We start from the raw sequence: 111,985 nt of genomic DNA, 5'->3' as shown, positions 1-111,985 counted from the left end.
ACTCGAACCCAGGTTGATCCTGCCGGAGTGACCGTCGTGATTCCGTGCCGGGACGAAGCTGATGCGTTGCCCGACGTGCTCGCCGCGCTACCCGCCGGATACCACGCCCTCGTGGTGGACAACGGTTCCACCGACGGCACCGGCGCCGTCGCGCGCAGCCGCGGCGCCACGGTGGTGCACGAGGCCAGACCGGGCTACGGCGCGGCCGTACAGGCGGGCATCGCGGCGGCCCGCACCGAGCTGGTCGCGGTACTCGACGGCGACGGATCGATGGATCCGGCCGAACTGCCCGGCCTAGTCGAATTGGTGCGTGGCGGAGCCGATCTCGCGGTCGGCCGCCGGCGGCCGACGCATGCCGGGGTCTGGCCCTGGCACGCCCGGCTCGGCAACCTGCTCGTCGCGCGCCGGTTGCGGCGCAAATACGGTCTGCCCGTGCACGATATCGCCGCGATGCGGGTGGCGCGCCGGGCCGGAATGCTGTCGCTCGGACCTTTGCACCAGCGGTCCGGCTATCCGCTCGCACTGCTGGTCGGCGCGGCGAGCGCCGGTTGGCGGGTGGTGGAGCGGGACATCGCCTACCGGCCGCGCGCGGGCGGGGTGTCGAAGGTGTCGGGCTCGTGGCTCGGAACCCTGCGCGCCACCAAGGATTTCCTGGCGGTGCTGCGATGAGCTGCTGTCCGGCGACGCTGCTGGTGATCGCGAAGGCGCCGATCGCGGGCTTCGCCAAGACCCGGCTCTCGCCGCCGCTGACCCCGCGCGAAGCGGCCACAGTGGCCGCCGCCGCACTGCTGGACACCCTCGACGCGGTGCTGCGCAGCGAGGTCAGGCATCGGGTCGTCGCGTTCACCGGCGATCTGTCGGCGGCCGAATGCGGCGGTGAATTGGCAAGGGCGCTCGAGCTATTCGAGGTCGTCCCGCAACGCGGCGCGGGTTTCGGCGCGCGCCTGGCGAACGCGCACGCCGACGCCGCGCGATTCGGTGCGCCGGTATTCCAGATCGGGATGGACACGCCGCAGATCGGCCCCGACACACTGACCGCGGCGGCGCGTGCACTCGTCGCGGGTGACGGTGCGTTGCTGGGCCCGGCCGAGGACGGCGGCTGGTGGGGTCTCGGATTGCCGACGCCGCAACCCGCGCGCGTGCTCGAGCATGTCCCGATGTCCACCGATCGCACCGGCGAGTTGACACGGAAGGCGTTGCAGCAGTGCGGGTATGCGGTGACGTCGCTGCCGCAGTTCAGCGATGTCGATACCTTCGCCGACGCACAACGGGTCGCCGAGGCTTCGGGCGGCCGCTTCGCCGGGGAGATCCATCGGCTGCGTGAGCGCGGGCTGGTGCGATCATGAGCGGCGTCTGCGGTGCGGTGCGCCGGGCGGGCACGATCCGCGTTTCCACTGGCAGTGTTGCCACGGCCGGCGGCCGGCGGCACCGCGATGCGCGTCGCGTGCGACCGATCGGGGCGATCGGAGCTTTCCACGACGCAGTCGACTGTCCGGCACGGGAGGCGACGTCGTGAGCGGATTCGAGCTGGACGTGTTCGACCGCGCCTTGGCGGGCGAGAAGTGTTGGGTCCGTGATGCGGACGGTGTGCGGCATCGCCTGCCGATGGCGCGGTGGCTGGGACTGTCCGGCACAGACCGTCGTGCGGACCTCGCGCTGACGAGCCGCTGTGACGGGCCGACGGTCGATCTCGGCTGCGGGCCCGGCCGGTTGGTGGCGGCGCTACTTCAGCGCGGTGTGCTCGCGCTGGGGGTGGACATCTCCCCGACGGCGGTGGCCATCACCAGATTTCGCGGTGCACCCGCGCTGCGGCGTGATCTCTTCGATCCGCTGCCCGGCACGGGGCGCTGGGCCTACGCGCTGCTCGCCGACGGCAATATCGGGATCGGCGGCGACCCGGCGCGCATTCTCACGCGTACCGCGTCCCTGCTCATGCCGGGCGGTGTCGCAGTCGTCGAGTTCGGCCGTCCCGGTACGGGTTCGGCCACTCGGCAGCTCCGCGTCGAGTCGCGGACACACGTGGGCCGCTGGTTCCCGTGGGCCACGGTGAGCATCGACCATGCGGCGGATCTCGCGCGTGGCACCGGGTTTCGGGTGGTCGACACAGCGGAAGTGGGCGGCAGGCACATCGCATGGTTGCGCAGCGGCCGGGCTTCCCGCGCCGCGGTGCGATCACGACCGGTGCGCTCCGGGGCATCGGAGGTCGCGTGATGGGCTGGGTACAGATCGGATCGGCCTGCCGCATTCGATCGGGCGGACATCGCGGATCGTTCGATTGCTGCTCTACGCTGCGCGCTCGCCGTGGCGGCGTCGGTGCGGCAGGCACGCTCCGTCGTCCTGTTCATGGCTGTTCGAGCCGCCGAGGCGGTGTCCGATGACTGTGCATGAATCTGCCGAGCGCACCGGCGCATCGGACGATCGGTGGTACCGAGTCTCCGGCGCCCGGGGCCCGGAGGTGGCCAGCCGGGTGGGCATCGCGCTCGGATCGGCGATCCTGATCTGCTTCGTGACCGGCCTGCTGAGCCACTGGATTCAGCATCCGCCGAGCTGGTTCTGGTGGCCCGCGCACCCGGTGTGGTTGTACCGGTTGACGCAAGGGCTGCATGTCGTTTCGGGTGTCGCCGCGATTCCGCTACTGCTGGTGAAACTCTGGGCGGTGTACCCGAAGCTGTTCGAGCGCCCGGTGCTCGGTTCGCCGCTGCGCATGCTGGAGCGGGGGTCGATCGCGCTGCTGGTCGGCGCGATCGTGTTCGAGCTGTCGACCGGACTGTTGAACATCGCGCAGTACTACCCGTGGAAGTTCTTCTTTCCCACCGCGCATTACGCGATGGCCTTCGTCGCGCTGGGGGCGTTGGCGGTGCACCTCGCGGTGAAGCTGCCGGTGATCCGGGAGGCGTTGAGCCGCCCGATCGATACGGAGCCCACAGTCCGCGGGTCTGCCGATGACGTGGGCGCGCGCCATGTTTCGCGACGGACGGTGTTGACCGCGGCCTGGGTTTCCGCGGGCGCGGCCACCTTGGTGATGGCCGGTCAGACTGTTCCGTTCCTGCGCTGGACTGCTGTGCTCGCACCGCGTAGTGGCGAAGGGCCGCAAGGGCTTCCGGTCAACCGGACGGCCGCGGCCGCCGGTGTGGGCGAGTCGGCGCGGGCGGCGGACTATCGGCTGATCGTCCGGGTCGGTGACCGGCAGCGCGGCTTCACCAGGGACGAGCTGCTGGCCATGCCGCAGACGCGGGCTCGGCTGCCGATCGCCTGTGTCGAAGGCTGGAGTGCCACCGCCGACTGGTCCGGTGTGCGCCTGCGTGAGCTGCTCGCCGCGGTGGGCACGTATCCGGGTGGTGACGTGCATTTCCGATCGTTGGAGACCAATGGCATCTATGCGAGTTCGACACTGCCGCAACGACATGTCGTCGACGCGGACACGCTGGTGGCGCTGTCGTTGAACGGCGCGACCCTCGATCTCGACCACGGCTATCCGTGCCGCCTCATCGCGCCCAGCAGGCCCGGAGTGCTACAGACGAAATGGCTTTCGACGATCGAGGCCCGATCATGACCGCGGTGCGGCTGTTGCTGCTGCTGGTGGGCGGCTGGCTCGGCTGGTACGGGATCGCGTTGCTGCTCGATTTTCCACGGGCGGACCTGATCTCGATCGTCCTGTGGTTCGCGGGTGGAATCCTGCTGCACGACGCGGTTTTCGCGCCGTTGTGCGCCGCGGTGGGCGCTAGCGCTCGCCGGTTCTTGCCGGGCGCCTGGTGGGGGCCCGCCGCGTGCGGTGCGGTCTGTACGGTGGCGCTGCTGGCGATCGCCGCGCCCGTGCTCGACCGCGGTCACGCCATGCCGGACAACCCCACGGTGCTGGACCGGAACTATCCCCTCGGCTTGGTGGCCGCAGTGGTACTGGTCTGGGTGCTGGTGGGCGCCGCCGGTGCGGCACAACTCGCAGACCGGCGCCGTCGGCGCGACACCACGACACAAAGGAGCACTCCGTGACCACTTACGACGACCTGCGCGCCCTGTTCATCAACTGCACTTTGAAACGCTCGCCGGAGGTGAGCAACACCCAGGGCCTGATCGATATCAGTGCCCGCATCATGGCGAAGAACGGTGTACAGGTCTCTCAGATCCGGGCGGTCGATCACGATATCGCCTTCGGCGTCTGGCCCGACATGACCGAGCACGGCTGGCCCACCGACGAATGGCCCGCACTGCAACGACAGGTGATGGACGCCGACATCCTGGTGCTGGCGGGCCCGATCTGGTTGGGCGACAACAGTTCCGTCACCAAACAGGTCATCGAGCGGCTCTACGCCAACTCGTCGATCCTCAACGAGCACGGCCAGTACGCGTACTACGGCCGCGTGGGCGGCTGCCTCATCACCGGCAACGAGGACGGGGTCAAGCACTGCGCGATGAACATCCTCTACAGCCTGCAGCATCTCGGCTACACCATCCCGCCGCAGGCCGACGCGGGCTGGATCGGCGAAGCGGGACCCGGCCCGTCCTATCTCGACCCCGGCTCCGGCGGCCCCGACAACGATTTCACCAACCGCAACACCACCTTCATGACCTGGAACCTGCTGCACTTCGCCCGAATGCTCAAGGACGCCAACGGCATCCCCGCCCACGGCAACCAGCGATCGGAGTGGGATGCAGGCTGCCGCTTCGATTTCGAGAACCCCGAATACCGCTGATCGCCACCGGAACACCCGGAATCGGGCTCGGCCGTGCCTACGATGGGATGGTGCCTATCGCTCAGTTGAGTTTGATCACGTTGCACTGTGCCGACAAGGAAGCGCTGGCCGAGTTCTGGGCGTCGCTGCTCGGTGGCGACATCGTTTATCGGGCCGACGATTTGGCGGTGGTGCACACCGAGCGCGGATCCCTGTGCGCGCTGCGGGTGCCCGGCTACCGGCCGCCGACCTGGCCGGACGGGGACACGCCCATGCACATCCACCTCGATCTGCGGGTGGACGATCTGGACGACGCGCAGGAGGGGGCGATCCGGTTGGGTGCGCGGCTCGCCGAGGTGCAGCCGGGCCCGGATCTGTGGCGGGTCCTGCTCGATCCGGCCGGTCACCCGTTCTGCCTGACCGCTCGCGCCCCGCTGCTGCCGCTCGGTGCCGAACACGCCTGAGGCGACGAGCGGGACGCGGCCGGACACGACAAGGGCCGGTGACGTAGACGCCACCGGCCCTTGCTCTTTCGTGCCGCTAGCCGCGGAACGGGTACCGCTGGTCGAGGTCGAGGTTCAACTCGACCACGTTGACCCGTGGCTCGCCGAGGAAGCCCAGCGTGCGACCATCGGTGTGCGCGTCCACCACCTGACGGACCTGATCCTCGGAGATGTTGCGCGCCTTGGCGACTCGGGCGATCTGGATATCGGCGTATCTCGGCGAGATATGCGGGTCGAGCCCGCTGCCGCCGGCGGTCACCGCGTCGGAGGGCACCGGGGTGTCGACCGAGGCGTCGCCGAAGATCGGCACGATCCGGCCCGCCGAATAGTCCGCACCGGGCTGGGCGCACTCGACCTGAACACCCTGGTACGCGGACAGGAACGGCGTCGCCGGGCACGCCTCGTTGACGCTCACCACCCGGGTGGGATGGGTCACCTCGCCGCGGCCGTCGCGCGGCCCGATCACCGAGAGCACCGCGCCCACACCGGTACTCGTGCAGAACGGCCGGGCGCCGTCGACCCCCTCACGGTCGGCGATCGCCTTGCTGCGGGCGCAGACGGTGGACAGCAGGCTCAGCTTGGTCTCGGCCGGATCGGCGGCGAGCGTGTCCACGATGCTTTCCGGGCCGAGGTTGGACGCGGCGGTGGCCATCGGGTCGTACCCGTTGGCCCCGGCCGCGGACGGCCTGCTCTGGAAGTACTGCACCAGCGCGTTGCCGTCGGTGTCGGTGAACGACTGGCCGATCAGGCTGGAGCCGACGACGGTGTCGCCGGATTTCACCAGCGACCCGTCCGCCTTGTCGTGCAGGCCCGGTAGTTGAGCTACGGCGAAAACCACCAGGGGATAGGCGATTCCGGTGATCGCGGTGAGCACCAGCAGCGCGCGCAGCGCCGCTACGTGCTGCCGGATCCAAGTCGAAGTACGCATGTCAGGACATCCCGGGGAGGAGTTGGACGACGAGGTCGATGAGTTTGATGCCGATGAACGGCGCGATTATGCCGCCGAGGCCGTAGATCGTCAGGTTGCGGCTCAACAACTTCGACGCGTTGCTCGGCGTGTAGTTCACGCCGCGCAGCGAGAGCGGGATCAGCGCGACGATGACGATCGCGTTGAAGATCACCGCGGACAGGATCGCCGACTGCGGGCTGGCCAGCCGCATGATGTTGAGCTTGTCCAGGCCCGGGAACAGCGCGATGAACAGCGCGGGCAGGATCGCGAAGTACTTGGCGATGTCGTTGGCGATCGAGAAGGTGGTCAGCGCCCCGCGGGTGATGAGCAGCTGCTTGCCGATCTCGACGATCTCGATGAGCTTGGTCGGGTCCGAGTCCAGATCGACCATGTTGCCCGCTTCTTTGGCAGCCGAGGTGCCGGTGTTCATCGCGACGCCGACGTCGGCCTGCGCGAGCGCGGGCGCGTCGTTGGTGCCGTCGCCGGTCATCGCGACCAGCCGGCCGCCGTCCTGTTCCTTCTTGATCAACGCCAGCTTGTCCTCCGGCGTCGCCTCGGCGAGGAAGTCGTCGACCCCCGCTTCGTCGGCGATCGCCTTGGCGGTCAACGGATTGTCGCCGGTGATCATGACGGTGCGAATGCCCATCCGGCGCATCTCGTCGAACCGCTCGCGCATGCCCTGCTTGACGACGTCCTTGAGATGGATCACGCCGAGCAGCCGGGCGGTGCCGTCCTTCAGCTCGCCGACCACCAGCGGGGTGCCGCCGGAGGCGGAGACGCCGTCCACCGTCACGCCGACGTCGGTGGGCACGACCCCGCCCTGGGCGCGCACCCATTCGATCACCGCGCTCGCGGCGCCCTTGCGCAACTGGTGCCCGTCGGTGAGGTCGACACCCGACATCCGGGTCTGCGCGGTGAATTCCACCCAGGTAGCGCCTTTCAGCTCACCCGGTGTGCGCTCCCGCTTGCCGAAGGCCTGCTTCGCGTACACGACGATGGAACGACCCTCGGGAGTTTCGTCGGCGAGGCTGGACAGTTGCGCCGCGTCGGCCAGTTCGTCGGCCGAAATACCTGGCATCGGAACGAAATCCGAGGCTTGGCGATTGCCGAGGGTGATGGTGCCGGTCTTGTCCAGCAGCAGCGTGTTCACATCGCCCGCGGCCTCCACCGCGCGGCCGGACATGGCCAGCACGTTGCGCTGGACGAGCCGGTCCATGCCCGCGATGCCGATGGCGGACAGCAGCGCGCCGATGGTGGTCGGAATGAGGCACACCAGCAGCGAGACCAGCACGATGCCGGTGATCCCGTTGCTGTCCAGTGCCGCCGTGTCCGGCACGCCGGGGTTGTTCGCCTTCGAGAAGATCGCCAGCGGCTGCAACGTGACCACCGCGAACACGAAGATGACGGTGAGCGAGGCGAGCAGGATGTTCAGCGCGATCTCGTTCGGCGTCTTCTGCCTGCTCGCGCCCTCGACCAAGGCGATCATCTTGTCGATGAAGCTCTTGCCGGGCTCCTGGGTGATCTTGACGACGATCCGGTCGGACAGCACCGTCGTGCCGCCGGTGACCGCAGAGCGGTCGCCGCCGGATTCCCGGATGACCGGCGCGGATTCGCCGGTGATCGCCGATTCGTCCACCGAGGCGATGCCTTCCACGACATCGCCGTCGCCGGGGACGACCTGACCGGCCTCGACCACGACGTGGTCGCCGCGCTGCAACTCCGGCGCCGCGACGCCTTCCTCGACGATCGGGCCACCCGGGGTCCAGTCGACCAGTCGCCGGGCCACGGTGTCGGTCTTGGCTTTTCGCAGCGTGTCGGCCTGGGCCTTGCCGCGCCCCTCGGCGACCGCTTCGGCCAGATTCGCGAAAATCACGGTGAGCCAGAGCCATACGACGATCGTCCAGGCGAAGAAGCTGGGGTCGGTGATCGCCAGCACGGTGGACCAGACGGCGCCCAGTTCGACGATGAACATCACCGGATTGCGCCACATAATGCGCGGATCGAGCTTGCGCACCGCGTCCGGCAGCGAGGTCAGCAGCATCTTCGGATCGAGCGCGCCGCGCGGCACCCGGCCGGCGTTGTGCTCGAGTTGCTTCTTCGACTCGTTGAACTCGTCCGGAACTTCGGCGACTTCAGTAGTAGGCGTTGTCATTTCAGTGGATTCCTTCAGCGAGCGGCCCGAGCGCGAGTGCGGGCAGGAAGGTGAGCGCGACCAGGATCACGGTCACGCCGACGACCATGCCGACGAACTGCGGCCGGTGCGTCGGCAGCGTGCCGATCGACTCGGGTGTGCTGCCCTGCTGGGCCAGCGAACCGGCCAGCGCGAGCACGAAGATGATGGGCAGGAACCGGCCGAAGACCATCGCCAAGCCGAGCGCGGTGTTGTACCACTCGGTGTTGCCGGACAGCCCGGCGAAGGCCGAACCATTGTTGTTGGCCGCGGAAGTGAAGGCGTACAACACTTCCGAGAGTCCGTGCGGTCCGGTGTTCAGCATGCTCGCGCGTTGTCCGGGCATGGCCATCGCAAGGGCGGTACCCACCAGGACGATCAACGGGCTCACCAGGAAATACGAAGCGGCGAGCTTGATCTCGCGCGGCGTGATCTTCTTGCCGAGGTACTCCGGTGTCCGCCCGACCATCAGACCCGCGACGAAAACGGTGATCACCGCCAGGATGAGCATGCCGTAGAGCCCGGAACCCGTTCCGCCCGGCGCTACTTCGCCGAGCTGCATGTTGAACATCGTCATCATGCCGCCGAGGCTGGTGTAGGAATCGTGGAACGAGTCGACCGCGCCGGTCGAGGTGAGCGTCGTCGCGGAGGCGAAGGTCGCGGAATCGGCTACGCCGAAACGGGTTTCGACGCCCTCCAGGGAGGCGCCGATCGCGGTCGGTACCGTGCCGTGGTGGGCGAGCTGGAAGACGTTCTGCAACACCGTGCTGACCAGCGCGATGGTGCCCATCACGGCGACGATGGCGTAGCCCTGCTTCTTGCTGCCGACCATGCGCCCGAAGGTGCGCGGCAGCGAGAAGCTGATCATCAGGATCAGGAAGATCTCCACCCAGTTGGTCCAGGTGGTCGGGTTCTCGAACGGGTGCGAGGAGTTGGCGTTGTAGAAACCGCCGCCGTTGGTGCCGAGTTCCTTGATCACCTCCTGGCTGGCCACCGGGCCGCCGGGAATGGTCTGCGCGGTGCCGTTCAGGTTCTGCGCGACCTGATCGTGCAGGTGGAAGTTCTGGATCGCGCCGCCGGCGACCAGCACGATTGCGAACACGAACGCGATCGGCAGCAGGATGCGCAGCGTGCCGCGCACGAGATCGACCCAGAAGTTGCCGAGGTCGCCGGTGTGCCTGCGGGCGAAGCCGCGCACCAGCGCGACCGCGACGGCCATGCCGACCGCGGCGGAGACGAAGTTCTGCACCGCGAGCCCGGCCATCTGCACCAGGTGCCCCTGGGTCGACTCACCGGAGTAGTTCTGCCAGTTCGTGTTCGTCACGAAGCTGACCGCGGTGTTCCAGGCCAGCGCCGGCGTCATCTCGGTGGCCGGGTCGTTCAGGTGCAGCGGCAGCTTGCCCTGCACCAACTGGAAGAAGAAAAGGAAGAGGATGCCCACCGCGGAGAAGGCCAGCACGCTGCGGGCGTAGACGCCCCAGGTCTGCTCCACCTCGGGTTGCACGCCGATGGCCTTGTAGATCACCCGTTCCGCACGGGAGTGTTTGCGGCCGTTGTAGACCCGGAACATGTAGTCGCCGAGCGGCACATGCACCAGGGCGAGCGCGATGATCAGGGACGCGACGAACGCGATCCCCGCTGTTGTCGTGTTCACCTAGAACCTCTCGGGGAAAAGCAACGCGGCGATCATGTAGATCGCCACCGCGATGGCGAGAACCAAACCGATCAGGTTCGCGATCACAGCTTTTCCACCCCCCGCTGGATCAGGCCCAGCAGCGCGAAGATCGCCACGGTCAGCACCGTGAACACCACGACAGACATGTCTAACCAACCTCCATCAGCGCTCGTGTTTTCGAGCGCACCAGGGCGAGTCAAGTCTTCGTTCCGGGTCCTGCCGAGGTTCCTTACGACTCCTTTGCGGGTGGAACCATTGCCTTTGCGCTTCGTTTACACCTCGGCCCGGGATTATTGAAAGGATGCCGTCAAAAGCCGCGGCGATACCGTCAACACACCGTAAAGATCCAGCTCATCCGCGCGGGTGCGGGTAGTAATGGAAAGCCCGGCCAGGCGGATCTCTCCAGCGCAACCGGTTGTTTCGATCGGTCGGAGAAAGGATCGTCATGTCGGCTGTCACCGTGGCCCTGCTCGTCGGGTTCGTGTGCTGCGCGCTGCTCATTCGCGCGCTCCGGAGCCAGGACGACGAAATGGACGTATCCGGCATCGCCGGGGACGGCGAGCGGGTCAAGCGCCTGCACGGCGCGGAGCCGGGGCCGCTGGATGCGTGAGGATCGGGCGCAGCACGCCGACCCGTCCGAGGGGTACGCGGGTCCGGGATCGCGGCACGCGATGATGGACAGGTGAAACGCGGCCAACTGCGCATCTACCTCGGCGCCGCGCCGGGAGTCGGTAAGACCTACGCCATGCTCGGCGAGGCCCACCGGCGCCTCGAGCGCGGCCGTGACGTGGTGGCGGCGGTGGTGGAGACGCACGGCCGGGCCAAGACCGCGGCGTTGCTGGAGGGCATCGAACGGATCCCGGCGCGAACGGTGCGCTATCGCGGCGCCGAGCTGCCGGAACTCGATGTCGAGGCGGTGCTGCGGCGGCGTCCCACGGTGGCGCTGGTCGACGAGCTCGCGCACACCAACGCGCCGGGCAGCAAACACGAAAAGCGGTGGCAGGACGTCGAAGAACTGCTGGACGCGGGCATCGACGTGATCTCGACGGTGAACGTGCAGCACCTGGAGAGTCTCAACGACGTGGTCGAGCAGATCACCGGGATCCAGCAGAAGGAGACCGTGCCGGACGCGGTGGTACGCGGCGCCGATCAGGTCGAACTGGTCGATCTCACACCGGAAGCGTTGCGGCGCAGGCTCTCCCACGGCAACGTGTACGCCGCCGACAAGGTGGACGCCGCGCTGCGCAACTACTTCCGCCCCGGAAACCTCACCGCGCTGCGGGAATTGGCGCTGCTGTGGCTGGCCGATCAGGTCGACGCCGCACTGGCCAAATATCGGGCGGACCACAAGATCACCGAGCTCTGGGAGGCGCGCGAGCGGGTGGTCGTCGCGGTGACCGGGGGCCCCGAATCGGAGACCGTGGTGCGTCGGGCGAGCCGCATAGCGAGCAAGGCGAGCGCGGAACTCGTGCTGGTGCACGTGGTTCGGGGCGACGGGCTGGCCGGGGTATCCACCGCGCGGCTGGCGCGGCTGCGGGAACTGGCCGCGAGTCTGGACGCCTCGCTGCACACCGTCACCGGTGACGACGTGCCGACCGCACTGCTGGAGTTCGCGCGCGAGGTGAACGCGACGCAGCTGGTGCTCGGCACCTCGCGCCGTTCCCGGTGGGCGCGGATGCTCGACGAGGGCATCGGCTCCACGGTGGTGCAGCAGTCGGGCAAGATCGACGTGCACATGGTGACCCACGAGGAGGCGCACCGCGGCCTGCGCCGGTCCTCGTTCATGCCGCGCCAACCGATCCGGGCCTGGCTGGCGGCGGTGCTCGTGCCGATGGCGGTGTGCGGGATCGGCATCGTTTTCCTGGACGGATACCTGCAACTCGGCGGACTCAGCGCGGTGTTCTTCATCGGCGTCGTCGCGGTCGCGCTGCTGGGTGGCGTTGTGCCCGCGGCGTTTTCGGCGCTGCTGTCCGGCCTGCTGTTGAACTGGTTCTTCGCCGACCCGCGCTACAGCCTGACCATCTCCGAGCCGGACAACTTCGTCACCGTGGTGGTGCTGCTGTTCGTCGCGGTGGCGGTGGCGGCGCTGGTCGACGTGGCCGCCAAACAGACCTTGCAGGCGCGGCGCGCCTCGCAGGAAGCCGAGTTGCTGACGATGTTCGCCGGCGCCGTGCTGCACGGCGCGGATCTGCCCAACCTGCTGGAACAGGTGCGCGAGACCTACGGGCAGCGGGCGGTGAGCATGCTGTGCGGCGAACAGGTGGTCGCCGAAGTCGGGGCCGATCCGCCGCAGCGCGCGACGGACGCCGACACCACCATCCAGGCGGGCGACGCGACGAGCCTGCTGTTGCTCGCCGGACGGCCGCTGGCCGCGGGTGATCGCCCGGTGCTCAATGCCGTGGCCAATCAGGCGGCCGGGCTGGTGCGCCAGTCCCGGCTCGCAGAGGAGGCGAGCGCCGCGGCGGCCCTGCTCGAGGCGGACCGCCTGCGCCGCGCGCTGCTGTCCGCGGTGAGCCACGATCTGCGCACGCCGCTGGCCGGGGCGAAAGCCGCCGTGTCCAGCTTGCGCAGCGACGATATCGAGTTCTCCGCGGAAGACACCAGCGAATTGCTGGAGACCATCGAGGAATCGGTGGACCAGCTGACCGCGCTGGTCGGCAATCTGCTCGACTCCTCCCGGCTCGCCGTGGGCGTGGTGAAACCGCAACTGCGGCAGGTGTACATGGACGAGGTGGTGCACCGGGCGCTGGTGAGCGTCGGGATGGGCGCGCGCGGCTTGCGGCGCGCGGCGATGGACCGGGTGAAGGTGGAGGTCGGCGACGTGTCCGTGCGTGCCGACAGCGGATTGCTCGAACGCGTGGTGGCCAACCTGATCGACAACGCGCTGCGCCACGCCACCCGCGACATGGCCTTCACCCAACCCGCCGGTTCCGGCGACTACCATCCTCCGCCGGTACGCGTCACCGCCGAACGCGAGGGCGATCGGGTGTCCATCGCGGTGGTGGACACCGGCCCCGGCGTCCCGCCGGGTGCCGAAGAGCAACTGTTCGAACCGTTCCAGCGGCTCGGCGACCGGGACAACACCACCGGGGTCGGCCTCGGCCTGTCGGTGGTGCGCGGTTTCGTCGAGGCGATGGGCGGCACCGTACACGCCGAACCGACACCGGGCGGAGGATTGACCATGATCGTCGATCTGCCCGCCGCAGCGAACGGAGCGAGCAGCTCATGACGACAGTGGAGTCCACGACCACACAGGAAGTCGCGATGACCGAGAAGAAGCAGGACGCCCCGGCGGTCAAGGTGCTGGTGGTCGACGACGAACCGCAGATCGTGCGCGCGTTGCGGATCAACCTGTCGGTCCGCGGCTACGAGGTGATCACCGCGGGCACCGGCGGCGCCGCGTTGCGCGCGGCCGCCGACAAACATCCCGATGTGGTGATCCTCGACCTCGGGTTGCCCGATATCGACGGCATCGAGGTGCTCGCCGGGCTGCGTGGCTGGACCTCGGCGCCGGTGATCGTGCTCTCGGCGCGCACCGACTCGGCGGACAAGGTCGAGGCGCTCGACGCGGGCGCCGACGACTACGTCACCAAGCCGTTCGGGATGGACGAGCTGCTCGCCCGGCTGCGCGCCGCGGTCCGGCGCGGTGCCACCGATACCGACGCGTCCGATCCGGTGGTGGTGACCTCGTCGTTCACCGTCGACCTCGCGGCCAAGAAGGTCACCAAGAACGACGAGACGGTGCATCTGACCCCGACCGAATGGGGCATGCTCGAGATGCTGGTCCGTAACCGCGGCAAGCTGGTCGGCCGCAAAGAGCTGCTGCGCGAGGTGTGGGGTCCGTCGTACGCGACGGAAACCCACTACCTGCGGGTGTATCTGGCCCAGCTGCGACGCAAGCTCGAGGACGACCCCTCACACCCCAAACACCTGCTCACCGAAGCGGGCATGGGCTACCGCTTCCAGGAGTGACGGTGTCGCGCGCCTCCTGATCCGCCGCGCGGGGCTTCGCCGGCGGTTCGGCGCACGAATTCGGGTGCGGCGGAGAGCTTGCGCACGGCGCGGAATGGGCGACCGACCAGTCGGCGTTGCCAGGCGTGAGTTGATTCCGACAAAGAATGGCAGGATCGGACCCATGGCTGAACCAACCGCTACCTCCGCGAGCACCGCAGCACAACCGACCGAACTCTGGGTCGAGCGCACGGGGACGCGGGCGTACACCGGCCGCAGCTCGCGCGGCGCCGAAGTGCTGATCGCCTCGCAGGGCGTGCCCGGCGCCTTCACCCCCGGCGAGCTGCTGAAGATCGCGCTGGCCGGCTGCTCCGGGCTGAGCGCCGACTTCTCCCTCGCGCGCAAGCTCGGCGATTCCTTCGACGCGACCATTCGCGTCTCGGGCGACGCCGACCGGGAGAACGAGGTGTACCCGCAGCTGGACGAGTCGTTCGAACTCGATCTCAGCGAACTGGACGAGCAGGCGCGCGAGCGGTTGCTGGTGACGGTGCAGCGCGCCATCGACAAGGCCTGCACGGTGGGCCGCACCCTGCAAGCCGGGACGAAGGTGACCTTGTCCTTCGACATCGAGGCCTGATGGGGGAGGCGCTCGAAACCGTCCGGCTGAGCGCGTGGGTGCACGGCCGCGTCCAAGGCGTGGGATTTCGCTGGTGGACGCGGTCGCGGGCGCTGGAACTCGGGCTGAGCGGGCACGCGACCAACGCGCGCGACGGGCGGGTGCACGTCGTGGCGGAGGGCCCGCGCGCGGACTGCGCGCGGTTGCTCGAACTGTTACGGTCCGGCGATACTCCTGGTCGGGTGACGTTGGTTGTGGAAAGCTGGGAGCCCGCGCGGGGTGATTTGACCGGATTCGAGGAGCGTTAGTGGTGGCTCGGGCTAGGACGGGGACTCGACAGTGAGCACACAGAATCCGGGTGAGGACCGTTCCGGCGCCGGGCCGAACGAGGGCACCCCGCAGCCGCCGTCGAATCCCGTTCAGCCGCCGTCGAATCCAGGCCAGTCGTGGCACTCCGAGCCGCCGGCCGAGGCCGGCCCGCCGAGTGCCGGGCAACAGTGGAGCGCCGAGCCGCCCTTGGGGCCGATCCCCGGGCAGTTCGGCGCAACGCCGCCGAGCGAGCCCGGCGCCGGAGATCCGGCGCAACCTGCACGGCAAGGCAGTATGCAGCGGCAAGAAGCCGGCGTCACGCAGCCGCGACCACCGACCGTCGCCGAGGCTCGCGCCAGGGACAAGGCGCGCAAGCGGGCCGAAGCGGCGCAGCGTGCCGCGGCCGCCGCCGAAGAAGCCAAGAAGCGCGGCCGCAAACGGGTGATGATCGGCGGTGCCGCGATCGTCGGCGTCGCCGCGCTGGTCGGCGGCGGCTATCTCGCCTACCGGGCGATCACCGCGCCGGACAAAGTCACCGCGTCGTGCGTGAAGACCGAGAACGGCCAGGAAATCGTGGTCGAGGACAGCTACTGCGGCGACGGACGTCCCGGCTTCGTCGGTGACGGTGGACCGCACGTCAGCCCCGGCCTGATCATCCTCGGTGGCGGTCCGCAGTACCGCTACTACTACGGCGGCACCCCGACGATCGGCAAGCCGCCGACCGGCGGCACCACGGTGAAACCCAAGAGCGCCGAGATAAAGACCAAGAGCGGCACCACCGTTCAGCGCGGCGGGCTCGGCAGCAAGAGCACGGGCAGCGGGTCCTGATGCGGCGCGTGCGCAGTACACCCCGCCCGGGGTGGCAGCAGATCACCGAAAGCCAAGGGCTGGTCTACGGTTCGCCGGGCCGCGACGCCAGCGGTCAGCCGCGGCCGTACTGGGACGAATCGGTGCACTACGAGTTCGAGATGCCGGAAATCCTCGCGCTGGAAGCCGATGTCGAACTGCTGCACTCGATGTGCCTGAACGCGGTGGAGCACATCGTGCTCACCGAACGGTTCAAGGATTTCGGCCTGCCCGAATGGACCTGGGGACCGATCGCCGAATCCTGGCGGCGCAGCGACCCGCACGTCTACGGCCGCTTCGATCTGCGCTATGACGCGCGTCGTCCCGCGAAACTGCTCGAATACAACGCGGACACGCCGACCTCGCTGCTGGAGGCGGCGATCGTGCAGTGGCACTGGCTGACCGCGCTGTACCCCGACGGCGATCAGTGGAATTCGTTGCACGAGAAGCTGGTCGAACGCTGGACCGAGCTGCGGGACACGCTGCCGACCGCGCAGCTGCACTTCAGCTGGTCCGGCGCCGACGCCACCGGCGAGGACAACGTCACCACGGCCTACATGCAAGAGACGGCGGCCGAGGCCGGGTTCGACACCATCGCGCTACCCATCGAAGAGGTCGGATTCGACACGGAGCTGGAGCGTTTCGTGGATCTGGCCGAGGCGCCGATCGAAGCGATCTTCAAGCTGTACCCGTGGGAGTGGGCGCTCGACGACGATTTCGGCAAGCGCGTGGTCACGAGCCTGCCGCAGACGATGTGGATCGAGCCGCTCTGGAAGACATTGCTGAGCAACAAGGCGATCCTCGCGGTGCTGTGGGAGATGTACCCCGGTCACCCGAACCTGTTGCCCGCCTACCTCGATCAGCCCAACGAGCTCACCGAGTACATCCGCAAACCGAAGCTCGGCCGCGAGGGCGCCAACATGACCATCGTCGGCGCCGGACTGGAGACCGCCACCGGCGGTGTCTACGGCGAAGAAGGCTACGTCTACCAATTACTCGATCCGCTACCGGAATTCGACGACATGCGCCCCGTGCTGGGTGCCTGGATCGTCGGCGACACCGCGGCGGGCCTCGGCATCCGGGAGACCGCCGGATTGATCACCGACGACGGCTCCGCCTTCGTCCCGCACCGCATCGTCAGCTCGTAGCCAATTCACCTGGTAGTCAACACACCTCGGAAGGATCATGATGACCGCAGTCGCCCTCGAATCGGGGTACTGGAGCTCGCTCGGCGAGGGTGTCGGAGCGATCATCCTCTACGCCCTCATCGGTCTGGTGCTGATGCTCGTCGGCTTCTACGCCATCGACCTGACCACGCCGGGCAAGCTGCGCGCGCTGGTCGTCGAGGGCAAGCCCAACGCGATCATCGTCACCGCCGCGGGCATGATCAGCATGGCGTTCATCGTGGTGCTCGCCATCCTGGCCGTCGGCAGCGGCGGCAAGCTGTCCGAGGGGCTCATCGCCGCCCTGGTGTTCGGCCTGGTCGGCATTGTCGCGCAGGTCATTTCGGTGCGGGTGATCGAGAAGGCGCTCGGTATCGATATCGGCGCCGCCCTGCACTCCGAGACCTACACCACCGAGGTCCTCGTCGTGGCCGCGGCGCACTTCGCGTTGGGCCTGGTCGTCGCCTTCGCCATCCTCTGATTCGGCGGCGCGGTCCTCACGCGGCCGGCCGGTCGGCGGGTGCCAGGCCGAGGATGCGGCTGAGGTCGCGCAGGCATTCTTCGTAGACCGGCTCGAGGTCCGAGTACGCGAAGTCGAGCTGGTGCAGGACCTCCATGCAGAGCAGGCCATACAAGCGAATCCAACAGGACAGGAAGACGTGTGCGGCCGCGGGCGGCAGCTGTTCGCCGATGCTCGCCGAGTAGTCGATCAACTGCGCGCGTAAAGACGCGGGCAGCTCGGCCAGGTCCGGCACCGGGAACGGGCGGGTCTGCCAGAGTTCGATCGTCAGGTCGCGCAGCACGCGTTCGAAGCGCTGCCCGGCTCGATGGCGTTCGGAATCCGGGTGCCGGTTCGGGGGCGCGATCGGCGCGGTGAAGATCCAGCCGAACTCGGCCGGGTGCGTGATCGCCCAGGTGCGCATGGCGCGGCAGACCGCAAGGATGCGCTCGCCGACCGGCGCGTGCGCACGAGCGTCGCGCGCTTCTTCCATCGTGGCGGCCAGTTCGTCGAAGAAATCCGCGGTCACCGCGCCGACCAGGGCGTCGTGGCCGGCGTAGTAGTGGTAGAGCGCAGGTCCGCTCATGCCGACCTGCCGAGCCACCGCGTTGACCGTGACCGCGGCCGATCCCTGCTCGACCAGCAGTGTGCGTGCCGCCTCGTGCACTTCCCGCAAGGTGGCCTTGCGTTGCCGCTCGCGCCTGCCGCCGCTCTGTGTCGACATCCTCACCCTTCTGCTGATCTGTCGTGCCCGTTGACAGCTTAGGGCATCTATGGTGTCTTAGAGGCTCTAAATAATTTAGAGCCTCTAGGGAGTGAGCATGGGACGTTGGCGGTGGGCACCGGTGGTCGCACTGATCGTGACGGCGGTGTGGTGGCGGCAGTCCAGGGCGGCGCGGTTGCGCGACGGGTCGGTCCGCGTTCGTGCGGGGCGGCGATGAAGGCCCTCATCGTGGGTGGCGGGATCGGCGGGCTGGCGGCCGCGGTGGCGTTCCATCGACGCGGCTGGCAGGTGGAGGTGCTCGAACGTGCACCGCAGATCACCGAAATCGGTGCGGGACTGTCGATTCAGCCGAACGGGTTGCGCGCCCTGGACGCGCTCGGCCTCGGGGATCTGTTGCGTACCGGCGGTCCGGCCGGCCCGCCGCGGGGTATTCGAAACATCCATGGCGACTGGCTGATTCGCAATGACATCGAAGAACTCGAACGACGCTTCGGAGCGTGGGCGATCGTGCACCGCGCCGCGCTGGTGGACATCCTGCGTGCGGCCGTCCCCGCGGCGGCGCTGCGCCCCGGCAGCACCGCGCGGCAAGTGATCCCCGACGGCACAGTCCATTACGACGGAGGCACCACCACCGCTGATCTCGTGATCGGCGGCGATGGCGTGCACAGCGTGACCCGAAGATCGGTCTGGCCGCGTGCCGCGGGACCGCGCTACGTCGGCTACACCACCTGGCGGCTGCTCACGGCAGGAGGTTCCGTCGAGGGCAGCGTCGAAATATGGGGCAAGGGTGAGCGATTCGGTTACCTGCCGATGCCCGACGGCCGGGTCTACTGCTATCTGATGGGAAATGCCCCCGCCGGCTCCCGCGCGGGGCTCGATGAACTGCGTGCGCGGTTCGCGGACTGGCCGGACCCGGTCCCGGGCCTGCTCGCGGCGGCACACCCGGACGCCGTCCTGCAACACGACACCTATGAGCTGCCGAAGCTGCGCAGCTACGTCAGCGGGAAAGTCGCGGTGCTCGGGGACGCCGCGCACGCCATGGCGCCCAACCTCGGGCAGGGTGCCTGTCAGGCGCTGGAGGACGCTGTCACCCTCGCGGCGGCGGTGGACGCCCACGGGGTCGAGGCGGGGCTGGCGGAATACGACCGCCGCCGCAGGCCCCGTACCCAGATGATCGCTCAGCTCTCGCGCCGGGTCGGGGCGCCCGCGCACTGGAACTCTTCGCTGGCGACCGCGTTGCGGGACACCGCGCTTCCCCTCCTGCCCAGCTCGCTGCTGGGCCGATCGATCACGCCCACCTATTCCTGGACGCCCTGATCCGCTGGAACAGTTTCACTCGAAAGGCTGGCGCGATGCCCCTTCCTCGAATCGTCATTGCCGGCGTAGCGGTGATCACGATGCTCAGTGCCGTACTCGCCGATCTGGTCATACCGGACTTGTCCGCGCAGCACGCGTTCAACCCGAACTGGCCGCCGCACGCGAAGTTCCACGACGCTCAATACATGGTGATGACGGTGCTGCTCGGCCTCGTCGGGTTGGCACTCGCCCTGCCACCGGGTCGCGATGCGCGACGCGGGACACTGTGTGCCGCAGCGGTTGTGGCCATCCCGTGGCTCGGGATGGCCGGGGCGCTGCTGTTTCCCGGTACCGCTACCTATGATCCCGAGTTCGCCGGGCGAACGGTTTTCGTGCTCGGTATGCACGGGCAGATTTTCCTGGCGCTGATCCTGCTCACCGCCTTGGCCGGTGCGACTGCGGCGGTGTGGCGGAAAGCGGTTCGCTGATCCCGCGCTGCGGGCGGGTGCCGATCAGTGCGACAGCCGTTGCGGCGCAACAGATCACCGCGCTGGTCCAGACCGCGGCGCTCGGTGTGCCGGCCCAGGTGATCGCGATGCCCGCGACCGCGGGGCCGGTAGCCGCACCGATGTTGAGGGTGGCGGTGGCGAAAGCGCCGCTCAGCCGGGGAGCCGTCGGCGTCGCGGCACTGACGATGCGGCCGATCAGGGTGGAGCCGACCGCGAAGGATGCCGCGCCACAGACAGTGGTCATGATCAGCAGGACGGGCAGGTACTTCGCCGTCAAAGCGGTTGTGGACCAAGCGAATATCAGCGCCCCCGAGCCGATCGTGACGAGGGGAGTGGCGTAGCGATCGGCGTAGTGTCCGCCGAGGCTGACGCCGAGGAAGGAGCCGAGGCCGAACAGAGCCAAAATCACCGGTACCCACCCTTTTCCGGCACCGCCGACCTCCGTGGTCAGCACGGCGAGGTAGGTGAACGAGGCGAACGTCGCGGCGTTGACCAGAGCCCCCGCGACCAGCACCATCCGTACCGGCCGTTCGGTGATCGCTCGCCATTCCCGCCGGATCACCCCGCCTTCGGCGGTCGTGGCCGGCTCGATCCGCACGCGAACGAGCCCCCAAAGCGCCACCAGCGCAGGAACACTGGCCGCCACGACGGCCCAGAACGCTGACCGCCAGCCCCACGTCTGGCCGAGGAGCGCACCCGCCGGGACGCCGACGATGCACGCCAGCGTCACACCGGACAGGATGATCGCCGTCGCCCGGCCGACCCGGGCCGCGCCGACCAGGGCGGGCAACGACGCCAGCGCCACGGACAGAAACCCCGCGTAAGCCACCGCCGCTACCAGTCGAGTAGCAAGCAGCACAACGAAATTCGCGGTCAGCGCGCCGACCGCATGCGCACCGATGAACAACGCCAGAAACCCGGTCAGTGCGGAGCGCACCGGCCACCGTCCCGCCGTCATCGCCATCAGCGGTGCCCCCACGATCATCCCGACCGCGAACAGCGACGTCAGCGCGCCCGCCGCACCGAGCGATACCCCGACATCCCGCGATATGGGCTCCAGCAAGCCCGACAACATGAACTCCGATGTCCCCTGCGCGAACACGGCGACACCCATAACCCACACTAGAATTGGCACTACAAAACTCCAGGACTCGTCCGACACCGAGCCGCCCACCACTGAAAGTTCAGGCGGCAGAGCAGATCTCACCCATAAACGGGCAGCACTCAACGCCGCACAACCAGGTCCCGATCAACGCCACCCGATCACACGACAGGTGGCTAACGTCTGGACGCCTCCGGAGAAGTCACACGCGCACCCTAACAATGGCCCCACCGCGCCCGCCAACGGTTTTGTACCTGCGGACTATTGCGGGGTCAGATCGGCTCAGCCAGCCTGCAATCGGCGGGTGATCAGGGACCGGACAGCCTCTATCGATACCCCCGTGGTTCGACCGCCGCCGGCTTCGATGCGTGCTGCCTTCTCCACCATTCGCTGGTAGGAGCCGGGATCACGCTTCTCCATGACGACTGTGTGCTGCCATTTGTTGAGCAGCGCATGAATCTCTTCGAGCGTGTGCGACTTCTTGGCCTGCTCGAGGACCAGATCCCATTCGCGATCGAACTCGGCCCGTAGGTCGGGGGTGAGGGCGGCCCGCAGCGCCTTCGGTTCCGCAGCCGGCGCGGAGGACCCGTGGAGGGCGGGGGTGGCCATGGTTCCACCATAAGTGCCGCCGGTTGGTTGTCGGACCCGTGGCCTAATCTTCAAGCGCGTCGAGATCCGAATACTGTTCGTCTTCGATCCGTGGCGGTCGGCCATCCTGCTGGTCGCCGGAGACAAGGCGGGAGCATGGCAGCGGTGGTATCGGGACGCGATACTGCGCGCCGAAAAGCTTTACGACGCTTACTTGATCGAGCGACGCGAGGAGTTGCACCGATGACCACTCATCGACGTTGGCGCGACACCGGCCACCTCGACCGTGCGGTCGAGACGGCCGGCGGGCCCGAGGAATTCGAGGCGGGTGTCGAGCAGTTGCAGGACCGGGCGCGCGGCTGGCGACTGGCCGAACTGCGCAAGCACCGAGGACTCAGCCAAAAACAAGTGGCGGAGCAGATGGGTGTGTCCGTGGCGCGCGTCTCGCAGATCGAAAAGGGTGAGGTCGCCACGCGGGAGGTGTTGGACCGCTACGTATCCGCGTTGGGCGGCGTGCTGAAGCTCGTCGCCGATTTCGGCGACGAGCAACTGCGGGTGGGTTGAGGGTCAGTGGCCGCGGGCTATCCAGTCGGCGAGGGCGGGTTTTTCGGTGCCGATGGTGGTGGAGTCGCCGTGGCCGGTGTGCACGGTGGTTTCTTCGGGGAGGGTGAGTAGGCGGTCGCGGATGGAATCGATGATGGTGTCGAAGTCGGAGTAGGAGCGGCCGGTGGCGCCGGGGCCGCCGGAGAAGAGGGTGTCGCCGGTGAAGAGGGCGGTCGCTGCCGGAATGTGCAGGGAGACCGAGCCGGGGGAGTGGCCGGGGGTGTGCAGGATGTCGATGTCGATGTCGGCCACCGTGATTCGCGGGGTATCGGCCAGGGAACGGTAGTCGACATCGGGGTGGGTCATCCGCCACAGCGGGTCGTCACCGGGATGCAACAGGATCGGCGCGTCCAGGCGGGCGCTCAATTCCGGTGCGACAGTGACGTGGTCGTTGTGCCCGTGGGTGCAGAGGATGGCGACGACGTTGCGTGCGCCGACGGCCGCGGCGATCGCGTCCGCGTCGTGCGCGGCATCGACGACCAGCACGTCCCGGTCGTCGCCGATGAGCCAGACATTGTTGTCGACGTCCCAGGTGCCCCCGTCGAGGGAGAAGGTGCCGGAGGTGACGACGCGCTCGATCACCGGACCACCACCGAACGCAGCACGTCGCCCGCGTGCATCGCGGTGAACGCCTCCTCCACCTGATCGAGGGAGATCCGTTCGGTGACAAAGCGTTCCAGCGGCAGCCGGCCCTGCAGGTGCAGGTCGATCAGGGTCGGGAAGTCGCGCTCGGGCAGGCAGTCGCCGTACCAGGAGGATTTCAGCGCGCCGCCGCGGGAGAACAGATCGATCAACGGCATCTCGATGGTCATATCGGGGGTGGGGACGCCGACAAGGACCACGGTGCCCGCCAGGTCGCGCGCGTAGAACGCCTGCTTCCAGGTTTCCGGCCGGCCCACCGCCTCGATGACGACGTCGGCACCGAACTCGTCGGTGTACTCCTGGATCTTCGCGACCACGTCCTCGCTGCTCGCATCGATGGTGTGGGTGGCGCCGAAGTCCTTGGCCCAGGTGAGCTTTCGCGGGTCGCGGTCAACCGCGATGATGGTCTTCGCGCCGGCCAGCCGGGCGCCCGCGATGGCCGCGTCGCCGACACCGCCGCAGCCGAGCACCGCGACGGTATCGCCGCGCGAGACGTTGCCGGTGTTCATCGCCGCGCCGATGCCCGCCATCACGCCGCAGCCGAGCAGTCCGGCCACCGCCGGGTCGGCGGCGGGATCGACCTTGGTGCACTGTCCTTCGTGCACGAGCGTCTTGTCGACGAAGGCGCCGATGCCCAGGGCCGGGCTCAGCTCGGTGCCGTCGGTGAGCGTCATCTTCTTGCTGGCGTTGTTGCTGGCGAAGCAGTACCAGGGGCGGCCGCGGCGACAGGCCCGGCATTCGCCGCAGACGGCACGCCAGTTGAGGACCACGAAGTCGCCGGGCTGCACGTGGGTGACCGCGTCGCCGACCGTCTCCACGAGGCCCGCGGCCTCGTGGCCGAGCAGGAAGGGGAACTCGTCGTTGATGCCGCCCTCGCGGTAGTGCAGGTCGGTGTGGCAGACGCCGCAGGCCTGGACGCGCACGACCACATCGTGCGGTCCGGGATCCGGAATCACCACGTCCACGACCTCGACCGGCGCGCCTTTGCTACGGGCGATGACACCGCGCACGGTTTCCGACACCTATGCCTCCTGGGAGTTTTCGTGGACGCGGACCGTCCGGCCGCGAGCTGACCTTTCGTCCATACTGCCGCGCCCGCGATTCGGACACCAGCGGCGGACCGAGCGGGGTTGACATTCCACTATGGAAGGAGCATGATCTAGCCATATTCCACTATGGAGGGTGGAATCGCCGACAAGGACTTCACATGGACATCTCGACCGGAACGCGCGCCTCGAACGCCGAACGCGACAAGGTGGTCCGGCTGCTCGCCAGGCACCTCGAAGACGGGCGAATCGACCTCGCCGAATACGACCAGCGCACCGCCCAGGTGTACGCCACGACCACCACCGACGACCTGCAACTCGTGCTGTCGGACCTGCCCAAGCTCACGAAAGAGACTGCCGGGCAAGCGGGCTCACGCATTCCGATCTGGCAGAAGATCGAGGGCACCAGCTGGCTCGGCGTGAGCGTGCTCGTCCTGTTCATCTGGGCCGCGATCTCGCTCAGCGTCGGCGAATTCACCTACCCCTGGCCGATCTGGGTGATCGTCCCGTGGGGCGCGGTCCTCGTCTTCCGCATGCTCACCGGCCTCGAATCCGGAAAATACTCCCGCCGCACCCACTGACGGAACAAAGTCGGCCGACCCGGCGCTGCCCGTGCTTTATGCGCGGTCAGCGCCGGACTGCGTTCCGCGTGTGCGAGGGGTAAGGCCCACACACCACGACGTAGTGGTGAGGAAGGCGACATGATGCGCCGCGAGGTCACCGACGTGATGTACCGCGGTGTTCAGGGCAGCAGGCGGTCCTTCCGTGGGCTGTCACGGGGCCCACGGTGCGGAGGGCAACAAGGTGTCGGCCAGAGCCGTTCGGTCCGGCGATGCAGCGTGGCGATGGGCGGGGTGCCGGTGCGATTCGGCAGGGTGCGGTGCAGGTGAAATGGCTTAGGGCTGACGGGGTCTCGCACCGTAGGAGGTGGTGCGGCGCGGTGCTTCGGTGGAATTCGGCGGCGCGACGTAGCGGCGTCGACGGGAGGGGGCCCGGTATTCTTCCGCCTGCTGCTCGGGCCACGGCTCAGAGTCCTCGTTGCGCTGCCTGCCGGGGCGTTCGCTCCACACCGGCGCGGGCCCCCGACCCAGTGCTTCCGCGCCCGGAGGTGGTCGTCGCGCCGAAAGCGGTGCACGCCGTGGAACTTCGGGGCGGGGCGCGCGCCGCGGTTCCTCGTAACGGTCGGCGGCGTCCTGCTGATAGTCCGGCTCCGCGTACGAAGGCCGAGCACCGGCGGGCTGCACGTGCCCCCGCGGATCCTCGTACGATTCACCGCCATCCTGTCCATACCCGTGCTCGTCCCGCCGAGCCCAAGCGGGACCGGACTCTGCCTGCGACCGACCACGCGCCCGCCACCGCGGCTCCTCGTACACAACGCTTTCCGGCTCCACTTCCCACACCGACCGCGTCGAAGCAGGCTCGTCCGCGCGACCCCGCGACCGCGGCGCCGAAGCCTCTGGCCCCCGAGCCGATTGGGCGGACGCAGGTTCGTACCTGCCGTCCCGCGCCGTCCACGCGGCCGGTTCGCTCTCCTCGGTCGATGCCGGTTCGTCAGCGTGGTGGTGTGGCCGTCGTGCTGAATCCTCCCATGCCGATTCGTCGGCGCGGCTGTGCGCCCGGCGCGCCGAAGCCTCGGACGTCCATGCCGATTGGGCTGACGCGGGTTCGTAGCCTCGGTCGCGCGTCGGCCACGACGGCGGTTCGGCTCCCCACGCCGAGGGTGCTGCGGCTGAATGCTCGGCGCGATTGCGTGACTGGCGCGCCGGTGCCTCGGGTTCTCGAGATCGGCCCGGCATGGCGTCGTGGGTTCGGTTGTGCGACTGCGGTGTACGTGGCTCGGCGTCCCACGTCGGCTGGGCGGGTTCGTCGGCGCGGTCGCGCGCCGTCCATGCGGCCTGGGTGGCGGCGGATGCCGCAGCGCTTCGGCGTGACCGCCGCGCAGGAGGTTCGGCCTCCTGCGGGTACGGTTCCTCGACCTCGTCCGCGCGACTGCGCGACCTGCGCGACGGTGGTTCGGGGGCGCGTTGCGGCCAGTGCGGGGCGGGGTCGTGACGCCGTTCGGGGACGAGGCGGGGGAGACCGGGGACGAGCAGGGGGATCTCCCTGGTGTCCTGGGTGGCGCTGACGCCTTTCTCTCGGTAGGTCGCCGGGATGTCGTGGGCGCGCAACCAGGCGCCGGGATCGTGTCTTCCGTGCCGATCCAGCTGGGGCACAACATCTTCGAGCAGGTCGAGGATCTCCCCCTCGGGATCGCCGAGGGCGTCGCGGATCGCGGGAAAGGTGTCGGGGTGGAAGATCCACATCCACTCGTACGCCGGATAGGTGCCACCACGGTCGTGTCCGTGGAAGAGGAGATCGCCGGAACGCCCGAGCTTGGCGCGCATCGACCAGCCCTCGGATTCGACCAGGAACTCGTGGGTTTCGCTGCGCCCGCTCCGCGCTTCGTCCCGGCCGGCACCGGATCTGCCCGGTTTCCACCAACTCTCGGGCCCGAGGCCGGACGCTTTGCGTCCCGCGGCGCGAATCCGGGCGGCGACGGATTCGCCGGTGGGCGCCCGATCGTCGCGCCGAGTTACCCGGTGCCCCATACGAGTTGCCGCTCGCTCCGCCCGGTCCTCGGCATACTCCGAGCGAATTCCGCTGGCGCCCCGGCGAACCGAGGCATGCGTGCTCCGCGCCGCGACCGGTTCAGCCGGAATGTCCGCCTCGTCGCCGATGTACTCGCGGAAATCCGTCACCTTGATCTCGAACCATGCCAGCCCGATCCCGACGGCCAGAAACAGTCCCGCGCCCGCGACCTCGAGCCACCGATCGGCGAGCAGCGCGCTCTTGCTGTACTCGCACGCATAGAGAAACAGCAGGCTGCCGAGCACCAGAGCCGCGATTCGGGCAAGCCGGAACGCCGTTCTGGTCCCGGTTCGAGCTGGCATCGGCGTGGCGCTCCAAATATTCCCGCTGGCGGATCGACTGGATCGTATGCGGCGTCGTCGCCGCGCGGCAGAGCGTCCGGCAAGTCGGTCCGTCTTTTGGTGTAAAGGTCGTGTCGAGGTCGATCAACAGCCCCGTAGTCGTCACCTTTCGTCGATACCTCGCGTCGAGGCCGGCGGGTCGTGCCGCGAGCACATCGGCCGGGCGCGCCGACGGCCGAAACGCGACATCCGGCTAACTCCGAGCGCATCGAAATACGGGATATCGTGGGCCGACTCGATAACCTACGGGTACCGCCGAACCGCCATGCGGCGACGCGGCCTGTCCCGCGTCGGGGGCACTCGGTCCGCGACGGATACCATGACTGGTCGCCTGCATCGATGAGCAGGCGGAATATGGCGGCGTGCACACCGGCAACGAATAACGAAAGGTCGTCGGACTTGCATCTGAAGAGCCTGACGCTGAAGGGCTTCAAGTCCTTCGCGTCCGCGACGACGCTGCGCCTGGAACCCGGCATCACGTGTGTGGTCGGTCCGAACGGATCCGGCAAGTCCAACGTGGTCGACGCGCTCACCTGGGTGATGGGTGAGCAGGGGGCCAAGGCGCTGCGCGGCGGCAAGATGCAGGACGTGATCTTCGCGGGCACCGCGGGCCGGGCCCCGCTGGGGCGTGCCGAGGTGACCCTCACCATCGACAACTCCGACGGCGCACTGCCGATCGACTACGCCGAGGTGTCCATCACCCGGCGCATGTTCCGCGACGGCGCGGGCGAATACGAGATCAACGGGAGCACCTGCCGGCTGATGGACGTGCAGGAACTGCTCAGTGACTCCGGCATCGGCCGCGAGATGCACGTCATCGTGGGCCAGGGGCAGCTCTCGGCGATTCTGGAATCGCGCCCGGAGGACCGGCGCGCGTTCATCGAAGAGGCCGCGGGCGTGCTCAAGCACCGCAAACGGAAAGAGAAGGCGGTCCGCAAGCTCGAGGCGATGCAGGCCAACCTGGCCCGGCTCACCGACCTCACCACCGAGTTGCGCCGTCAGCTCAAACCGCTCGGCCGGCAGGCCGAGGTGGCGCGCCGCGCGCAGACCGTGCAGGCCGACCTGCGCGACGCCCGGATGCGCCTGGCCGCGGACGATCTGGTGACCCGCCGCGGCGAGCTGGAGAGCCAGCAGAGCAAGGAAGCCTACGCCCGCGAGCAGCACATCACCGTGCAGAGCGAACTCGACGCCGCCAATGCCGCGCTCGCCCAGCAGGAATTTCAGCTGTCCCGGTTGACGCCGAGTGCGGAAGCCGCCGCGCAGATCTGGTTCCAGCTGTCGGCGCTGGCCGAGCGGGTCAACGCGACCATTCGGATCGCGCAGGATCGGGCCCGTCATCTCGACACCGAAGCGCCGGTCGGCACGGGACGCGACCCGGAACAGTTGGAAGCCGAAGCCGAACGGGTCGAAGCCGAGGAAGCCGAACTGCGCGAAGCCGTCGAGATCGCGACCGAGACGCTTGAGGCGGCCCGCGACGCACTGGCCGAACGCGAACACTCCGCCAAGGCCGCCGAGCAGGCGCACCTCGCCGCCGTGCGGGCGATCGCGGACCGGCGGGAAGGCGTGGCGCGGCTCGCGGGCAAGGTCGACACGCTGCGCACCCGGACGCAATCGGTGGACGCCGAGATCTCCCGGCTCACCACCGCGATCGCCGACGCCCGGCAGCGCGGCGAGGCCGCGCAGGCCGAATTCGACACGGTGCAGGCCGAACTCACCGAGTTGGACGCCGGCGAGGCCGGCCTGGACGCCCAGCACGAGCACGCGGTGCAGGCGCTCGCCCTGGCCGACCAGCGGGTGACCGAACTACGCGAACAGGATCGCGAGGCGAGCAAGCGGGTCGCGTCGCTCTCGGCGCGGATCGAGGCGCTCGGCATGAACCTCGCCCGCCGTGACGGCGCCGCCTGGCTGGTCGAGCACCGGTCCCAGGGGCTGCTGGGCCCGCTGTCCGGTCTGCTGCGGGTGCACGGCGGTTTCGAAGCCGCGGTCGCTACCGCGCTCGGCCCGCTCGCCGACGCGGTCGCCGCCGACACCGGTGAGTCCGCGCACGCCGCGATCCGCGCACTGAAGGAAGCCGACGGCGGCCGCGCCGCACTGGTATTCGGCGCCGACGGCGGCCACCGCCCGCATCCCGGCCCGCTGCCCGGCGCGGCCCGCTGGCTGTCCGACGTGGTCGAGTGCCCGGACAGCGTGCGCGCGGCGATCATGGCGCTCACCGCCGGTATCGCCGTCGCCGACGATCTGGCCGCGGCCCGTGCGGTACTCGCGGCCCGCCCGGACGTGCGGGTGGTCACCCGCGACGGCGACCTCACCGGAACCGGGTGGCTGCTCGGCGGCTCCGACCGCGCGCCCAGCCAACTGGAGATCCAGGCCGATATCGACACCGCCAAGGCTGATCTGGTCGCGGCGCAACGCCGGGCCGAAGAACTGGAAGCCGCCCTGTCCGGCGCACTGGCCGAACAGGCGGACCGCAAGGACGCCGTCGATCAGGCGTTGCTCGCGTTGCACGAATCCGATCAGTCCCTGGTCGCCATCTATGACCGGCTCGGCCGGCTCGGGCACGCGGCCCGCACCGCGCAGGCCGACAACGACCGGCTGCTCGCCCAGCGCGCGGAAACCGAAGCGAGCCGGGAAGAATCGCTTACCTCGCTCGCCGAACTCGAAGACCGGTTGCGCAACGCCGAACTGGAACAGACCGAGATCGACTCCGACGGCACCGCGGCGGGCACCGAGACCGCGGGCCGGGAACGCGAAGAAGCCGCGGCCGCGCTCGCCGAGGCCAGGTCGATGGAGGTCGAGGCGCGCCTGTCGGTGCGCACCGCCGAGGAACGCGCGGAATCGGTACGCGGCAAGGCGGATTCGCTGCGCCGCGCGGCCCGCGCCGAACGGGAGACGCGGGCCAGGGCCGAACGGGCCCAGGCCTCGCGTAAGAAGGCCGCCGAAGTCGCCGCCGCGGTCGCCGAATCCGGTGCCAAGGTCGCCGCCGAACTGGAAAAGGTGGTGGCGGAGGCGGGTGCCCGCCGCGACGATCTGGTCCGCCGCCGCGGCGAAGCCGCCGCCCAGGTCGAGCAGGTCAAGGAGCGGGTGCGCGCGCTGTCCGCCCAGCTCGCCCAGCTCACCGATGCGGTGCACCGCGACGAAGTCGCGAAAGCTCAGGCGGCCCTGCGCATCGAGCAGCTCGAGGCGACGATCTCCGAACAGTTCGGTATCGCGCTCAGCGATTTGATCGCCGAGTACGGCCCCGACGTGCCGTTGCCGCCGACCGACCTGGAATGGCAGGAGTACGAGCAGGCCAAGGAACGCGGCGAACAGGTCACCGCGCCCGCCCCGATGCCCTACGACCGCCAGACCCAGGAGCGGCGTGCCAAACGCGCCGAGAAGGACCTCACCACGCTCGGCAAGGTGAATCCCCTTGCGCTGGAAGAGTTCGCCGCGCTCGAAGAGCGCTACAACTTCCTCGCCACCCAGCTCGAGGATGTGAAGAGCGCGCGCAAGGACCTGCTCGACGTGGTCGCCGAGGTGGACGCTCGCATCCTGCAGGTGTTCACCGAGGCGTGGGAGGACGTGGAACGCGAATTCGTCGGCGTGTTCGCGAAGCTGTTCCCCGGCGGCGAGGGCAGGCTGCTGCTCACCGACCCGTCCGACATGCTCACCACCGGTATCGAGGTGGAGGCGCGCCCGCCCGGCAAGAAGGTGAAGCGGCTGTCGCTGCTGTCCGGCGGCGAGAAGTCCCTCACCGCCGTGGCCCTGCTGGTCGCCATCTTCCGCGCCCGTCCCTCACCGTTCTACGTGATGGACGAGGTCGAGGCCGCCTTGGACGACACCAACCTGCGCCGCCTCATCGGCCTCTTCGAGCAGCTCCGCGAAAAGAGCCAGCTCATCGTCATCACCCACCAGAAACCCACCATGGAGATCGCCGACGCCCTCTACGGCGTCAGCATGCGCGGCGACGGCATCACCCAGGTCATCTCCCAACGTCTCCGCGGCGAAAACCTCACCCCCGCGGGCGCGGCGTAGTTCTCGTCCACCTCGAGCACGCGCCCGAGTCCGATAGTCCCGGTCCATCGTGGGACACCGTTGTCCCGCGGTGGCCGATTGTTCACCGCGGGGCGGTGGTCCGGTCGCTGTCGAGCAGGGATTTGATTTGGGCGCCACCGGTTTCGGCCAGCCAGGTGTCGAAGGTGCGGAGGCCGGGGTGGATCCGGCGGACGGTGTCGATGTCGGCGCGCCAGCCGCCGGTTTCGCGCATCAGCCGCCAGGTGTAGGCGATCGATGCGCCGAGGGAGGCGGCGTAGGCCTCGTCCAGTTCCTGGTAGCGGACGGGGTGGCCGGTGGCGGCGGCGATCGCGGCGGCGGCATCCGGTGGGGTGAGGGCGTCGCCGGCCAGCTCCAGGGTCCGGCCGTGGAAGCGGTCGGGGTCGGCGAAGACCAGGGCGGCGATCTCGGCGACATCGGCGACCGCGATGACCTTCATCGGTCGGTCGGCCGGGAACATGTGCCGGTGCACGCCGTCGACGATGCCGTCGATCGGCAGGCCGCGCAGCAGATAGTTCTCCATGAACCGGACCGGGCGCAGCAGGGTGTAGCGCGCCCCGCTGGTCGCGACCGCGGTTTCGATGCGCTCTTTGCCGCTCGCACCCCACGACGTGTCCTCGTTGAACGAGGCGATACCGGTGAACACGATCTGCGCCACCCCGGCTCGGCGGGCCGCGTCGACGAGCGCTTCGCCGCGTCGCGCTTCCCGCTCGACATCCCAGCCGTCCGGGTCGTAGGCGGCGGGCGGGACCGCGAAAAGGGCTGTGGCACCGGCTAGTGCGGCGGGCAGGGTGGTGGGGTCGTCGAAATCGCCGACCGCGAGTTCGGCGCCCGCGGCGGCGAGCGCTCGTGCGGCCGGGGCGTGCGGGTCGCGCACCAGGGCGCGGACCGCCCGGCCGCCCGCGAGCAGTGTGCGGGCGGTCGCGCCGCCCTGCTTGCCGGTGGCGCCGGTGACCAGGATGAGGTGCTGCGAAGAAGACATGCTCGCCTTGTCTGTCGATAGAATCGGGTCGGACAACCCGTATTTCGAGACCGTACGGGTGGCCTGGCCCGCTCGACCAGGTCGGAAAACGGAAGGCCGTAACGAATTGACTGCCGCAGCCACCGCCCGCAGCGACGCCACCCGCAATCGCGCGGCGGTGCTGTCCGCCGCGCAACGCGCGTTCGCCGAGCAGGGGCCGACGGTTTCGCTGGCCGAGGTGGCCCGGCGTGCCGGGGTCGGCGCGGGCACCGTCTACCGCCACTTCCCGACGAAAGTCGAGCTGCTGGAAGCGGTTGTGCAGCAGCGCGTGGATCGGCTCGCCCAACTGGCCACCGACCATCTGGGCGCGCCGGATCCCGGGGCCGCCTTCTTCGATTTCTGCACGCAGGTGGTCGTTTCGACGCCGGGCAATCAGGCGCTGTGCGATCTCGTGCAATCCGACGACGGTTGGCCGCGCGCCCTGTTGATGAGTGCGGGTGCCCGATTCCATCAGGCGCTCGGGGAGCTGCTGGCCGCCGCGCAGCGGCAGGGCGCGGTCCGCCCGGATCTCGAGGTGCCGGATGTGCTGGCGATTTTCACCGGTTGCGTTGCCATCCAACGACTTCGACCGACCGACGGCGCACTGGGCCGCGCGGCCGCGTTGGTCATCGACGCGATGCGCGCCTCGGGCGTAACGAATCGCCCCGTCGCGGTGGGCGAAACTCGTAACGAAACAGCGGATAGTAACGAAACGCGGTGCCCGGTCTGCGCCCGTGCCGTCCGGCATTCGGGCACCGGCCGTCGTCCGCGATATTGCTCGCCCGCCTGCCGGCAGAAGGCGCACCGCCGCCGCGCGGCGACGACGCGAGCACGTGGCGCATAAGCGACACGTGTCGAGACCCGGTCACGGTCGAACGGTACGGCCAGGCCCGACGGCAGCCGGATTCGGCTCGGGCTGCCGTGCGCGGCATGCGGATTACAGCAGGTCGCTGACGTCGTCGGGCACGTCGACGGCGTATTTGCGCAGGATGTCCATCGAGATCACTTCCAGGGCGTTCTCGTGCGTGGCGGCCAGCACGACGGGTGCGGCGACACCGTCCTCGTGCGCGTGTAGCCACCGCACGGCCACCACACACCACCGGTCTCCCGGCTGTAAGCCCGGGAAGTTGTTCTCCGGCCGCGGCGTACTCAGATCGTTGCCGATGGACGCCTGATGCTCCAGGAATTCGGCCGTGACGACGGTGCACACGGTGTGGCTACCGAGATCCTCCGGCCCGGTGCTGCAGCAGCCGTCCCGGTAGAAGCCGGTGAGAGGATCGGCGCCGCACTCTTCCAGCGGCCCCCCAAGCACGTTTCGATCGGTCACGTCGCCGATCCTATTGGCACGTCGCGAGAAGTTCCGCAGGACAAGAAATCTCGGGGGTTGTGTGTCGGCACCGGGGCGGCGTGGTAAAGCGGGCCGGTTCGTTCTGCAAGGATGGGGCGCGTGAGTTCCGAAGCCTGGATCATTGTCGCCGTTGCCGCTGCTCTGCTGCTGGTGGTGCTTGTTGTCGGTTTTGTCCGGTACAAGCGCTCTCGGGTGTCATTGACGCAGCCCGCGGAGCAGCAGCTGACCGACCGGTCCGGCGGTTACGCCGCCTCGGGCGGATTCAGTTTCAGTCAAGGCGGCACGGCGACCGCACCCGAACCGCAGCTGGTCGAGCGGACCGACACGGACGGGCAGCCGCACATCGGCGACGACGCGGCCATTCCCCGGGACGCACCCAAGCGCGGCATCACCAACGTGCAACTGCCCGAGGGTGATGTCGCCGAGGCGCCCGCTGGCGAAACCGCCGCGCCCGAGGCTGAGTCGACCGGTGGCGCCACGAACGCACCGGAGACCACCGACGCACCGACCACCGCTCCCGCTGGTGCGCCGACCACCGCTCCCGCGGACGCATCGACCACCGCTCCTGCGGACGCGCCGACCACCGCATCCGCCGGCGCATCGACCGCCGCGCCTGCCGAAGCAGAGTCCGCCCCAGCCGCCTTCCCCGACACCGCCGCAGGCGCCGAGGCCCCCGCTCCGCTCGAGGAGATCGAACCCACCGCGGGCCGCCTGGTCCGCCTGCGCGGCCGCCTGTCCCGCTCGCAGAACGCGGTCGGCAAGAGCCTGCTCGGCCTGCTCGGCGGCGGCGACCTGGACGACGACTCGTGGGAAGAGGTCGAGGACACCCTGGTGCTGGCCGACCTGGGCACCGCGAGCACCGCCGCGGTGGTGGCCCGCCTGCGCGAGGAGATGGCCTCGCGCAGCGTCCGGACCACCGACGCGGCCCGGGCCGTGCTGCGGGACGTGCTGATCGAGGCGTTGCGCCCCGAACTGGACCGCTCGATCCGGGCGCTGCCGCACGCCGATCACCCGTCGATCCTGCTGGTCGTCGGCGTCAACGGCACCGGAAAGACCACCACCACCGGCAAACTCGCGCGCGTGCTCGTCGCGGACGGTCGCCGCGTGCTGCTCGGCGCGGCCGATACCTTCCGGGCCGCCGCCGCCGACCAGCTGCAGACCTGGGGCGAGCGGGTCGGCGCGGAAACCGTGCGCGGCAAGGAGGCCGCCGATCCGGCCGCCGTCGCCTTCGACGCGGTGAGCGCGGGCATCGACCGCGGCGTCGACGTCGTCCTCATCGATACCGCGGGTCGCCTGCACACCAAGACCGGCCTGATGGACGAGCTGGGTAAGGTCAAGCGCGTCGTGGAGAAGAAGGCCGCGGTCGACGAGGTGCTGCTGGTGCTCGACGCCACCGTCGGCCAGAACGGCCTGATGCAGGCGCGCGTGTTCGCCGACGTGGTCGATATCAGCGGCGTGGTGCTCACCAAGCTGGACGGGACCGCCAAGGGCGGCATCGTCTTCCAGGTGCAGCACGAGCTGGGGGTGCCGGTGAAGCTGGTCGGTCTCGGCGAGGGAGCCGACGATCTGGCGCCGTTCGAGCCGGGCGCCTTCGTGGACGCGCTGCTCGGCTGAGCCGCGCGCACACGGACCGAAAGCTGCCCCGCTCGACAGCATCGTCTCGGCAAACCGGACCTCTGACCGAATTGTCCGGCTCGGCCTGACGAGATGACGCGCCATCGCCGCTGACACGGCAGTGTTTGCGACGAAACACGCCGAAAACCGAATGTTTGCTACTTCTAGCGGGCCGGTAACCGGCGTTGCGCCGACCCCGGCCCGCACCTCACCGCCGCCCGGAAACTCCCGGTGTAAACCCCGAAACGTGGCCGCAACACAACTGGCTCATCCGTTCACGCAGGTGAAACACCGCAGCTCTGTAGATGAAACACCGAGTGACCACCCTTCTGGTCAGGTCCATTTGCCGGAGTCGGCAGGGCCCGAGATGAGGAGGACATTAAGGTGGCATTTCCCCTTACCGGTGCACCGGACACCGGTGACACCGCATGGATGCTGGCGAGCTCAGCGCTCGTGTTGTTGATGACGCCCGGTCTGGCGTTCTTCTACGGCGGCATGGTCCGCTCGAAGAACGTGCTGAACATGATCATGATGAGCGTCAGCGCCATGGGCCTCGTCGGCGTGCTCTGGTCGCTGTACGGTTTCTCGACCGCCTTCGGTGACAACACTTTCGGCCTGATCGGCGACCCGGCGCAGTTCTTCGGACTGAAGGGCCTGCTCGGCGGTAACGCGGTGGCCGAGGTGAAGGACGCCACCGGCGCCGTCACCACCGCCGCCTCCGGCATTCCGCTCGCGGGCACGATCCCGATGAGCGTGTTCGTCGCGTTCCAGCTGATGTTCGCCATCATCACGGTTGCCCTCATCTCGGGCGCGGTCGCCGACCGCATGAAGTTCGGTGCCTGGCTGCTCTTCGCGGGTATCTGGGTCACGGTCGTCTACTTCCCGGTCGCGCACTGGGTCTTCGACTTCGACGCCAAGGACGCCGACGGCAACGTCGTGCATGAGGGCGGCTGGATCGCCAACAAACTGCTCGCGGTCGACTTCGCCGGTGGTACCGCGGTGCACATCAACGCCGGTGCGGCCGCGCTCGCCCTGGTGCTGGTGCTCGGCAAGCGCAAGGGCTGGCCGACCACCGCGTTCCGCCCGCACAACCTGCCCTTCGTCATGCTCGGCGCCGGCCTGCTGTGGTTCGGCTGGTTCGGGTTCAACGCCGGTTCCGCGCTGACCTCCGGTGGTCTCGCGGGCACCACCTTCGTGACCACCGCGGTGGCGACGGCCGCGGCCATGCTGGCCTGGCTGCTGGTGGAGAAGCTGCGTGACGGGCACGCCACCTCGCTGGGCGCGGCCTCGGGCATTGTGGCCGGTCTGGTCGCGATCACCCCGTCCTGTTCGTCGGTGAACGTGCTCGGCGCGCTCGCGGTCGGCGTGGTCGCGGGTGCGCTGTGCGCCCTCGCGGTCGGCCTGAAGTTCAAGTTCGGGTTCGACGACTCGCTCGACGTGGTGGGCGTGCACCTGGTCGGCGGCATCGTCGGCACCCTGATGGTCGGTTTCGTCGCCGCGCCCGAGATGGGTGCCGCGAAGACCGGCCTGTTCTACGGCGGCGGCATCGATCAGCTGTGGCGTCAGGCGGTGGGTGCCGGTGTGGTACTTGCCTTCTCCTTCGTCGCCAGCCTGATCATTGCCTATATCGTGAAGTTCACCATTGGGCTGCGCGCGAGCGAAGAAGCGGAGTCGGTGGGCTTGGACGAGTCCGAGCACGCCGAATCCGCGTATGACTTCGCCGCCGTGGGCAGCACGGCACGTTCGGCCGTCAAGGAGGCATGACGAACATGAAACTGATCACCGCAATCGTCAAACCGTTCACCCTCGAGGACGTCAAGACCGGTCTCGAGCAGGCGGGTGTGCTCGGCATGACTGTCAGCGAAGTGCAGGGATATGGCCGCCAGAAGGGGCACACCGAGGTCTATCGAGGTGCCGAGTACTCCGTGGATTTCGTGCCGAAGGTCCGGGTCGAGGTGGTCGTCGACGACGCGTCCGTGGACAAGGTCGTCGAGGTGATCGTCGAGGCCTCGCGCACCGGCAAGATCGGCGACGGCAAGGTCTGGGTGACGCCGGTGGAGACGATCATTCGCGTCCGTACCGGCGAACGCGGTACCGACGCGCTGTAGATCTCGAATATCTGAGCTGAGCGGCGGCCCCGCTCCCACCGGAGCTCCGGTCGGGGCGGGGCCGCGACTGTTAGGGATGGGCGGTGGGTTGTGGCAGGTCAGCACGAGCACGACGGCAAGGTGTCCAACGGGGCGGCGGATCTGGTCCGCGCGCGCGGCCAACTGCTCGACGGCGGGGTGCCGCGCAATCCCCGGCTCGACGCCGAGTCCCTGCGGCACGCGCTGGTCGACCTGTTCGAACTGTGGCTCACCAGTAAGGGCGCCGAACTCGGTATCACCCGCGACAGCGGACTCGCCGTGGTCGCGGTCGGCGGTCTCGGCCGCGGGGAGATGCTGCCGTACTCCGATCTCGACCTGGTCCTGCTGCACGACGACGTCGACCCCGCCCGGGTCGCCGAGGTCGCCGATCAGCTCTGGTATCCGCTGTGGGACGCCCATATCAAGCTCGATCACAGCGTGCGGACCGTTCCGCAGGCGCTGCGGGTCGCCTCGGACGATCTGATCGCCGCGCTCGGCATGCTGGAGGCCAGGCATATCGTCGGCGATCAAGAGCTGAGCAACTTGCTGATCGGCGGGGTGCGCCGGGAATGGCGCAACGGAATCCGTTCCCGGTTCGACGAATTGATCACCCAGGCGCAGGCCCGGTGGGAGCGCAGCGGCGAGATCGCGCACCGCGCCGAACCGGATCTGAAGAACGGCCGCGGCGGCCTGCGGGATATCCAGCTGCTCGACGCGCTCGCCATCGCCCAGCTGACCGATGCCATGCCCGGCCTCGGTCCCGAGGTACCGGGCGGTGGCCTGAAACACGCGCATCGGCGACTGCTCGATGTGCGGACCGAACTGCATCGGGTCGCGGGCCGGGCCCGCGACCAGTTGCGGGCCCAGGACGCCGACGAGATCGGCGCGGCGTTGCGCATCGGCGACCGATTCGACCTCGCGCGCACGCTCAGCGATTCCGCGCGCACGGTCAGCTATTCGGTCGACGTCGGATTGCGTACCGCGGCAAACGCTTTGCCCCGGCGCGGACTGGCCCGGCTGCGCCGGATGCCGGTGCGCCGACCACTCGATGAGGGGGTGGTCGAGCACGGCGGCGAGGTGGTGCTGGCCAGAGACGCACGGCCGCAACGCGATCCGGGCCTGATCCTGCGGGTGGCCGCGGCCTCGGCGCAGACCGGGCTGCCGATGTCGGCCACCACGCTCAACCGCCTCTCCGAGGACGCGCCCGAACTGCGCGAGCCCTGGCCCAAGGACGCGCTCAACGATCTGCTCGTGCTACTCGGCGCGGGTCGCGGCGTCATCGACGCGATCGAGGCGCTGGACCGAACGGGCCTGTGGGGCAGGCTGCTTCCGGAATGGGGCGCCGTGCGTGACCTGCCGCCGCGCGACGCCCTGCACACCTGGACCGTGGACCGGCACCTGATGGAGACCGTGGCCTACGCGAGCGGAATGAGCACCCGGGTGGCCCGGCCGGATCTGCTGGCGCTCGGCGCGCTGCTGCACGATATCGGCAAGGGCCGCACGGGCGATCACAGCGTGGTCGGCGCGGAACTGGCCACCCATATCGGCCGCCGGCTCGGGCTGTGGCCGTCGGACGTGCGCACGCTCAGCGCGATGGTCCGCCACCATCTGCTGCTCCCGGACACCGCCACCCGGCGTGACCTGGCCGACCCCGCCACCGTGCAGCACGTCGTCGACACCCTCGACGGCGATCCGGAACTGCTCGAACTGCTGCACACCCTCGCCGAAGCGGACTCGCTGGCCACCGGGCCCGGCGTGTGGGGCGACTGGAAGGCCTCGCTCATCGGTGACCTCGTGCGCCGGTGCCGGTTGGTGCTGGCGGGCGGCGAACTGCCGCAACCGGAACCGATCGCACCGGAACTCATCGCGAAGGCCAAAGCGGGCGGCGTGCACGTCGAGTTGAAGCCGGGGGAAAGCAAGTACACCTACGCGGTGACGGTGATCGCGCCGGACGGTGCCGGACTGCTGTCCGACGCCGCCGGCGTGCTCGCACTGCACTCGTTGCGGGTGCTCTCGGCCGCGCTCGGCAGCGAGGGCGAGTCCGCCATCGACACCTTCGTGGTGTCACCCAAGTTCGGTGATCCGCCGGATGCCGGACTGTTGCGCCAAGAGCTCATCCGGGCCATCGGCGGTGATCTCGATGTCGCCGCCGCGCTCGCCAAACGGGAACGGGAGGCGGGCGGCGTCAAGCCGAGCGAGTACGCGCAGGCACAGCCGCGGGTGCTGTGGTCGAGCACCTCGGCACCGGGTCAGGTGCTGCTCGAACTGCGGGCCGAGGACCGGATCGGGGTGCTCAGCAGGCTCGCCGCCGCGCTGGAGCACTGCGGCGTCGACGTGCGCTGGGCCAAGGTGGTGACCATGGGTTCGGCGGTGGTCGACACCTTCTGTCTCGACCTCGGCACCGCGGACGGCCCCGCCCGCCGGATCGAGATCGAGCAGGCGATCCTGGCGGTCGTGCCGCGTCCGGCGCCGAAGAAACCGGAGGCCGGTATGCCCGGTCCGGAGATCGTCGGGACCTGACACGCCATGAAGTAACCAATCTGTTGCACACGATTTGCTGTAACCCATATGTCGGCGCCTCCGGTCGTCTTAGGATCAGAGCATTCGGCTATCGCTGCATGAGGGGAGCACGTCGTTGGCAATTGAAGTTGTTTCGGCGTCGATGATGACGAGCGACGAGACCACGCACATGGCGCGGTGCGTCGGCGGGGACCGCTGGGTTGTTTCCTGGCTTCCCGGTCGCACATTGACCGGACAACAGGCCGTGACCGCGATGACCATCGCCTCGACGGTGGCCAGCTCACGGATCCCCACCACGACGGAATGGGCCATCCTCGACGACCTGGCCCTCGAGCTGGGATTGACCGCGCGCGAGGCGGTCTACATGGTCGCCAAGGAGAACCACGACTACCGCAAGACAGCCAAACCGCGTCGCCGTTCGCTCGACTGATCGACCCGTTCCGACCTCGAAGGACGCACCGCCTGCGCGGGTGGGTCGGCTATCCCATTACCCTGGGAGGCAATTGACGTCCCCCGAGATCAGGAGCGCGATCGGTGTTCGAATCCCTGTCCGACCGGCTTACCGGTGCCCTCAAGGATCTGCGCGGTAAGGGGCGTCTGTCACCGGCCGACATCGACGCCACCTGTCGCGAGATCCGGCTGGCGCTGCTCGAAGCCGACGTCGCGTTGCCGGTGGTGCGCGGTTTCATTGCCCGAATCAAGGAGCGCGCCAAGGGCGCCGAGGTCTCCGCCGCGCTGAATCCGGCGCAGCAGGTCGTCAAGATCGTCAACGAGGAACTCGTCGCGATCCTCGGCGGCGAGACCAGGCGGCTCACCCTGGCGAAGAACCCGCCGACCGTGGTCATGCTGGCCGGTCTGCAGGGCGCCGGTAAGACCACGCTCGCCGGCAAGCTCGCGAAATGGCTGAAGGGCCAGGGGCATCAGCCCTTGTTGGTGGCCTGCGACCTGCAGCGGCCCGGTGCCGTCACCCAGCTGCAGGTGGTCGGTGAGCGCGCGGGCGTGCCGGTCTTCGCGCCGCATCCCGGCACCTCCACCGGCGGCGGCGCGAACGCGCTGGGCGTCACGGCCGCCGACCCGGTCGAGGTGGCCCGCGGCGGTATCGCCGAGGCCAAGTCCAAGCAGTACGACGTGGTCATCGTCGACACCGCCGGTCGCCTCGGCATCGACGAGGAACTGATGCGTCAGGCCGCGGGCATCCGCGACGCCGTGCAGCCCGACGAGACCCTGTTCGTGCTCGACGCCATGATCGGTCAGGACGCGGTCAACACCGCCGAGGCGTTCCGCGACGGCGTCGGCTTCACCGGCGTGGTGCTGACCAAGCTCGACGGTGACGCCCGCGGTGGTGCGGCGCTCTCGGTGCGCAACGTGACCGGCGCGCCGATCATGTTCGCCTCCACCGGTGAGAAGCTCGAGGACTTCGACGTCTTCCACCCGGACCGGATGGCCAGCCGCATCCTCGGCATGGGCGATGTGCTCAGCCTGATCGAGCAGGCCGAGCAGATCTACGACGCGCAGCAGGCCGAGGAGGCCGCGCGCAAGATCGGCAGCGGCGAACTCACGCTGGAGGACTTCCTCGAGCAGATGCTCGCGATCCGCAAGATGGGGCCGATCGGCAACCTGCTCGGCATGCTGCCCGGCGCGGGCCAGATGAAGGACGCGCTCGCCGCTGTCGACGACAAGCAGCTCGACCGGGTACAGGCGATCATCCGCGGCATGACCCCCGCCGAACGGGACAACCCGAAGATCATCAACGCCTCCCGCAGGCTGCGCATCGCCAACGGTTCGGGTGTCCAGGTGTCCGACGTGAACCAGCTCGTCGACCGCTTCTTCGAGGCCAAGAAGATGATGGCCGCCATGGGCCGCCAGATGGGCATGCCCGGTGCCCGCCGCGGCAACAACAAGAAGGGCAAGAAGGGGAAGAAGGGCGGTCGCGGACCGACCCAGCCCAAGGCGCGCGGCGGTTTCCCGGGGATGCCCGCCGGGATGCCGGGCATGCCCGCAGGCATGCCCGACCTGTCCAACCTGCCGCCTGGCCTGGACCAGCTCCCGCCCGGCCTGGAAGGTTTCGACATTTCGAAGCTGAAGTTCCCGAAGAACTGACCGTCGCCGCGCACGTTTCCGCACGCCGCGCACGAATTCGCTGACGAATTCGTGCGCGGCGCGCTATTACGCGCGCGTCGGACGAGGCGCGGCCCGCACCCGCACCCAGTAGGTTGGGGGCAAAGGAGGTCTCTGTGCATCTGCGTGGCGTGCTTCTCCCCGGTGACGAGGTCCGCGACCTGTGGGTGCGGGACGGAACCGTGTCGTTCGAGCCCGTGCCCGGAGCCGAAACGCTGTGCCGCACAGGGTGGATCGTGCCGGGACTGGTGGACGCGCACTGCCACGTCGGGATCCGCTACGGCGGTGGCGACGAGGACGCCGCGGGGGCGATCGCGCAGGCGGAGACCGAGCGGGACGCGGGCGCGCTGCTCCTGCGCGACGCCGGGTCGCCAATCGACACACGGTTCATCGACGACCATCCGGAACTGCCGAAGATCATCCGCGCCGGCCGCCATATCGCGCGCCCGCGCCGCTACATCCGGGAACTCGGCATCGAGCTGGACGACGAGCGCGACCTGCCGGAGATCGTGGGCGAACAGGCGCGCTTCGGCGACGGCTGGGTGAAGATCGTCGGCGACTGGATCGACCGCTCGGTGGGGGATCTGCGTCCGCTGTGGAGTGACGCGATCCTGAAGGAGGCGATCGACGCGGCCCACGCCAACGGCGCCAGGGTCACCGCGCACGTATTCGGCGAGGACGCGCTGCCCGGCCTGATCGGCGCGGGCATCGACTGCCTGGAGCACGGCACCGGCCTCACCGACGACACCATCGAGCTGATGGCGGCGCACGGCACCGCGCTGGTGCCGACCCTGGTCAATATCGACACCTTTCCCGACATCGCCGACAGCGCGGGCAAATTCCCCGTCTATGCCGCGCACATGCGGGACCTGCACCGCCGCGTGCGCACCACCGTCGCGAACGCGCACGACGCGGGCGTGCCGATCTTCGCGGGCACCGACGCGGGCGGTTCGATCCGGCACGGCCGCATCGCGGACGAGATCGCCGCGCTCGGCGGTGCGGGCCTGTCGCCGCACGACGCACTGGGTGCGGCCTCGTGGGACGCCCGCGCGTGGCTCGGCCGTCCCGGGATCGAACCCGGTGCTCCCGCGGATTTCGTTGTCTACCAGGAGGATCCCCGCGCCCACCCCGAGACTCTCACCGCGCCGTACGCGGTGATCCTGCGTGGCCGCGTGTACGCCCAGCGCGACCCGGTCACGGGCCACCGCTGACCAAGATCAGGGGGAACCGGTGGCGGCGGCCTCTCGCGAAACGCCGCCACCAGTTCCCCCTGATCTCGATTGCGCTCGAATCAGGTGCGCCAGTGGCGGATTTCGTGCGCCCAGGCCTGAAGTCCCGCCGCGAAACCCGCGCGCTGCTCCGGCGTGAGGGTGGCCATCGCGGCGAGTAGTGGTTCGGCGCGGCGGGCGAGGAAGGTCTCCATGTGCTCGCGCCACTGCGGCAGGAGCGCGACCAGGGTCCGGCGGCGGTTGGCCGGGTCGGGTTGTCGGCTCACCCACCCCGCGCGATCGAGGTCGCCGACCAATTCGCTGACCGTGGACAGGGCCAGCCCCATTCGTCCGGCCAGCTCGCTGACGCTGAGCGCCGCGTCGGGCACCAACTGCACGCACACCGCGCCGTGCCGGGCGGTGAGGCCGTGGGCGGCGAACGAATCCTGATGTGCGACAGGCATATCGGAGCGCGCCTTGTCGAAGAAGTTGGCGATCAACGGTACGTAGCCGATCACCTCGGTGATCTCCGCGCGGTTCGGCAGCCGGGGTGCGCTGGGCTTGTCGGGCATGGGTACAGCATATATATTCGGATACACGAACTATTCGTATATCCAAACCATTGGGGGTTGGGGTGTCCAGCTATCAGGACGCGGTCGTCGACGCACTCGAGCGCCTCGACGACCTCGGTTACGAACGCAATCTCGGGGGCGGCGATCTCGCCAACCACGGGCCGATGGGCGCCGAGGCGCTGGCGGTGCTCGGGCACGGCGACGCGGTTCCGGCGTGGGTCGCGACCTACCGCAAGGCGGCGCCGCACCACGAACCGCCCGTGCCGTACCAGCGGATCGACGGCACCGACGAGGCGGATTGGCGGGCCGCGCTCGGCGATATCGGTCGCGCGGGCGATTTCGAGGAACTGTTCCAGCGCGAGATCGCCGAGGAAGGCTGGCAGGCCGTGCTGGTCCGCTGGTGGCCGCGGTTGCTGCCGGGCCCGATGACCGGACTGACGCACGGACTGATCCGGACAGCGCACGCGGTGCGCGGGCTTACCGCCGCGCAACCGACTCCGGTGCAGCTGCGCGAACTGTCCCGCGGGCTGGGTTACTGGGCCGCCCGGTTCGTCGACGCCACGTGGGCGGGCAGGTTGACCGGGCAGCTGCCGGTACCCGCCGCGCTGGCCGCGGTGCCGCGCCTGCCCGAACGGCCACGCAGCCCGCAGGAGGGGTTGGCGCGGATGCGGAATCCGCAGGCGATGCCGGGCTACACCGACGCGCTCACCACGCTCGCCGCCGACCACACCGACCGGCTGATCTCGGAGATGACCGCGACCTACGCCGGGGTGTGCGTCGCGCACTCGGGCGCCGGATTCCCGATCCCGCTGCTGCACGGCGTCACCGCACCCGCCGCGGCCCGGCTCGTGCTGCCGCAGTTGCCGCGGGAACTGCACGGGCCGACCGTGGCCGCGCTGTGGCAGGCCCAGGTGACGCTGCTGATGATGGTCACCAACGGCCGTGACGGCGAGGAAACCGCTTTGGCCCGGGCACAACGGGCCGAGGTGCCTGCCTGGGACGAACTGGTCGGCCGAGCCGTCGACCACGGCGACGAGCACGTCATCAAGTTCACCGAGGCCTGCCTGCGCGAACACGCTCTGCGCCCGGACCCGCGCTATGCCTGGGCGGTCGATATCGCGCAGCGCCAGATCGAACGGCCCGACGCCGAAGGCGGTTCCGCGGTCGCGGTGCGTTTCGCCCGTCCGGCCGGCTGAGCGTCCTGCGGCCGGCGGTGAACCGCCGCCGGTCACCCCCGAGCGGCGCGCGTAGGGTCGGCACCCATGAGCATTCGCCTCGGCTATCAAATGCCCAACTTCACCTACGGACAACCGGTGCGTGAGCTGTTTCCGACCGTGGTCGCGCAGGCCAGGGCGGCCGAGGCCGCCGGTTTCGACACCGTGTTCGTGATGGACCACTTCTATCAACTGCCGGGGCTGGGCGCGCCGGGCGATCCGATGCTGGAGTCCTACACCGCGCTGTCCGCGCTGGCCGCCTCGACCGAGCGAATCCAGTTGTCGGCGTTGGTGACCGGCAACACCTATCGCAACCCGGCCCTGCTCGCCAAGACCGTCACCACGCTGGACCTGGTCAGCGGCGCTCGCGCGGTGCTCGGCATCGGCGCGGGCTGGTACGAACTCGAGCACACCTCCTACGGTTTCGAGTTCGGCACGTTCACCGAGCGTTTCGAGCGGCTCGACGAGGCGCTGCAGATCATCCGGCCGATGCTGCGCGGCGAGCACGCCACCCTCGACGGCGAGTGGTACCGGGCCGATCACGCCATGAACGAGCCGCGGCTGCGCGACGATCTGCCGATCATGCTCGGCGGTTCCGGGGAGAAGAAGACCTTCGCCCTGGCCGCGCGGTACGCCGATCACCTCAATATCGTGTGCAACGCTTCGGAATTGCCGCGCAAGATGGCGGCCCTGCACCAGCGCTGCGCCGAGATCGGCCGCGACCCGGCGACCCTGGAGGTCAGCTACCTCTGCATGCTGTTCCTCGACGAGGATGGGGACCAGGCGCGCAAGCAGCAGCGAGACTTCCTGCGCGGCAATGGCATCGAGCTGTCCGAGATGTCCGAGGCGGAGCGGGCGCAGTCCGTCGCGGACCGCCAGTTCGCCGGCGACGCCGCCGAGGTCGCCGAGCAATTGCAGCGCCGCGTCCTCGATCACGGCGTGCAAGGCCTCGTCGTCAACATGATCACCAACGGCCATCAGCCGGGTGCGGTCGAGCTCGCGGGACATGCCCTTGCGCCGCTGGTGCGTTGATCGAACGCGCCCTGAAAACTGTTGGGAGTACGGAAACTTTTCCGGTCGATAGAATCGGCAACGTGACAGCGTCCACACCGGAGCGGCGGGGTTCTTACGGATTCGACGCGCCACCGATCATGGTCCTGCTAGGCGTGCTCGCGCTCGGATTCCTGATCGGTGCGGTGGTCGACGTGCTGATCGGCGAGTTCGCGTCGGCGGCGGTGCTGGTGCTCATCGGGCTCGCGATGGCCGCGCAGTTCAGCCTGTTCCTGCATGCCACCCGGCGCGGCAAGTTCCGCGCCTGGGACGGACTGCTGGACGACCTGCGGTTGCGCGGCGACGAGCGTCTGCTCGATCTCGGCTGCGGGCGCGGTGCGGTACTGCTCGCCGCGGCCAAGCGACTGCCCGAGGGCAAGGCCGTCGGCATCGATCTGTGGCGTTCGGTCGACCAATCCGGCAACAATTCCGCGACCACCGAGCAGAACGCGGTCGCCGAGCAGGTCGCGGACCGGGTCGAACTGCACACCGGCGACATCACCTCGTTGCCGTTCCGCACCGGCGAGTTCGATGTCGTCGTCTCCAGCCTGGTCATTCACAACATCAAATCCTCGGCGGGGCGCGCCGCCGCCGTGCGGGAGGCGCTGCGCGTGCTGCGGCCCGGCGGTCACCTCGTCCTCGTCGATATCGGCCGGACCGGCGAATACGAGACCACCCTCGTCGCCAACGGCGCGCAGGCCCTGCGCGCCCGGACCCTCGGCTGGCAGGTCTGGTGGGGCGGCCCGTGGATGCCGACCCGCACCCTGAGCGCCACCGCACCACCCGCCGCCGCCTGACCCGCCGATGAATTCTCCCGGTACGGAACGTCTTCAGTAACAGGCGAATTCCGAACGGGAGGAACAGCGATGCGGGAATTGATCGTGACCGAGAACATCACGCTGGACGGGGTGATCGAGGCGGCGGAGTGGTTCGACGTGGCCAATGCGGCCGGCGTGGATCAGTCCGACCTGGTAGAGACGTTGCGGTCGCAGATGGCCGACTCCGACGCGGTCCTGTTCGGCCGGTCCACCTTCGAGGACATGCGGGGCTACTGGCCGGCGCAGTCCGACGACACCACCGGCGTCACCGACCACCTGAACCGGGCGACCAAGTACGTCGTCTCCGGCACCCTCGACCACCCGGACTGGGCGAACACCGTGGTGCTGCGCGGCCCGCTGGTCGAGGAGATCCGTGCGGTCAAGGCGGCGCCGGGCAAGGCCATCGTGGCCACCGGCAGCATCCGGCTGGTGCATGCCCTGATCGCCGCCGACCTGGTCGACGAGTACCGGATGTTCGTGTACCCGGTCGTGCGAGGCACCGGTCGGCGCCTGTTCACCGAGGGTGCGGCGATCCCGGCGCTGCGGCTCATCGAGACGCGCCCCTTCGAATCGGGGGTGCTGCTGCTGCGATACCGGCCCGCGTAGCCTCAGTTGAAGAGGTTCGCGATCCCGGACGCGATGCCGCGCAGCAGGCGGAAACCACCCGCTGCGGCGTATTCGACGGCGACGTCCTGGCCGATGTCGGTGGCTGTCTCGCGGGCTGTGTCGCGCGCGGTGCTGCGCCTGCGTCGGCGGCGGCGGAAGATCCCCATGACCTGTTATACCGGCGGACCGCCCCGGCGCAACAAGTCCAGGCGATTTCAGGTGCTCGCGGTCCATCTGGCACAATGAACCACCGTCCTTCCGGACGAAGTGTCAGCCCGTCTCCGGTTACGTACCGCGCGGCGGTCACACACTCCAAGCGCTAAACCGGGCTCGCAGACCATGCGGGTCGCTGAATTGCGCCGTGACCAACCAATGAAAGAGGCAGGACAAGCATGGCTGTTCGCATCAAGCTCACCCGTATGGGCAAGATCCGCAACCCGCAGTACCGCATCGTCGTCGCCGACGCGCGCACCCGCCGGGACGGCCGGGCCATCGAGTCCATCGGCAAGTACCACCCGAAGGAAGAGCCGTCGCTCATCGAGATCGATTCCGAGCGCGCTCAGTACTGGCTGGGTGTCGGCGCGCAGCCGACCGAGCCCGTCCAGCGCCTGCTGGAGATCACCGGTGACTGGCAGAAGTTCAAGGGCCTGCCGGGCGCCGAGGGCACGCTGAAGGTCAAGGCCGCCAAGGCGTCCAAGCTGGACCTGTTCAACGCCGCGCTGGCCGCCGCCGACAACGCCCCGACCACCGAGGCCGTCACCCCGAAGAAGAAGGCCGCCAAGAAGGACGAGGCCGCCGTGGCCGAGACCGAGGCTGCTGAGTAATGAGCGCAGTCGTCGCCGATGCTGTGGAACATTTGGTTCGCGGCATCGTCGCGAATCCGGATGACGTCCGCGTCGAGCTGATCACCGGCCGCCGCGGACGCACCGTCGAGGTGCACGTTCACCCTGATGACCTGGGCAAGGTGATCGGTCGCGGCGGTCGTACCGCGACCGCGCTGCGCACCCTGGTCGCCGGCATCGGCGGCCGGGGCATCCGGGTCGACGTGGTCGACACCGACCAGTAGATGGAACTTGTCGTAGGACGGGTCGCCAAGTCGCACGGCGTGCGTGGCGAGTTGGTCGTCGAGATACGCACCGACGAGCCGCAGGCCCGGTTCGCGCCGGGCAGCACGCTGCGCGGACGGCTGGCGCGGTCCAAGGAAGTTCGTGAGTTCACCGTGGAGTCGGCCCGAGAGCACTCGGGCCGGCTTCTGGTGTTTCTCGACGGCGTCAGTGGTCGCGAGGCGGCCGACGCGTTGCGCGGCATGCTGTTCGTGGTGGACAGCGCCGACCTGCCGCCCTCGGCGGATCCGGACGAATACTACGACCACGAACTCGAGGGGCTGACCGTTCAGCTCACCGACGAGACCGTGGTCGGCACCGTGCGTGAGGTCCTGCATTCGGCTGCGGGAGAACTGCTTTCGGTGCGGGCCGCCGCGGACGGCCGGGAGATCCTGATCCCGTTCGTCACCGCGATCGTGCCCACCGTCTCGCTGGCGGACCGGCTGATCGTGATCGATCCGCCCGAGGGACTGCTCGATCCGGAATAGGGGATGAGCGTATGAAACTCGACGTCGTCACGATCTTCCCCGAGTACCTCGAGCCGCTGCGGACCGCGCTGCTCGGCAAGGCCATCGAGAAGGGCCTGATCTCGGTCGACGTGCACGATCTGCGCGACTGGACGCATGACGTGCACAAATCCGTCGACGATTCCCCGTACGGCGGCGGCCCCGGCATGGTCATGAAGCCGACGGTGTGGGGTGACGCCCTGGACGCGGTCTGCCCCGACGACGCGCTGCTCGTCGTCCCGACGCCCGCGGGCGTCCCGTTCACCCAGGCGACCGCGCAGCGCTGGGCCACCGAGGACCATCTCGTCTTCGCCTGCGGCCGGTACGAGGGTATCGATCAACGTGTCTTCGACGATGCCGCCCGTCGGGTGCGCGTCGAAGAGGTGAGCATCGGCGATTACGTGCTGATCGGCGGGGAGGCGGCCGTGCTCGTGCTGGCCGAGGCCGTGGTCCGGCTGATCCCCGGTGTGCTCGGCAATCAGCAGTCCCACCAAGAGGATTCGTTCTCCGACGGCCTGCTCGAGGGCCCCAGTTACACCCGTCCGGTCACCTGGCGCGACCTCGAGGTCCCGCCCGTCCTGCTCTCCGGCGACCACGCCAAGGTGGCCGCCTGGCGCCGCGAGCAGTCCCTCGCGCGCACCCGCGAGCGCCGCCCCGATCTCCTGCCCTGAGCTACTAGGCCCTGTCTAGGGCAACAGCCCGTGCCGCCGCGCCGCGACCACCGCCTCGTGGCGTGAGTGCGCGTCCAGTTTCGTCATCGCGTTGCGCAGGTAGCTCTTGACCGTTTCCGCGGCGAGCGAGAGCCGTTGCGCCGCCTCCTGATTCGTGCATCCGAGGGCGACCTGCGAGAGCACGTCCAGCTCCCGCCGGGACAGTTGCGGCGCGTCGGCGGCGGGGGCGCCGACCATGACGCGGGTGAGGCGTTCGCACACCGTGTGCAGCCTGCCGCGCAGGTTGTCGTCGTCGGCCGAGCGGGCCATGCCGCGCAGCTCGGCGTGGATGTCGCGGAGTTCCTCGGCGACCGCGGGCGCGGTGTCGGAGGCGGGCGCGGTCATCTCCAGCAGCCGCAGCCTGCGGTCCACCTCGTCCCGGATGGCGATCTCGGTGGCCAGCCTGCGACCCGCCTGCACGACCAGATCGGCGGTGCGATCACCGATCGGACTGGCGCCGCGGGTGGCGGCGTAGAGCACGGCCCGCGAACACTGGCCGACCACCACCGGCACGGCGACGATCGACCGCAACCCTTCGCCGGACACCGGCCCGTCGTAGTGGTGGGTGATCGTGGACGTGTTGACGTAGTCGGCGACCGACGCCGGGCGGCCGGAGTCCATCACCCGCCCGCCCAGCCCCGAGGTGCGCAGCACGGACAGACCGCGCAGCCCATTGGTCAGGGTGCCGACGAATTCCGATAGCAGCAGCGCATCGCCGTGCACCTCGCCGCCGAACGCCACCGGTACCCCGGCCGTGCCCGCTACCCAGCGGATTTCGGCGCGCAGCGCGTCTGAGTCGCGCGGGCGGAGCAGCGCGGTGTGGGTCATGGGACTCACCCCTTTTCGGGGGTAGTGGCGAACTGGGTGTGACCCACATCCTATTAGGACCAACGGGACGTAGTGCGTGTTCGGTCACGCCTGGCGCGCGGCGGGGACGCGCCAGTGCGTGACCGGAACACTGAGGAGTGACGAGATGGGTATCGACTTGAATCCACGTGTGCGGGAGTTGCTGGACATGTACGACCGGCCGGCGGCCTCGGCCGCCGACGTACTGTGCGACCGGCATCCCGCGAACGGGATCGCGTTCACCATCGTCGAGAGCGACCTGTCGTCGACCGATCTCACCTATGGCGAACTGCGGGAGCGCTCGTCCCGGTTCGCCGCGGCGCTGGCCGACCTCGGGATCGGGCCCGGCGATCGGGTCGCTACATTGATGGCGAAGTCCGCTGACCTGGTGGTCGCGCTGCTGGCCATCTGGCGCCGCGGGGCGGTGCACGTCCCGCTGTTCACCGCGTTCGCGCCGCCCGCCATCGCGTTCCGGCTCGAGGCGAGCCGGACCACGGTCGTCATCGCCGACGCAGACCAGGCGGGCAAGCTGGCGCCGGGGCCGGACATGCCCGCGGACGCGCCGTGGCAGGTCATCGTCAGCGGCGCGGCGCCCAGCGGCTCGTTGAGCATGTCGGAGCTGCTGGCCGGCAAATCCGCGGACGATCCGAACGCCGCCGCGGTCGCGGTCGGCGGAGACGGACTGCTGATCCAGCTCTTCACCAGCGGCACCACCGGCACACCGAAGGGGGTGCCGATTCCGTTGCGCGCCTTGGCTTCCTTCCAGGCGTACCAAGAGTTCGCGCTCGACGTCCGCACGGACGACGTGTACTGGAACGCCGCCGATCCGGGCTGGGCCTACGGCCTCTACTGGGCGATTCTGTCGCCGCTGTCCAGCGGTATCCGCAGCCTGCTGCTGCACGCGGGCTTCTCCGCGCCGCTCACCTGGCAGGTGCTCGAACACTTCGGCGTCACGAATTTCACCGCCGCCCCGACCGTGTACCGCGCGCTGCGCGCGGCGGGCGGCACGCCGCCGCGGATCAGGTTGCGCCGTGCGTCGTCGGCGGGTGAGCCGCTCACGCCGGAGGTCGTGGCCTGGTCGCTGGAGCACCTCGGCGTCGCGGTGCGCGATCACTACGGTCAGACCGAGCACGGGATGCTCATCTGCAACGCCTGGCACGAGGCGCTCGACGCGGAGGTGCCCGCGGGGTCGATGGGACGCACACTGCCGGGCTGGACCTGTGCGGTGCTGGCCGACGACGCGGACACTGTCGCGCCCGTCGGCGAACTGGGCCGTGTCGCGATCGACACGGCCAACAGTCCGCTGCTGTGGTTCCTCGGCTATCTGGACGCGCCCGAACGCACCGCGCAGCGCTTCACGCCGGACGGCCGCTGGTACATCACCGGTGACGCGGGCTCGCAGGACGAGAACGGCTGCTTCCGCTTCTCCGCCCGGGACGACGACGTGATCATCATGGCCGGGTACCGGATCGGCCCCTTCGAGGTGGAAAGCGTGCTGGTGCTGCACGATCAGGTCGCCGAGGCCGCCGTGGTCGGCATGCCCGACGAACTGCGCGGCGAAGTACTGGAGGCGTTCGTGGTGTTGCGCAACGGTTCCGGGGGCAGCGACGAACTCGCGGCGGAGTTGCAGGAGCTGGTGAAGCGGAAGTTCGCCGCGCACGCCTATCCGCGCACCGTGCATTTCGTGCCGGAGCTGCCGAAGACGCCCAGCGGCAAGGTGCAGCGATTCGTCCTGCGGCAGAAGGGAAACAAGTGATGGCGCAGCCCAGCTACGCTTCGGGGACGTCGCAGACCCCGCTGCTCGGCGACACCATCGGCGGCAATCTCGACCGCGCGGTGGCGGCGCATCCGGATCGGGAAGCGTTGGTGGACAAGACCTCCGATCGGCGCTGGACCTACCGGGAGCTGGCCGCGGCGATCGACGCGCTGGCCACCGGCTTGGCCGCGCGCGGCATCGCCAAGGGCGACCGGGTCGGCATCTGGGCACCGAACTGTGCGGAATGGTTCTTCGCGCAGTACGCGACGGCGAAGATCGGCGCGATCCTGGTGAACATCAACCCCGCCTATCGGACCAGTGAGCTGGAATACGTCCTGCGACAGGCGGGCGTGCGCGTGCTGATCGCGGCCGCGGAGTTCAAGACCTCGAACTATGTCGCGATGATCGACGAGGTCCGCCCGAACTGCCCTGCGCTGGAACAGGTGCTGATCCTCGGCACGCCGGAGTGGGACGAGCTGGCGGGGACCGCGATCGATCCGGATCGGCTGGCGACGCTCGCCGCGGAACTATCCATCGACGACCCGATCAACATCCAGTACACCTCGGGCACAACAGGTTTCCCCAAAGGGGCGACACTGAGCCATCACAACATCCTGAACAACGGCTTCTTCGTCGGGGAGCTGTGCGGCTACACCGAGCAGGACCGAATCTGCGTGCCGGTGCCGTTCTACCACTGTTTCGGCATGGTGATGGGAAACCTGGCCGCCACCAGTCACGCTGCGACGGTGGTGATTCCGGCGCCGGCATTCGATCCGGTGGCGACACTGGCCGCGGTCGAAGCCGAGCGTTGCACCTCGCTCTACGGCGTGCCGACCATGTTCATCGCCCTGCTCACCGAACTCGATTCCGCCACACCGGATCTGTCCAGCCTGCGCACCGGCATCATGGCGGGCTCGCCGTGCCCGGTGGAGGTGATGAAGCGGGTGATCGATCGGATGGGCATGCACGAGGTGTGCATCTGCTACGGCATGACCGAGACCTCGCCGGTCTCCACCCAGACCCGCCGCGACGACGGCATCGATCGGCGCACCGCCACCGTCGGCCGGGTCGGCCCGCATCTCGAGGTCAAAATCGTCGATCCCGCAACGGGTCTCACCGTGCCCCGCGGCGAGCCGGGTGAATTGTGCACCCGCGGTTACTCGGTGATGCTCGGCTACTGGAGCGACCCCGGCAAGACCGCCGAGGCCATCGACGCCGCGCGCTGGATGCACACCGGCGATATCGGCGTGATGGACGACGACGGCTATCTGGCCATCACCGGCCGGATCAAGGACATGGTGATCCGCGGCGGCGAGAACATCTATCCGCGCGAGATCGAGGAGTTCCTCTACACCCATCCCGACATCCTGGATGCCCAGGTCATCGGCGTGCCCGACCCCAAGTACGGCGAGGAGTTGATGGCCTGGGTCCGGATGCGCGAGGGTGCGGCGCCGTTGGACGCGACGAGCGTTCGAGAGTTCTGTACCGGCAAGCTGGCGCACTTCAAGATTCCGCGTTATGTGCACGTGGTGGACGAATTCCCGATGACCGTCACCGGCAAGATTCGCAAGGCCGAAATGCGTGAATTGTCCCGTGCGCTACTCGCTTTGCCGGACCAGACCTGAATAGAGGTGCCCCGATTACTACGGTCATGTGACCCGGCGGTAGCGACCATAAGGTGGGATGAGTTCGGCCGTCGGGGGGTTTCTGACACATCTGATATCGAGAGGTCTTGCATGTCCATCGGTTCGTTGTCCCGTGTCCTGTCTTGTGTTTTCGCCACCGCGGCGTCCCTGCTCCTGTTCGCCCCGGCGGCCACGGCCGACCCGGGAAGCCCGTACCTCTGCCTGGGCCCGTACCTGTCGAGCGACGGTTCCGCGAACGTCGAATCGTGCATATACGCGGAGAACGGGGTGCCGCGGGCCTTCGGCGGGCTGGAGATCGTCAAGGGCGGCCCCATCACTCGCGACAACTGCACCATGGTCGTCACCGTCGTCGACAAGGACGCATACCTCGATGGCACCAACGAGCAGGTCGCGACGAGCGGCCCGTTCCCCTGCCTGGACGGCCGGTACCCCTCGCCGCCGCTGACCGTGGACGCGGCGCTGTCCAAGCCCGGGCATCGGTACGTCAGCTTCACCGAGGTCACGTTGAACGGTCAGGGGATCGCTCGTATCTACAGCCCGGAATTGGTCCTGTAGTAGATGATTCGCGGAGCCGACGGGAAAACGCCGAACCGGGCCGGGCATATCCGGCCTGGTGCGGCGTCTTCGAACGCAGGCCGGACGCCTGCGGCGGGGCGGCTCTGGCAGGCCGGTTCAGCTGGGTGTGGGCCCCGTGTCGGGCGACGGAGGTAGTGTCTCCGGCGTGACGACAGCGCCCGAGACCACCAGTGCAGAGTCCCAGCCCGTGTCCGCCCCCGCGACGATCGTGAGCCAGGCCAGCGTGAATCGCCGCATCGCCGACGAGCTCGCGGTGCGCGAGACCCAGGTGCGTGCCGCCGTCGAGCTGCTCGACGCCGGCTCGACCGTGCCGTTCATCGCGCGGTACCGCAAGGAGGTCACCGGCGGTCTCGACGACGCGCAACTGCGGCAGCTGGACGAGCGCCTGCACTACCTGCGCGAACTCGACGAGCGCCGCGGCGCGATCCTCGAATCCATCCGTGGCCAGGGCAAACTGGACGACGCCCTGCACCAGCAGATCATGCTCGCCGAAACCAAGGCCCGGCTCGAGGACATCTACCTGCCCTACAAGCCGAAGCGGCGCACCAAGGCGCAGATCGCCCGTGAGGCGGGGCACGAGCCGGTCGCCGACGCGCTCATCTCCGATCCGGCCACCGATCCCGCGCAGTACAACGCCGAGCAGTTGGACGGCGCGCGCTCGATCCTGGTCGAGCGGTTCGCCGAGGACGCCGACCTGGTCGGTGAGCTGCGCGAACTGATGTGGAACCGCGGCCAGGTCACCTCGACGGTGCGCGCGGGCAAAGAAGAGGCCGGCGCGAAGTTCGCCGATTACTTCGAGTTCAGCGAGCCGTTCACCAAGCTGCCCTCGCATCGCATTCTCGCGCTGCTGCGCGGCGAGAAGGAAGAGGTGCTGACGCTGCACCTCGAGCCCGACACCGAAGAACCGCAGCCGGGCGAACGAACCATCTACGAGGGCCGTATCGCGGTGAAGTTCGGCATCGCGGACAAGGGCCGCGCCGCCGACACCTGGCTGCTGGACACGGTGCGCTGGGCCTGGCGGACCAAACTCCAGGTGAGCCTCGGCATCGATACCCGCATGCGGCTACGGCAGGCGGCCGAGAAGGACGCGGTCGACGTGTTCGCGGCGAACCTGCGCGATCTGCTGCTGGCCGCGCCGGCGGGCACCCGCACCACCATGGGCCTGGACCCGGGCTACCGGACCGGCGTGAAGGTGGCCGTCGTCGACGCGACCGGCAAGGCCGTCGCCACCGAGGTGATCTACCCGCACAAGCCGCAGGGACAGACCGAGAAGTCGCTCGCCGTGCTCGGCGCGCTGGTCGCCCGGTTCGGCGTCGAGCTCATCGCCATCGGCAACGGCACCGCCTCGCGCGAGACCGATGCCCTTGCCGCCGAGCTGATCTCGCGTATCCCGGAGAACAAGCCGACCAAGATCGTGGTGTCCGAGGCGGGCGCCTCGGTGTACTCCGCCTCGGCGTACGCCACCCAGGAACTGCCGGACATGGACGTGTCGCTGCGCGGTGCGGTGTCGATCGCGCGCCGGTTGCAGGACCCGCTCGCCGAGCTGGTGAAGATCGACCCGAAGTCGATCGGTGTCGGCCAGTACCAGCACGACGTGTCCGAGACGCTGCTGGCGCGCTCGCTGGGCGCGGTGGTCGAGGACGCGGTGAACGCGGTCGGCGTCGATGTGAACACCGCCTCGGTGCCGCTGCTGTCCCGGGTGTCGGGTATCGCCGGTTCGGTCGCGGAAAGCATTGTGGCGCACCGTGATCAGAACGGACCGTTCCGCAGCCGGACCGCGCTGCTCGACGTGCCGCGTCTCGGTCCGAAGGCGTTCGAGCAGTGCGCGGGCTTCCTGCGCATCCGCGGCGGCGACGACCCGCTGGACACCTCCTCCGTGCACCCCGAGGCCTACCCGGTGGTGCGCCGCATCATGGAATCGACCGGTCGCGACATCACCGAGGTCATCGGCAACACCACCGTGCTGCGCGGGCTGCGCGCCGACGACTTCACCGACGAACGCTTCGGTGTGCCCACCGTGACCGACATCATCACCGAACTCGAGAAGCCCGGCCGCGACCCGCGCCCCGAGTTCAAGACCGCCGAATTCGCCGCGGGCGTAGAGAAAGTGGCCGACCTGGAGCCCGGCATGGTGCTCGAGGGAGTCGTCACGAACGTCGCCGCGTTCGGCGCGTTCGTCGATATCGGCGTGCACCAGGACGGCCTCGTGCACGTTTCGGCGATGTCGCACAACTTCGTCAAGGACCCGCGCGAGGTGGTGAAGTCCGGCGACGTGGTCAAGGTGAAGGTGCTCGAGGTCGACGTCGCCCGGCAGCGCATCGGCCTGTCGCTGCGCTTGGACGACGAGCCGGGCGCCCCCGCCAAGGGCGAGAACCGGCAGCGTGGTCAGGGAGGTGACCGCAAAGGCGGTCCCGAGCGGCAGAATGGGCAGGGCAGGAACCAGCAGGGCCGCAACCAGGGCCAGGGTCGCAACCAAGGCCAGGGGCAGTCGCGTGGCGGCGGCAACCAGCGCCGCAACGCGCCCGCGCCGAGCGGTTCGATGGCCGACGCGTTGCGCCGCGCCGGTTTCGGCCAGTAGGACCCCTATCGCGGACGGAGGATGCGGGCAGCCATGCGACGGTGGCTCGACGAAGATGTGATCGCGCAGGGCAGGCTTCCGCTGCTGTGCTTCCTGCTCGGGTTCATCGTCGGCTTCCTGCTGATCCGGCTCAGCGTCCGGCTGATCCGCAAACAGGTGCGGTGGTGGCCGGGCAACCTGCGCTCCGGCGGGGTGCACATCCACCACATGGTGTTCGGGGTGATCCTGGTGCTGGCCTCCGGCATCGGGATGGTCACCCTGTACCAGAGTGCCGACACCGCAACGGCTTCCGCGCTGGCGGCCGCCTTCGGCGTCGGGGCGGCGCTGGTGCTCGACGAGTTCGCGCTGATCTTCTACCTGCGTGACGTGTACTGGGAGGAGCAGGGGCGGACCTCGGTGGACGCGGTGTTCGTCGCGCTCGCCGTCACCGGTCTGCTGCTGCTCGGCTTCCATCCGCTGTGGATGCTGGACATCAACGATTTCCGCAGCGACCCCAACACGGAGGTCCGGATCTTCGTCGTCGCGTTCTCCCTGGTGAACCTCGCGCTCGCCGCCACCGTGATCGCGAAGGGCAAGATCTGGACCGGTTTGTTCGGCATGTTCTTCCTGCCGTTGCTCGTGGTCGGCGCGCTGCGGTTGAGCAGGCCGGGTGCGCCGTGGGCGCGCTGGCGCTACGCCGACCGCCGCCGCCTGATGTACCGCGCGATCGTGCGCGAACGGCGATACCGGCGTCCGGTGATCCGCGCCAAGATCTTCGTGCAGGACCTGGTCGCCGGCAAACCGGATGTCGAACACGTCCGGACCGCCGCCGAAGCCGAACTCACCAGAACGGTCGTCCCCGCCCCACCCGCCCCCCACCGCCACCACCTCTCTCTCTTCTCCCACGACCACGAACCCGACCCCCTCCCCGAATCAGAACTCGAACCGGCCGCCCCCGACCACCCCACCCCCTGACCCGCCCACCCACCGCCCCGCCCGGCCCGCTCGCTCGCCGCCCCAGCGGCGGCCGACCCGCTCGCCGCCCGGCCCGACCCACCCGCAGCGCACGGCACACAGCCGCGCCGAACGAGCCCACCCGCCGTCCCGAAGTCGCCTTGCCGCGCACGGATTCGCGTGCCGCGCGCGTATTCGCCGACGAATTGGTGCGCGGGACGTGTGCTTTGCGCGCTACGAACGGGTTCGCTCGGCGTGCAGCGGTTCGCATGATGTGGCCAGATTGCCCGCCGCGCACAGGGGTTCCTCTGCCGCGCGCAGTTTCGCGTGCCGCGCGCGTTTTCGCCGACGAATTGGTGCGCGGGACGCGAATTGGTGCGCGGGACCATTGCGACACGGGCGCGGGCTTGCATGCCACGCACGACTTCGCCTGATGTGCACAAGTTCGTTGTCATGCCTCCAGACGCTTGCCGCGCACCTGTTCGCGTGCCGCGCGCGTTTTCGCCGACGAATTGGTGCGCGGGACGCGAATTGGTGCGCGGGACGTGTGCTTGCGCGGCGCGTACGGGTTCGCCTGGCGTGCAGATGTTCGCGGACAGCGGACGGTCGCCTCGTGTGCAACGGTCCGCATGATGGGGCCGGACTGCTCGCCGTGCATAGGGGTTTGCCTGCCGCGCGCAGTTTCGCGTGCCGCGCGCGTATTCGCCGACGAATTGGTGCGCGGGACGCGAATTGGTGCGCGGGGCCGGTGCTTCGGCTAGTGGGTTGTGGGGAGGGGGAGGGTGGCGAGGCGTTCGGGGTCGGCGATGAGGTCGATGGCGGTGATTCGATCGTTGGCGACGGTGAAGGCGAGGACCGACTTCGGTGCGCCGTCGACGGTACTCAGCAGGCCCGCGACACCGTTGACGATCGCGGGCGCGACTTCGTACCGGTTGGCGAAGGTGCGGAAGGTGTCCAGCAGCCCGGCCACCGTGGACGCGCCACGGATGATCTGGAGGCCGCCGGTGCCACTGTCCGCGCGCAGCACCACATCGGGGTCGAGTAGGGAGAGAAGCGCGTCGAAGCTGCCCTCGCGCGCGGCGGAGAGGAACGCCGCGACCGCGCGGCGCTGGCGGGGCAGATCCGGGTCGAGCCGCGGCGCGCCGGCCTGCACGCGCCGCCGGGCGCGGCTGGCGATGGTTTTGGCAGCGGCCGACGACTTGCCCAGGATCGGCCCGATCTGATCGAACGGCAGCGCGAACATATCGTGCAGCACGAACGCCAGCCGCTCCGCCGGATTCAACGAGTCGAGAACCACCAGCAACGCCAGCCCGACCGAATCCGACAGCACCGCTTGCTGTTCCGGGTCGGCGCCATCGTCGAGGCGGACCACCGGGTCCGGCAGCTGCTCCTCGAACGAGTCCTCGCGCCGAATCCGCCGCGAGCGCAGCATGTCCAGGCACACCCGGCTCACGGCAGTGGTCAGCCAGCCGCCCAGATTGCTGATCTCGGCCGGGTCCACACGGGCCAGCCGCAGCCACGCTTCCTGCACCGCGTCGTCCGCCTCGGTCAGTGAGCCGAGCATCCGGTAGGCCACCGCCGTCAGATGCGCGCGGTGCGCTTCGAACCGGTCGGCCAGGTGTTCGTCCACGGGTTCTCCTCCGCCTCGTCCCATACTTATGACGGTGCGCGCGGGCGGAGTGTGACAAGGCTCGTTACCTTTTCGTTCCGCCATCCGTCAGAGGGGCAGCACACTCGACGGAAGGACGAATCATGCACACCCGCGCGAAGGACCTCGCTTATTTGAGTGCCTCAGGTCTGCTGCTCACCGAATCGGTGGTCGGCGCCTACTGGGATCTCGCTCGAATCTCCCATGTCCGTACAGCTTTCGAGCATCTCGGCTATCCGATGTATTTCGCGAGCATCCTCGGCGCCGCGAAAACGGCGGCCGTGGCCGCGATTGTGCTGCCAGGTCAGCCGCGGGCCGAGGAATGGGCGTATGCCGGGCTGACTTTCGTCTTCGCGGGCGCGGCGGCTTCGCATCTCGCGGTCGGCGACAAACCGAAAGCGTGGGTCGGCCCGCTGGTCTTCGCGGGGCTCACCCTCGTGTCCTGGCGGCTGCGTCCGCCCGCCGGGCAACGAAATCCTTTGGCGCTGTTGCGTCGCCCGGGGCGATCCGCATGAGCAGCGACGTACAGGGCAGCGTCGCACCGGGATTCGAGAGCGTCCGCACCGAGTTCGCGGCGGTCGTCGCCGCGGAGAACGGCGAATCCGGCGCGCAGCTGGCCGCTTTCGTGCACGGCACACCGGTGGTCGACCTGTGGGCGGGGCCGGCGGTGACCGGGGACACGCTGACGGGTCTCCTCTCTTCCACCAAAGGCCCGGCGACGGTAGTGGTCGCGTTGCTGGTGCAGGACGGCAGGCTGGAGCTGGATCAGCCGGTCGCCGCCTACTGGCCGGAGTTCGCCGAGGGTGGCAAGGAGGGGATCACCCTGCGGCAGGTGCTCACCAACAGATCCGGGGTGATCGGGGTCGACGGCGGGTTCGACCGCGCCGAACTCGCCGACGATCAACTGATCGCGCGTCGTGTGGCCGGTCAGCGCCCGTACTTCCGGCCGGGCGAGGTGCAGGGCTATGGCGGATTCGTCACCTTCGCCATCCTCGATGCGGTGATCCGGCAGGTTGTCGGCCGTTCGATCCAGGAACTGTTCGAGGAGCGCATTCGAGCACCGTACGGATTCGATCTCTACCTGGGTTTGCCTGCCGCGCAAGACGATCGGTACCTACCGGTGCTGCCGTGGCCGGCCACGCCGGCGCTCGAGGCCGCGTTCGAATCGAATGCTCCTGTACCGCACAGCATTCCGGGCATCGCCTACAACCTGAACGCCACCGGCTTCACCCCGCACGACGTGCTCGCCCTGCCGAACGACCCACACCTGCGCGCCAACGGTCCCGCCTCGATGGGTGGCGTCGGCAGCGCCCGCGCCTTGGCTGCCATGTACGCGGCGGTGATCTCGGCGGTCGACGGCCGCGCGCCGCTGCTGAAACCCGACATCCTCGCCGAGTTCACCACCATCCAGACGACTGGCCAGGATCTCGTCCGCGGCGATCACACCCCCTACTCGGTCGGTTTCGAGGCGAAAGGTCTGATCTATCCTTTTCTCGGCGCGCACGCGTTCGGTCACACCGGTGCGGCAGGCTCGGACGGCTTCGCCGACCAGCACACGGGCCTGACCTACGGCTACACCCGCAGACGCGCCGCCTTCGGTTTCCAGGCGGGCGAAAATGAGAGATTGGCCGCAGCGTTGCACCGTGCGGTACGGGACCTGGGCCGGTGAGCGGGGGGCGATTTTTCTCGCGACCTGCCGATCTGGCACAATGCTCAGGTTGCCCTGGGTGCGTATCGGCCCGGCGCACCCCCTTAATCGGAGCATGAACCGGTCGAGCACGTCTAGTGCCGCCAGGGTCCTCTGTTCGCGCGAACCCAGAAGGATGGAAATGAACACCCTTGACTTCGTCGACGAGAAGTCGCTGCGCAGCGACGTCCCCGACTTCCGGCCGGGCGACACCCTCAATGTGCACGTGAAGGTCATCGAAGGCTCGAAGGAGCGCGTCCAGGTCTTCAAGGGCGTCGTCATCCGGCGCCAGGGCGGTGGCATCCGCGAGACCTTCACGGTCCGCAAGGTGTCGTTCGGTGTCGGCGTGGAGCGCACCTTCCCGGTGCACACCCCCAACATCGACCACATCGAGGTCGTCACCCGCGGTGACGTCCGCCGTGCCAAGCTCTACTACCTGCGTGATCTGCGCGGCAAGGCCGCCAAGATCAAGGAAAAGCGCTGACCCAGCGGTCCAGCACCAAAGCTTTTTCGTAGCCCGGCCCCGGACCCCAGTTCCGGTGCCGGGCTACTGTTTTCGGTGTGACCGACGAGGGAGCGTCAGCATCGGCTGACGAGGGGGTACGTCGCGCCGAGCGACGGGGTAAGCGCAAACAGCGACCGTTCTGGCAGGAACTGCCGGTCTTGATCGTGATCGCGGCGGTGATCGCCGCGCTGATGGTCAACTTCGTGGGTCGGCCGTACATGATCCCGTCCGAATCCATGGAGCCGACCCTGCACGGTTGTGCGGGCTGCACCGGCGATCGAATCTACGTGCAGAAGCTGGGCTACTACTGGGGTGAGCCGAGACCTGGGGATGTAGTCGTCTTCGTCGGTCCGGAATCCTGGAACGACACCTACGCCTCGCACCGCTCGGACAACGCCGCGGTGCGCGGCGTGCAGAACTTCTTCTCGTTCTTCGGCCTGGTGCCGCCGGACGAGAACGATGTGGTGAAGCGGGTCATCGCGGTCGGCGGTCAGACTGTCGAGTGCTGTGACGCGCAGGGCCGGGTCAAGGTGGACGGCAAGCCGCTCGACGAGCCGTACGCGCGCTACCTCTTCCCTTATGTCGCAGGTCGGCCGTTCGGCGCCGGGGGCGGCCGGGAGTTCGCGCCGGTCACGGTGCCCGAGGGAAATCTGTGGGTGATGGGCGACAACCGCGACAACTCGCGGGACTCCCGCGCGCACACCCGAGACGCGTTGCACGGCACCGTCCCGATGGACAATGTCCGGGGCAAGGCGGTGTTCAAGATCTGGCCGCCGAGCCGGATCGGTCCGGTGCGCGCGCAGAATCCCCAGACAACTGACGGGACGTCGTAGCCCGGCGTCGGACGCGTCACAGGATGCCGGGCTAATCTGTTCGGCGTGGCAGACGAAAGTGGGTCGGTGTCGGTGTCCGATTCGGGCGACGAAGGGGTATCGCGGCGTCGCGGGAAGCGGCGGCGGGAGAAGAAGCAGCGGCCGTTCTGGCAGGAGCTGCCCATCCTCATCGTGATCGCCGCGGTGATCGCCGCGCTGATGGTGACTTTTGTCGGGCGGCCGTACGTGATTCCGTCGCAATCGATGGAGACCACGCTGCACGGCTGCGCCGGGTGCACGGGCGACCGGATCTACGTGCAGAAGCTGAGCTACTACTGGGGCGATCCGCAGCCGGGCGACGTGGTCGTCTTCGTCGGCCCGCCGTCATGGAACACGCACTACCAGTCGATCCGCTCGGACAACGCCGCGGTGCGCGGCGTGCAGAACTTCTTCTCGTTCTTCGGCCTGGTGCCGCCGGATGAGAACGATCTGGTGAAGCGGGTCATCGCGGTCGGTGGTCAGACTGTCGAGTGCTGTGACGCGCAGGGCCGGGTCAAGGTGGACGGCAAGCCGCTCGACGAGTCGTACGCGCGCTACATCTTCCCCTACGTCCCCGGCCAGCCGTACGGCCCGGGCGGCGGGCGGGAATTCAAGCCGGTCAAGGTGCCGGAGGGGCACCTGTGGGTGATGGGCGACAACCGCAACGAGTCCGCCGATTCGCGCGCGCACATCAGCGACGAACTGCAGGGCACGGTCCCGGTGGACAACGTCCGGGGCAAGGCCGTGTTCAAGATCTGGCCGCCGAACCGGATCGGTCCGGTGCGTTCTGAGAACGCCCAAGCGAACTGATCATCAGCGGCCGCAGCATAATTGGACGGTGGGGCAAAGCCGAGTGGTACACAGCAATGGGTGGCCGCCGCGCGTAGTGATGCGCAAGGCCGGTGGCTTGCGCACGCTCGAAGCAGCGCTGATCCGGAGCGGACTGGGTCCCGTCGCGGGTGTCGACGAGGCCGGCCGCGGGCCGTGCGCGGGGCCGCTGGTCGTGGCGGCCTGCCTGCTCGCGCCGAAGGCCTACGACAAGCTGGCCGGGCTGGACGACTCCAAGAAGCTCACCGAATCCGTCCGCGAAGAGCTGTACCCGGTGATCCTGCGCCTGTCGCTGGCCTGGAACGTGGTGGTCATCCCGGCCTGGGAGATCGATTCGATCGGCATCCACGTCGCCAATATCGAAGGCATGCGGCGCGCGGTGGCCGGGCTCGGGGAGCGCCCGGGGTATGTGCTCACCGACGGCTTCCGGGTGCCCGGTATCCCGGTGCCGTCGCTGCCGGTGATCGGCGGTGACGCCGCCGCGGCCTGCATCGCTGCCGCCAGCATCCTGGCCAAGGTGACCAGGGATCGGATGATGGTCGAGCTGGACGAGCAATTTCCCGGCTACGGTTTCGCGTCGCACAAGGGCTACAACACGCCCGACCATATCGCCGCCCTGCACCGGCTCGGCCCCAGCGATGAGCATCGGCGCTCATGGCGGAATGTGCGGGAGATGGCCGGTCTCCGGCCGGTCGACGCCGGGGCCGATGCCGCCGACGCGGTGCTCGCGGGCGAGGTCGACCCGATGCTGTCCGATGAGTCAGAAGCCATGCGTCCGGATAGCCGAGTGGCTACCGGCGCGACCCATGCGCGATGATGTCAGCAACTGACGCAACGCGGCGAGAAGGAGGACGTCCCACCCGATGAGTGCCGAGGACCTCGAGAAGTACGAAACCGAGATGGAACTCTCGCTGTATCGCGAGTACAAGGACATCGTCGGTCAGTTCTCGTACGTGGTGGAGACCGAACGCCGCTTCTACCTGGCCAACTCCGTCGAGTTGCGCCCGCAGAACGCCGACGGTGAGGTGTATTTCGAGGTGCGGATGAGCGATGCCTGGGTGTGGGACATGTATCGTCCCGCCCGCTTCGTCAAGCACGTCCGCGTGATCACGTTCAAGGACGTGAACATCGAAGAGCTCGAGAAGCCGGACCTGCGGCTGCCCGAGTAACCGGCGGCCTGTGCACGGCGAGTTGTGCACAGGGCGTCCGCTTTCCACAGCCTTTGTATTTCCCCAGGTCAGCGCCCAGGCTCGCAGCGCGGCGCCGGGCACGCTGACCGGGTGACAGATAAACAGGCACTCGGTGCGCACGGAGAAGAACTGGCCGCGCAATTCCTGCGCACGGCGGGCATGGAGATCGTCGCCAGGAATTGGCGCTGCCGCTACGGCGAACTGGACCTGATCGCCCAGGACGCCGAGGTCACCGCCTTCGTCGAGGTGAAGACCCGGTCCGGGCTCGGCTTCGGGATACCCGCCGAATCGGTCACCTTCGCCAAGCGGCAGCGCATCCGGCGCCTCGCGCTGTTGTGGCTGGCCGAACAGGAAGGGCCCTGGCGGCGCATCCGCTTCGACGTCGTCTCGGTGCTGCTGACCCGCGGCCACAAACCGGTGATCGACCATCTCGAGGCGGTGTTCTGATGGCCCTCGGCCGGGCCCACTCGGTCGCGGTCACCGGTGTCGACGGGCTGCTCGTCGAGATCGAGGCCGATATCGGGCAGGGCCTGCCCTCGGTGCATCTGGTCGGGCTGCCCGACACCGCGCTGCAGGAGTCACGCAACCGGGTGCGGTCCGCCGTGGCGAACTCGGGGGAGAAGTGGCCGGACGGCCGGGTCATCCTGGCGCTCTCACCCGCGACCCTGCCGAAGATCGGCAGCGTCTACGACCTGGCCCTGGCCGTCTCGGTGCTGGACGCGGCCGGGGCGGTGCCGTCGGAGCCGCTCGCGAAGACGGTGCTGCTCGGCGAGCTGGCGCTGGACGGCCGGGTGCGCCGGGTCCGCGGCATCCTGCCCGCGGTGATCGCCGCGCGTAATGCCGGCTGGCCCGCGGTCGTGGTGCCGGAAGCGGCGTTGGCGGAGGCCGGACTCGTCGACGGGATAACGGTTTTCGGCGCGGCGAGCCTGCGCACGGTGATCGCCTGGCTGCGCGGCGAAGGTTCGCTGCCCGAACCCGACGGCGACCTGCCCGCCCCGGTACACCAGGGCGGCGATCTCAACGAAGTCGTCGGACAGGACGAGGCACGATGGGCGCTGGAGGTGGCGGCCGCGGGCGGTCACCACCTGTTGTTCACCGGGCCGCCCGGCATCGGCAAAACGATGCTTGCGCAACGCCTTCCGGGCTTGCTGCCGCCACTGTCGGAAGCCGAGTCGCTGGAGGTGACGGCCATCCATTCGATGGCGGGCATGCTGTCCGGCGACCATCCGCTGATCACCATGCCGCCGTTCGTCGCGCCACATCATTCGACCTCGGTGACCGCGATGATCGGCGGCGGCTCGGGCACCGCGCGTCCCGGCGCGGTGAGCCGGGCGCATCGCGGCGTGCTCTTTCTCGACGAGTGTGCCGAGATCGGTACCAAGGTGCTGGAGGCGATGCGAACTCCGTTGGAGGAGGGCGAAGTTCGGATCGCGCGCCGCGACGGCGTCGCGCGCTATCCGGCGCGTTTCCAACTGGTGCTGGCGGCGAACCCCTGCCCGTGCGCCCCCGCCCGCGATATCGACTGCATCTGCGCGCCGCTGGCCCGCCGTCGCTATCTCGGCAAGCTCTCGGGCCCGCTGATGGACCGAATCGATATCTGGGTACAGATGCGCGGCCGATCCGGGGCCGCGTTCAGCACGGACCAGTCCGAGAGCAGCGCGGTGGTGCGGGAGCGGGTGGCAGTGGCCCGCCAGGCGGCTGTACACCGCTGGCGCGAATACGGCTGGCTCACGAATGCCGAAGTCCCCGGCCACATTCTGCGGCAACGCTTCCGCCTACCACCCGCGGCGATCGCGCCCGTCGAAACCGCCCTGCGCCTGGGCCGAATGTCTGCCCGCGGCGCCGACAGGGCCATCCGCGTGGCTTGGACCATCGCCGACCTTCGCGCCGCGGCCCTCCCCACCGACCGAGATGTGTTGGCCGCCCTGAACTTCCGTCAGCGAGGTGCGCTGTGAAACCGAGCTACTGGATGCGCAGCACCGCTTCGTCGCCACGCAGCGAACGGGCGGCGTGCACGATCGTGCCGCGGTGTGGCGGTGCTTGCGCGGTACAGACAGAAGTGTCCGGACTTGTGCGGGGTCGCGCTGAACGGCACGGTCCAGCACGGTCGACGGGTCGTGAGGCGCTGGGTTTTCCGCCGGGTGGTGTGCGGTGAGCGGCGCAGCGGGGCCGGGTGCGCACCCGGCGGGGTCGGTGGCCGAGGACGAGGAGCGGCGGCTGGCGTGGGTGTACTTGTCGCGGGTGGTCGGCGGCCCCTGTGCGGCGCTGTCGGCACTGATCGAGGCGGTGGGGGTGGTGGAGGCGGCGCGTGCGGTGCGCGAGTGCGTGCTGCCGGAATCGTTGCGTGGGCCGACCGAGCAGCGGCGTGGCACAGATTCGGCGGCACGGGATCTGGAGTGGATGACGCGCATCGGCGGCCGGGTCGTGACCCCCGACGATCCGGAGTGGCCGTCCTGGCGGCTGCTCGGCCTCGCGCAACTCGAGGCCGCTCGTGATCGCGACAGCGCGGTGCCGCTCGTGCTGTGGGTGCGTGGCCATCGCTCGTTGCGGCAGGCGAGCGAGCGTGCGCTCGCGGTAGTGGGCGCTCGATGCAGTACCGGGTACGGCAACCACGCCACCGCGGAGATCGTGGGTGAACTCGCGGCGCAGGGGTGGACGATCGTGTCCGGTGCGGCCTTCGGCATCGACGGGATGGCGCACCGTGCGGCACTGGCGGCCGGCGGCGGCACCATCGCGGTCCTCGCCTGCGGTATCGACCGTCCGTACCCCGCACAGCACGATCGTCTGCTGGCGGAGATCGCCGAAACCGGTGTAGTGGTCAGTGAATACGCACCGGGGACCGCGGCGCTGAAACATCAGTTCCTGTCCAGGAACCGTTTGATCGCCGCCTTGGCGGACGGCGTCCTGGTGATGGAGGCGGGTGCGCGCAGCGGTGCCCGCAACACGGTGAAATGGGCGCGGCGCCTGGGTCGTCCGGCGTTGGCGCTGCCGGGCCCGGTCACCTCGGCCGCCTCTGTGGGCTGTCACCGCATGATTCGTGACGGCGAAGCACGACTGGTCACCTGTGCCGACGAGGTGATCGAGGAGGCGGGTCCGCTGCGCCTGCCGCTATCCGGTGCAACGGACCCACCCGCCGCCACCGCCGAAAACCTGTCCGGCGACGAAGCCGTCGTCTTCGCCGCACTACCGCAGACCGGTTCCCGGACTCCGCGTGAACTCGCCGAGGAATCGGGCCTGTCGTTGGCGGTGGTGCGAGCCGCATTACCGGCCCTGGAACTCGCCGGATCGGTCGGAACCGGCGCGGGCGGTTGGTTCCGCACGCCGATCGATCGCTCAACTACCGAGAAAGCCTGACCGCATGTACACAACCCCGATAAAAGAGGCAGGTCACAATGTATGGCACTGGTACCATAACCACCATGTTGAAAAAGACGACGGTCATGGTCGACGAGGAGGACCTGGCCCTGATCAAAGCCGCTGCCGCGCGGGAGGGCCGCCCGGAATCGGAGATTTTCCGCGAGGCGTTCCACATCGCCGCACTGCGTACGAAACGGTGGAGCGAGGACTGGGACATCCCGACGTTCCGTTCCGGCCGCGAATGGACGCACGACGAACTCAAACAAATAGTGCACGAGGAGATCATCCGGCGGAATACGTGATCGTCGTCGCGGATACGTCGGGGCTCTTTGCCGCCTTCGATGCCAGCGCACCCGAGCACGACCGGGCGCGGTCCGCGTTGGCCGCTGCCGCGCTGGTGGTGGTCTGCCCGCTGGTTTTTCTCGAGCTGGAGCACCTCGCGAAACGAGACTTCGACTGGTCGACGGCTGGTGTGATCAACGACTGGCTGCTCGAACACGAGCCGGCGGGCCGGGTTGCCGTGCCCGCCTTGCCCAGTGACTACCTGCGTAAAGCGCGTGCGGTGCAAAACAAATACGCCGACCTACGGCTCGATCTCACCGACGCGGTGAACGTGGTGCTGGCCGCCGAATTCGAGACCGATGTGATCCTGACCCTCGATCATCGGGATTTCCGGGCGATCCGCCCGCTGACGGGCTCCGAGGGCTTCCGCATCCTGCCGGAGGACCTGTGACGGCCGCGGCGCTGTGTCATGGTCCGAACCGGCGCGGTGGCTTGCCAATCGGGAGGGCGGTGGGGACGGTTGTGTGATGGACGAACTACCTGAAGACCTGGAAGCACTGCTGACGGAGTACGGCAGGCATCTGCGTCTCGGGCGGAATCGTTCGGCGCATACCGTGCGTGCCTACCTCGGTGATGCGCGCGCACTGCTGGGCCACCTGTACGCCCGATCCGCGGATTCCGCGGTGCGGGAACTGGATCTGCTGCTCTTGCGCTCCTGGCTCGCGCAGCAATCCGCGGCGGGGGTGGCTCGCACGACGATGGCCCGGCGCGCCTCATCGGCCCGGACGTTCACCGCATGGCTCACCCAGACCGGCCGCCTGACCGTCGACCCGGGCCTGCGCCTCGGCTCGCCCAAGGCACATCGAGTGCTGCCTGCGGTACTCGGTCGTCAGCAGGCCGTGGGTGCCATGGACGCGGCGGAATCGGGTGCCGCCCAGCACGATCCGATGGCGCTACGCGACCGGTTGATCGTAGAACTCCTGTACTCCACCGGAATTCGAGTGAGCGAGCTGTGCGGCCTGGACATCGAGGACGTGGATCGGGAACGCCGTGTGGTGCGCGTGCTCGGCAAAGGCAACAAGGAGCGGTCGGTGCCGTTCGGTGTTCCGGCGGACGAGGCGATCGGCGCCTGGCTCCGGCATGGTCGCCCCGCGTTCGCGACCACGGAGTCCGGCCGCGCGCTCCTGCTCGGCCGCCGGGGTAAGCGACTGGATCAGCGACAGGCAAGAACCGTTGTGCACGAGGTGGTTTCGTCCATCCCCGGCGCGCCCGACATGGGTCCGCACGGTCTGCGGCACACCGCCGCCACCCACCTGCTGGAGGGCGGCGCCGACCTGCGCGTGGTCCAGGAACTCCTCGGTCACGCCAGCATGGCCACCACGCAGCTCTACACGCACGTCTCGATCGAGCGCCTCAAAAAGGTGCACGACCAAGCACACCCCCGCGCCTGACTCGGCAACGGTCCAGGTCCGGCATTCGCCGAACGTGATTCAATCGTGATTAGACAGACTTAATCCTTCCTATAGAAGCACCAGCTTTGCTGGGCTTATGCGGTCCGCCGCCCTACGCTCGCTCTCGGGAAATGGGAACTCGCGCAACATTATTGCGCGGCGATAATCACCGACCGACGTAGGAAGTTGTCTTATCTTGAGATCGACCGATCCACGCCGATCCAGCGGCTGGATAATTTCGAGTGCCATCACGATATTGGTCAGCATCACCATCATCGCGTTAGCGGTGGCTGCCGGGCCGGTCGGCGCCGAGCCCACCCCCGACGGCCTGGACGACGCGATCAGCGATACCCTTGTGCGGGAACAGATCCCGGAGGCCACCGAGAAAGATCCGGTGATCGATCGCATGCGCAGCGACGGCGAATGGGTGTTCGGCGCGGCGACCGTCCCGCAGGACGGCGACAGCGAAGACGCACCGAAATCGACGTTATATGTCGCGAAACTCGACGATGACGACGATTGGACCGTCGCGCTGGAAGGAACGCCGGAGTTCGGCCATCTGGTGAGTGCGGCACCGGAATCGGTGGTGAGTCACGGTGAGAAGGCGGCTTTGACCGCGCCGCAACCGCGTTCGGCGAATACGGCGCTTTCCCTACCTTGGCCGCAGGGGCAAGCGTGGTACATGGGTGGCGGTCCGCACGGCATCTCCGGTTCGAGTCGCCCCTACAATTCTTTGGATTTCAACGGCGGCGACGGCCGAGTGGTGGCTCCCGCGTCCGGCCGGGTCTACAAGACGTGCGTCCGCAATGGCAGTGCCGAGGTGAAAATCGTGCACAACAACGGCCTCAGCACCACCTACTACCACATGACCAATGTGATCGACGCCGCGAACGGATCCGAGATCGCGGCGGGGACGTATCTGGGGCATATCGGAACCCAGTTGCCATGTGGTGGTTTCGCCAGCGGTCCGCACGTGCACATGTCGCTCTACCGAGGCAACGAGCCGATCAGTTTGAACGGTACGACCATGGGCGGCTGGACTTTCCGGGAAGGCCCGGAAGCCTACGGCGGCTTCGCCGAGCGCGAGGGCAAACAGGTCCGGGCCGGCGGCCGGTTGATGAATTACGGCGGCGGAGACGATGCGAATCCGGCCCCGCCGACCGTGACGCCCACACCGCCGACATCGAAACCGCCGACCACCCCGAAACCCACACCGGCGCCACCGACTCCCAAGCCGCCCACGACTCCCAAACCGCCCACGACTCCCAAACCGCCCACGACTCCCAAACCCCCGACGCCCGAACCCGATCCCACACTGGCCAACGGCATCGTGCGCCCATATCCGGACCGGCATCGAAAGGTCAACTTGCGCTCGGGTCCTGGTACTCGGAACGCGATCGTCGGCACGGTCCGTGACGGGGATTCCGTGACGATCGTCTGCACCGCCCGCGGTGACCGGCTCGACGGCAAGTGGGGCCCCACCGATCTGTGGAACAAGCTCGACACCGGCAAGTGGATCAGCGATGGCTTCCTCTACACCGGCAGCAACGGCCCGGTCGCCCCCGACTGCGGCGAGCCCGCGCCGCCGAATCGCCCCACGCCGGGGACCGGCACCGACGGCGAGGAGAACCAGACCGAGGACGAATGGCCGGACAGCGAGTGGCCGGAGCCGGAATCGCCGGGTGACGACTGGCCGGACGACGGCTGGACCTGGGACTGGTGGCAGTACGACTGGTGAGACGACTCGCGCCCGGACCCACCTCGGGGTGGGTCCGGGCGGTTGACTATCCGACGTCGACCGGATCCGTTTGCGGCTGTTCGGCCGGTTTCCGTGGCGTCCGCAGCAGCGTCAGGCCGAGCAGCGCGGCCGCGAGGCTGAAGCCCGCGCTGATCCAGGAGCCGGTGGACATCGCCGCGGTGAACGCCTCCTTCGCGGGTTCGGCGAAGCCGAGTTGGAAAGCGGCGCCGATGGATTCGCGAGCCGCCTCGGGTGCGTCCGCGGGCATGTGCTCGGTGAACACGCCCGCCAGCACGCTACCCAGCATCGCGATGCTGATCGCCATGCCGACCTGCTGCAGCGTGTCGTTCATCGCCGAGCCGACGCCCGCGTGTTCGAGCGGGATGGCGCTCATGATCGCCGCGTACGCGGCCGGCCCGGCCAGGCCGCCGCCGATACCCATGACCAGCATGCTGACCAGCACCCACAGGTAGCCCTCGCCGACCGCGAGGATCGCGAAGGCGCCGCTCATCACCAGCAGGCCGGAGACGATCAGCGTCTTGTTGCTGAGCGTCTTGCCCAAGGTGGCGCCGAGTCCGTTGCACACGGCGGCCGCCACCGCGTAGGGCAGGAGGGCCAGACCGGCTTTCATCGGTCCGTACCCGAGCACGAACTGCAGGTACTGGGTGAGCATCAGCATGACCGCGCCCATCCCGAACACCATCAGCAGCAGGGTCAGGCAGGTGCCGGTGAAGTCGCGGTTGCGGAATACCGCCAGCGGCAGCATCGGATGTTCGGATCGGCTCTCCCACACCACGAATCCGACCGCGGCGAGTGCGGCGAGCGCGATCATCCCGATGTTCCACTCCCGCTCGATGATCACGTAGACGGTCGAGACGAGCGCGACGATGGACAGCAGCACGCCGATGAGGTCGACCGGCCGCTGCTCACCGGTGGTTTCGGGCATCAGCACCACCGCGGCGACGATCGCGAGGATCGCGACCGGGATGTTGAGCAGGAACACCGAGCCCCACCAATAGTGCTGCAGCAGAAAGCCGCCCAGGGTGGGTCCGGCCACGATGCCGACCATCGACACCGTCGACCAGGCCGCCATCGCCTTGCGTCGTTCGTCCTCGGCGAACGTGGTCATCAAGATGGACAGCGTGGACGGCATCAGCAGCGAGCCGCCGACGCCCATCGCCACGCGCGCGCCGACCACCTGCCACGGTTCGGTCGCGAGCACGGCGGCCAGCGAGGCCACACCGAACACGGCCAGGCCGAGGATCAGCATCCGGCGACGGCCGAACCGGTCGGACAGGCTGCCCGCGGTCAGCAGTAGTCCCGCGAAGACCAGGACGTAGGCGTCCAGGATCCACTGGATGTCCGACGGCGTGGCGTTCAGTTCCCGGATCAGGGACGGGATAGCGAGATTGAGCACGGTGCCGTCGAGCATCAGCACCAGCAAGGACAGACAGAGGACCCCCAGAATCCACCAACGGCGAGGATCTCGTACAACGTTCGATTCCACTCGCACAGCGTACGATGAACTGGAACAGTGTGCGAGTCAATATAGGATTGGGCTCGTGACCAAGCAGTTCGATTCGGTATGGCTCCGCGAACCACGCCGGCCCAAGGCGTCGGGCCTGCATCGCGAGCAGATCATCGCCGCCGCGGTGGAGCTTCTCGACGCCGAGGGGCTCGAGGCGTTGAGCATGCGCAAGCTCGGAGCCAAGCTCGGCGCCGGCGCGACCAGCCTCTACTGGTACGTCGCCAACAAGAACGAACTGCTGGAACTGGCCCTCGACGAGTTCTGGGGGATGGCGGATACGCCGGAGCCCGACGACGTGCCGTGGCGAGAGCTGCTGTCGGACTTCGCCTACAACTTCCGTGCGGTGCTGCGGGCGCATCCGTGGGGCGCGATGCTGATCGGCCAACTGCCGAGCATGGGGCCGAATGCGCTGCGCGTCACCGATCGCCTGCGCCGCGCTTACGTCGGTGCCGGGTTCCGCGGCACGGACATCTATCTCGCCAGCGGCACGGTGATGTCCTACGTGCTCGGCGTGGTGCTACCGGAGATCGCCTGGCGAAACTCCTACGGCCAACTCGAATTCGATCGCGAGTCCGTGGTGGAGATGATGGACCACGCGGCCCGGGATTACCCCGAACTACAAGCGGACTTCCGGGCCACGACACCCACCAATCCTGAGTTCGCCCGGGCCATGGCCTTCGACTTCGGTCTGCTCTGTGTGCTGGACGGACTCGAAGCGCGGCTGGGCGACGACGTGGAATTCCAGCAGAGCTACACGCCGCCCGGGTAGAGGGTGGCCTCCGGGGTGATCGCGCCGTCCGGCTCGTCGACGTAGTCGCCGGCGCAGTCGCCCGCGAGGGCCTGCCGAACCTGTTGCCAGACAGCCGGGTTGGCCGGTTCGAGGGTGTGGTCGAGGCCGCCGTTGCCGAGCGAGGGGAACGGTGTCATCCGGCATTGGCCGCCGTCGAGCCTGCCGTCGGCCCACTCGCGGGCGCTGCGAATCGAGTAGTACCTGGTCGGTCCCGGGGTGTCGTCGCCCGCGTTGAGCGCGGTCATGAACTCGGTCCCGGGGCAGGCTTCCGGCGCGGCGGGTTGGCCGCACGCACCCGGTGAACCGTATTGCGGCGCGCCGATCGAGACGTAGGTGCCGATGTGGCGAGCGCCGTCACGGGACTTCAGATAAAGGCGGGAGCTGATCGCGCCGATGCTGTGGGTCACCAGATCGATCTCGGCATTCCGGTGCTGAGCGCGGGTTTCGGTGACGACGCGATCGATGGCGGCGGCGTCGGCGGTGAGATCGAAGCCGTTCAGATCCAGCACCCGCACCTCGGTTCCGTCGGTGCGCAGCGCGTCGGCCATCGGTCCGTAGGGCAGCGCGCCGATGTACTGGCCGGGCACGATCACAACGATGCGGCTCGGCTCGGCGGCGGCGTGCGCCGTCGCGCTCGTGCCGGTGAGCAGCGCGGTGGCGATGGCAAGGAAGGCGGGCAGCGAGCGCACTGTCATGGTTCGGGCAATCCTTCGGCCTCGGCGGTGGTCGGGCGCACCGCGGATTCTGTTTGCTCCACTATTGCCGCAATCGGGGCGTCGTAGGGAGTGCTGATACGTGTTCCTTTTTCTGATTGAGCCGTCTCGGTGGAAGGCGAGTTGATAAACTAGAACGCGTTCTAGATTCTGATGAGCGGTACCGCCACACGCCGCGCGGTGCACGGGAAGGCGTTCGAGTGAGCACCCACACGGTCCTCGGCCAGGAAGTTCGCATGCCCGTGCGGATCCGGCTGGCCCACGCGTTCATGGCGAGCTATCTGGTGCCCGCCGACGCCGCGCAACGACTGATCGACTACTCCGGTCTGCGGGTGCTGCGGCTGCCCGCCGGGCGAGCGATGTGCTCACTCGTCTTCGTCGAATACGTGGACGGTGATCTCGGTCCCTACAACGAGTTCGGTGTCTCGTTCATGGTCCGCCACCACCGGGCCGATCGTGGCCGCGGCGATCTCCGTGCGCTCGCGACGAACAAGGCCGGGGTGTTCATCCATCAACTGCCGGTCGACGGCGACTTCACGCTGGCGGCCGGGCGCGGCATCTGGGGATTTCCCAAGCAACTCGCCGACTTCGACGTGCACCACGGCGGCCCGCTCCGGCACGGCACGCTCCATCAGGATGGCGATCTCATCGTCGATCTGACCGTTCGACAGGGTGTCGCCACGCCGCGCCGCACGCGGACGACCGCTTCCTTCGAGGCCTACTCGCACATCGACGGGGTAACCCGCTGCACACCTTGGCGAATGGAACCGTCCGGCGTGCGCGGCCGGCCCGGCGGCGCCACCCTGACCCTCGGCGATCATCCCATCGCCGCCGAACTGCGCTCGCTGCGTTTGCCGCATCGCGCGATCATGACCTCGACCATCGCCGGGCTGGCCATGACGTTCGAGGACGCGGTCCCCGTCTGAGTCGCGCGATAACCGCATGGTCACGGCGTCGCGCGGTGCATGGATTCCCCACGCGCGCCCGGTTAGGGTGGCTTAGCCGAGCGTTTGCCTGTGTGGGAAGGTGCCCAGTGGATTCCGATGACCGGCGTGGTGCATCGATGACGGTGCTGTTCGGCGCGGCATGACGCTGCCGAGCCCGGACGCCGAATCCGAGGACGGGGAAGAGGACCTCGACTACCGGTTCACCCTCGCCAACGAACGCACCTTCCTGGCCTGGATGCGCACGGCGCTCGGCTTGCTCGCCGGTGGCGTCGCGGTGCACACGCTGGTGCAACCGTTCCGGATGGGTGGCGTGCGGCGGGCGCTCGCGCTCAGCTGCCTGGTGTTGGCGGTGGTCGTTGCGGTCGGTGCGTACGCGCATTGGCGACGGGTCGGCGTGGCGATGCGGCAGGGGCAGCCGCTGCCCGAAACCGTGTTGGTGCCGATCCTTTCGGCCGGGATCGCGGTGGTCTCGATCCTCGCGACGGTCGCGGTGTTGCTCCGATGAGCCGCGCCGGACTCGCCGCCGAACGCACCGCGCTCGCTTGGCGGCGCACGGCGGTCGCCGCCATGCTCACCGGCGCGCTGTTCTTGAATCACGCGGTGACCAGCGGGTGGCGTCCCGCGATGCTCGCACCGATCGGTGCCGCGCTCACCATGGCGGCGTTGGCCGGCGCCAGTTTCGCCCGCAACCGCAGTTTGCATTCGGGCCACTACGGCCACGGCAGAACCGTTGTCGCCGTGGCGACCACGGTCGTCGTCGCGGTGGCCGTGCTCGCCGCGGTCATCACGGTGACCGATCCATGGCCTTAGTACATCCACGGCACAGCATCTTTCGGCACTCGACTTCCAGGAGGATGACATGAGCACAGCGACCGAGCCGAGCGACTTCATCGTCGCGGAGCAACAGCGTGCGGCCGCAGCGATGCCGTTCGGCGATACCGCCGACCTCGCCGACGCCGACCGCGGGTTCATTGCCGCGCTGGAACCCGGGGTGGTGACCGCGCCCGACGGAACCGTGGTGTGGGACAACGACTCCTACGACTTCCTGCGTGCGTCCTGTCCTGCCTCGGTGAATCCCAGTCTCTGGCGGCAGTCCGGCTTGGCGATCAAACAGGGGTTGTTCGAGGTCACCGAGGGGATCTATCAGATTCGCGGCCTCGACCTGTCGAACATGACCCTGGTCGAGGGCCGGACCGGTGTTGTCGTGATCGATCCGCTGATCTCGCAGGAGACCGCGGCGGCCGGCCTCGCGCTGTATCGGGCGCACCGCGGGGACCGGCCGGTGACCGGTCTGATCTACACCCATTCGCACGTGGACCATTTCGGCGGTGCGCTGGGAGTGACCACGACCGAGGATGTGGCGGCAGGTCGTTGCCCCGTCCTCGCGCCGGCGGGCTTCATGGAACACGCGGTGGCCGAGAACATTTACGCGGGCACCGCCATGGCGCGTCGAGCCGGATACATGTACGGCGCGGTGTTGCCGCGTGGGCCGCTCGGCGCGGTGGGCGCCGGCCTCGGGCAGACCACCTCGGTCGGCACTGTCACCTTGATCCCGCCGACTGTCGATATCACGACGACCGGTCAGGAGGAGACGGTCGACGGCGTCCGCATCGTCTTCCAGATCACGCCCGGCACCGAAGCTCCCGCCGAGATGAACTTCTACTTCCCGGACCAGCGGGCACTGTGTATGGCCGAAAACGCCACGCACACTTTGCACAACCTCCTGACACTGCGCGGCGCGCTGGTGCGTGATCCGTACGTCTGGGCGAAATACCTGACCGAGGCGATCAATCTGTTCGCGCGCGAATCGGAGGTGGTGTTCGCGTCGCACCACTGGCCCACCTGGGGGACCGATCGGCTGGTGGAATTTCTTGCACTGCAACGTGATCTATACGGATACCTGAACGACCAGACCTTACGGCTGCTGAACCAGGGCTACGTCGGCGCCGAGATCGCCGAAATGCTCACCCTGCCACCGGCGGTCGACGGCGTCTGGCACACCCGGGGTTACTACGGGTCGGTCAACCACAATGTCAAAGCGATCTATCAGCGGTACATGGGGTGGTTCGACGGCAATCCGGCCCATCTCTGGGAACATCCGCCGGTCGAATCCGCAAGGCGGCACGTGGAATTCATGGGCGGTGCCGAGGAGGTGCTGCGCAAAGCACGTGAGTCCTACGAGGCGGGTGACTACCGATGGGTCGCCGAGGTGGTCAACTACGTGATCTTCGCCGACCCCGCCAACGATGCCGCCAAAGCGTTGCAGGCCAGCACTTTCGAACAGCTCGGCTACGGTGCGGAGAATGCCACCTGGCGCAACTTCTACCTGAGCGGTGCCTACGAGCTGCGCTACGGTTCGTTCGGCACGCCCACCAAGGCCAACTCGCCGACCATGCTCGCCGCGCTGACCGTGGAGCAGATCTTCGACGCGATGGCGTTGCGGGTCGACGGGCCGAAGGCGTGGAATCAGCGGGTCGTCACCGAATGGGAACTCAGCGACGAGAAGCGCACTCACCGCCTGGAACTACGCAACGGACGATTGACCCACTACGAGCGGCCGGACGGGGTGGCACTGCCGGAACCCGACGCGACCTTCACGTTGACGAAATCGACGCTCGTCCGGGTCCTTTTGCTCGGCGAGGATTTCGGGGTCGCGGCCGCCGCGGGCGATATCCAGATCGAAGGCGACGTCACCAAGCTGGCCGAGCTGGTCGGCGTGTTCGACGCACCCGACCCGGACTTCACGATCGTCACGCCGCGCGGGACGATCGGGTAATCCGCCGGTCGAAACCCGTTCGACGCCGGTAGCCCTTCTCCTTACGGTGGTGATCATGTCAATCGAACGACCCCCATTGCGGACGCGGCTGCGCGACGCACTGTCCGTCGCGATGAAGGCCCGCGATCGCCAAGCGATCTCCGCACTGCGATCCACCCTCGGCGCCATCGACAACGCGGAGGCCGTCGATGTCGGCGAGCACCGCGCCGGTTCGGTGGAAGGCTCCGCGGTCGGACTCGGTGTGGCGGAGGTGGCGCGTCGTGAGCTCACCGAATCCGACGTCGAGCAGATCGTGCGCGCGGAGATCGCCGAACGTCGCACTGTCGCAGCTCAGTACGAGACGCACGAACGCACTGAACAAGCGGCGGAGCTGCGTGCGCAAGCAGAAGCGCTGGAGGCGCAGCTCTAAGGGACGTACCGGTTGTCCGGAACTCGGCCGGGTTCGGCTCAGTTTGTGCCCGAGGCGAACCCGCCTCAGTCTGGACGACGGCACAGGTACTTCGAGATCCTGCCGAACGGGACATATCGCGGGCGTATCGAAAATCGCATATGCGCCCGCAACACCGCACTGCCTTCACTGGAGGCATGAATCAGAGTCAACCGGCCGGGTTCGACCGGTTCGGGTCGGCCGTTCGCGTGGGGGTCGGGGCGCGTTCCCTCGAATGCGAAGCGCGCCAGATCGAACCCTTCGAGCGGCGCTGTGCAGTCGGAGATCGTGAGCACCAGGTTCGGAGCGCCTACCTCTGCGGGGTACCGCGGTGACGGGTCAGCGGCTCGCCGAGGATACGCACACCGCCGAAACCGTTGCCACGCAGAATGATTGGCATCCGGCCACACAGATCGCGTTCCGGTTCTGCGTCGTTTATTTCGGCCTGTACAACCTGCTCCTGAATTTCGTTCCCTTCACGGTGATCGGACTATTCGGACCGTGGTTCCGCGGATACAGCGGGTGGTGGATCCCGTCCCACACGGATCCGATCACCGGTTGGGTGGGCCGGATGGTTTTCGGGGTCGATACCGCGCTGCACCAGGACTCCGGCGCGGGCGATCAGACGGCCGCCTGGGTGCTGATGTTCTGCGTCCTCGTCGTCGCCGTGGTCGCCGCCGCGGTGTGGACGGTCTTCGACTCTCGCGCCTCGCACCCCCGGCTGATGGCGTGGTTCACGCTGTTCCTCCGGATGTCCTTGGGCGCGACGATGCTGGGGTTCGGGTTCGCCAAACTGATCCCCACACAGATGCCCGGCCCCGGGTTGGCTCAGCTGTTGCAACCGTACGGCGATATGAGCCCGGCGTCGGTGCTGTGGTTGCAGGTCGGCAGCTCTTATCCGTACGAGATGACGCTCGGCGCAGTGGAAGTCGTGGCCGGGGCACTGGTCTTCGTGTCTCGGACCACGGTGCTCGGTACCGCGTTGAGTCTGGCGAGCTGCGCGCAGATTCTGCTGATGAACATGGCCTTCGACATACCGGAGAAGCTGCTCGCCTCGCACCTGTTGATGATCTGCCTGATCCTGCTCGCGCCGTATCTGCGCCGGCTGGTCGATGTCTTCGTGCGCCAACGTGCGTGCGAGCCGTTGACGCAACCCGCGCTGTTCGCCGACGACCGGAAGAACCGCGTCGCACTATGGCTCACCGTGTGTCTGGGTATCTGGATCGCGCTGATCAGCGGCACCGACCGCTGGCGGGTCTGGCAGGAACAGTACGGTCCCGCCAGCCCCAAATCCGAGCTGTACGGCATCTGGGACGTCCGCGAGTTCACGCTCGACAGTCGAACCCTCCCACCTTTGACCACCGACGAGACCCGTTGGCAACGGCTGGTTTTCGATGATCCGCAGCAGGCGACCTACCAGGAGATGGACGGCGACCTCATCCCCGTCGGCGCCACCTTCCTGCCCAACGGGACCGTGGAACTCGGCACCGTTGAAACCACCGGTACCACAACACCCTTGGCGACGTTGGCGCACGAACAACCCACCCCGAACCAACTGCTTCTCCGCGGTACCCTCCGCGATCGCCCAGTAGTGATCACCCTCGAACGCGTCGACCTGAACACCTTCACCCTCCGTAGCCGTGGGTTCCACTGGGTCCAGGACTACATCTACTTCCGATGAATGCGCCCCTGTGGGCGCACGCCCGCACTCCTGGCGAGTCGGGCGTGCGCTCTGCACGTGCGCTACACGCTGGTGGACAGGGTGCGGATGTATCGACCCGCGAAGAACCGCTGGATTCCGCGCACCACTGGGCCACCGAGGCGGGTGTACCAGGTGCCTGGGCGGGAGAACGCGGTGACCACGCCGTAGACGCTGTCGTCGGCCGGGTCGTATTCGACGGCGAACAGTTCCTCGCCGATCTCCGGGTGCCCGGGCAAAGTGCCGTAGGCGAAGCCGCGTTGATTCGGTGCGGCCAGCACATACACCACCTGGCATGGCGCGATGATGCTCAGCGGTCCGACGCCGAGTCGTACCGTGAGCCGGGTACCCGGCTCGGCTGTCGGCGTGGACGCGGCATGAAAGATGTGGGTTCCCTTCTGCATTCGATACCCGAGAATCTCCACCGCCGCATGCTCGAACAGCGCCCGCCCCTGCCCGATCCGCCGCCGTAACCGGAAATGGTGATACCCCTGCGGCGGTTCACCGCTGGTGGCACCGACTTCCGGATAGGTGAACGAGGGCTCGCCCGGCGCATACTCCATCTCCTGATCTTCACTCCCCACACTCAATCGCGGAACAATTCCGTCCCGTCTCCTCCGACACACCGCCCGCCTCGCGGACGAACCCAAACCCACAGCGTTCCCAGTGGTCCGGCCGCTGGCGGCGAGTGTCACCCGCGGAGCTGCCGGAAGAAATCGCGGATGTCGTCGACGAACAGGTCCGGAACTTCGATCGCGGGGAAGTGGCCGCCTGCTTCGTGCTCCCGGAAGAAAGCGACCTGGTCGCCGGGGTCGAGAACTTTGCGGACGAGCGGATCGGTGTAGAACACCGACGCCCCGTGCGGCACATCTGACTGCGCGCCCCAGCCCGCGTTCTCGGCGTGCGCCATCTCCCAGTAGAAGTCGGCTGCCGCCGGTCCAGTTCGGGTGAACCAGTAGAGGCTGGCGGTGATCAGCACATGCTCGCGGCTGATGGGCGTGGCCGGATTGGCCCACGCGGCGAGCTTCTCGGCGATCCAGGCCAGTTGCAGGATGGGGGAGTCGGCCAAGCCCGCCGCGAGGGCATTGGGCTGGGTGGACTGCAACACGCGATAGCCTTTGCCCTGCGACCAGCTTCGTTGCGCTGATTCGAGTTCGGTGCGTTGCTGCGGACTCAGGCCGTCCGGTACCGGGAAATCCTCGCCCGCCATACCGAGCTGCAGCCGATCGCCGTGGGTGAGTGCGCCGATCACACGATCAGGCAGCAGTGCGGCCAGCCGGCCGGTCACACCGGCGCCGAGATCGCCGCCTTCGGCACCGAAGCGTTCGTAACCGAGTCGGGTCATCAGCTCCCCGAACGCGAGCGCGGTCCGTTCGAGGTGCCAACCGCGCGCGGAGAGCGGGCTGGAGAAGACGAAGCCGGGCAGCGAGGGGATCACGAGGTGGAAGGCGTCGGCCGGGTCGCCGCCGTGTGCGCGCGGGTCGGTCAGCGGTCCGCTGGCCGCGAGGAACTCCACGAACGAGGTGGGGTAACTGTGATTGAGCAGGAGCGGGACCGCGTTCGGCTCCGGTGATCGCAGGTGCAGGAAATGGATTGTCTGGCCGTCGATTTCGGTGCGGAACTGGGCGTAGGTGTTCAACTGGGCCTCGTGGGCTCGCCAATCGAACTCCTCCGCCCAGTGAGCGGCCAGTTCGTGCAGGTAGCGCGGAGGGATGCCACGGTCCCACTGTGCGTCGGCACCGGGCACGGGGTACGGCGATCGGGTCCGGGCCAGGCGGTTACGCAGATCATCGAGCTCGACCTGCGGAATCTGGATCCGGAAGGGAATGATGTCAGCGTCCATGCTCAGCAACCTAGAGACCGACTAGGCCACAACCTGTCCTAGATCGCCGCGGCTGGACCGTGTCGCGCGCCACTCCGTCTGCGCTGGTCTTGGTAGTCCGGTCGCCATCCTTCGCTGCGGGGTCGTCACCGTCCGATACGGGTGGTGGGAGCTAGGAAGACGCGGGTTTCAGGCGTAGGGGAGTGAGGTGGAGTAGGCCTAGGGGGTCGAGGTATTCGCGTTTGCGTCTGCTGGATCCTTCGCTGCGCAGACCCCAGTGGAGGCAGGTTCCACAGCCTTCGTGTCCGGGTTCGAGCGTGCCGATCGGTGTGCCGCGGGTGACCCGGCGGCCGACCGGCACCTCGGCTCGCACCGGCTCGTAAGTGGTCCGCATGCCGCCGGGATGGTCGATCGAGACCACGGGTTTGTCGGCGACGGTTCCCGCGAACACCACGATCCCGTCACCCGCGGCCAGCACCACTTGGCCCGCCGTGCCCGCGAGGTCGACACCGCGATGTCCGGGCAGCCAGTCCTGGGCAGGTTTGTCGAAGTGCCGGACCACGGCGGGCCGCGGTTGCAGCGGCCAGCCGAACGGTCCCACGGGTTCGGCGACCGCGAGCGATTCGGTGCCGACGACAAGCGCCAGCACCATCCCTGCCACCGGCGTGAACCGAAGCGCACCAGCCCATTTCATCCCGCCGGTTGTCCCGCGCCCGCCGACGGCAACGACAGCGGTGCAGGGGACACGAGCCCACAGAACTCGGAATCACTCGGCGACATGAAAAAAGGTGCGGGACTGACATATTCGCAATACTCGGGATCGAGCGGAGTGTGCCCGAACGGATCCGTACCACCCGCCGCACAGTCGGCCGTGGGCGTGGGAATCAGCGTGATCGGCCCCAGCGCCGCACACCAGGCAGGTGCGACCGCCGGACCGGCGGGCGAGCTTCCGCCGAACCCCTCGCCCACCGCCCGCGGCGCGAGCCGCCGCAACGCACAAGCCGAACCCGAACACTCCCGGCCGACCTGCGGTCCCGGTGTATCGGACGTTCCCGCCCGGTCGCCGACCACGGCATCCGCACCTGGCGGCCCGGCAAAACCGACCGAGCCGGCGGGAGCATTCATGGCGTTCGTGCCCAACGGCCCCGCCGCGCCGGTCGGCGCGCTCACCACGCCCAGCACGAAGAAAAGGGGGATGACCAGTGTCGTCAGTGTGGAGATCGGATGTGGAGGCATACCGAAAAGCCTCATCGCCCGGACGCGATCCCGGTACCCCCACCACCCCGAATGTGCACAACTTTCCGACTTGTGGACATCGCTCGTTCCACCTCGTGTGCACCCGCGATTCACCCCGTTGACAGGCCGATTTAGCAGCTGGCGGCGGACCCGATAGACTGGTCGAGCGGTCTGTGCCTGCATGGACCGACTTCGCGCGCCACCCCGTGCTTGTTCGCAACGGCGCTGTTCGAACCAGTCACATCCTCGGGTTCGCGGCAGCTCCTGTGCGGAGCAGGGAGTCGTCGGCTGGTCCCCACCCTCGCGGTCGGGTCCGACGATTCGGAGGCGCCAGGGCAACGAATCACCGATTCGCTGCGTCAACCGGCAACGAAAGAGAGATACGAGAGCCATGGCTGTCGTAACAATGAAGCAGCTGCTCGACAGCGGCGCACACTTCGGGCACCAGACTCGGCGCTGGAACCCGAAGATGAAGCGGTTCATCTTCACCGACCGCAACGGCATCTACATCATCGACCTGCAGCAGACGCTGACCTACATCGACAAGGCCTACGAGTTCGTCAAGGAGACCGTCGCCCACGGTGGCACCGTCCTCTTCGTCGGTACCAAGAAGCAGGCCCAGGAGTCGATCGCGGCCGAGGCGACTCGCGTCGGGATGCCCTACGTCAACCAGCGTTGGCTGGGTGGCATGCTCACCAACTTCTCCACCGTGCACAAGCGTCTGCAGCGCCTCAAGGAGCTCGAGGCGATGGAGCAGACCGGTGGTTTCGAGGGTCGCACCAAGAAGGAAATCCTCATGCTCACGCGTGAGATGAACAAGCTGGAGCGCACCCTCGGCGGTATCCGCGACATGGCCAAGGTGCCTTCGGCCATCTGGGTCGTCGACACCAACAAGGAGCACATCGCCGTCGGCGAGGCGCGCAAGCTGAACATCCCGGTCATCGCGATCCTGGACACCAACTGCGACCCCGACCTGGTCGACTACCCGATCCCGGGCAACGACGACGCGATCCGTTCCGCCGCGCTGCTGACCAAGGTCGTCGCCTCCGCGGTGGCCGAGGGCGTGCAGGCGCGGGCCGGCCTGTCCTCCGGTGACGACAAGCCGGAAGCCGGCGCGGGCGAGCCGCTCGCCGAGTGGGAGCAGGAGCTCCTCGCGTCGGCCGCACCGGCCGCCGAGGCGCCTGCCGAAGCTCCGGCCGAGGCTGCTGCCGTGGAGACCCCGGCCGAGGCCTGAGTCTCGTAACTCGCTGTTCCAGCGGTGATCACCAACGCGTGCGATGGTGATCACCGCTGCCCAGTACTCGAAGAACTTTCTCCGAAGGAGGCTCGCCACCGATGGCGAACTACACCGCTGCCGATGTGAAGCGGCTCCGGGAGCTCACCGGCTCCGGAATGATGGATTGTAAGAACGCGCTGGCCGAGACCGACGGCGACTTCGACAAGGCCGTCGAGATCCTGCGCATCAAGGGCGCGAAGGACGTCGGCAAGCGTGCCGAGCGGACCACTGCCGAAGGCCTGGTCGCCGCCAAGGGCGGCGTGATGGTCGAGCTCAACTCCGAGACCGACTTCGTCGCCAAGAACGCGGAGTTCCAGGAGCTGGCCGACCAGATCGTGACCGCCGCCGCGACCGCCAAGCCCGCCGACCTGGACGCGCTGAAGGCCCTCGACCTCGGTGGCAAGACCGCCGACGAGGCCGTGCAGGCGCTCGCCGCGAAGATCGGCGAGAAGCTCGAGCTGCGTCGCGTGATCGCGCTCGACGGCCCGGTCGCCACCTACCTGCACAAGCGGGCCTCGGATCTGCCGCCGGCCGTCGGCGTGCTGATCGAGTACCAGGGCGAGGGTGACGCGGCCGCCGAGGCCGCCCGTGCCGCCGCCATGCAGGTCGCCGCGCTCAAGGCGAAGTACGTGACCCGCGACGAGGTTCCGGCCGATGTCGTGGAGAACGAGCGTCGCATCGCCGAGCAGACCGCGCGCGAGGAGGGCAAGCCCGAGGCCGCCCTCCCGAAGATCACCGAAGGCCGCGTCAACGGCTTCTTCAAGGACGTCGTGCTGCTGGAGCAGTCGTCGGTCACCGATTCGAAGAAGACCGTCAAGGCCCTGCTGGACGAGGCCGGTGTCACCGTGACCCGCTTCGCCCGCTTCGAGGTCGGCTCCAACTGATCGTGCCCCGCACGGTCAGCCCGACCTGGTCTGACAACCGCCGTATGGCTATATCGAGCAGACCCCTCGTCGACCGTTTCGCCGGTTGACGGGGGGTCTTCTCATGCCGCCGAACCCGCATGAGGCAGGATAGGAGCCGCTCCGTGTTGAGGAGCCTTTCCGAGCTGCCGAATTCTTTGACGCACTTGCCTGCCGAGAACAACGTTGACCGCCGAAGGAGAAGAACACCCATGACGGACCCGGGGAACGACCGCCCAGGATATCGCCGGGTACTTCTCAAATTGGGTGGCGAGATGTTCGGCGGCGGCAGGGTGGGGCTCGACCCGGACGTCGTGGAAGCGGTCGCCGAGCAGATCGCCGAGGTCGTCGCGACCGGCGTGCAGGTGGCCGTGGTGATCGGCGGCGGCAACTTCTTCCGCGGCGCCGAGCTCGAGGAGCGCGGCATGGAGCGGGCCCGTTCGGACTACATGGGCATGCTCGGTACCGTGATGAACAGCCTTGCGCTGCAAGACTTTCTGCAAAAGCAGGGGATCGAGACCCGGGTGCAGACCGCGATCACCATGGGTCAGGTCGCCGAGCCCTACCTCCCGTTGCGCGCCAAGCGGCATCTGGAGAAGGGGCGCGTGGTGATCTTCGGTGCGGGCATGGGCATGCCGTACTTCTCCACCGATACGACCGCCGCGCAACGTGCGCTGGAGATCGGCGCCGAGGTGGTGCTGATGGCGAAGGCGGTCGACGGGGTGTTCACCGCCGACCCGAAGGTGGACGAGAACGCCACGATGTTCTCCGAGATCACCCACAAAGAGGTCATCGAACAAGGTCTCAAGGTGGCCGACGCGACGGCCTTCAGTCTCTGTATGGACAACCAGATGCCGATGCTGGTGTTCAATTTGTTGACCAAGGGCAATATCGCCCGGGCGGTCGCCGGTGAGAAGATCGGCACATTGGTTCGGTCCTGACCCCGCGACCCGCGCGGACGATGACGATGACGACGCTGTGGAGCCGGTGTCTAAGGAAGGACATGGTCGTGATTGAAGAAGCGCTCTTCGACGCCGAGGAGAAGATGGAAAAGGCTGTCTCGGTGGCGAAGGACGATCTCGGATCCATTCGCACCGGGCGGGCCAATCCGGGCATGTTCTCCCGGATCGTGGTCGACTACTACGGTTCGCCGACGCCCATCACCCAGATATCCAGCATCACCGTGCCTGAGCCGCGCATGGTCGTGATCAAGCCCTATGAGCAAGCTCAGCTCGGCGCGATCGAAACCGCCATCCGCAACTCGGATCTCGGCGTGAACCCCACGAACAACGGTGACATCATTCGGATTTCGGTGCCGCAGCTGACCGAGGAGCGCCGCCGCGAACTGGCCAAGCAGGCCAAGGGCAAGGGTGAGGACGCGAAGGTGTCGATCCGCAATGTCCGCCGCAAAGCCATGGACGAACTGTCGCGCATCCAGAAGGATGGCGAGGCGGGGGAGGACGAGGTCGGGCGCGCCGAGAAAGACCTCGACAAGACCACCGCCAAGTATGTCGGCCAGATCGACGAACTGGTCAAGCACAAGGAAGCGGAACTGCTCGAGGTCTGACGCCACGGCGTGCGCACCGGGGCAGTCGCCGCGGGTTCGAACGCAGCCGAAGGCCCGCTCGGGCGGAGGACGAACGGAACGACGAGTTGAGCGACGGGACAATCGTGGCCGAGAACGCCGCCGCGACCGGTGCGGCAGAGGAGCCGATGCCGGTGGACGGTACAGCTGAAGCGAGGCAGGAGCACGTGCGCGATGCGGAAGCATCTGGTCACGAGGCTCTAGCCGGCGCGACGGTCGGCTCGGGGGTCTCGGGGGCCGAATGGTCCGCGACCGGGGGTGAAGCCGCCGTGGTCGCTGCCGATGAGCACGATCCCGAGGCGCACGGCCCGCAGGCCGTGGTCGCCGGCGCGCCGGCGTCCGGTTCGCGGGCCGGCCGGAACCTGCCCGCGGCGCTGGCGGTCGGGTTCGGGCTCGGCCTCTCGCTCATCGCGATCCTGTTGTTCGTGCCGAAGGTGTTCATCGGTGTCGTCGGCGTCGCGGTCGGCGTCGCCACCTGGGAGGTCGCCAAACGGCTGCGCGAGGCCGACGTGCTGGTCCCGCGCATCCCGCTCATCGTGGGCGGGCAGGCGGTGTTCTGGCTGGGCTGGCCGTACGGGGCCAGCGGTGTCGCCGGTGCGTTCGCGGCGACCACGCTGACCTGCATGGTGTGGCGCCTGTTCGATCACGGCTTGCAGACCGCGCCACGAAACTTCCTGCGCGACACCGCCATCACGATCTTCACGCTGGCCTGGATCCCCCTGCTCGCCTCCTTCGCCACTCTGCTGCTGCTCGAAGACGACGGCAACCTGCGGGTGCTGACCTTCATGATCCTGGTCGTCTGCTCCGACGTCGGCGGCTACGTCGCGGGCGTTCTGTTCGGCAGGCATCCGATGGTGCCGTCGATCAGCCCGAAGAAGTCCTGGGAAGGTTTCGGCGGGTCGCTCGTCTTCAGCGTCATCGGCGGCCTGCTCACCGTCACGCTGCTGCTCGACGCCAACTCGATGATCGGCGTCGTGCTCGGCGTCGGCCTCGTGCTCGTCGCCACCTGCGGTGACCTGATCGAATCCCAGATCAAACGCGAACTCGGCATCAAGGACATGGGCACCCTGCTGCCCGGGCACGGCGGCATCATGGACCGCCTCGACTCGATGCTCCCCTCCGCTTTCGTCTCCTGGTTGGTCCTGAGCACCCTGCTCTGAACGAGCTTCGGAAGCTCTGACCTGCATATATAAATTTTCTTCCGCGCACCCGCAAAAATTTATATACTCGGCTCATGTCGGCGAAACGTTTGGCGCACGCGGAGGTCGCGGTGCTGGCCTACCTCCTCGGCAACCCCACGCCGCAACGCCAAGTCCACATCGCCGCGGCCACCGGAGTCACCCAGGCGCGTATCTCGCAGATTCTGACCGCGGCAGACGCGAACGGCTGGACCGAACGGTCCGCTGACGGCTGGCAGGTCCGGCGACCTCGCGAATTGTTCGATCGTTTGGTTGCGGCCCGTGCGCCGCGGCAGGAAGCCGTCGAAGCCTGGTACAGCCTCGACAGCGCGCAACGGCAGATCGAGCTGGTGCTGGAACAAGCTTCGGCGCAGCGGGTCTCGGTCCGGGTCTGCGGTGATTGGGCAGCCGACCTCGTCGCGCCGTGGCGGATCCCCGACATCGTGCTGATTCATGCCGACAGCCGCCTCGAACTGGAAAGTGCCGGGTTCGTCCGGGTCGAGACCGATCCGTCCGATGCGACCCTGGTGGTCAGTGTCGGTGCGATTTCGCCGGGCTGGCATCTGGATTCGCGGCTCGCGGCCGCAATGGGCGGCCCGCGGGATCTGGCATGGCCGCTCGCGCCGGTCATCGAGGTAGCCAGGCACATCCTGACCGTCGGCGGTCCCGACGCCGTCGATGCGGTCGCCGAATTGGAACAGCGATTTCTCAGCGCGCGCGCCGACCTCGAGGTCGAGTCGTGTACGAGCTGACTGTCGTCAGCGGATCTCGCGCGGAAGACGGTGCGTACCTGGCGCTGGCCGATGCCGCCGCGGTGGCGTTGGGATCCTGGGCGGTGATCGGCGGGCACATGGTCAATCTGCACGTCCTGCGCACAGGCGTGTCGGTGCCGTTGCGGGCGACCAGGGACGCCGACCTCGCGGTCGAATTGGTCAGCATTCGCGGCGGTGTGCTCCTGGACCGCCTGCGTCGGCTGGGTTACGACAATCCTCGTTCCGGCAACAGATTCGAGCGATCGGTCGGCGGGACGTTCGCGACCATCGACCTGCTTGCTCCCTCGTTCACCTATCGGCACATACCCGATCTCGACGCGGGTCCCATTGCGGTGGACGGGATCCCGGCGGTCCACGTCGCTTTGGCGCGGGAGCCGATCTGGATCGCGCTCACTGCCGCCCTGACCGACGGCAGTCGCCTCTCGGCGCGGATCGCGATCCCCGACGTGCCGACCGCGCTCTGTATCAAGGTGTTCGGCTATCTGCAGCGCCGAGTACCGCGCGATGCCGAGGACATCGGCCGGCTGCTGGAGTGCGGGTACGCCGACGGCGGTGGGTGGCCCGAAGGGGCCACGTTCACCGAGGCGCTCGGTCTGTTGCAGGAGCACTTCGATCGGCCTGGGCAGGCCTTGCGGAAGTGGACCGGGAACCCTGCTCGAATACGGGCGCTGGTGCGGGCGCTGGCCCGGTGACCTACTTCTTGGCGGCGCGGCGCAATTGGAGGATGCGGACACCGCCGACGAGGGCCATGACGAGTGCGCCGCCGATCACCGACAGCAGAACCGCGACACCGAGCGGCAGCGAGAAGTGCCAGAAGAACAGGCCCACGTTCACCTGATCGAGGTTCTGCAGGATGAAAACCAGCAGGACGATCAGGATCAATGCGCCCGCGATCAAGGCCACCCAGGTGTTGCCCGTGCGGGAAGACAGCGACTGGCGATGCTTGGTCGGAACCGTGGTCGTCGGCCCGGTTGTCGCAGGTGGGGCGACCGGGTCGGGGGTGGGGGCGGTGCGCTCGTCCGTCAGATCGGGATCGGGCTCCGGCAGGTGGTCAGGATTGGTCGACATGGGTCGATCATTACCCACTGCTATTACAACCACACGTATTTCCCGGCAACGAACTGGGCATGTCGTCCGGCTCGAGCAGGCGAGTGTGCGGCCCATTCGCCCAGATGGGAGAATGGGAGAACTATGACCGTCTCCCTGCCCCTCGTTTTCGATGCCCCGCGCCGTGGCATGCCGCCGCGGCACCTCGCCGACCTCGACGCCGAGGGCAGGCGGGCGGCCGTCGAGGAGCTGGGACTGCCGAAGTTCCGCGCCGACCAGATCGCCCGCCAGTACTACGGCAGGCTGCAAGCCGACCCGGAACAGATGACCGACCTGCCCGCACAGGTGCGCGAGAAAATCGGCGAGGCACTGTTCCCGCCGCTGATGTCGGTCGTCAAACACGTCGCCTGCGATGCGGGTGAAACCCGAAAGACGTTGTGGCGCGCGGGCGATGGCACACTGCTCGAAAGCGTGCTCATGCGCTACCCCGACCGGGCGACGCTGTGCATCTCCAGCCAAGCCGGCTGCGGCATGGCGTGCCCGTTCTGCGCGACCGGCCAGGGCGGCCTGAACCGCAACCTGTCCACCGCCGAAATCGTCGACCAGGTCCGCGCCGCGGCGGCCGCCATGCGCGACGGCGAAGTCACCGGCGGCCCCGGCCGACTCTCCAACATCGTCTTCATGGGCATGGGTGAGCCGCTGGCCAACTACAAGCGCGTCGTCGCCGCGGTCCGCCGGATCACCTCGCCCGCGCCGGACGGTTTCGGCATCTCCCAACGCAACGTCGTCGTCTCCACCGTCGGCCTGGCTCCTGCCATCCGCAAACTCGCCGACGAAGATCTCTCCGTCACCCTCGCCGTTTCTTTGCACACCCCCGACGACGAACTCCGTGACACCCTCGTCCCGGTCAACAACCGTTGGCCGGTCGCGGAGGTTCTCGATGCCGCTCGCTACTACGCCGACAAGTCGGGTCGTCGCGTCTCGATCGAATACGCGTTGATCCGCGATATCAACGACCAGCCCTGGCGCGCCGACATGTTGGGCTCCAAGTTGCACAAGGCGCTCGGCTCCCGCGTGCACGTGAATGTCATCCCGCTCAACCCCACCCCGGGAAGCAAATGGGATGCTTCGCCGAAACCTGTTGAAGCGGAGTTCGTTCGGCGCGTGAACGCCCAGGGTGTGCCTTGCACGGTGCGTGATACGCGTGGGCAGGAGATCGCTGCCGCTTGTGGGCAGCTGGCGGCTGAAGGTTAGTCGAACTGGTCGTGGTGACCACCTTGTCGGTCTCGAGTTCCTTAAGGCCGGAGTTCGCGGCGGCGATCGGTGATCAGTGTTGTGAGGTGGCTGGTCGTCTTGTCGTCGAAGCCGATGTCTGCGATCCGGTCGATCCATGGTTCGGATGCGTCGACGATGCGCGTCATGCTGCGTTTGATGGCGCGCTCGGTAACACCCATGCGGGTTGCGGCTTCTTTCCACCAGCGGTAGGTCAGCTTGGCGTCGCGCCCGTACAGTGACAGTGCCATGGGGTCGGCCCAGTTCAGGTAGGGCTGGCTACTGAGTAGGTCGTAGGCTGGGGTGACTTCCCATATGCCGTCAGGGCTTTGGCGTACGGAAAGGTTTTTGCCGTGAAGATCGCCATTGCCGATGAGGTAGCTGAAGGCTGCGATTTCGAGCATAGTCAGAACGGCGAAGGGGGCGGAGCCACGGCCGGCGGTGACTGCGTCAGCGAGGGCTTTGATGGCTTCTTGCAACGTGATTCGGTACTTTGCGGCAGGGTAGCGGCCGAGTACTTGGCAAGCGTCTTCTTGCGCGAGACGGCGAATCTCGCCGTGTTCGTCGACGCGGTCGAATCGACTGATGAACAACGCGGTGCGCCCGTTGCCATCGGTGGCCAGATGGTGGTTCGGAACTCGGAGTCCGCACGCGCCTGCCATGTCGAGAAAGAAGTTCTCGTTCTCGACCAGGAAGGGATATTCAGGCGGATTCAATTTGAGGATGGCCGGGCCTCGGGTAGTGGAAACCGGCGTCGAGATCATTTGGGCGGATACCTTGATTTGGACTCCAGGTAACGCGGTCCGGTCGAGCGCGTCAGTGTCGGCGGAGGTGGCGCGGGAGAACAACGCCTTGAAATCTGCTCTCGCCGTGTCGGTCTGGTCGAACAGCGGAGCTGGATCGGTGGGATCCGCTCCAGCGGGCAACACCCGAACATCGCCTATCGTGTCGGCACCGACGGCGAGCAGGATGCTGAGATGATCGTCCTCGCTTGTCCGGGCAGCGGTGGTGATCGCTGTCAGTCGTAGACCTTCCGGCAGTAGCCCAGCGAAGAAGGCTGGCACGGATCCGCCGGTCGAGCGGTACACCCCCGCCCACTTCGGCAAGGTGAACGCTACTGACGGCGTCGCTGAGTCAGCGAGATAGGGTTCGGCGTATGTGAATACGACATCGTCGCGTTCTCGACGGAGGTGGCCGGCGAGTCTGTCAGCTTTGTAGACGTCGGCTGCTTCGACGTGGCGAAGCTGGGTAAGGTCGCTCACCGCAGCGCCTCGGCACTGCTCAATTCGATGACGGTGCCAGTAGTCCCCTTCGGGGCGTCTGCGTGGGGCATGCAGACGAGCGTGAGTCCGAGCGCATCGAGAATGCGTAGCGTGATCGTCAGCGTCGGGGACGTTTGTCCCGCTTCCAGCGTGCGCACCGACGAAACACCGACGTCGGCCAGATCTGCTAGGTCGAGCTGAGTGAGGCCGAGACTGCGCCGCCGCTCTGCAGTGAGCGCTCCGAAGGAGGCGAGCGGCCCCGTTTGCTCTTTGGGGCGGCGTCGAGGTTTCGGCCTTGTCACCACTCGCTCCTATCGTTGCTATCGAAGCGTTAACGGCGTCGATTGTTGCGTTCTTTGCGATCGGGAGGGTTTCGGATCGCTTAACGTTTTCATGGCAACGATAGCAGGTTATAGTTGTCTGCTTGCGGCAATTGGTCATCTAATCATTGTGATAGCACTGTTAACTGCACTCGTGCCGGTCGATGCACGTCGCTCAGCGGAACGCATATGCGGGATCTTCCACCGCGGTGGCCTAGACCGGCCGACGTTGAGCCGGCCGGTCTAGGTGATGCTCTGCTTCGGGTGAATCGGTTGGTGGAGGTGCATGCCCCGTCGACTCACATCGCGCCGAGGGTGCCGGCCAGGAGGATGCCGCCGATGATGATGGCGGGGACGCCGAAGGCGATGGTGCCGACTATGGCGCCAAGGGCGGCGCCGGGGATGGCGGTGACGATGCAGCCGCCGAGGAAGCCGGGGATGGTGAGGGCGCCGAAGGTGGGGAGGGTGGCGGCGCCGCCGACGAGCAGACCGCCGAGGAGGCAGCCGAGGGATGCGCCGACGAGGGTGCCGATGATGGTGCCCAGGGCGGTGCCGATGCCGACGACGGTGGAGAAGGTCGACAGGGCGGCGCCGAAGGCGGGAGAGGTGGGGTCCAGGGCGACGTCGTGCAATTGGTCGGTGGTGCCGGGGGCGGGTGTCGCGGTCGCGGGGTCGACGCTCGGGGTCAGGGTCGCGGTGTTGCCGTCGATGACGGCGGCGATCGGATAGCGCTGGTTGTCTCGGTAGTAGCCGAGCGGGAACGCGGCCATCAGGTTGCCGTCGTTGTCGCGGATCTCGAGGCGGTCGTCGGCGGTGTCGAGGGAGCCGGCGTCCGTGGTGAGGGTCATCGAGCTGCCGACGGCTTGCGCGGTGTACTGGATGCCCGCGGGTTCCGGGTCGGCTTGTGCCGACGTGACCGAGGCGGCCACGATGGCGGCCGTACATGCCACCACGGCAACGAGTTTCGTCGATCGGTTCATGCGTACTCATCCTCGGTTTCGGCCTGTCGGCACGGCGGTATCGCGGATCGGTTCGAGATTGCGGACTTGTCCCGCGACGTCGTGGGCGTCGCGCAGCCCCGCTGACGATAGCGATTCCGCATGAATGTATGACTTCAACGGTAGTCGGCGAGTCGTCATAAGCAAGACTTGCTGAGTGTTAACCGCAGCACATTATTGGACCATCGTCCAGTTTCTCGGAGCTAAGCCTCGACCTGCGGAGTCGGCCGATTCGCGAACAGTTGCCAGGCGGGCAGGCGATACCCTTCCCGCTGCGTATCGGGTGCTGTCAGCAGCGCCGCACGCCGCTGTTGGAGCCGGAGATGGCGGGCGAACTCCGCCGCCGACGCGGCCCCGGTGTCGAGGACGACCGCGGTTTCCGCCCCGGTGCCGGTCGTGACCAGTGCGTCCATGACGTACCCGGACCGGCGCACCGCCAAGTCGACCTGGCACCCGTCCTGTTTCAACCGTTGATGGAGCAGGTCACGCAACTCGTCGCCGTGCTGCCACGCGACATCGCCACGCGCAACGGCGATTTCATCGTGCAGTCGACGGCCGAGGCCGCCCCGGCGCACCCAGAAATCGCTACTGCCGACGATGAACAGGTGCGCTCGCGCCCGGGTGATCGCGACGTTCCACAGGTTCGCCTGCTCATCCAGGAAAGCCAGTGCGCCGGAACCGATCCCGTCGGCAGCCACCAGGCTGAAGATGATCGCGTCGCACTCGCCGCCTTGGAAGGTGTGGGCGGTGCCGACGCGAACGGATTCCACCCCTCGTAGCTTGCGGCGAATCAGTGCGGCCTGCCGGGCGAACGGGGTGACGACGCCGATGGTCGCGCCAGCCGGCAGGGCGTTGCGCAGGGACGTTGTCCGGACACTACACATCAGGCGAACCGGTGGGCAACCAACCTGAAACCTGTTGCATGGGAGTCTTTTCGGCGCTGACCACGTCGAGGAGGAGCCGAAGTGCGCGAGTCGGCGTTCCCTCCGGATTCGTGAGCATCGGCTCAAAGAGGCCGGCGATTTCGCTACCCTCAGAGGACCAACTCGTGCGGAGGGCTCCCTTGAGCGATGTCGGATCGTTGTGGAAGGCATTGGACGAGCAGTTGCTGCCGTTGCTCGGCGGGTATCGGAAGAATCTCGCATCGTTGCAAGTAGATCGGAAGGCCGACGACACGTTGCTGTCGGAGGCGGATCTCGCGACGCAGACGGCGATCATCGAGACCATTCAACGGCACTATCCGGGGTCTCGGTTCGTCGCGGAGGAGGACGAGGCCGAGCTACCGAGTTCGGGCGAGCCGACCTGGATCATCGATCCGATCGACGGCACGAGCGAGTTCGTGTCGCCGGACGGGCGTGAATTCTGCAGTGTCGTGTGTCTTCTCGACGCGGGTGTGCCTGCGGCCGCCTATGTGCTCGCACCCGAATTAGGCGCAGGCCGGACGCCGATCGCGATCCACTGGTCCGGGGAGGTCCTCGTGAACGGGCAACAGGCCCCGCAGTTGACTGCGGCGGCGAAACCGCGACGAGCGTCCGTCACACGCAGTAAGGGTTCGACGCCTCGGAAGTTCGAGGCCGCGCTCGCGGATACCGGGTGCGCGATGAAGCTTCGCACCACCTCGCAGACGCTCGACATGGTTCGCACCTGCATCGACCTGACCGCGTGGACACAGGCGCCGGACCAGCAATTCGATCTGTTCTACCGCCCGAACCAGAAGGTCTGGGACGGGGCGGCGGGCATCGGGCTGGCCACGGCCATGGGCCGCACGGCGACCGATGGCGACGGGCGGAGCCCACTACCGCTGCAACCGCAGTTTCTCGCGCAGCGCGAACCGACGTTCGCCGAAACCATTGCGGGCGAAACGGATTCGGTTCGGTGGTTCGTCCAGATACTGGCGGAGTCGCGGAGCGGTTGATGTCGAATCGTGTCATGGTGGACGTCACGACGTTCATCAGCGCGGAGGAATTCATTCTTTCGCAGAATTCCCGGCAACCGGCGAGACCGCGCGATCCTTTTGCACAGCAGTGTTATGCGGAACTCGTGCAGTCCCTGATCTACTTCGACGAAGTGCTGGTGCCGCATCCGACAAAACTGAACCCGGTGGCCGTCGATTACGGTACGTATCCGCGAATTCTGCGTCATCTGTTCGACCTTCGAATCGCGGTGCCGATGGCGATCGGGCCGCAGGATCGGCCCGCGCTCGACGCCGCCGAAGCCGCGGCGATGGAGACGCTGAAGACGACCGGTGTCGAGACCATGCTGCGGTTCATCGACAAGACCCGTAGAGCGGATCGAGAGGTGCAGGAGCGCGGCGGTGGGCAGCGCATGCTGGCGAACATCGCGGCGTGGGCGGACTACCAGTGGGAGAACGTCCGGATCGACGACCATCACCGCGCCCGGATCGGCGGCGCGGACGGTGTCGAACTCGACGCGTTCGGTCAATGGGCGCGGGCCTCGTCGTTCGCGATGGAGGGACAATTCCGCAACCTGATCGCGGACACGCACCAGCAACTGTGGCTCATTGCCACGCTGGTGCGTTCACTGCGTTACTCGGCGCGAGCCAAGGTGAATGGTGTTGCGTATACACCGCATCCGTTGCGGCGTGACTTCTCGGTCATGTTCGATCTGTTCGACGACGGTGTTCCGGAGAACACGATCGAGGAGGTTATTTCCGCGGTGCGCGGGATTCCCAGCGATATCCGCAAGGTCGCCGGACCGCGGGAGGGACGACGCCTGCAACTGCTCGAATACCAGCTTCCACTGCTGGGTGGGCGGCTGTGGTCGTTGCAGGATCGCGGGCGGTCCAGCGCGGACCGCTGGCTGGAGATGGTGTGCGGTCGAATCGATGAATACCGTTCTCGTGCGGTCGATTTCCGCCGGGCGCTGTCTCGCTGTGATACCGAGGAGGAAGCGCGGCGGCTGGAGCTCGATGTGGAAGGAGTGCGGGACCAGTTGCTGCGGCATCTCGGACTGGATTCCGCCGAGCGGAACGCGACCGAAGACGGGTTGATCGAAACGGTGGCTTCGGTGGCGGAGTGGGGGACCGGGGTGCCGGTTACCCGGCCGTTGCGGCTGGCGATGGTGCCGTTTCGGCGGCATGCGGGGAATCTCGAGGGGTTGCATCAGAAGTTTCTGTACCGCGAGTTCGTCCGGGAGATGCGGGCGGGCTAGTGGACTGGCTGGTTGTTGTCAGGACGGAGCGTCCCCATGACGGCGGCGGGCTGTGTAAGCTGCACTCGTGCAAAGGCTTCTGCTGACCAGCGACCGGGTCGTCGACCTGGTTCGTGTCGCGGCCTGTGCGTGTCGTCGGTGACGTAACCCGACCTCGCACGCCACACCTCTGCCAGGAGCGCACTGTGACCACGTCACTGCCGGTGAAATTGAAGCACGCCAAAGACCTGCACCCTGATCTCGATCTGCCGCTGCTCGACGATCTCGTTCGAGCGGATCGCACCCTGTGGACCCCCGATGAACTGCACGAACTCACCAGCGTGGTGACGCGCGAGCTGACCGTGCCGCTGCTCGACATGGTGCGTTTCGATCCGGCGCAACGCTGGTGGGTGCGGCTGGCGCTGACGATGGGCGTCGAGTTGTGGCTGCTGTCCTGGATGCCGGGGCAGGGGACCGAACCGCACGATCACGGCGGCGCCTCGGGTTCGTTCACGGTCCTGCACGGCGAACTCGACGAGGAATTCGCGTTTCCGCACAGTCCGGTCCGTGCCGCTCAGCGTCGCGCGGGGAGCACGGTGGCGTTCGGTCCGGAGCGGGCGCACCGGCTGCGCAACACCGGCGCCCACGACGCCGCGACGGTGCACGCCTACTCGCCGCCGCTGCGGCCGATGCGTGAATACCGCACTCTCGCAGATGTTTCCGGCGCATGAGCGCCGAGGAGTTGCTCGCGCGGGCACGGGCGAACCTGGTGCGCGTCAGTCCCGAACAGGCCGAATCGCTGCGCACCACGGGTGCCCTGCTGGTCGACATCCGGCCTTACGCGAACCGGTCGGAAGAGGGCGAGATTCCCGGCGCGGTCGTGGTCGAACGCATCGTCCTGGAATGGCGCCTCGACCCGCACGGCGACCATCGGCTCCCCGGCCTCACCCCGGACACGCCGGTCGTGATCTTCTGCAACGAGGGCTACGCCTCCAGCTTCGCCGCCCGCGACGCCCGCGAACTAGGCATTCGTGACGCCACCGACTTAGTGGGTGGCTTCCGCGCGTGGAAAGCCGCCGGACTGCCGGTAGTCGAGGGCGGCTCCCCGGCCGTACCGTAGCCGCTGCGGCACCTGCTGGACCCGAAGTCAGAAGCGGTTCTTGGCTGGGCGGTTGGTGGCGGCGCGGCGCTCGGCTTCCTTGGTGGCGATGCGCTCGTTTTCCTTGCGGACTTCGGCGTAGGTCTCGCGTTCGCGGGTCAGCCATTCCGGCGGGTCGGCGAGGAGGGCGGCGATCTCGTCGGCGGTGAGGGCGTCGGCGACGCCGGCGCGGGAGAGGCCGGAGTTGGAGATGCCGAGTTTGCGGGCGGTGATGTCGCGTGGGAAGGGGCCGGTGCGGCGGAGTTCGGTGAGCCACTCCGGGGGATCGGTGCGCAAGGCCTCGAGGTCGGCGCGGGACAGGGGAGTGGTCCGGAAAGATTCGGGAGCAGCGGGAAGATAGATGCCCAGCTTGTTGGCTGCGGTCAACGGCTTCATCTGCTGCGGGTCCAGGCTCACGACTGCGCCTCGCTGACGCTCGGCTCCGTCGTAAGCCTGAGGGCGCGGTGCCTTCGATTCACTCGCTGTCGCTCGCTCATTGACTGCGCCTCGCTGACGCTCGGCTCCGTCGTAAGCCTGAGGGGGCTGTGTCTCTGATTCACTCGCTGTCGCTCGCTCATTGCTACCAGCCTATCCGGTACGGATACGCTTCCCTGCATGAGCCGGTTCGAGTCGATCGATGTCGCGCGCCTGCGGTGGTTTGTCGCGGTTGCCGAGGAATTGCATTTCGCGCGGGCGGCGAAGGGGCTGAACATTTCGCGGCAGCGGTTGAGCCAGACGGTGATCGATCTGGAAGCGGAACTCGGCACGAAATTGTTCGTGCCGGGCGCGCAACCGACGCAGTTGACGGCGGACGGGGCGGAACTGCTGGCGGCGGCGCGGGAGATGATCGCGCGGGCCGAGGCGGTGGCCGAGACTCCGGTGGCGGCGCCCGCGCTGCGGGTGGGGTTCGTGCCCGGCGTCACGGTGTCGAAGTGGACGCGGATCTGGGGCGAGCGGTTTCCGGACATCCCGCTAGAGGTGGTGGCGCTGCCGATGGCGGCACAGGAGTCGGCGTTGCGCGACGAGCAGGTGGATCTGTGCTTCGTCCGGCTGCCGATCGATCGGGACGGGATGAGCGCGATTCCGCTCTACCGTGAGGTGCCGGTCGTCGTGGTGCCGAAGGACCACCCGATCTCGGCGTTCGAACAGGTCGGGATGGCGGACCTGTCCGGCGAATGGATGCAGGATGCCACAGATATCGACGCGGCGGCGGACGCCATCGAACTGGTTGCCGCGGGCGTCGGGGTGACCGTGGTGCCGCATTCGATCGCGCGCCTGCACGCCCGCAAGGATGTCGTCTACCGCACCGTCATGGATCGCGCGGACACCGAGATCGCCCTGGCGTGGCCCGCCGCGCGCACCACGGACCTGGTCGAGGAGTTCGTCGGCGTCGTGCGGGGCCGCTCCGAACGCAGCTCCCGCTCACCGGCCACGCGCGCGAAAAGCCCTACGCCGCAAAAGAAGACATCGGCCAAACGGTCGGCTGCCGGGAAAACGCAGGCTAAGAAGCCGGCGAAGCGACGCGGACGCTGAGTGGGCGGGACGCGACACCGGCCCGCCCCACGCGTCACTTCGCGCGTTGCAGCGGAACTCGCCGGTGACCGCCGCGGTCACGCTGCCGCCGACCAGCGCATGCGCATAGGGCCACGATGCGTCGTCTTCGAATGACCGTGTGGTGCCTGAGCGGTGGCGTGGTCAAGCACGCGAGCCGGCCGGCCGGGTCGATCGCGGCGCCACACGCCTGCGGCCGGGCATGCGCGGGCGGGACGAACTTCCCTACCTCGGCTTGCGCTTGAGGATCGAGTCGCGGACCAGGATGGCGACGATGGCGGCGGCGAAGCCGATCAGGAAGATGTCCTCGACATGTCCCTTGTGGTTGCCGATCACCATCGCGATCAGGATGAGCGCGGTGATCCAGCCCGCGACGCGGAAGGTCTTGGGCGATTCGCCGCTCCAACCCCAGGCGGCGGAGGGAACCTCGGCAGTGTCCACGTGAGTGACGATGCCGCGCTCGGTGCTGGCGGGTTCGAGTTCCGTGGCGGCCACGATCGCTCCTTAGCTGGTTCGGGTACCGCGGGTTCCGGTACGCCCTCGAAGGGACTGCTGCTCGATATCGTGACATACGACGGGGCGTCGTTGACAGTCGGGCCACGCCCGTCGGGCGAACTTTTCTGTGCGCCACAATGAACGGGTGTCCGACATCGTGAAAGTCCTGCTCCTCGGCAGCACCGGATCCATTGGTACCCAAGCGCTCGAGGTGATCGCCGCCAATCCCGACCGGTTCGAGGTGGTCGGCCTGGCTGCTCGCGGCGGTAATACGGCGCTGCTGGCGCAGCAGATGGCGGCCACCGGGACGCGCAATGTCGCGGTCGCCGACCCGGCCGCCGCCGCGCACTTGGACCTGGAACTCGCCGGTCCCGCGGCGGTGACCGAACTGGTCCGCCGCACCGAGGCCGACGTCGTGCTCAACGCGTTGGTCGGTTCGCTCGGGCTCGAGCCCACCTTGGCCACCCTGCAATCGGGGACCAGGCTGGCGCTGGCCAACAAGGAGTCGTTGGTCGCCGGTGGTTCACTCGTCACCCGCGCGGCCGCACCCGGCCAGATCGTGCCGGTCGATTCGGAACATTCCGCGCTGGCCCAGTGCCTGCGCGGCGGGCGTGCCGACGAGGTGGACCGCCTCGTGCTCACCGCGTCGGGCGGTCCGTTCCGCGGCTGGACCACCGAGATGCTGGAATCGGTGAATCCGGCTGAGGCCAAGACACATCCGACGTGGTCGATGGGCCCGATGAACACGCTCAATTCGGCCTCGCTGGTGAACAAGGGCCTCGAGTTGATCGAGACGCACCTGCTGTTCGGCATTCCGTACGACCGCATCGACGTCACCGTGCACCCGCAGTCGATCGTGCATTCGATGGTCACCTTCACCGACGGTTCCACGCTGGCGCAGGCGAGCCCGCCGGATATGAAGCTGCCGATCGCGCTGGCCCTCGGCTGGCCGGACCGGGTGCCCGGCGCGGCCGCCTCCTGTGATTGGGGCACCGCCGCCACCTGGACCTTCGAGCCGGTCGACAGCGCGGTCTTCCCGGCCATCGATCTGGCCCGGCGGGCCGGCGAGGCGGGCGGCAGCGTCACCGCCGTGTACAACGCCGCCAACGAGGTCGCGGTGCAGGCGTTTCTCGACGGCAAGATCCGCTTCCCCGAGATCGTGCGCACCGTCGCGGCGGCGGTCGAGGCCGCCGACCAGTGGCGGCCCGAACCCACGTCGCTCGCCGAGGTCCTGGCCGCCGACACGTGGGCTCGCGATTTCACCCGCGGCCGGGTCGACCCGGCCTAGGTGTGCGGCCGGGACCTGCGTCCGGAGGTTTCCGATTCGCGAGGTGAGCCTCGGCTGGCAGACTGAGCACCCGGGGCTGGTGGGTGTCCGGTTACTGTGGTCGTGGGCTCGCGGCCGCGACGGACTCGCGCACCCGGGTTTGCGGGCGGCCGGACCGGGCGGCCGCATGTCATCAGGCGAGCTGCGCACAGCAGGAGGGCTGTAAATCACATGGTGTTCGCGTTGGGTTTCGTGCTGTTCGCTCTAGGCATCACGATTTCGATTGCGCTGCACGAATGCGGGCACATGTGGACCGCGCAAGCCACCGGTATGAAGGTGCGGCGGTACTTCATCGGATTCGGGCCGAAGATCTTCTCGTTCCGGCGGGGCGAGACCGAGTACGGAGTCAAAGCACTCCCGCTCGGCGGCTTCTGCGATATCGCGGGCATGACCGCGCTGGACGAATTGCAGCCCGAAGAAGTCGAACGCGCGATGTACCGCCAGGCCACTTGGAAGCGGATGGTGGTGATGTCGGGCGGTATCGCGATGAACTTCCTGCTCGGCTACATCCTGGTGGTGTTCCTCGCCGTCGGGTGGGGCCTGCCCCGGTTCGATCAGCCGCCGGCTACCGCGCTCGGGGTGATGGACTGTGTGGCGCAACAGAATCCGGACGGCAGTATGCAACCGTGCACCGGTACCGGTCCGGCGCAGCGGGCGGGATTGCAGCGCGGTGACGTGGTGACCGCGGTCAACGGGGTGAGCGTGAAGACCTGGAAGGAATTCCAGTCCGAGACCCAGAAGCAGAACGGCCCGTTCACCTACACCGTCGACCGCGAGGGCCAGAGCCTCACCGTTCCGGTGACCCCGGAGCGAGTCGTGCGCTACCCCGAGGGCGGCGGCGCGGGACGTGAGGTCAGCGCCGTCGGCGTCGGCATGGATTTCTATGAGCCGGTCCAGTACAACGTCCTGGCCGCGATCCCCGCCGCGGGCGCGTTCACCGGCGACATGTTCGTGCGTACTTTCCAGTCGCTGGCCCAGATGCCGCAGAAGGTGACCGCACTGTGGACCGCGGTGACCGGCGGTGAGCGCGACGCGGAGACCCCGGTCAGCGTGTACGGCGCCAGCAAGATCGGCGGCGAGACCGCCGAACGCGGCCTGTGGAACGTCTTCATCCTGGTGCTGGCCAGCCTGAACTTCTTCCTCGGCGCGTTCAACATCCTGCCGTTGCTGCCGCTCGACGGCGGCCACATGGCGGTGGTCCTCTACGAGAAGGTCCGCAACACCATCCGCGGCTGGAAGGGACTCGCGCCCGGCGGGCCGGTGGACTATCTGAAGTTGTTGCCGGTCACCTACGTCGCGGTGGTGATCGGCGGCGCGTACATGGTGCTCACCCTGGTGGCCGACATCGTGAATCCGATCAAACTGTTCTGAGTGTCCGTCGGCGCGGTAACCTGTCGCCGGCACTTGGGGGACAGCACGTTGTCGCGGGCGTCACAGGGTGGCCGTTCGGCGGGCGCGACTAAGCTCGTAGGCGAACGGCCCGGAATGTACGGACGGAAAGTAGGCAGCCGAAGGTGACCAGCACAATCGGATTGGGGATGCCCGCCGCGCCCGCGGCCGTTCTCGCTCCTCGACGCAAGACCCGCCAGCTGATGGTGGGCAATGTCGGAGTGGGCAGCGATCACCCGATCTCCGTGCAGTCGATGACCACCACCAAGACCCACGACATCAACGCCACCCTGCAGCAGATCGCGGAGCTCACCGCTTCGGGCTGCGACATCGTGCGGGTGGCCTGTCCGCGTCAGGAAGACGCGGACGCGCTGGCGACGATCGCGCGTAAGAGCCAGATCCCGGTGATCGCCGATATCCACTTCCAGCCCCGCTACATCTTCGCCGCGATCGACGCGGGCTGTGCCGCGGTGCGCGTGAACCCCGGCAACATCAAGGAATTCGACGGCCGAGTCGGCGAGGTCGCCAAGGCGGCCGGCGCCGCGGGTATCCCGATCCGGATCGGTGTCAACGCCGGTTCGCTGGACAAGCGGATGCTGGAGAAGTACGGCAAGGCCACCCCGGAGGCGCTGGTCGAGTCCGCGCTGTGGGAGGCGAGCCTGTTCGAGGAGCACGGTTTCGGCGATATCAAGATCTCGGTCAAGCACAACGACCCGGTGATCATGGTGGAGGCGTACCGGCAGCTGGCCGCGCAGAGCGACTACCCGCTGCATCTCGGTGTGACCGAGGCGGGTCCGGCGTTCCAGGGCACCATCAAGTCCGCCGTGGCGTTCGGTGCGCTGCTCTCGGAGGGCATCGGCGACACCATCCGGGTGTCGCTGTCCGCGCCGCCCGCCGAGGAGATCAAGGTCGGCGGTCAGATCCTGCAGTCGCTGAATCTGCGGCCGCGCAAGCTCGAGATCGTGTCCTGCCCGTCCTGTGGGCGGGCGCAGGTCGACGTGTACACCTTGGCCAACGAGGTGTCCGCCGGGCTGGAGGGCATGGAGGTGCCGCTGCGGGTGGCCGTGATGGGTTGCGTCGTCAACGGACCGGGCGAGGCCCGCGAGGCCGATCTCGGCGTGGCCTCGGGCAACGGCAAGGGCCAGATCTTCGTGAAGGGCGAGGTCATCAAGACCGTGCCGGAGGCGCAGATCGTGGAAACCCTGATCGAAGAGGCCATGCGGATCGCCGAGGAAATGGGCGAGGACGTCGGCTCGGGCGAGCCGGTGGTCACGGTCGGCTAACAGCGGGACTGTTGCGTTCGGCATAGCCGTACCACATCGCGGATATTCGTGGCAGGCTGTCAACGTGCGGAGTCTGCTGGAGCCGACGCGAAGGGCGAAATACGTCCCCGCGCGGCAGCTCGCGAATCGGGACCTGGCGCAGGTCCTTCGAGTTCTGGACGCCGATCCGGTGGCCTCGTGTATGGTCGCGGCCCGGCTCCAGGAATTCGGTCTCGATGCCGCGCGCTGCGGACAGGGTGAATTGTGGAGTCGCGGCGGGCCGTCGGAATCGCTGTGTTTCTCCGGCGCGAATCTGGTTCCGCTGCGCGGCGACCACGACGCGTTGCGCGCCTTCGCCGACCGTGCCGTGCGCTGGCCGCGAATAGCGTCCTCGGTGGTCGGGCGGCGCGAATTGGCGTTGCCGCTGTGGGAAATGCTGGTCGGTCATTGGGGTCCGGAGCGCGAATTACGCGGCGAGCAACCATTGCTCGCGCTCGCACAACCGCCACTGGCGACTCCTGATCCGAATGTGCGGCGGGTGCGCCCGGACGAAATAGATCGCTATCTCGGCGCCGCGATCGCCATGTTCATCGAGGAGGTCGGCGTCGATCCGCGCGCGGGCGACGGCGGTCGCGGATATCGGCGGCGCATTCAGAGCTTGATCGAATCCGGCCGGGCCTGGGCGCGTTTCGAGGACGGCGAGGTCGTGTTCAAGGCGGAGGTGGGGGCGCTGTCGCGGCGCACCGGTCAGATCCAAGGCGTCTGGGTGCATCCGGAACATCGAGGCAGCGGGCGCGGCACCGCAGGCACCGCGGCCATCGCGAACGCTGTGGTGGCCTCCGGACGGACGGCGAGCCTGTACGTCAACGACTACAACGCGATCGCCCGCCGCGCCTACAGCCGTGTCGGATTCCGGCAGATCGCGACCTTCTCCACCATCCTGCTCGACTGAAACACGGTGTGCCGCCGGGGTTTGCCCGGAGGTGGCCACTACCATCGGTGCCGATGCAGACCAGGACGGTACCGTTGCGAAAATCGCTGCTCGGCGCGCTGAGCGTGGCGGTGCTCACGCTGTCCGCCGTCGGCTGTGGCGGCGGTCCGCAGGGGCCGACGCCGGTCGCCGACGATTTCGTCGAGGCCTTCGCCGGGCACGACCCGGCGGCCGCGGCCCGGCTCACCAACCAGCCCGAAAAGGCCACCGCCGCACTGAATTCCGCGTGGGACCAGTTGCAGGCGGAGGGGCTGGACGCGCGCACCGGCTCGGCCCGGGTCAGCGGTGACACCGCGACCGTCGACTACACCTACGAGTGGCGGCTGCCCAAGAACCGGACCTGGCGCTACACCGGCCAATTGCAGATGGGCCGCAGCGAAGGCCGCTGGGTGGTGCGCTGGACCTCGTCGAACATCCACCCGAATCTCGGCAACACCCAGACGCTCGCGCTGCGCGCCACGCCCGCGCCGCGGGCCCGGGTGAACGAGCAGGCGGGCAGCGATGTGCTGGTGCCCGGCAAGGTGTCCCGGGTCGCGTTCACCGCCGCGAGCGCGCCCGATCCCGGCGCGGTGGCCACGGCCCTCGCGGCCGCGCTGAACCGCTTCGATCCGAAGCTCACCCCCGAAGCGATCCGGGACGCGGCCACCGCCACCACGGGCGCGTACACCGTCATGGTGCTCAACGAGAACGAATTCGACCAGGTGAGTGCCGATCTCATCGGATTGCCCGGCGTGCAACTCACCTCTGAATGGGATCTGGTGCCCACCGATCGCACTTTCGCGCCGGACCTGCTCGCGCAGGTGCGCAAGACGGTGATCGCGGAGGTCGACGGCAAGGCGGGCTGGAGCGTGGTCACCATGAACGCCAACGGCGCCGATACCGACGTGCTCACCGAGGTGCCGTCGCAACCCGCGCCGTCGTTCTCGCTCAGCGTGGACCGCAACGTGCAGAACGCCGCGCAACGCGCGGTCGACCTGCGCCCCGACCAGACCATGATGGTGGTGCTGCGGCCCTCCACCGGCGCGATCCTGGCGATCGCGCAGAACAAGGCGGCCGATCGGGACGGGCCGGTGGCCACTATCGGTCAGTATCCGCCCGGTTCGGTGTTCAAGACGGTGACCGCGGCCGCGGCGATGTCCACCGGTATCGCGACCCCGGACACGGTGCTGCCCTGCCCGAGCCGAATCACCATCGGCGAGCGCATGATTCCCAACTACAATCTCTTCACCGTCGGGGATGTACCGATGATCACGGCGTACGAGCGGTCGTGCAATACCTCGTTCGCGACCATAGCCAGCAGGTTGCCGGGCACCGCCCTGCACAACGCCGCGATGAAATTCGGCCTCGGCACCGGCTACACGATCGCAGGACTGCCGACGTTCACCGGGTCGGTGCCGCCCGCCGACGAACTGGTGCAGCGCACCGAGGACGGCATCGGCCAGGGCAAGGTGGTGGTCAGCGCGTTCGGCATGGCGTTGATGGCGGCGACGATCGCGCACGGCTCGCTGCCGGTGCCGTACCTGATCGCGGGTCGCACCACGACCATCGATGATCCCGGCGACGCGCCCGACCCGGCGGTGATCGCCGGCCTGCGCGCGATGATGCGCCGGGTGGTCACCGGCGGCACGGCCGAGCGGATCGCCGATCAGGGCGAGGTGTACGGGAAGACCGGTGAGGCGGAGGTGGAGGGCGGCTCGCACTCGTGGTTCGTCGGCTACCGCGGGGATATGGCGTTCGCGACCCTGCTGGTCAAGGGCGGCAGTTCGGACAACGCGGTCGCGGTCACCCGCGATATGTTCGCCGCGTTGCCCGGGGGTTACTGACGGCTGCTAGCGCTGGGTGCTGCCGGGTCCGGCCTGCTGGTTGCTGGAGGACGCGCCGTGCTCCAGAATTATGGCGCCGGCATCACCGCCGTCCAGGATCTCGACGGTTGCCGCGCCGCCGAGAATGATCGCGACGCTGGCCAGAATGGTGGTGGAACGCTTCATTGTTCGGCTCCCTCAGGTCAGGGGTGTCGACGGGGTTCTTGCTTCGGGTGGGTTCGCCACGCGAAGTTGACTGAAAGTTTGCTGGTTGATCGAACCGTAATCTCTGGGCGATTCGGTGAACAAGGACATGTGGCCGATGGCACAGCGCGGGCCATAGTGGTGTGGGTCACATTCTCGAATGGTCTGCGGTGAGACTACCCAGCGGGCATGCGGCATTGTCGCGAAATCCAACGATGCTGGAACAAGTACAGGGAACGGGCTATTCGGACAGAGAAAATCGCGCGCCCGTTGTGGTTGGGCGGATGCTATCCGGATTTCGCCGGATCGGTCTGTTCTGCTGCGGCGCCGGAATCGCACGGGGCGGCGAAATGTCCCTTTCGGAATCGGCGCAACGCAGCCTCGGTGCCGAGTTCGCGGCGGCGCTCTCCGTGGTGCAGGTAATAACGCAGTGTGAGGAACACGAGGGTGGGGTCGGTGTCGATTTGCTGATGAGGTATTTCATAAGCGAGGTAGCCCGCATCGGGGAAACGTCCATCCGGTGTGGTCGTCGGATCGTCGGGACCGAGCACCGCGGGATCATCGACCAGGACGACGATCATGTTTGTCGCCGCGGCGGTAGCGAGCGCGGCCGGACTGTTGCGGACATGGGCGGCGTGAATGCCGGAAATATCGGTCCAGTCGAGCACGATCGGACCGGCGCCGTGGTCGGTCCGCAATTGCCGCGGGGTGAGCAGTATTCCGGTATTCGCCCGCGTCACGTGCGGCCGAAAAGTGTGGCGCGCCAGGAAAAGACCCGATAGCGGTTATTCGAGCCAGCCACGGCGCCGATGTTCCTCGAAGTATCGGTCGTCCGCGTCCGGCTCGCCCGGGTCGACGATCGGGTCGCGGTGCGGTGTGCGGGTGTCGGGTCGCACCGCAGCCGGGGGTTCGGGTTGATCGTGCGGCGCGCCGGATTCGCGCAGTTGATCCAGTTCCGCTTGCCCGAGCGCGGCCAGCCGTTCGCGCTCGGCGGCCGACATCGCGCCCGCTCGATGGAATATGCCCTGGGCGATGCCGTCGAGCAGTCGTGCGAACCCGTCGGATTTGCCGAATTCGCGCATGCTCGCCCGGCCGGCGAGTACCTCGCCGAGGGTGCGGCGCAATTCCGGATCCGCGGTCGAGGACGCGAGCACCTCGAGCGAGCGACGCAGGTGGCGTGCGGCGCCGAGATCGCCCTGCGCCACATCGAAGACGACCTCGGGTTGCTGTGGCATCCGGTCACGCTCCAGGGTGGTTGTAGGTCGAAGTGCCCAGCGGCGGCAGCTCGCTCGGCGGTCTGCTGGACAGTTCCAGCGCGGTGGCGCCGAGGCCGACGACGGTTTTGAACGCGCCGGTCGTCACGGTCAGGATCTGCTCGAACCTGGCGAAGATCATCACGGCGTGTGCGGCAGCCACCGCGGCGGCCGCGGCCGCACCGGGAGCACCGACCAGTGTCGAGGACAGCACCGCGGCCGCGGCCATTTCGGCCAGCCACATGATCGTCCAATCGACGATGTCCTGCAGCAGGTCGCCGAGCAGCCGGGCCAGATTGAGCATGGAGTTGCCGATGTTGTTCAGGGTGCGTTCGATCTCCCGAAGTGCCGTGACCTGGAATTCGACGCCGCCCGCGAGGTGGTGGAAGTAGCCTCGGGCCTGGTCGGCGGCGTTGCCGCGCCACGACTCGGACAGCAGGCGCTGCCACTCGGTTTCGAGCGAATCGTGGAAGGCGGCGTTGAATCCGGCCAGGTTCCCCGCGGCGTCCGCGGCCTGTTTCACTCCTGCCCAGTCACCCGCGACGAACTCCGAGGCCAGGCCGAATACGTCGGTGCCGGTGATGCTTTGGATGGCCTGGCCGATGTAGTAGGCCGGGGAGACGTAGTTCCCGCCGAGGAAGAAGGGAATCCAGCCGGGCAGCGGATCGGTGGCCTCGGGAACCTGCAGGGCCGCCGCCGGGCCGGTCACTTCGGCACCCCGACGTAGGTGCGGTCCAGGCGGATCGCCGTGGCCAGATCGGTGGTCCGGTACATCTCGGCACTCTGGGCGAGTTCCGTCGACGCTGTCTCGCTCAGCTCCCGCAGGTGGACGTAGTTGGACTCGAGATTCCGGCGTACTTCCTCGAGCATGCCTTTGACCTGCGCATAGATCCGGCCGTCGTGGTCGCCGAAGGCGAACCAGGTGGCCGCGTAGTCCTTCGCGGAGCCGACCTGGCCCGCCAGATCGCCTAGTGCGGCGGCGAACTCGTCCAGCTGATCGGGTCGCACTCGGAGCTCTTCGGCCATCGGGTCCTCCCGTTGTCGTCGTCCGGTACCGGATCGGCTGCTCCGGAGGACGACGACGTCGGCGGCCGTCCGGGTCCGATACTGGTTCGACGCGACACGACGGCGTTCGGTTCCATCGAATCGGGAGAGATTTTTCCGGCTACTCGGCGCGGATCAGCGTGGCGGCGAGGTGGTGTTGCAGCGGCTCGCCGACCGCGGCCATGCGCACCGTGTAGTCGATCGTGTCGCCCTTGACCTGAAAGGTCCGGCCGAGTGCGGTAACGAGTTTCGCGGTACTGGAACGGCCGATACTGGTCGAGTCGAATTCCAGGTGCAGCGCGCCGTCGTCGACCGTCAGTGCGCCCTCGCATATTTCGGTGATCCCGGTGGGGTGGGCCAAGATCAATTCCACCCGATCCGGGCGCGGGCAGCGCAGATATCCGGTTTCGGCGTGCATCGGGCGGCCGTCGTCGGCCGCGCGGGTGCGCTGCCGGTAGGTGAGGAACGGGCGGCCGAGATGACCGAACCGGACTTCTTCCAGATAATCGAACGGTTGGATGGTCGGGTATTCGCCGTGTCCGTTGCCGCGCCAGGTGCCGAGCAGCGCAGCCAAGGGGGCGATATCGGGATGGGGTGCGATTGGCGGTTGGGATTCGACCACGGCGCACAGCCTAAACCTGTTGGTTCTCGGGGGTTTCACATACCGTCGAATCCAGTCGACAATAAGGTTAGCTTTACCTGAACGGAAAACCGATTCGCTCCGAGAACGGCGGGCGTCGCACTATGCACCGGCGTCCGGTCGACCGGTTGGGGCGGACGCGCGTGGGCTGGTGTCGCCGGCCCGCACGGCTGTTTCCACTTCGGCGAGCGCGGTGTGGATGACCGTGCGGTACGGGTTGTCCGGCAGGTTCGGCAATGTCCTACGGGTGGCAGCGATTTCGCGGCGGGCGGCGGCGAACGAGCCGAGCCTGCGGTAATTGTCCGCGAGATTCAGGTGCAGCGACGGATAGAAGCCGCGGACCTGCAGCGACGGATGGTACTGCTGGGCCCGGCCGTCGGTCAGGCTGTCGGCGGCGTCGAGGGCGCGGATATCCCAGGTGAGCGCCTCGGCCGGGTCGTCGTGCAGGTCGGCCAGGTAGTGCGCGAGTGCGCAGCGGTGCAGTGGATCCCCCTGGGGGCCAAGGGAATCCCAGATCTCCAGCAGTGCGGTGCGAGCGGGGTCGGGCTGTCCGGCCCGGCCGAGTTCCACCGCATGGGTGATGGCGGTCATGGTGGTGTCGGTCGTGGTCATCGGTTCTCCTCGGGTGTGGCGGGATGGGTCGGCATGACAAGGGTGGTGAGATCGCCGTCGATGGCGGAACGGACGACGACCGGCCGGTCGGCGGCGGCGATGTCGATCATGAGATCCGGGCCGAGCGCGCTGTGGATCGCCGGGCGCAGCGTCGCGGTGGTGAAAGTCAAAGCGAGATCGGGGCCGGTGCGCTCGGCGGGCAACCATCGACGTGCGCCGTGGGCGTCCGAAATCGTGAGCCCGGCGCGTTCGGTCGCGAATCGAACGGTGGCCGAGTCGCTTTCGAGGGCGGCGAGCAACGGTTCGCGAGCCGTGACCACGCGCAGCCGCGGGGGCGCGAGCGCGTCCAGCATGGCGCGGTAGTCAGGGAATCGCTCATCGATCACGGGGCAGTACCGCTGTTCGCCGGCGCCGACTAGTCGCAGCCCCTGATCCGTTGGCGCCGCGACGATTTCGTCGAGTTCGCTGAGCCACTCGAGGATCGGGCCGAGTTCGCGCGCGTCGACGACCAGGGACCAGTCCGCGCCCTGGCGCTCCCGCGGTACCACGCTCCTGGTCGAGAGCCGGTATCGATCGGTGGCGGTCAGCGTCAGCGAGGTGGCGTCCACTTCGACCGAAATGCCTGCCAGGACCGGGATCTCGGGATCGACCGCGGTCGCGGAGCGCACCTGCTCGAACGCCGTGGCGAGCAGCGCCGCGGGCACGGTGACCCGGTCGCCGGCCAGCGCCTGTTTGATCGCCACCGCGGCCTGTTCGGCCGCGCGGGCCCGCCGGTGCAGTTCGGCCACGTGCCGATCCAGGAGTTGCTCGGCGCGCCGGGCATCACCGGTCAGGATGTCGGCGATCGACTCGAGCGGCACCTCGATGGCCCGCAGCCTGCGGATCAGCGTCGCGCGCTCCCGCTGGTTCGCGGTGTAGTACCGGTACCCGGTGAGCGGATCGACGCGGGCGGGCACCAAGAGCCCGCAGTCGTCGTAGAAGCGCAGCGCGCTCGCCGTGAGCCCGCTGGCTCGCGCGAGCACGCCGATCGTGATCAATCTGCCGGACTCTGCCACCCGGTCATCATGAAGTCTCAGGTAGGCCGAAGGTCAAACCGCCGGTTCGCCCTCGGCGGGTGGCCAGTGCCGGGACCAGTCCCAGAGCGGGTGCAGCGCGGCGGTGAGTCCGGTTCCGGCGGTGGTCAACTCGTAGGACTTGTCCGCGTTCTTGACGATCAGGCCCGCGGATTGCAGGTGCTGGAGGCGGACGGAGAGCATGCTCGACGAGCAGTTGTCCATGCGCCGGCGCAGTTCGAGAAAGCCGAGGCGGCCCGGTTCCAATTCCCACAGG

At 68.1% G+C, this 111,985-nt stretch carries 120 protein-coding genes (2 of these 120 running past the window's edge); 81 read left to right on the top strand and 39 right to left on the bottom strand.

The genetic code is table 11. The features are described from left to right. From O3I_RS31605 to O3I_RS31575, 7 genes are all read left to right on the top strand, one after another. On the top strand, window positions 1–669 hold the 3' portion of the coding sequence (locus tag O3I_RS31605; protein ID WP_041562995.1) for a glycosyltransferase family 2 protein. The gene continues 3 nt to the left of window position 1, outside the view; the window shows 669 of its 672 coding nt (coding positions 4–672); its start codon lies off the left edge, out of view; it ends in the stop codon at window positions 667–669. Beyond that, window positions 666–1,346, top strand: coding sequence for a TIGR04282 family arsenosugar biosynthesis glycosyltransferase (locus O3I_RS31600; RefSeq protein ID WP_014987090.1), 681 nt, complete (start codon window positions 666–668; stop codon window positions 1,344–1,346). Before O3I_RS31605 ends, O3I_RS31600 begins: the two co-directional genes overlap by 4 nt. Window positions 1,347–1,512: 166 nt before the next feature. Beyond that, window positions 1,513–2,211, top strand: coding sequence for a methyltransferase domain-containing protein (locus tag O3I_RS46145; RefSeq protein ID WP_014987089.1), 699 nt, complete (start codon window positions 1,513–1,515; stop codon window positions 2,209–2,211). 163 nt (window positions 2,212–2,374) lie between these two features. Then, window positions 2,375–3,553 (top strand): molybdopterin-dependent oxidoreductase, encoded by a 1,179-nt coding sequence (locus O3I_RS31590; RefSeq protein ID WP_014987088.1) that lies wholly within the window; start codon window positions 2,375–2,377, stop codon window positions 3,551–3,553. Next, entirely contained in the window at window positions 3,550–3,990 is a 441-nt protein-coding gene (locus O3I_RS31585; protein WP_041562994.1) for a hypothetical protein, read from the top strand. Before O3I_RS31590 ends, O3I_RS31585 begins: the two co-directional genes overlap by 4 nt. Continuing rightward, window positions 3,987–4,691 (top strand): flavodoxin family protein, encoded by a 705-nt coding sequence (locus tag O3I_RS31580; RefSeq protein ID WP_014987086.1) that lies wholly within the window; start codon window positions 3,987–3,989, stop codon window positions 4,689–4,691. Before O3I_RS31585 ends, O3I_RS31580 begins: the two co-directional genes overlap by 4 nt. 47 nt (window positions 4,692–4,738) lie before the next feature. Next, the gene (locus O3I_RS31575; protein ID WP_014987085.1) at window positions 4,739–5,134 is read left to right on the top strand and encodes a VOC family protein; all 396 of its coding nucleotides are present in this window, start codon (window positions 4,739–4,741) and stop codon (window positions 5,132–5,134) included. Window positions 5,135–5,210: 76 nt separating this feature from the next. Here the strand turns inward: O3I_RS31575 and O3I_RS31570 are convergent, their stop codons facing one another. The 5 genes from O3I_RS31570 to O3I_RS46585 are packed head-to-tail and all read right to left on the bottom strand — an operon-like array spanning window position 5,211 to window position 10,167. Beyond that, the gene (locus O3I_RS31570) at window positions 5,211–6,101 is read right to left on the bottom strand and encodes a potassium-transporting ATPase subunit C (RefSeq protein WP_014987084.1); all 891 of its coding nucleotides are present in this window, start codon (window positions 6,099–6,101) and stop codon (window positions 5,211–5,213) included. A 1-nt stretch (window position 6,102) separates the two neighbouring features. Continuing rightward, the gene (gene kdpB / locus O3I_RS31565) at window positions 6,103–8,274 is read right to left on the bottom strand and encodes a potassium-transporting ATPase subunit KdpB (RefSeq protein ID WP_014987083.1); all 2,172 of its coding nucleotides are present in this window, start codon (window positions 8,272–8,274) and stop codon (window positions 6,103–6,105) included. A gap of 1 nt (window position 8,275) precedes the next feature. Next, a complete protein-coding gene (gene kdpA / locus O3I_RS31560; RefSeq protein ID WP_014987082.1) occupies window positions 8,276–9,946 on the bottom strand; it encodes a potassium-transporting ATPase subunit KdpA in 1,671 nt (556 codons plus the stop codon). After that, window positions 9,947–10,033, bottom strand: coding sequence for a potassium-transporting ATPase subunit F (locus O3I_RS46880; RefSeq protein WP_226887541.1), 87 nt, complete (start codon window positions 10,031–10,033; stop codon window positions 9,947–9,949). It lies immediately after the preceding gene. Continuing rightward, entirely contained in the window at window positions 10,030–10,167 is a 138-nt protein-coding gene (locus tag O3I_RS46585) for a hypothetical protein (RefSeq protein ID WP_237748446.1), read from the bottom strand. Before O3I_RS46585 ends, O3I_RS46880 begins: the two co-directional genes overlap by 4 nt. A gap of 245 nt (window positions 10,168–10,412) precedes the next feature. Between O3I_RS46585 and O3I_RS45740 the strand changes: the two genes are divergently transcribed. From O3I_RS45740 to O3I_RS31525, 8 genes are all read left to right on the top strand, one after another. Further along, the gene (locus O3I_RS45740) at window positions 10,413–10,577 is read left to right on the top strand and encodes a hypothetical protein (protein WP_167829192.1); all 165 of its coding nucleotides are present in this window, start codon (window positions 10,413–10,415) and stop codon (window positions 10,575–10,577) included. 72 nt (window positions 10,578–10,649) lie between these two features. Continuing rightward, the gene (locus tag O3I_RS31555; protein WP_014987081.1) at window positions 10,650–13,196 is read left to right on the top strand and encodes a sensor histidine kinase; all 2,547 of its coding nucleotides are present in this window, start codon (window positions 10,650–10,652) and stop codon (window positions 13,194–13,196) included. Between the two features lie 35 nt (window positions 13,197–13,231). Next, window positions 13,232–13,939 (top strand): response regulator, encoded by a 708-nt coding sequence (locus O3I_RS31550; protein ID WP_029893027.1) that lies wholly within the window; start codon window positions 13,232–13,234, stop codon window positions 13,937–13,939. A gap of 163 nt (window positions 13,940–14,102) precedes the next feature. Continuing rightward, a complete protein-coding gene (locus tag O3I_RS31545) occupies window positions 14,103–14,555 on the top strand; it encodes an OsmC family protein (RefSeq protein ID WP_014987079.1) in 453 nt (150 codons plus the stop codon). After that, entirely contained in the window at window positions 14,555–14,842 is a 288-nt protein-coding gene (locus O3I_RS31540; RefSeq protein WP_014987078.1) for an acylphosphatase, read from the top strand. The genes O3I_RS31545 and O3I_RS31540 overlap by 1 nt, the downstream gene beginning before the upstream one ends. 295 nt (window positions 14,843–15,137) lie before the next feature. Then, complete coding sequence (locus O3I_RS31535; protein WP_141691650.1) at window positions 15,138–15,671, top strand: hypothetical protein; 534 nt, start codon at window positions 15,138–15,140, stop codon at window positions 15,669–15,671. Next, complete coding sequence (locus O3I_RS31530; protein WP_014987076.1) at window positions 15,671–16,837, top strand: glutathionylspermidine synthase family protein; 1,167 nt, start codon at window positions 15,671–15,673, stop codon at window positions 16,835–16,837. The genes O3I_RS31535 and O3I_RS31530 overlap by 1 nt, the downstream gene beginning before the upstream one ends. 40 nt (window positions 16,838–16,877) lie before the next feature. Beyond that, complete coding sequence (locus tag O3I_RS31525) at window positions 16,878–17,333, top strand: DUF350 domain-containing protein (RefSeq protein ID WP_014987075.1); 456 nt, start codon at window positions 16,878–16,880, stop codon at window positions 17,331–17,333. A 16-nt stretch (window positions 17,334–17,349) separates the two neighbouring features. Here O3I_RS31525 and O3I_RS31520 read toward each other — a convergent pair whose 3' ends face one another. Further along, a complete protein-coding gene (locus tag O3I_RS31520) occupies window positions 17,350–18,075 on the bottom strand; it encodes a TetR/AcrR family transcriptional regulator (protein WP_014987074.1) in 726 nt (241 codons plus the stop codon). Window positions 18,076–18,288: 213 nt separating this feature from the next. Here O3I_RS31520 and O3I_RS31515 point away from each other — a divergent pair, with 213 nt between their 5' ends. Next, window positions 18,289–19,392: an FAD-dependent monooxygenase gene (locus O3I_RS31515; protein WP_041562992.1), complete on the top strand. Its 1,104-nt coding sequence runs from the start codon at window positions 18,289–18,291 to the stop codon at window positions 19,390–19,392. A 35-nt stretch (window positions 19,393–19,427) separates the two neighbouring features. Further along, window positions 19,428–19,859 (top strand): DUF6640 family protein, encoded by a 432-nt coding sequence (locus O3I_RS31510; protein WP_041562991.1) that lies wholly within the window; start codon window positions 19,428–19,430, stop codon window positions 19,857–19,859. Here O3I_RS31510 and O3I_RS31505 read toward each other — a convergent pair. Together O3I_RS31505 and O3I_RS31500 are read right to left on the bottom strand one after the other, a co-directional pair. Next, the gene (locus O3I_RS31505) at window positions 19,807–21,015 is read right to left on the bottom strand and encodes a Cmx/CmrA family chloramphenicol efflux MFS transporter (RefSeq protein WP_041562990.1); all 1,209 of its coding nucleotides are present in this window, start codon (window positions 21,013–21,015) and stop codon (window positions 19,807–19,809) included. The genes O3I_RS31510 and O3I_RS31505 overlap by 53 nt on opposite strands. Before the next feature lie 249 nt (window positions 21,016–21,264). Next, on the bottom strand, window positions 21,265–21,591 hold the full coding sequence (locus tag O3I_RS31500) for a DUF6247 family protein (RefSeq protein ID WP_014987070.1): 327 nt from the start codon (window positions 21,589–21,591) through the stop codon (window positions 21,265–21,267). A gap of 13 nt (window positions 21,592–21,604) precedes the next feature. Here O3I_RS31500 and O3I_RS31495 point away from each other — a divergent pair, with 13 nt between their 5' ends. After that, entirely contained in the window at window positions 21,605–21,817 is a 213-nt protein-coding gene (locus tag O3I_RS31495) for a type II toxin-antitoxin system RelE/ParE family toxin (RefSeq protein ID WP_014987069.1), read from the top strand. Further along, window positions 21,814–22,134 (top strand): helix-turn-helix domain-containing protein, encoded by a 321-nt coding sequence (locus O3I_RS31490; protein WP_014987068.1) that lies wholly within the window; start codon window positions 21,814–21,816, stop codon window positions 22,132–22,134. Before O3I_RS31495 ends, O3I_RS31490 begins: the two co-directional genes overlap by 4 nt. 3 nt (window positions 22,135–22,137) lie before the next feature. Here the strand turns inward: O3I_RS31490 and O3I_RS31485 are convergent, their stop codons facing one another. Then, the gene (locus tag O3I_RS31485) at window positions 22,138–22,755 is read right to left on the bottom strand and encodes an MBL fold metallo-hydrolase (RefSeq protein ID WP_014987067.1); all 618 of its coding nucleotides are present in this window, start codon (window positions 22,753–22,755) and stop codon (window positions 22,138–22,140) included. After that, a complete protein-coding gene (locus O3I_RS31480; protein ID WP_014987066.1) occupies window positions 22,752–23,837 on the bottom strand; it encodes an S-(hydroxymethyl)mycothiol dehydrogenase in 1,086 nt (361 codons plus the stop codon). Before O3I_RS31480 ends, O3I_RS31485 begins: the two co-directional genes overlap by 4 nt. 185 nt (window positions 23,838–24,022) lie before the next feature. Between O3I_RS31480 and O3I_RS31475 the strand changes: the two genes are divergently transcribed. Further along, window positions 24,023–24,442, top strand: a complete 420-nt coding sequence (locus O3I_RS31475; RefSeq protein ID WP_014987065.1) for a DUF1707 SHOCT-like domain-containing protein — start codon at window positions 24,023–24,025, stop codon at window positions 24,440–24,442. Window positions 24,443–24,757: 315 nt separating this feature from the next. Here the strand turns inward: O3I_RS31475 and O3I_RS31470 are convergent, their stop codons facing one another. Next, on the bottom strand, window positions 24,758–26,791 hold the full coding sequence (locus tag O3I_RS31470; protein WP_141691633.1) for a hypothetical protein: 2,034 nt from the start codon (window positions 26,789–26,791) through the stop codon (window positions 24,758–24,760). A gap of 438 nt (window positions 26,792–27,229) precedes the next feature. Here O3I_RS31470 and smc point away from each other — a divergent pair, with 438 nt between their 5' ends. Then, window positions 27,230–30,844, top strand: a complete 3,615-nt coding sequence (gene smc, locus O3I_RS31465) for a chromosome segregation protein SMC (protein WP_014987063.1) — start codon at window positions 27,230–27,232, stop codon at window positions 30,842–30,844. Window positions 30,845–30,926: 82 nt separating this feature from the next. Here the strand turns inward: smc and O3I_RS31460 are convergent, their stop codons facing one another. Beyond that, entirely contained in the window at window positions 30,927–31,844 is a 918-nt protein-coding gene (locus tag O3I_RS31460; protein WP_014987062.1) for an NmrA family NAD(P)-binding protein, read from the bottom strand. A 106-nt stretch (window positions 31,845–31,950) separates the two neighbouring features. Here O3I_RS31460 and O3I_RS31455 point away from each other — a divergent pair, with 106 nt between their 5' ends. After that, window positions 31,951–32,706, top strand: a complete 756-nt coding sequence (locus O3I_RS31455) for a TetR/AcrR family transcriptional regulator (RefSeq protein ID WP_041562989.1) — start codon at window positions 31,951–31,953, stop codon at window positions 32,704–32,706. A 93-nt stretch (window positions 32,707–32,799) separates the two neighbouring features. On the opposite strand, the gene O3I_RS31450 is transcribed toward O3I_RS31455, so the two are convergent. Then, entirely contained in the window at window positions 32,800–33,189 is a 390-nt protein-coding gene (locus O3I_RS31450; protein WP_014987060.1) for a DUF2237 family protein, read from the bottom strand. Window positions 33,190–33,300: 111 nt separating this feature from the next. Between O3I_RS31450 and ftsY the strand changes: the two genes are divergently transcribed. From ftsY to O3I_RS31415, 7 genes are all read left to right on the top strand, one after another. Further along, window positions 33,301–34,824 (top strand): signal recognition particle-docking protein FtsY, encoded by a 1,524-nt coding sequence (gene ftsY / locus O3I_RS31445; RefSeq protein ID WP_041562988.1) that lies wholly within the window; start codon window positions 33,301–33,303, stop codon window positions 34,822–34,824. 384 nt (window positions 34,825–35,208) lie between these two features. Next, the gene (locus O3I_RS31440; RefSeq protein WP_014987058.1) at window positions 35,209–36,588 is read left to right on the top strand and encodes an ammonium transporter; all 1,380 of its coding nucleotides are present in this window, start codon (window positions 35,209–35,211) and stop codon (window positions 36,586–36,588) included. Between the two features lie 5 nt (window positions 36,589–36,593). Then, complete coding sequence (locus O3I_RS31435; RefSeq protein WP_014352094.1) at window positions 36,594–36,932, top strand: P-II family nitrogen regulator; 339 nt, start codon at window positions 36,594–36,596, stop codon at window positions 36,930–36,932. Window positions 36,933–37,022: 90 nt separating this feature from the next. Continuing rightward, a complete protein-coding gene (locus O3I_RS31430) occupies window positions 37,023–39,470 on the top strand; it encodes a [protein-PII] uridylyltransferase (RefSeq protein ID WP_014987057.1) in 2,448 nt (815 codons plus the stop codon). Window positions 39,471–39,585: 115 nt separating this feature from the next. Beyond that, the gene (locus O3I_RS31425; RefSeq protein ID WP_106387032.1) at window positions 39,586–39,900 is read left to right on the top strand and encodes a hypothetical protein; all 315 of its coding nucleotides are present in this window, start codon (window positions 39,586–39,588) and stop codon (window positions 39,898–39,900) included. 104 nt (window positions 39,901–40,004) lie between these two features. Next, window positions 40,005–41,570, top strand: coding sequence for a signal recognition particle protein (ffh, locus tag O3I_RS31420; protein ID WP_014987055.1), 1,566 nt, complete (start codon window positions 40,005–40,007; stop codon window positions 41,568–41,570). Between the two features lie 134 nt (window positions 41,571–41,704). Continuing rightward, window positions 41,705–42,799: an amidohydrolase family protein gene (locus O3I_RS31415; protein WP_014987054.1), complete on the top strand. Its 1,095-nt coding sequence runs from the start codon at window positions 41,705–41,707 to the stop codon at window positions 42,797–42,799. An 80-nt stretch (window positions 42,800–42,879) separates the two neighbouring features. Here O3I_RS31415 and O3I_RS31410 read toward each other — a convergent pair whose 3' ends face one another. Further along, on the bottom strand, window positions 42,880–43,368 hold the full coding sequence (locus O3I_RS31410; protein WP_014987053.1) for a MarR family winged helix-turn-helix transcriptional regulator: 489 nt from the start codon (window positions 43,366–43,368) through the stop codon (window positions 42,880–42,882). Window positions 43,369–43,430: 62 nt separating this feature from the next. Here O3I_RS31410 and O3I_RS31405 point away from each other — a divergent pair, with 62 nt between their 5' ends. The 4 genes from O3I_RS31405 to O3I_RS31390 all read left to right on the top strand — a co-directional run bounded on the left by O3I_RS31405 (window position 43,431) and on the right by O3I_RS31390 (window position 47,056). Beyond that, entirely contained in the window at window positions 43,431–44,564 is a 1,134-nt protein-coding gene (locus O3I_RS31405) for a questin oxidase family protein (protein WP_014987052.1), read from the top strand. Between the two features lie 66 nt (window positions 44,565–44,630). After that, entirely contained in the window at window positions 44,631–45,614 is a 984-nt protein-coding gene (locus O3I_RS31400) for an LLM class F420-dependent oxidoreductase (protein ID WP_014987051.1), read from the top strand. Between the two features lie 62 nt (window positions 45,615–45,676). Then, window positions 45,677–46,429: a class I SAM-dependent methyltransferase gene (locus O3I_RS31395; protein WP_014987050.1), complete on the top strand. Its 753-nt coding sequence runs from the start codon at window positions 45,677–45,679 to the stop codon at window positions 46,427–46,429. Window positions 46,430–46,498: 69 nt separating this feature from the next. Beyond that, on the top strand, window positions 46,499–47,056 hold the full coding sequence (locus O3I_RS31390) for a dihydrofolate reductase family protein (RefSeq protein ID WP_014987049.1): 558 nt from the start codon (window positions 46,499–46,501) through the stop codon (window positions 47,054–47,056). Window positions 47,057–47,058: 2 nt separating this feature from the next. Here the strand turns inward: O3I_RS31390 and O3I_RS45735 are convergent, their stop codons facing one another. Beyond that, a complete protein-coding gene (locus O3I_RS45735) occupies window positions 47,059–47,223 on the bottom strand; it encodes a hypothetical protein (RefSeq protein ID WP_167829191.1) in 165 nt (54 codons plus the stop codon). Between the two features lie 225 nt (window positions 47,224–47,448). Here O3I_RS45735 and rpsP point away from each other — a divergent pair, with 225 nt between their 5' ends. Genes rpsP through trmD form a run of 4 tightly spaced genes read left to right on the top strand, consistent with a single transcriptional unit; the run spans window position 47,449 to window position 49,336 of the window. After that, window positions 47,449–47,880: a 30S ribosomal protein S16 gene (gene rpsP / locus O3I_RS31385; RefSeq protein ID WP_014987048.1), complete on the top strand. Its 432-nt coding sequence runs from the start codon at window positions 47,449–47,451 to the stop codon at window positions 47,878–47,880. Beyond that, entirely contained in the window at window positions 47,880–48,122 is a 243-nt protein-coding gene (locus O3I_RS31380) for an RNA-binding protein (protein WP_011210690.1), read from the top strand. Before rpsP ends, O3I_RS31380 begins: the two co-directional genes overlap by 1 nt. Further along, the gene (gene rimM, locus O3I_RS31375; protein ID WP_014987047.1) at window positions 48,123–48,647 is read left to right on the top strand and encodes a ribosome maturation factor RimM; all 525 of its coding nucleotides are present in this window, start codon (window positions 48,123–48,125) and stop codon (window positions 48,645–48,647) included. 11 nt (window positions 48,648–48,658) lie between these two features. Continuing rightward, window positions 48,659–49,336, top strand: coding sequence for a tRNA (guanosine(37)-N1)-methyltransferase TrmD (trmD, locus tag O3I_RS31370; RefSeq protein ID WP_014987046.1), 678 nt, complete (start codon window positions 48,659–48,661; stop codon window positions 49,334–49,336). A gap of 15 nt (window positions 49,337–49,351) precedes the next feature. Here the strand turns inward: trmD and O3I_RS31365 are convergent, their stop codons facing one another. Next, window positions 49,352–50,203, bottom strand: a complete 852-nt coding sequence (locus O3I_RS31365; RefSeq protein ID WP_014987045.1) for a helix-turn-helix transcriptional regulator — start codon at window positions 50,201–50,203, stop codon at window positions 49,352–49,354. Between the two features lie 145 nt (window positions 50,204–50,348). Here O3I_RS31365 and O3I_RS31360 point away from each other — a divergent pair, with 145 nt between their 5' ends. From O3I_RS31360 to O3I_RS31340, 5 genes are all read left to right on the top strand, one after another. Further along, window positions 50,349–51,977, top strand: a complete 1,629-nt coding sequence (locus tag O3I_RS31360) for an AMP-binding protein (RefSeq protein WP_014987044.1) — start codon at window positions 50,349–50,351, stop codon at window positions 51,975–51,977. Next, window positions 51,977–53,602: an AMP-binding protein gene (locus O3I_RS31355; protein ID WP_014987043.1), complete on the top strand. Its 1,626-nt coding sequence runs from the start codon at window positions 51,977–51,979 to the stop codon at window positions 53,600–53,602. Before O3I_RS31360 ends, O3I_RS31355 begins: the two co-directional genes overlap by 1 nt. A gap of 111 nt (window positions 53,603–53,713) precedes the next feature. Next, complete coding sequence (locus O3I_RS31350; protein ID WP_014987042.1) at window positions 53,714–54,178, top strand: hypothetical protein; 465 nt, start codon at window positions 53,714–53,716, stop codon at window positions 54,176–54,178. A 166-nt stretch (window positions 54,179–54,344) separates the two neighbouring features. Further along, window positions 54,345–56,777: a Tex family protein gene (locus O3I_RS31345; RefSeq protein WP_014987041.1), complete on the top strand. Its 2,433-nt coding sequence runs from the start codon at window positions 54,345–54,347 to the stop codon at window positions 56,775–56,777. A gap of 33 nt (window positions 56,778–56,810) precedes the next feature. Continuing rightward, a complete protein-coding gene (locus O3I_RS31340; protein ID WP_014987040.1) occupies window positions 56,811–57,731 on the top strand; it encodes a hypothetical protein in 921 nt (306 codons plus the stop codon). Between the two features lie 736 nt (window positions 57,732–58,467). Here O3I_RS31340 and O3I_RS31335 read toward each other — a convergent pair. Beyond that, window positions 58,468–59,364 carry a sigma-70 family RNA polymerase sigma factor gene (locus O3I_RS31335; protein ID WP_041562987.1) on the bottom strand — a complete coding sequence of 299 codons (897 nt, stop codon included), beginning with the start codon at window positions 59,362–59,364 and terminating at the stop codon, window positions 58,468–58,470. 98 nt (window positions 59,365–59,462) lie between these two features. On the opposite strand from O3I_RS31335, the gene O3I_RS31330 reads away from it, so the two are divergent. From O3I_RS31330 to O3I_RS43110, 14 genes are all read left to right on the top strand, one after another. Then, complete coding sequence (locus O3I_RS31330; RefSeq protein WP_014987038.1) at window positions 59,463–59,873, top strand: DoxX family protein; 411 nt, start codon at window positions 59,463–59,465, stop codon at window positions 59,871–59,873. After that, a complete protein-coding gene (locus O3I_RS31325; protein ID WP_014987037.1) occupies window positions 59,870–61,027 on the top strand; it encodes an EstA family serine hydrolase in 1,158 nt (385 codons plus the stop codon). The genes O3I_RS31330 and O3I_RS31325 overlap by 4 nt, the downstream gene beginning before the upstream one ends. Before the next feature lie 160 nt (window positions 61,028–61,187). Continuing rightward, the gene (gene rplS, locus O3I_RS31320) at window positions 61,188–61,529 is read left to right on the top strand and encodes a 50S ribosomal protein L19 (RefSeq protein WP_014987036.1); all 342 of its coding nucleotides are present in this window, start codon (window positions 61,188–61,190) and stop codon (window positions 61,527–61,529) included. A 77-nt stretch (window positions 61,530–61,606) separates the two neighbouring features. Further along, window positions 61,607–62,383: a signal peptidase I gene (lepB, locus tag O3I_RS31315; RefSeq protein WP_041562986.1), complete on the top strand. Its 777-nt coding sequence runs from the start codon at window positions 61,607–61,609 to the stop codon at window positions 62,381–62,383. A 45-nt stretch (window positions 62,384–62,428) separates the two neighbouring features. Further along, window positions 62,429–63,211, top strand: a complete 783-nt coding sequence (gene lepB / locus O3I_RS31310; RefSeq protein WP_424769559.1) for a signal peptidase I — start codon at window positions 62,429–62,431, stop codon at window positions 63,209–63,211. 28 nt (window positions 63,212–63,239) lie between these two features. Beyond that, window positions 63,240–64,046: a ribonuclease HII gene (locus tag O3I_RS31305; RefSeq protein WP_272944277.1), complete on the top strand. Its 807-nt coding sequence runs from the start codon at window positions 63,240–63,242 to the stop codon at window positions 64,044–64,046. A 46-nt stretch (window positions 64,047–64,092) separates the two neighbouring features. Continuing rightward, complete coding sequence (locus O3I_RS31300; protein WP_011210678.1) at window positions 64,093–64,398, top strand: DUF2469 domain-containing protein; 306 nt, start codon at window positions 64,093–64,095, stop codon at window positions 64,396–64,398. Window positions 64,399–64,509: 111 nt separating this feature from the next. Next, the gene (locus tag O3I_RS31295; protein WP_014987032.1) at window positions 64,510–64,866 is read left to right on the top strand and encodes a YraN family protein; all 357 of its coding nucleotides are present in this window, start codon (window positions 64,510–64,512) and stop codon (window positions 64,864–64,866) included. Further along, complete coding sequence (locus O3I_RS31290; protein WP_014987031.1) at window positions 64,866–66,374, top strand: YifB family Mg chelatase-like AAA ATPase; 1,509 nt, start codon at window positions 64,866–64,868, stop codon at window positions 66,372–66,374. The genes O3I_RS31295 and O3I_RS31290 overlap by 1 nt, the downstream gene beginning before the upstream one ends. A 196-nt stretch (window positions 66,375–66,570) precedes the next feature. Beyond that, window positions 66,571–67,773, top strand: coding sequence for a DNA-processing protein DprA (gene dprA, locus O3I_RS31285; RefSeq protein ID WP_237748165.1), 1,203 nt, complete (start codon window positions 66,571–66,573; stop codon window positions 67,771–67,773). A 65-nt stretch (window positions 67,774–67,838) separates the two neighbouring features. Then, entirely contained in the window at window positions 67,839–68,078 is a 240-nt protein-coding gene (locus O3I_RS31280) for a ribbon-helix-helix protein, CopG family (RefSeq protein WP_014987029.1), read from the top strand. Continuing rightward, window positions 68,075–68,509: a type II toxin-antitoxin system VapC family toxin gene (locus O3I_RS31275; RefSeq protein WP_014987028.1), complete on the top strand. Its 435-nt coding sequence runs from the start codon at window positions 68,075–68,077 to the stop codon at window positions 68,507–68,509. The genes O3I_RS31280 and O3I_RS31275 overlap by 4 nt, the downstream gene beginning before the upstream one ends. A 76-nt stretch (window positions 68,510–68,585) precedes the next feature. Further along, window positions 68,586–69,509: a tyrosine recombinase XerC gene (locus O3I_RS31270; protein ID WP_014987027.1), complete on the top strand. Its 924-nt coding sequence runs from the start codon at window positions 68,586–68,588 to the stop codon at window positions 69,507–69,509. A 196-nt stretch (window positions 69,510–69,705) separates the two neighbouring features. Next, window positions 69,706–71,247, top strand: coding sequence for a peptidoglycan DD-metalloendopeptidase family protein (locus O3I_RS43110; protein WP_141691632.1), 1,542 nt, complete (start codon window positions 69,706–69,708; stop codon window positions 71,245–71,247). Between the two features lie 46 nt (window positions 71,248–71,293). Here the strand turns inward: O3I_RS43110 and O3I_RS31260 are convergent, their stop codons facing one another. Beyond that, window positions 71,294–72,754, bottom strand: a complete 1,461-nt coding sequence (locus O3I_RS31260; RefSeq protein ID WP_041562985.1) for an MFS transporter — start codon at window positions 72,752–72,754, stop codon at window positions 71,294–71,296. Window positions 72,755–72,809: 55 nt separating this feature from the next. Here O3I_RS31260 and O3I_RS31255 point away from each other — a divergent pair, with 55 nt between their 5' ends. Continuing rightward, on the top strand, window positions 72,810–73,544 hold the full coding sequence (locus tag O3I_RS31255) for a TetR/AcrR family transcriptional regulator (RefSeq protein ID WP_014987024.1): 735 nt from the start codon (window positions 72,810–72,812) through the stop codon (window positions 73,542–73,544). On the opposite strand, the gene O3I_RS31250 is transcribed toward O3I_RS31255, so the two are convergent. Continuing rightward, window positions 73,526–74,260 carry an esterase/lipase family protein gene (locus O3I_RS31250; protein ID WP_014987023.1) on the bottom strand — a complete coding sequence of 245 codons (735 nt, stop codon included), beginning with the start codon at window positions 74,258–74,260 and terminating at the stop codon, window positions 73,526–73,528. The two genes, O3I_RS31255 and O3I_RS31250, sit on opposite strands and share 19 nt — an antisense overlap. A gap of 218 nt (window positions 74,261–74,478) precedes the next feature. On the opposite strand from O3I_RS31250, the gene O3I_RS31245 reads away from it, so the two are divergent. The 6 genes from O3I_RS31245 (at window position 74,479) to O3I_RS31215 (ending at window position 80,109) form a co-directional block, all read left to right on the top strand. Beyond that, complete coding sequence (locus tag O3I_RS31245; protein ID WP_041562984.1) at window positions 74,479–75,204, top strand: acetoacetate decarboxylase family protein; 726 nt, start codon at window positions 74,479–74,481, stop codon at window positions 75,202–75,204. Between the two features lie 160 nt (window positions 75,205–75,364). Next, entirely contained in the window at window positions 75,365–75,730 is a 366-nt protein-coding gene (locus O3I_RS31240; RefSeq protein WP_014987021.1) for a YidH family protein, read from the top strand. Further along, a complete protein-coding gene (locus O3I_RS31235; RefSeq protein ID WP_014987020.1) occupies window positions 75,727–76,035 on the top strand; it encodes a DUF202 domain-containing protein in 309 nt (102 codons plus the stop codon). The genes O3I_RS31240 and O3I_RS31235 overlap by 4 nt, the downstream gene beginning before the upstream one ends. A gap of 112 nt (window positions 76,036–76,147) precedes the next feature. Beyond that, complete coding sequence (locus tag O3I_RS31230; protein WP_424769591.1) at window positions 76,148–78,001, top strand: alkyl/aryl-sulfatase; 1,854 nt, start codon at window positions 76,148–76,150, stop codon at window positions 77,999–78,001. A gap of 55 nt (window positions 78,002–78,056) precedes the next feature. Beyond that, the gene (locus O3I_RS31225; protein ID WP_051067045.1) at window positions 78,057–78,410 is read left to right on the top strand and encodes a GatB/YqeY domain-containing protein; all 354 of its coding nucleotides are present in this window, start codon (window positions 78,057–78,059) and stop codon (window positions 78,408–78,410) included. Between the two features lie 430 nt (window positions 78,411–78,840). Beyond that, window positions 78,841–80,109 (top strand): DoxX family protein, encoded by a 1,269-nt coding sequence (locus O3I_RS31215; protein WP_141691647.1) that lies wholly within the window; start codon window positions 78,841–78,843, stop codon window positions 80,107–80,109. 62 nt (window positions 80,110–80,171) lie between these two features. Here O3I_RS31215 and O3I_RS31210 read toward each other — a convergent pair whose 3' ends face one another. From O3I_RS31210 to O3I_RS31195, 4 genes are all read right to left on the bottom strand, one after another. After that, window positions 80,172–80,690 (bottom strand): DUF1990 family protein, encoded by a 519-nt coding sequence (locus O3I_RS31210; RefSeq protein WP_014987015.1) that lies wholly within the window; start codon window positions 80,688–80,690, stop codon window positions 80,172–80,174. Window positions 80,691–80,818: 128 nt separating this feature from the next. Then, on the bottom strand, window positions 80,819–81,970 hold the full coding sequence (locus O3I_RS31205; protein ID WP_014987014.1) for an epoxide hydrolase family protein: 1,152 nt from the start codon (window positions 81,968–81,970) through the stop codon (window positions 80,819–80,821). Window positions 81,971–82,121: 151 nt separating this feature from the next. Further along, window positions 82,122–82,601, bottom strand: coding sequence for a M23 family metallopeptidase (locus O3I_RS31200; RefSeq protein ID WP_014987013.1), 480 nt, complete (start codon window positions 82,599–82,601; stop codon window positions 82,122–82,124). Window positions 82,602–82,639: 38 nt separating this feature from the next. After that, window positions 82,640–83,185: a hypothetical protein gene (locus O3I_RS31195; protein ID WP_014987012.1), complete on the bottom strand. Its 546-nt coding sequence runs from the start codon at window positions 83,183–83,185 to the stop codon at window positions 82,640–82,642. Window positions 83,186–83,576: 391 nt separating this feature from the next. Here O3I_RS31195 and rpsB point away from each other — a divergent pair, with 391 nt between their 5' ends. The 7 genes from rpsB to O3I_RS31160 all read left to right on the top strand — a co-directional run bounded on the left by rpsB (window position 83,577) and on the right by O3I_RS31160 (window position 89,591). After that, window positions 83,577–84,419, top strand: coding sequence for a 30S ribosomal protein S2 (gene rpsB / locus O3I_RS31190; protein WP_029893085.1), 843 nt, complete (start codon window positions 83,577–83,579; stop codon window positions 84,417–84,419). A gap of 101 nt (window positions 84,420–84,520) precedes the next feature. After that, a complete protein-coding gene (gene tsf / locus O3I_RS31185) occupies window positions 84,521–85,345 on the top strand; it encodes a translation elongation factor Ts (protein WP_014987010.1) in 825 nt (274 codons plus the stop codon). Window positions 85,346–85,575: 230 nt separating this feature from the next. After that, entirely contained in the window at window positions 85,576–86,304 is a 729-nt protein-coding gene (pyrH, locus tag O3I_RS31180; RefSeq protein ID WP_014987009.1) for a UMP kinase, read from the top strand. 68 nt (window positions 86,305–86,372) lie between these two features. Then, a complete protein-coding gene (frr, locus tag O3I_RS31175) occupies window positions 86,373–86,930 on the top strand; it encodes a ribosome recycling factor (protein ID WP_014987008.1) in 558 nt (185 codons plus the stop codon). An 86-nt stretch (window positions 86,931–87,016) separates the two neighbouring features. After that, entirely contained in the window at window positions 87,017–88,108 is a 1,092-nt protein-coding gene (locus O3I_RS31170; RefSeq protein WP_014987007.1) for a phosphatidate cytidylyltransferase, read from the top strand. A gap of 74 nt (window positions 88,109–88,182) precedes the next feature. Further along, window positions 88,183–88,878, top strand: coding sequence for a MarR family transcriptional regulator (locus tag O3I_RS31165; RefSeq protein ID WP_014987006.1), 696 nt, complete (start codon window positions 88,183–88,185; stop codon window positions 88,876–88,878). After that, entirely contained in the window at window positions 88,866–89,591 is a 726-nt protein-coding gene (locus tag O3I_RS31160; RefSeq protein WP_014987005.1) for a hypothetical protein, read from the top strand. Before O3I_RS31165 ends, O3I_RS31160 begins: the two co-directional genes overlap by 13 nt. 1 nt (window position 89,592) lies before the next feature. Here O3I_RS31160 and O3I_RS31155 read toward each other — a convergent pair whose 3' ends face one another. After that, complete coding sequence (locus tag O3I_RS31155; protein WP_014987004.1) at window positions 89,593–89,967, bottom strand: LapA family protein; 375 nt, start codon at window positions 89,965–89,967, stop codon at window positions 89,593–89,595. A gap of 123 nt (window positions 89,968–90,090) precedes the next feature. On the opposite strand from O3I_RS31155, the gene rlmN reads away from it, so the two are divergent. Next, window positions 90,091–91,200: a 23S rRNA (adenine(2503)-C(2))-methyltransferase RlmN gene (rlmN, locus tag O3I_RS31150; RefSeq protein WP_014987003.1), complete on the top strand. Its 1,110-nt coding sequence runs from the start codon at window positions 90,091–90,093 to the stop codon at window positions 91,198–91,200. A 41-nt stretch (window positions 91,201–91,241) separates the two neighbouring features. Here the strand turns inward: rlmN and O3I_RS31145 are convergent, their stop codons facing one another. From O3I_RS31145 to O3I_RS31130, 4 genes are all read right to left on the bottom strand, one after another. Next, window positions 91,242–92,480: a type II toxin-antitoxin system HipA family toxin gene (locus tag O3I_RS31145; protein WP_041562983.1), complete on the bottom strand. Its 1,239-nt coding sequence runs from the start codon at window positions 92,478–92,480 to the stop codon at window positions 91,242–91,244. Then, the gene (locus O3I_RS31140) at window positions 92,477–92,782 is read right to left on the bottom strand and encodes a helix-turn-helix domain-containing protein (protein WP_081594345.1); all 306 of its coding nucleotides are present in this window, start codon (window positions 92,780–92,782) and stop codon (window positions 92,477–92,479) included. Before O3I_RS31140 ends, O3I_RS31145 begins: the two co-directional genes overlap by 4 nt. Before the next feature lie 317 nt (window positions 92,783–93,099). Then, window positions 93,100–93,780 (bottom strand): hypothetical protein, encoded by a 681-nt coding sequence (locus O3I_RS31135; protein WP_014987001.1) that lies wholly within the window; start codon window positions 93,778–93,780, stop codon window positions 93,100–93,102. 221 nt (window positions 93,781–94,001) lie between these two features. Further along, window positions 94,002–94,682, bottom strand: a complete 681-nt coding sequence (locus O3I_RS31130; protein WP_014987000.1) for a C-terminal helicase domain-containing protein — start codon at window positions 94,680–94,682, stop codon at window positions 94,002–94,004. Here O3I_RS31130 and O3I_RS31125 point away from each other — a divergent pair. The 4 genes from O3I_RS31125 (at window position 94,664) to O3I_RS31110 (ending at window position 98,068) form a co-directional block, all read left to right on the top strand. Next, window positions 94,664–95,713 (top strand): inositol monophosphatase family protein, encoded by a 1,050-nt coding sequence (locus O3I_RS31125; protein WP_237748164.1) that lies wholly within the window; start codon window positions 94,664–94,666, stop codon window positions 95,711–95,713. The two genes, O3I_RS31130 and O3I_RS31125, sit on opposite strands and share 19 nt — an antisense overlap. Then, complete coding sequence (locus O3I_RS31120) at window positions 95,713–96,969, top strand: hypothetical protein (RefSeq protein ID WP_014986998.1); 1,257 nt, start codon at window positions 95,713–95,715, stop codon at window positions 96,967–96,969. Before O3I_RS31125 ends, O3I_RS31120 begins: the two co-directional genes overlap by 1 nt. A gap of 185 nt (window positions 96,970–97,154) precedes the next feature. Beyond that, the gene (locus tag O3I_RS31115; RefSeq protein ID WP_014986997.1) at window positions 97,155–97,679 is read left to right on the top strand and encodes a cysteine dioxygenase; all 525 of its coding nucleotides are present in this window, start codon (window positions 97,155–97,157) and stop codon (window positions 97,677–97,679) included. Further along, window positions 97,676–98,068 (top strand): rhodanese-like domain-containing protein, encoded by a 393-nt coding sequence (locus O3I_RS31110; protein ID WP_014986996.1) that lies wholly within the window; start codon window positions 97,676–97,678, stop codon window positions 98,066–98,068. Before O3I_RS31115 ends, O3I_RS31110 begins: the two co-directional genes overlap by 4 nt. 27 nt (window positions 98,069–98,095) lie before the next feature. Here O3I_RS31110 and O3I_RS31105 read toward each other — a convergent pair whose 3' ends face one another. Beyond that, window positions 98,096–98,482 (bottom strand): DUF5997 family protein, encoded by a 387-nt coding sequence (locus O3I_RS31105; protein WP_041564607.1) that lies wholly within the window; start codon window positions 98,480–98,482, stop codon window positions 98,096–98,098. Window positions 98,483–98,701: 219 nt separating this feature from the next. Between O3I_RS31105 and O3I_RS31095 the strand changes: the two genes are divergently transcribed. Next, window positions 98,702–99,619 (top strand): LysR family transcriptional regulator, encoded by a 918-nt coding sequence (locus tag O3I_RS31095; protein ID WP_014986994.1) that lies wholly within the window; start codon window positions 98,702–98,704, stop codon window positions 99,617–99,619. 243 nt (window positions 99,620–99,862) lie between these two features. On the opposite strand, the gene O3I_RS31090 is transcribed toward O3I_RS31095, so the two are convergent. After that, entirely contained in the window at window positions 99,863–100,132 is a 270-nt protein-coding gene (locus tag O3I_RS31090) for a DUF2631 domain-containing protein (protein WP_014986993.1), read from the bottom strand. A gap of 145 nt (window positions 100,133–100,277) precedes the next feature. On the opposite strand from O3I_RS31090, the gene dxr reads away from it, so the two are divergent. The 5 genes from dxr to O3I_RS31065 all read left to right on the top strand — a co-directional run bounded on the left by dxr (window position 100,278) and on the right by O3I_RS31065 (window position 106,924). Next, window positions 100,278–101,420 (top strand): 1-deoxy-D-xylulose-5-phosphate reductoisomerase, encoded by a 1,143-nt coding sequence (gene dxr / locus O3I_RS31085; protein ID WP_041564606.1) that lies wholly within the window; start codon window positions 100,278–100,280, stop codon window positions 101,418–101,420. A gap of 210 nt (window positions 101,421–101,630) precedes the next feature. Next, entirely contained in the window at window positions 101,631–102,830 is a 1,200-nt protein-coding gene (locus O3I_RS31080; RefSeq protein WP_014986991.1) for a M50 family metallopeptidase, read from the top strand. Between the two features lie 143 nt (window positions 102,831–102,973). Beyond that, entirely contained in the window at window positions 102,974–104,131 is a 1,158-nt protein-coding gene (ispG, locus tag O3I_RS31075; protein WP_014986990.1) for a flavodoxin-dependent (E)-4-hydroxy-3-methylbut-2-enyl-diphosphate synthase, read from the top strand. Window positions 104,132–104,195: 64 nt separating this feature from the next. Beyond that, window positions 104,196–105,062 carry a GNAT family N-acetyltransferase gene (locus O3I_RS31070; protein ID WP_014986989.1) on the top strand — a complete coding sequence of 289 codons (867 nt, stop codon included), beginning with the start codon at window positions 104,196–104,198 and terminating at the stop codon, window positions 105,060–105,062. Between the two features lie 53 nt (window positions 105,063–105,115). Then, window positions 105,116–106,924: a penicillin-binding transpeptidase domain-containing protein gene (locus O3I_RS31065; RefSeq protein WP_041562981.1), complete on the top strand. Its 1,809-nt coding sequence runs from the start codon at window positions 105,116–105,118 to the stop codon at window positions 106,922–106,924. Window positions 106,925–106,930: 6 nt separating this feature from the next. Here the strand turns inward: O3I_RS31065 and O3I_RS45730 are convergent, their stop codons facing one another. From O3I_RS45730 to O3I_RS31025, 9 genes are all read right to left on the bottom strand, one after another. Further along, window positions 106,931–107,089: a hypothetical protein gene (locus O3I_RS45730; RefSeq protein ID WP_167829190.1), complete on the bottom strand. Its 159-nt coding sequence runs from the start codon at window positions 107,087–107,089 to the stop codon at window positions 106,931–106,933. Between the two features lie 305 nt (window positions 107,090–107,394). Continuing rightward, on the bottom strand, window positions 107,395–107,847 hold the full coding sequence (locus tag O3I_RS31060; protein WP_041562980.1) for a hypothetical protein: 453 nt from the start codon (window positions 107,845–107,847) through the stop codon (window positions 107,395–107,397). Between the two features lie 45 nt (window positions 107,848–107,892). Next, on the bottom strand, window positions 107,893–108,342 hold the full coding sequence (locus O3I_RS43105) for a hypothetical protein (RefSeq protein ID WP_014986986.1): 450 nt from the start codon (window positions 108,340–108,342) through the stop codon (window positions 107,893–107,895). Window positions 108,343–108,346: 4 nt separating this feature from the next. Then, window positions 108,347–109,069 carry a WXG100 family type VII secretion target gene (locus tag O3I_RS31050; RefSeq protein ID WP_014986985.1) on the bottom strand — a complete coding sequence of 241 codons (723 nt, stop codon included), beginning with the start codon at window positions 109,067–109,069 and terminating at the stop codon, window positions 108,347–108,349. Further along, a complete protein-coding gene (locus O3I_RS31045; protein ID WP_014986984.1) occupies window positions 109,066–109,386 on the bottom strand; it encodes a type VII secretion target in 321 nt (106 codons plus the stop codon). The genes O3I_RS31050 and O3I_RS31045 overlap by 4 nt, the downstream gene beginning before the upstream one ends. 139 nt (window positions 109,387–109,525) lie before the next feature. Then, complete coding sequence (locus O3I_RS31040) at window positions 109,526–110,026, bottom strand: peroxynitrite isomerase (protein WP_014986983.1); 501 nt, start codon at window positions 110,024–110,026, stop codon at window positions 109,526–109,528. A gap of 120 nt (window positions 110,027–110,146) precedes the next feature. Beyond that, complete coding sequence (locus O3I_RS31035; protein ID WP_014986982.1) at window positions 110,147–110,656, bottom strand: hypothetical protein; 510 nt, start codon at window positions 110,654–110,656, stop codon at window positions 110,147–110,149. After that, window positions 110,653–111,711, bottom strand: a complete 1,059-nt coding sequence (locus O3I_RS31030; protein WP_014986981.1) for a MerR family transcriptional regulator — start codon at window positions 111,709–111,711, stop codon at window positions 110,653–110,655. The genes O3I_RS31035 and O3I_RS31030 overlap by 4 nt, the downstream gene beginning before the upstream one ends. 33 nt (window positions 111,712–111,744) lie before the next feature. Then, window positions 111,745–111,985: the 3' portion of a winged helix-turn-helix transcriptional regulator gene (locus O3I_RS31025; RefSeq protein WP_141691631.1), read on the bottom strand. Its footprint extends 107 nt past the window's final position; 241 of the gene's 348 nt are visible here — the last part of the coding sequence; its start codon lies off the right edge, out of view — the gene reads right to left on this strand; the stop codon is at window positions 111,745–111,747.

The sequence above is a fragment of the Nocardia brasiliensis ATCC 700358 genome (assembly GCF_000250675.2).
Taxonomy (GTDB): domain Bacteria; phylum Actinomycetota; class Actinomycetes; order Mycobacteriales; family Mycobacteriaceae; genus Nocardia; species Nocardia brasiliensis_B.
This window is presented reverse-complemented; position numbering and strand designations above follow the sequence as displayed.

Excerpts from the sequence above, each read along its gene's own strand:
- O3I_RS43105 (WP_014986986.1), bottom strand. The coding sequence starts at position 108,342 with ATGCCACAGCAACCCGAGGTCGTCTTCGATGTGGCGCAGGGCGATCTC.
- O3I_RS31335 (WP_041562987.1), bottom strand. The coding sequence starts at position 59,364 with ATGGGACGAGGCGGAGGAGAACCCGTGGACGAACACCTGGCCGACCGG.
- O3I_RS31105 (WP_041564607.1), bottom strand. The coding sequence starts at position 98,482 with ATGAAGCCGTTGACCGCAGCCAACAAGCTGGGCATCTATCTTCCCGCT.
- rpsB (WP_029893085.1), top strand. The coding sequence starts at position 83,577 with ATGGCTGTCGTAACAATGAAGCAGCTGCTCGACAGCGGCGCACACTTC.
- rpsP (WP_014987048.1), top strand. The coding sequence starts at position 47,449 with ATGGCTGTTCGCATCAAGCTCACCCGTATGGGCAAGATCCGCAACCCG.
- O3I_RS31585 (WP_041562994.1), top strand. The coding sequence starts at position 3,550 with ATGACCGCGGTGCGGCTGTTGCTGCTGCTGGTGGGCGGCTGGCTCGGC.
- O3I_RS31065 (WP_041562981.1), top strand. The coding sequence starts at position 105,116 with ATGCAGACCAGGACGGTACCGTTGCGAAAATCGCTGCTCGGCGCGCTG.
- kdpB (WP_014987083.1), bottom strand. The coding sequence starts at position 8,274 with ATGACAACGCCTACTACTGAAGTCGCCGAAGTTCCGGACGAGTTCAAC.
- O3I_RS45740 (WP_167829192.1), top strand. The coding sequence starts at position 10,413 with ATGTCGGCTGTCACCGTGGCCCTGCTCGTCGGGTTCGTGTGCTGCGCG.
- O3I_RS31535 (WP_141691650.1), top strand. The coding sequence starts at position 15,138 with ATGCAGCGGCAAGAAGCCGGCGTCACGCAGCCGCGACCACCGACCGTC.
- O3I_RS31325 (WP_014987037.1), top strand. The coding sequence starts at position 59,870 with ATGAGCAGCGACGTACAGGGCAGCGTCGCACCGGGATTCGAGAGCGTC.
- O3I_RS31520 (WP_014987074.1), bottom strand. The coding sequence starts at position 18,075 with ATGTCGACACAGAGCGGCGGCAGGCGCGAGCGGCAACGCAAGGCCACC.
- O3I_RS31340 (WP_014987040.1), top strand. The coding sequence starts at position 56,811 with ATGCGACGGTGGCTCGACGAAGATGTGATCGCGCAGGGCAGGCTTCCG.
- O3I_RS31470 (WP_141691633.1), bottom strand. The coding sequence starts at position 26,791 with ATGCCAGCTCGAACCGGGACCAGAACGGCGTTCCGGCTTGCCCGAATC.
- O3I_RS31365 (WP_014987045.1), bottom strand. The coding sequence starts at position 50,203 with ATGACCCACACCGCGCTGCTCCGCCCGCGCGACTCAGACGCGCTGCGC.
- O3I_RS31360 (WP_014987044.1), top strand. The coding sequence starts at position 50,349 with ATGGGTATCGACTTGAATCCACGTGTGCGGGAGTTGCTGGACATGTAC.
- O3I_RS31155 (WP_014987004.1), bottom strand. The coding sequence starts at position 89,967 with ATGTCGACCAATCCTGACCACCTGCCGGAGCCCGATCCCGATCTGACG.
- O3I_RS31130 (WP_014987000.1), bottom strand. The coding sequence starts at position 94,682 with ATGTGTAGTGTCCGGACAACGTCCCTGCGCAACGCCCTGCCGGCTGGC.
- tsf (WP_014987010.1), top strand. The coding sequence starts at position 84,521 with ATGGCGAACTACACCGCTGCCGATGTGAAGCGGCTCCGGGAGCTCACC.
- O3I_RS31380 (WP_011210690.1), top strand. The coding sequence starts at position 47,880 with ATGAGCGCAGTCGTCGCCGATGCTGTGGAACATTTGGTTCGCGGCATC.
- O3I_RS31290 (WP_014987031.1), top strand. The coding sequence starts at position 64,866 with ATGGCCCTCGGCCGGGCCCACTCGGTCGCGGTCACCGGTGTCGACGGG.
- O3I_RS31225 (WP_051067045.1), top strand. The coding sequence starts at position 78,057 with ATGTCAATCGAACGACCCCCATTGCGGACGCGGCTGCGCGACGCACTG.
- O3I_RS45735 (WP_167829191.1), bottom strand. The coding sequence starts at position 47,223 with ATGGGGATCTTCCGCCGCCGCCGACGCAGGCGCAGCACCGCGCGCGAC.
- O3I_RS31545 (WP_014987079.1), top strand. The coding sequence starts at position 14,103 with ATGGCTGAACCAACCGCTACCTCCGCGAGCACCGCAGCACAACCGACC.
- O3I_RS31035 (WP_014986982.1), bottom strand. The coding sequence starts at position 110,656 with ATGACCACGACCGACACCACCATGACCGCCATCACCCATGCGGTGGAA.
- O3I_RS31120 (WP_014986998.1), top strand. The coding sequence starts at position 95,713 with ATGTCGAATCGTGTCATGGTGGACGTCACGACGTTCATCAGCGCGGAG.
- O3I_RS31475 (WP_014987065.1), top strand. The coding sequence starts at position 24,023 with ATGGACATCTCGACCGGAACGCGCGCCTCGAACGCCGAACGCGACAAG.
- O3I_RS31205 (WP_014987014.1), bottom strand. The coding sequence starts at position 81,970 with ATGGACGCTGACATCATTCCCTTCCGGATCCAGATTCCGCAGGTCGAG.
- O3I_RS31195 (WP_014987012.1), bottom strand. The coding sequence starts at position 83,185 with ATGCCTCCACATCCGATCTCCACACTGACGACACTGGTCATCCCCCTT.
- O3I_RS31590 (WP_014987088.1), top strand. The coding sequence starts at position 2,375 with ATGACTGTGCATGAATCTGCCGAGCGCACCGGCGCATCGGACGATCGG.
- O3I_RS31490 (WP_014987068.1), top strand. The coding sequence starts at position 21,814 with ATGACCACTCATCGACGTTGGCGCGACACCGGCCACCTCGACCGTGCG.
- O3I_RS31280 (WP_014987029.1), top strand. The coding sequence starts at position 67,839 with ATGTTGAAAAAGACGACGGTCATGGTCGACGAGGAGGACCTGGCCCTG.
- rlmN (WP_014987003.1), top strand. The coding sequence starts at position 90,091 with ATGACCGTCTCCCTGCCCCTCGTTTTCGATGCCCCGCGCCGTGGCATG.
- O3I_RS31235 (WP_014987020.1), top strand. The coding sequence starts at position 75,727 with ATGAGCCGCGCCGGACTCGCCGCCGAACGCACCGCGCTCGCTTGGCGG.
- O3I_RS31600 (WP_014987090.1), top strand. The coding sequence starts at position 666 with ATGAGCTGCTGTCCGGCGACGCTGCTGGTGATCGCGAAGGCGCCGATC.
- O3I_RS31110 (WP_014986996.1), top strand. The coding sequence starts at position 97,676 with ATGAGCGCCGAGGAGTTGCTCGCGCGGGCACGGGCGAACCTGGTGCGC.
- O3I_RS31350 (WP_014987042.1), top strand. The coding sequence starts at position 53,714 with ATGTCCATCGGTTCGTTGTCCCGTGTCCTGTCTTGTGTTTTCGCCACC.
- O3I_RS31515 (WP_041562992.1), top strand. The coding sequence starts at position 18,289 with ATGAAGGCCCTCATCGTGGGTGGCGGGATCGGCGGGCTGGCGGCCGCG.
- O3I_RS31575 (WP_014987085.1), top strand. The coding sequence starts at position 4,739 with ATGGTGCCTATCGCTCAGTTGAGTTTGATCACGTTGCACTGTGCCGAC.
- O3I_RS31540 (WP_014987078.1), top strand. The coding sequence starts at position 14,555 with ATGGGGGAGGCGCTCGAAACCGTCCGGCTGAGCGCGTGGGTGCACGGC.
- O3I_RS31230 (WP_424769591.1), top strand. The coding sequence starts at position 76,148 with ATGCCGTTCGGCGATACCGCCGACCTCGCCGACGCCGACCGCGGGTTC.
- O3I_RS31570 (WP_014987084.1), bottom strand. The coding sequence starts at position 6,101 with ATGCGTACTTCGACTTGGATCCGGCAGCACGTAGCGGCGCTGCGCGCG.
- ftsY (WP_041562988.1), top strand. The coding sequence starts at position 33,301 with ATGGGGCGCGTGAGTTCCGAAGCCTGGATCATTGTCGCCGTTGCCGCT.
- O3I_RS31525 (WP_014987075.1), top strand. The coding sequence starts at position 16,878 with ATGACCGCAGTCGCCCTCGAATCGGGGTACTGGAGCTCGCTCGGCGAG.
- O3I_RS31330 (WP_014987038.1), top strand. The coding sequence starts at position 59,463 with ATGCACACCCGCGCGAAGGACCTCGCTTATTTGAGTGCCTCAGGTCTG.
- O3I_RS31080 (WP_014986991.1), top strand. The coding sequence starts at position 101,631 with ATGGTGTTCGCGTTGGGTTTCGTGCTGTTCGCTCTAGGCATCACGATT.
- O3I_RS31510 (WP_041562991.1), top strand. The coding sequence starts at position 19,428 with ATGCCCCTTCCTCGAATCGTCATTGCCGGCGTAGCGGTGATCACGATG.
- O3I_RS31530 (WP_014987076.1), top strand. The coding sequence starts at position 15,671 with ATGCGGCGCGTGCGCAGTACACCCCGCCCGGGGTGGCAGCAGATCACC.
- O3I_RS31200 (WP_014987013.1), bottom strand. The coding sequence starts at position 82,601 with ATGGTGCTGGCGCTTGTCGTCGGCACCGAATCGCTCGCGGTCGCCGAA.
- rimM (WP_014987047.1), top strand. The coding sequence starts at position 48,123 with ATGGAACTTGTCGTAGGACGGGTCGCCAAGTCGCACGGCGTGCGTGGC.
- O3I_RS31460 (WP_014987062.1), bottom strand. The coding sequence starts at position 31,844 with ATGTCTTCTTCGCAGCACCTCATCCTGGTCACCGGCGCCACCGGCAAG.
- O3I_RS31390 (WP_014987049.1), top strand. The coding sequence starts at position 46,499 with ATGCGGGAATTGATCGTGACCGAGAACATCACGCTGGACGGGGTGATC.
- O3I_RS31400 (WP_014987051.1), top strand. The coding sequence starts at position 44,631 with ATGAGCATTCGCCTCGGCTATCAAATGCCCAACTTCACCTACGGACAA.
- O3I_RS45730 (WP_167829190.1), bottom strand. The coding sequence starts at position 107,089 with ATGAAGCGTTCCACCACCATTCTGGCCAGCGTCGCGATCATTCTCGGC.
- O3I_RS31165 (WP_014987006.1), top strand. The coding sequence starts at position 88,183 with ATGTCGGCGAAACGTTTGGCGCACGCGGAGGTCGCGGTGCTGGCCTAC.
- O3I_RS31550 (WP_029893027.1), top strand. The coding sequence starts at position 13,232 with ATGACCGAGAAGAAGCAGGACGCCCCGGCGGTCAAGGTGCTGGTGGTC.
- O3I_RS31355 (WP_014987043.1), top strand. The coding sequence starts at position 51,977 with ATGGCGCAGCCCAGCTACGCTTCGGGGACGTCGCAGACCCCGCTGCTC.
- O3I_RS31270 (WP_014987027.1), top strand. The coding sequence starts at position 68,586 with ATGGACGAACTACCTGAAGACCTGGAAGCACTGCTGACGGAGTACGGC.
- rplS (WP_014987036.1), top strand. The coding sequence starts at position 61,188 with ATGAACACCCTTGACTTCGTCGACGAGAAGTCGCTGCGCAGCGACGTC.
- O3I_RS31435 (WP_014352094.1), top strand. The coding sequence starts at position 36,594 with ATGAAACTGATCACCGCAATCGTCAAACCGTTCACCCTCGAGGACGTC.
- O3I_RS31300 (WP_011210678.1), top strand. The coding sequence starts at position 64,093 with ATGAGTGCCGAGGACCTCGAGAAGTACGAAACCGAGATGGAACTCTCG.
- trmD (WP_014987046.1), top strand. The coding sequence starts at position 48,659 with ATGAAACTCGACGTCGTCACGATCTTCCCCGAGTACCTCGAGCCGCTG.
- pyrH (WP_014987009.1), top strand. The coding sequence starts at position 85,576 with ATGACGGACCCGGGGAACGACCGCCCAGGATATCGCCGGGTACTTCTC.
- O3I_RS31410 (WP_014987053.1), bottom strand. The coding sequence starts at position 43,368 with ATGCCCGACAAGCCCAGCGCACCCCGGCTGCCGAACCGCGCGGAGATC.
- O3I_RS31045 (WP_014986984.1), bottom strand. The coding sequence starts at position 109,386 with ATGGCCGAAGAGCTCCGAGTGCGACCCGATCAGCTGGACGAGTTCGCC.
- O3I_RS31500 (WP_014987070.1), bottom strand. The coding sequence starts at position 21,591 with ATGGCCACCCCCGCCCTCCACGGGTCCTCCGCGCCGGCTGCGGAACCG.
- O3I_RS31095 (WP_014986994.1), top strand. The coding sequence starts at position 98,702 with ATGAGCCGGTTCGAGTCGATCGATGTCGCGCGCCTGCGGTGGTTTGTC.
- O3I_RS31135 (WP_014987001.1), bottom strand. The coding sequence starts at position 93,780 with ATGAACCGATCGACGAAACTCGTTGCCGTGGTGGCATGTACGGCCGCC.
- O3I_RS31210 (WP_014987015.1), bottom strand. The coding sequence starts at position 80,690 with ATGGAGTATGCGCCGGGCGAGCCCTCGTTCACCTATCCGGAAGTCGGT.
- O3I_RS31250 (WP_014987023.1), bottom strand. The coding sequence starts at position 74,260 with ATGACAGTGCGCTCGCTGCCCGCCTTCCTTGCCATCGCCACCGCGCTG.
- O3I_RS31240 (WP_014987021.1), top strand. The coding sequence starts at position 75,365 with ATGACGCTGCCGAGCCCGGACGCCGAATCCGAGGACGGGGAAGAGGAC.